Source organism: Streptomyces scopuliridis (assembly GCF_042790125.1).
GTDB classification, from domain to species: Bacteria; Actinomycetota; Actinomycetes; order Streptomycetales; family Streptomycetaceae; genus Streptomyces; species Streptomyces scopuliridis_A.
In genome coordinates this window covers 379,592-481,506 of sequence record NZ_JBHTZS010000004.1, presented here as the reverse complement: position 1 = coordinate 481,506, position 101,915 = coordinate 379,592, and the positions used below count along the sequence as shown (strand labels likewise).

The window sequence follows — 101,915 nt, the reverse complement described above, 5'->3', positions numbered from 1 at the left end:
TTCCTCACCGCGCTTCGCGCGAGCTGCGACGCTTTACGTCCGGACACGCACCTCCTCCGACCCCGACCCCCTCCCCCCGGTGGGCCCGGCGACTCACCGCCCGGCTCGGGGTTGGGGGCGAGTGCAGCCCGGGCGGGTAGCGGGGTTTGGGGATCCGGGACAATGGGGCCATGGAGATTCTCTGGTTCCTGATCGCGATGGGTCTGCTGGCCGCGGTCATCGTTCCGTACGTACGGCGCCGCAGGGGCGGTATCCGCCAGGTCGCCCCCGGGTCGCCCGATGCCGCCGATCCGGCCGCGTACGGCTTCGTACGGCAGGAGGCGCTGGACGTCCGGCTGCCGGGGCCCGATCAGGACCTCCTCGACGTACTCGATGTCGTACAGCGCACCCAGGACTGGCGGGCCGCCGCGCAGCTGCTCGCGGGCACCGCCAAGGAGGGCGAGGTGCGCTGGCAGCGCGTGCAGGCGTTCGCCGGGGCGGCCTCGCTGGAGCTCCAGGCGTCGGCGGGCGCGCCCGGCGAGGACGGGCAGCGGCCCGCGGGCGGGGCATGGCTGCGGGCCTGGCGCGCGGAGTCGCCGAAGGACGCGGGCGGGGCGGCGGTGCACGCGGAGTTCCTGGTGCAGCAGGCGTGGCGGTCCTCGGCGGCCGGGACCGATGAGTTCCGGATCATCCTGGAGGAGGCCCGTACGGTGTGCGGCGAGGCGGCGCTGCTGGCGCCCGGTGACCCCGTGCCGTACATCATCGAACTGGCCGTGGCCCGTGGACTCGGTTACTCGCCCGAGCAGTTCGACCAGCTCTGGGCGAAGGTGATCGACCGCGCTCCGGCGCACATGGGGGCGCATCTGGCGGCGCTGCACTACAAGTGCGAGAAGTGGCACGGCTCCCGTGACGAGGCCGACTGGTTCGCGACCGCGGCGGCGGCGCGCGCGCCGGGGGGCTCGCTGCTGGCGGCGCTGCCGCTGTTCGCGGTGTACGAGCACCTTCCCGAGGTCAATCTGGTGCAGGGCTTCTACCGGAGCGCGGTGGTCACGAAGGCGGTGGAGGGCGCGCTCTTCGCGGTCCACGCGGCCCGGCATGACGACCCCATGCTCCCGCACGTACGCCATCTGCTGGTCCTCTTCCTCGTACGGTCCGAGCGGTGGGCGGAGGCGATGAACCAGCTGGTACGGGTCGACGGCCATGTCGGGGCGCTGCCCTGGACGCACGACGGCGACCCGGCGGCGGAGTACACGGTGTACCGGGCGCTGGCGGTGGCGGGGTACGAGGCGAACGGCGGCAGCCCGGCGACGCTGCCGCGCTGACCCCCGGGCCCCCGGAATGTCCGGGCCCCCTCGTACGTTCTTTTGGGCAGGACCCCAGATCTGAGGAGAGCCATGTTCCTGCGCCGCACCCCCGAGCTCCCCACCCCCGAGCAGGCCCTGCGCGGCCGCCCGGAGCCGACGTTCGCGGTCCCCTCCCGCCACACGGTCCTCGGCAACCCCCTGCTGGGCCCGTACCCGGAGGGTCTGGAGATCGCCGACTTCGGCCTGGGCTGTTTCTGGGGCGCGGAGCGTACGTTCTGGCAGAAGAAAGGCGTCTGGACCACTCTGGTCGGCTACCAGGGCGGCTCCACGCCGAACCCCACCTACGAAGAGGTCTGCTCCGGCCTGACGGGCCACACGGAGGCGGTCCGGGTCGTCTACGACCCCAAGGTCGTCTCGTACGCCGACCTGCTGAAGCTCTTCTGGGAGTCCCACAACCCGACCCAGGGCTTCCGCCAGGGCAACGACGTCGGCACCCAGTACCGCTCGGCGATCTACCCGCACACCCCGGCCCAGTCCGAGGCCGCGGAATCCTCCCGCGCGGCCTACCAGAAGGTCCTGACGGGCAACGGCTACGGCACGATCACCACGGAAATCCTCCCGGCGGAAGGCCGTCCCTTCTATCCGGCGGAGCCCGAACACCAGCAGTACCTGGACAAGAACCCGGCAGGCTACTGCGGCCTCGGCGGCACGGGCGTCTCCTGCCCGATCGGCGTGGCCTCGGCCTAGACGAGCTGTCCGGCGGAGACCGGCGCGCCGCGCCAATCGCCGCCGGAACACGCCCACTTCACGCCCCCCATCCCGCCGGATAGCTTGAGCCCATGTGCGTCTCGATGGACCAGGCGGAGTTCTCAGGCACCACCCTGTACGCCGGGCGGCTGCATCACGCGGCGCACGGGCTGATTCATGTCCTCGGGTACCAGAACACGGCGGTCAATCTCGCCGTCGGGCCCAACGCCATGCTGCTGCATCTGCCCGCGCGGCAGATGTCCCGGGAGAACTTCATCTCGGCGGGACGCAGTCCGGATGTGCTCAGCCGGATGGTCGACGCCGTACGGCCGGTTCCCGCGGCGGCGTGGGGCGGGATGGCGTGGATGGGGTGGGATTCCGGGGAGCGGGTCGAGGTCTTCGATCACGACATCTACACCGTGCTGCTCGCCAGCGATCCGACGCTCCTCGAATCCGCCCTGATACAGGTGCCGTTACGCAAACGGCCGCGCCTCAATCCGCTCCTGCTGGAGTTCTACGCCGCCCACTACCCCGGCCATTCCATCGCCGTGTGCTGCTTCGACAACGCCGAGGCCGAGCAGGCGAAGCCGCTGCTGATGTGGTACCAGCCGACGGCCCCCGACCGGCTGACGCTGCCCGCGCTGGACTGTCATACGGGCGAGCCGCCCGATCTCGACGCCGATGTGCCCGTGGACCACTGGGTGTTGTTCGGCACCGACGAGGCGCCGGAGGGCTGGGGGGAGACCGTGGACTATCCGCCCGGGTTGCGCCACAAGCTGCGGCAGTATCTGCCGGACACCGTCATGGGGTCCTATTTCGGCGACCGTTCCCTCCCCAACGGCGACTTCGCCATCACGCACGACGATCTGCTCGCCGGGGACCTGGACCGCATACACCGGCTCCGGCCCCGCGCCTGAGTCAGGGATGTGACACAGGGCACACCGAAGGGAAAACCTGACGGCGGACCCGCACGTCTAGCCGGTGTGAGATCCAGCGGGAAGACACCAGCGGAGCTTGACGAGGAGAGGCTCGTCAAGCTCGTCGCCAAGGGCGACCGCGCCGCGTTCGAGGAGCTCTACCGGCGCACGGCGCCGTGGCTGGCGGTGCGGTTGCGGCGGCGGTGTGCCGATGAGCAGATCGTCGCCGAGGTCATGCAGGAGACGTATCTGGCGGTATGGCGCGCCGCGGGCGCGTTCGCGGGGGCCGCGGTCGGCGGTACCGCCGTCGGGTGGCTGTGGACGATCGCGGCGCGCCGGCTCGTCGACGCCTTCCGCCGGCGCGCGCACCAGGCCCGGCTGCCCGCCGCCGTGACCGCCGACGCCACCATGCCGGCCGTCGCGCCCGCCGCCGAGGACGAGGCGCTGGCGACGGCGGTCGGCGGGGAGGTCGGCGACGCGCTGCGGCGGCTCGCGCCCGAACTGCGCGACGTACTGCGGGCCATGGTGCTCGACGGGATGTCCGTACGGGAGACCTCCGTACTGCTCGGGGTGCCGGAAGGAACCGTCAAGACCCGGGCGCGGCGGGCACGGAGAGCGATGCGGGAGGCGCTGTCATGAGTGCGAAGGACCACGTGGAACACCCCTCGGATCGGCTCATCGGCCGGTACGCGCGAGGCGATACGGAAGATACGGATGGTGCGGAAGCCGACCAGGGGGGCACCCGCACCGGCACCCGCACCCGCATCGCGCACGACGAAGTGTGGGCGCTCGAAGCCCATCTGGAGTCCTGCGCACGGTGCCGCGCCCGCCTCGCCGCCGCCACCCGCCACACCACCCCGGCCGTGACCGCGCTCGTCGACGGCGTCTGGGACGGGCTGGCACCACAGCTCCCGGCCCTCGCGCCGGTGCCACGGCGCCGCCGCTGGGCGCCGCCGCTCTCGGCCTGGGCCTCACCGGTGATGGTGCCGTGGCTGTGCATGACCGTCCTCGTCACCCTGATCGCCGTGATCCTGGACAGCCTGAGCGGCCGGGCGTTCTCCTTCGTCCTGCTGCTGGCCCCCGTACTGCCCGTGTTCGGTGTCGTCGCCTCCTGGGCGCGCGGCCTCGATCCGGCGTACGAGGTCATCGCGGGCACCCCGCGCGCCGGGCTCCAACTGGTGCTCCGGCGCACGACATCCGTACTCGTCGTGGTGATCTCCGCGCTGCTGGTGGCCGGCTGGGTGACCGGTACCGCCGTCGCGCAGTGGCTGCTGCCCTGTCTGGCGTTCACCACCGGCGCGCTCGCGCTCGGCGGGCTGATCGGCGTGACCCGGGCCGCGATCGGGCTGGTGGCGGCCTGGGCCGCGGTGATCGTGGCGCCGACGGTGGCCGTGGGCCGTATGCCCGTCGCCCTCCAGGCGGACGCCCTGCCCGTATGGGGCGCCGCCTTCGCGCTCGGCGTGGTGGTCGTGATCGCCCGCAAAGGCGCGTACACCCTCCTCGGCTTCCGCCGCTGACACGGCTGAGACCGCCGCACATACGCGAAAGGACCCTTCCATGACCGATGTGGTGACGACATGACGCGCGGTGTGACCGCCGCCGAAGTGGCGCCGAAGACCTACGCCTGGGAGATCCGGGCCGAAGGGCTGCGGGTACGGGCCGGCGCCCGGAGGATGGCCGTCAACGGCCTCGATCTGAACCTCGGTACCGGAGTCCACGGCCTGCTCGGGCCCAACGGCGCCGGCAAGACCACCCTCATCCGCGCGCTCGCCACCGTCCTCCGGCCCGCCGGGGGCAGCCTCGAACTGCTCGGCACCCCCGCCGGCACACAGACCGGCGGCCGGCGGGAGCTGCGCCGCCGTATCGGCTATCTGCCGCAGGAGTTCGGGTACTACCGGCGCTTCACCGTCCGCGAGTTCGTCGAGTACATGGCGTGGCTGAAGGAGATGCCCCGCCAGGAGATCCCCGGGGCCGTCCAGCGGGCGGTGGAGCGCGTGGGGCTCGCGGACCGCGCCGACGACCGGATGAAGACCCTCTCCGGCGGCATGGTGCGGCGCGCGGGGATCGCGCAGGCGATCGTCAACGATCCGCGGATCCTGCTGCTCGACGAGCCGACGGCCGGGCTCGACCCGGCGCAGCGGCTGCGCTTCCGCGAACTGCTGCACCAACTCGGCACGGACAGCTGCGTGGTCGTCTCCACGCATCTGGTCGAGGACGTCGCGGCGGCCTGTACGGACGTGGTGCTCATCGCGGACGGCGCGCTGGTGTTCCGGGGCACCCCGGACCAGCTCGCCGGCGCGGGCGGCGCCGAACACCCGGGCGACAGCCCCATCGAGCGTGGTTACGCGGCGCTGCTCATGCGCTCCGAGCCGGGAGGGGACACGTGGTGAGCCAGGAAGCCCCCGTACCTCAGGTACGCGCGCCTCGCGGAGGCCGGATCCTGCGGATCGAACTCCGGCGCTCGGCCGCCCCGTTGGCGGGCGTCCTGCTCCTGCTCGTCACGCTCGCCTTCCTCCGGCTGGGCGGCGGACCGTGGTCGCAGGGCGCCGAGGGCTGGACGCGGCAGTGGACCTCCACCGCCTGGTGGGAACGGTTCGCGATGGTGTTCATGTGGCCCCTGGCGGTGGCCGCCGGGGCCGTGCACGGGATACGCGACCGGCGCTCCGGTACGTCCGAACTCCTCGCGACGACACCGCGCCCCGGATGGCACCGCGCCGTCACGGCCGCCGGTGCGTTCGCGCTCACGCTGAGCGCCGCGTACGCGCTGGTGTTCCTCTACGGCGGGGTGCGGGTGCTCGCCAACGACGGTTACGCCGATCTCGGCTGGCTGCCGATCCTGGCGGTCGGGGCGCTGGCGCAGGTCGCGGGGGCGCTGCTGGGCATGGGCGTCGCCAGGACCGTACCCTCCGCGCTGACTCCGCCGGTGCTCGCGCTGGGGTCCCTGACGGCCGTGGTGGCCGTGCACGAGACGGTCACCCCCGACATGGTGCCGAACCGCATCATGCTGCTCTCACCCGCGCTCTCCCAGGTGTACAGCGCGTTCCTGACCGTCACCTGGCGCGTCCACGCCGGACAGACCGTCTGGCTGCTCGGGCTGGCGGCCACCGGCTTCCTCCTGCTCGTGGCCCGCGCGCCGCGCGCCCGGCTGCTCGCGCTGCTGCCCGTGGCGCTGGGCGCGGCCGTCGCGGTACCGCTCCTGCCGGCCGATTCCGCGCGTAACTACGCGCTCGACAAGGCGGCGACGGCGCTGGTGTGCGAGGGCCGCGTCTGCGTGACGAAGCTGCACGAACCCCGGCTGGCTGCGCTCAAGGGACCCGGCGAGGAGGCCCTGCGGCTGCTGGGACGGCTGCCAGGCCCTCCGTCGGCGGTACGCGAGAGCGTCGATCCGTGGCCCAGGGACAGCGAGGTGTCCCGGCCCTCCGGAGTCGTACCCGTCGACTTCGATGCCCAGGGCCTCGACGGCGCGACGAAGGACGAGTACATCCGCGCCCTGGTGGCGGGCGCCGGGACGGCACCGTGTCTCGACGCGGACTTGAGCGGCGCGACCAAGGAGCAACGGCAGGCGTACGACGAGACCAAGGTCGTCCGCGAGCTGGCCGCGCGGACGGTGGCCGCCGGCTGGTTCACCGGTGAACTGAAGCCCCTGCGCGGTACCGCCTCGCTGCGCGCCGACGCCGGCGAACTGGCCGGACCCGCCTGGGACGCGCTGCGCGCCCTGCCGCCGGACGTACAGCGCGAGCGGATCACGGCCCTGCGGACGGCCGCGCTCTCCTGCGAGGGCGACCTGCTGGACGTACTGAAGGACGGCGCTCGGTGAGACGGTGAGACGGCGGGCGGGATGACGGCGACACCGGGCCCCGTACCGCACCACAGCACCGCACGAGCCGGACAACTCCCCGTCCCGACGCGACCGTTCACCCGGCCGCCACCCTCCCGACGGCCGAAAGCCACCGGCCGGTGCCCGGAGAGGTGAGTGGATATGCGCGACCCACCGCGCCTCCCGCCGGGGGCGCGGTCCCGCGACCACACCAACTGGAGACCGTATGACCGGCTCAGCCCGTACGCAGCACCGGCCTGACAGCCCTCGCCCCGCACGGGCCGCCAGGCGCCCCGGCGGCGCGGCGCGCGGTCTGGCCGCCGGACTGGCCGCGGGAGCACTCGCGTTGGGCGGTGTCGTCGCGGGCGGCTCCCCCGCCGGCGCGGCCCCGACGGGTACGACCGGAGCCAAGGGCGCCGCGCTCCAGGCCGAGGCCGGTGACCTCCTCGATGTCACGCTCGACCAACTGCGCCCCACCCAGCCCTCCGTGGGCTTCGACCAGATCTACTACAAGCTCGGCCGCTACGGCAGCGCCAAGGACGAGCAGAACGGCGACTTCAACAAGCGGTTCGACGACTGGTGCGAGACCAACGGCCAGGAGCAGGCGGCCACGGTGTCGCCGGACGCCAGGCTCACCGACCCCTCCAGCTTCACCTGCACCGTCCCGGTCGGCCAGGAGACGGACGAGACGCGCGCCGCGATGAAGACGGTCGTCATCGGCCCCGGCGGCGAGCTGTATCTCACCGACGGACACCACACCCTGACGTCCTTCCTGGAGACGCCCGACGGCGGCCCGAAGATGCACATCCGGCTGCGCGTCACCGGCAATCTGAGCGCTCTGTCGCCCGCCGCCTTCTGGCAGGCCATGCAGGAGAAGAAGTGGGTCTGGCTGCGCGACGCGAACAACAGCCCCATCACCACGGACCAGCTCCCCCAGCGCCTCGGTCTGGCCCGCTTCCAGGACGACCGCTACCGCAGCCTCGTCTACTTCACGCGCGACATCGGCTACCAGGCCCCCGCCGACGCGGCGGAGTACCTGGAGTTCCTGTGGGGCACCTGGCTGCGCGAGCGCGTGAACCTCGACTCGTACGACCTCGACTCCCCCGCCTCCTACCTGACCGCGATCCGCGCCGCCTCCGAGGCCATGTCGGGCACGGCCGGTGACACCGTCATCGCCGACGGCCGCACCGCCGACGAGCTGGGCCGGATGCCGGAGTGGAACGCCGGGAAGAAGCCCACCGGCGGCGAGTTCGGCAAGCTGAGCGCCCCGATCTCCGACCCGAAGCCCGGCAAGCTCGCGTACGCGCTGGACTTCCGCGGCCGGATCCCGGCCAGCCCCGCCTGCACCAAGACGCTGACCGGCGAGCACACCGGCCCGCTGGTCGTCTCCTCGGGCGTCCTCTGCCTGAACGGCACGCGGCAGACCGGCCCCGTCGTGGTCGCCGCGGGCGCGAGCCTGGTGGTGAAGGGCGCGGACATCACCGGGCCCGTCCAGGCGGTCGGCGCCCACACCGTGCAGCTCTGCGGCACCTCGCTGACCGGCCCCCTCTCCATCGTCAACACCGAGCAGCGGCTGACCCTGTCGGGCACCGGCTGCACCCCGAACACCCTCAGCGGACCGCTCCAGCTGGTCGGCAACGCCTGAGACACGAAATCCCCTGGGCCGCGCCGAAAGGCGCGGCTACAGTGGACGGCATGTTCAAGCACTACTTCTTCCTGTGATTCCGGACCCGCTCCCCAGGTCCGACACTGCTCAGCCCTGCACAAGGGCGTGACAATCCAGGAAGAAGCATGCGCGAACGCGCCCAATTGGCGATGAAAGACGTGTCCAAGGCGTACGGCGACCGGTCGGTTCTCGACCAGGTGTCACTGACCGTACGGCCCGGCGAGAAGGCCGGAGTCATCGGGGAGAACGGCTCCGGCAAGTCGACGCTGCTGCGGCTGCTGGCCGGGGCCGAACGGCCCGACGACGGTGAGATCACCGTCCGTTTCCCCGGCGGCGTCGGCCATCTCGCCCAGACCCTCGCCCTCGATCCCGGCCACACCGTCCAGGACGCCGTGGACGCGGCCCTGGCCGAACTGCGCGCGCTGGAGCGCCGGATCGCGGCGGCCGAAGCGGCACTCGGCGAGGCCGGTCCGGACGAACTGGCCGCCTACGGGGAGCTGTTGGCGGCGTACGAAGAACGCGACGGCTACCGCGCCGATGCCCGCGTCGACGCCGCGCTCCATGGCCTCGGGCTCGCCCGGGTGGCCCGGGACCGTACCCTCGGCTCCCTCTCCGGCGGCGAGCAGTCCCGGCTGGCACTGGCCTGCGTCCTGGCGCCCGCGCCCGAACTGCTGCTGCTCGACGAGCCCACCAACCATCTCGACCTCCGCGCGAGCACCTGGCTGGAGGACCAGCTCAGGGCGCATCGCGGGACGGTACTGGCCGTCACCCACGACCGGGCGTTCCTGGAACGGATCGCCACGACGATCCTGGAGGTCGACCGGGACACCCGCGCGGTGACCCGGTACGGCGACGGCTGGCACGGCTACCGGACGGCGAAGGCGGCGGCCCGGCGCCGCTGGGAGCAGGACCATCTGGAGTATCTGGCCGAACTGGCCCGTACGGAGGAGCTGGTCACGGCGGCCGGCCAACGGCTCGCGGCCACCGGCAAGGACCCGCGCCAGGGCTTCGGCAAGCACCGCCGCTCGCACGAGGCGAAGCTGTCCGGGCAGGTCAGGGCGGCGCGGCAGCGGCTGTGGCGGCTCAGGGAGAACCCCGTGCCCGCGCCGCCCCAGCCGCTGCGATTCACGGCGACGCCCTTGTCCGGCGGCGGGGACGGGGTGATCGCCGAGCTGGACGACGTGCTGGTCGGCGACCGGCTGGCGGTGCCCGGGCTCCGGGTGAAGGCGGGCGAACGGCTGCTGGTGACCGGCCCCAACGGCGCGGGCAAGACCACGCTGCTCCGGGTCCTGGCCGGTGAACTGCCCCCGGACAGCGGCACGGTGCGCCACTCCGGCCGGATCGGCTACCTTCCCCAGGACCTGCCCGCCGTCCCGTCCCGGCTCCCCCTGCTCCACGCGTTCGCGTCGGGCCGTCCCGGGCCGCCCGACGAATACGCGGACGAGCTGCTGAACCTCGGACTGTTCCGGCCGGACGACCTCGGCGTACCGGTCGCGTCGCTCTCGGTCGGCCAGCGGCGCAGGCTGGACCTGGCCCGGCTGGTGACGCGCCCCGCCGATCTGCTGATCCTCGACGAACCGACGAACCATGTGGCGCTGAGCCTGGTGGAGGAGCTGGAGGAGGCGCTGAGGGTGTACGAGGGGGCGGTGGTGGTGGTCTCCCACGACCGCGGGTTCCGGGACCGGTTCATGGGCGGGCGCCTGGAACTGCGGGCGGGTGTCGTGGTGGGCTGACGTATCCGACCGGCTGAGCGTCTGGGGCCGCGCACGGCCGCGTGGGACGTGGCAGGAGGGGGTCGGGGTCGTAGGAGGTGCGTGTCCGGACACTAAAGCGTGATTTGTGGCGCGCGTCCGCCCGCATCCTGACTGTGGCCCAGTACGCGCCGTAAATCATGCCGTCCGGACATGTACCTCCGGAGGCCCCGGCCCCCGGCACCCCCGCGCACCCGCAGACGAAAACCGGCCCCAGCCAAACGCACCCGCAGACGAAAACCGCCCGGCCCCAGCCAAACGCACCCGCGCAACGTCAGAGCTTCGCCTGGAAAACCCCCGCCGGCCTCTCCCGCCTGTACCCCAGCGCCTCATTCATCGCCAGCATCGACTCGTTGTCGTCGGACACGGTGGTACGGATCTCCCGTACACCCGGATGCAGTTCACTCAGCCGCCCCAGCAAATGCCGTTTGACCGCGAGCCCCAGACCCCGCCCCCGGTGCGTCGGCACGACCACTGTGTCGTACTGGAGCGCGCGGGTGTCCGACGGCGCGGTCAGGACGAGTTCGGTGTAGGCCACGACGGCGTCGTCCCGCCCGGTGTCGAGGACGGCCGAGGTGAGGACGACCCCGCCGCGCTGTTCGATCAGCCGGGCCGCGGTCCGTACGCGCTCCACGTCCCAGCTCGGGGTGGGTTCGTCCAGCTGTCTGCTCGGCCCCGACACGTCACGTCTGGCGTCATGCGCGCGGGCGAACGCCTCGGCCGTCCCGTCGGGCACGACGCCCGACCAGCCCGCGAAGCGCAGCCCCTCGGGCAGGACCGGTGGCGGGATCTCCTCCAGCGCCCGGTCGACGCGCTGCACGTACCAGCCGAGCCGCAGCACGTTCGTGAAGCCCAGGCTGTCGACGAACGCCTCGCCCGCGCCGCCGAGTTCGAGGACGGTCGAGACCGAGGAGCGCCCCTGGGCGGCGAGTTCGGCGCGGATCGCCGTCCAGAGCGTCGCGCCGATGCCGCGCCGGCGGGCGTCGGGGCGTACCACCAGGGCGTCCAGGAAGGCCGTGTGCCGGTTGGTCTCGTCGGTGAACAGCAGCAGCGAGGCGACGCCCTCGTACGTGCCGTCCTGCCCCACCGCCGCGAGATGAACGTTTCGCCCGCTCACCGGCGGGACCCGCAGTTTTCCCGCCGTCTCCGTCCTGCTCGGCTCCGGCGCGGAGGCCGGCAGATCGCGGACATGGGCCGCGCTGATCACCGCGTGCCAGGCGGTTGTCTCGGCGTCCGAGGGCGGGCTTCCCAGAGTGATCAGCATGGGTCGAACCTACGCGTACGAGGATGGCGACGCCCCCGGGTTACCGGAGACGTCCGGGCGGAACCGGGCCGTACGTCGACGCCCGGATGTCGGCGCCGGTACGGCCCGGCGAACGCGCCGCTCGCGGACTCAGGCCGCGGCGTTCTCGGTGATCGTGACCCGTCCCTTGCGGATCGTGGCGAGCCGTGGAGCGCGGCGGGCGATCGAGCTGTCGTGAGTGACCATGATGAAGGTCAGACCGTGCTCTTTCCAGAGGCCCTCCAGCAGCTCCATGATCTCGTCACGCATGGACTCGTCGAGATTTCCCGTGGGTTCATCGGCGAGCAGCACCTTCGGCCGCTTGACAAGGGCGCGGGCGATCGCGACGCGCTGCTGCTGGCCGCCGGAGAGTTCGCCGGGCACATGGCCGAGCCGTTCGCCGAGGCCGACGGAACCGAGCGCCTCCGCTGCGCGTTCGCGCCGGGCCGCACCCTTGAGGCCGAGCGGCACCAGAGCGGTTTCGACGTTCTCCTGCGCGGTCAGCGTGGGGATGAGGTTGAAGCTCTGGAAGACGAAGCCGATGCTCTCCGCCCGTACCTTGGTGAGCCGGGACTCGGGCAGCTGGGCCAGGTCCACCCCGTCGAATTCGACGCTGCCCCGCGTCGGCCGGTCGAGGCCGCCGAGCATCTGGAGAAGCGTGGACTTTCCGCCGCCGGTCGGGCCCTGGATGACGAGCCGGCCGCCGTCCTCGATGGTCAGATCGACGCCGGCGAGCGCGTCGACGGTCTTCTTGCCGCGCGAGTAGCGCTTGGTGACGCCTCTGAGCTGGTACACGTTCAACTCCTGCTGTACGGAATCCTGTTGGCGGGGGTTCGGGACTACTCGACGCGGCGCAGGGCGTCCGCGGGCCGCAGCCGGGAGGCGCGCCAGCCGCCGAAGCCGCCGGCGATCAGTCCGCCCGCGACGGCCAGTCCCACGGCGAGGCCGATGGTGGAGACGGAGACGGGTGCGGTCAGGGCGATGTCGAGGGCCTTGGACGCGGTCTGCCGCGCGGGGCCGCCGCCCATGGGACCGCCGCCGACGGCGGCGAAGCCGCCGCCCCCGCCCGTGGCGCCGAACTGCGCCGTGAGGGTGGGGCTGATGGCGGTGACGAGATAGGCGCCGCCGAGGCCGAGGGCGATGCCGAGCACCCCGCCGAGCAGTCCATTGACGAGCGCCTCGCCGACCACCTGGCGGGTGACCCGGCCGCTCTTCCAGCCGAGCGCCTTGAGCGTGCCGAACTCCCGTACCCGGCGGCTGACGGCCGAGGAGGTGAGCAGCCCCGCCACCAGGAAGGCCGCGATCAGCACGGCGACGGAGAGCCACGTGCCGACCGTGGTGGCGAGGTCGGAGGCGGTGGACAGGGAGCCGGAGACGGTGCTGGCGAGATCGGCGGAGGTGGTGACCGTCGTGTCCGGGATGTTCTTCTGGATGGCGGACTTGACGCTTTCGATCTGCTGCGAGTCGGCGGCCTTGACGTAGACCGTGGTGACCTTGTCCTTGGAGTCGGCCAGGGTCTGGGCCTTCTTCAGCGGGATGTAGAGGTTGGCCGCGGAGTCCCCGCTGTCGGCGGTCGCGACGCCGATGATCGAGAACTTCGTGCCGGAGATGGTGACGGTCTTGCCGACGGCGAGGCTCTTCTCCTTGGCGTACGCGCTGTCGACGACCGCGACCGCCGCGTCCGTCTCGGTGCTCTGGAACGTACGCCCCGTGGTGACCTTGGACGAGGTCAGCGGGCCGAGCGCGGGCGCGGCGACATCGGTGCCGAACACGGAGTAGGAGTTGACGTCGAACGCGGCGCCGCCGCCCCGGACTTCGCCGCCGCCCGTACCGCCCTGGCCGGTCCTGCCACCGCCCTGCGGCGGGGTGAACTCGCCGGGCTTGAACTCCCCGTTGACCTTGAGCACGGTCAGGCTGAGCCCGCCGACGGCCTGTGCGACCCCGTCCTGGCCGCCGACGTCGGTGACGGTCGAGGAGGCCAGGGTCTGGAAGCCCTGCACCATCACGCGGTCACTGCTCTGTTCGGCGTCGGTGTCGCCCTTGGCGTCGAACTCGAAGCGCCGGCGGTTGGTGTCGCCCTCGCCGGGCGGGGCCGCGGCCTTGGTGACGGTCATGTCGGTGCCGAGCCCGTACAGCGACTGAAGGACCTTGTCCTGGGCCTGGCTCATGCCCGAGGAGACGGAGCTGACGACGATCACCAGCGCGATGCCCAGGGCGAGCCCCGAGGCGACGACGAGCGCCGCCTTTCTGCGACGGCGCAACTCGCGCCTGAGGTAGGTGAAGAACATGGGCGCGAAGCTAAGTGCCCGGTGTGATGAGGAGTTAAGGGCCGGGTGAGAGCGGGATGAGAACGCGAACGGCGGCGACACCTGGGGGAGGTGCCGCCGCCGTTCGCGTAGTGACTCGGACCGGCCGGGCGAGTCGGGTCAGGGCCTGACGACCCGGGTGGATCAGGCGGCCGAACCGGCCTGCCACTCGGACCAGCTCATGTTCCAGCCGTTGAGGCCGTTGTCCGGCGCGATGGTCTTGTCGGCGGAGTTCTTGACGACGACCACGTCACCGATGAGCGAGTTGTCGAAGAACCACGCGCCCGGCATGCTGGGGTCGTTGGCGCCCTTCACGTCCTTCAGGCCCACACAGCCGTGGCTCGTGTTGACGTTGCCGAACGCGTCGCCGCCCCAGTAGCTGCCGTGGATGAAGGTCCCGGACGTGGAGAGCCGCATGGCGTGCGGGACGTCCTTGATGTCGTACTCGCCCTTGCCGTCGTCGTCCGTGAAGCCGACCGTGGCACCGTTCATCCGGGTCTCCTTGAACTTCTCGGAGATCACCATCTGGCCGTTGTAGGTCGTGTTCTCGGGCGAGCCGGCCGAGATCGGGATGGTCTTGAGCGTCTTGCCGTCGCGTACGACGGTCATCATCTTGCTCTTGACGTCGACGGTGCTGACCTGGCTGCGGCCGATCTGGAAGGTGACCGTCTTCTGCTGGACGCCGAAGACACCGTTGGCGCCCTCGACCCCGTCCAGGTTCAGCTTGAGGGTGATCGTGGAGCCGCCCGTCCAGTACTGCTCGGGGCGGAAGTCGAGGCGCTGCTGGTTGAACCAGTGGCCGACGACCTGCTGGCCGCTGCTCGACGTGACGGTGATGCCGTCCTGGACGGCCTTCTTGTCGGTGATCGCCTTGTCGAAGTTGATCGAGACCGGCATACCGACGCCGACCGTGGAGCCGTCCTCGGGCGTGAAGTTCCCGATGAAGCTGTTGCTCGGCGAGACGGTGGTGAAGGAGGAGTTCTCATGGGCCTCGCGGCCGTTGGCGTCCTTCGCCGTCGCGGTGATCTTGTACGCGGTGGAGCGCTCCAGCTGGGCGTCCGGCTTCCAGCTCTTGGCATCGGCGGCCAGGGTGCCCTTGACGGCGGTGCCGTCCGCGGTGGTCATCTCCACGCTGGTGAGGGTGCCCTTGGTGACGGTGACCTTGGCGTCGTTGTTGATACCCACATTCGTCGCGCCGTTCTTGGGCGCGATGGTTATCTGGGCCTGTGAGGTCTCCTTGGCGGCCACCTCGTCCGCCTTGGCCTGGGCCGAGGCCGAGCTCTCCGAAGGGGCCTTGTCCGCCCCCTGGCTGCACGCCGCGAGCACCAGAACGCCGCCGAGCACCGCGGACGCGGCCATGAGGCCCTTGCGCCGCTTGCTGTCCCTCATCACACGCTTCTCCATCATCGCCGCTTTCCCTGCCGGTAACACCTAAGAACACCTGTACCGGTTCGTCCGGTTCCACATCAGCCGAAGATGTGGTGAACACCACTCGCTCCGGGGAAATGCGGTGAGCCCCGGCCGTCGGCTGCGGCGGACCGGGGCTCACCAGAGTGACACGCGCGCGTTACACCCGACCAGCCCCGACCCCCCTGTCGACCCCTGCCTCTTCGCCGTCGTCCTCGTCGTCCTCGTCGTCCTCGTCGAGGCCCCACTCCACCGCGTCGGGGTCGTAGTCGATCATCTCGCTGGTCCAGGATGCCTGGGCCAGCTCGACCCCGGGGACCTCCTTGACGAGGTCGAAGGGTTCCACCAGATACGCGAGGGCCTCCGCCTCGTCTTCCCGGACCGCGGACCGGGCATGCGCCCGCTCGTCGTCCGGCATGGCCTCGTCCGCGGCGATGCGGTCGAGGGCGGCGGCGCTCAGTCGCTCGGGGTCATCGACCTCCAGCACCAATTCCACCTGTACCCGAACATACCGTGATGTTTCAGAATCGCTCATACGACGGAGGGTAAGCGCCCGGCGCCACGACTTTCCCGCGACCCGCTGCTGTCATTAACATCACCGCACCCAGCCAATTCGGCGTTGTCACAAGGGGGATCGATCACGTGTCCGTCGCGCGCCGACCGCTCCTGACAGCTACCGCCGCCGGCACCCTGCTCTGCGCTCTGTGGTTCGTGCCCTCAGCGAAGGCCACCGAGGAGCAGAGCGGTCCGCGGGAGCAGTCAGCGGTATCCGCTCAGAGCCTCACCACCGGGGAATCCGGGCAACTGGCCCTCGCCGACACGGGCGGCGTGGACACCACGCCGTATCTGGTCGGCGGGAGCCTCTGTCTCGGGATCGGCGCGGGGTTCGTCGCGTACTCCGTACGCAGAGGTGCCCGCGCGTCGTTCTGAGACGCGTACGCGCGGAGGGGCCGCCCGGCGTCCGGGCGGCCCCTCCGCGGCTCAGGCCAGCGGCCCGGTCACCGGCTCCACCGCGTCGACCAGCCCGCCCCCGCGCACGAACGCGTCGGCCCCGGCGAGATCGGGCGCGAGGAAGCGGTCGGGTCCCGGCCCCTGGACGCCCGCGGCGCGCAGCCCGTCGATGGCCGCCTGCGAGGCGGGCGCGGGCGTGAGGCCCGTACGCAGCTCGATCGCGCGCGTCGCGGCGTACAGCTCCACGGCGATCACACGGGTCAGGTTGTCGACGGCGGTACGGAGCTTGCGCGCGGCCGACCAGCCCATGGAGACATGGTCCTCCTGCATCGCGGACGAGGGGATCGAATCGACCGACGCCGGCACCGCGAGCCGCTTCATCTCGCTGACCAGGGCGGCCTGGGTGTACTGGGCGATCATCAGCCCCGAGTCGACGCCCGCGTCATCGGCGAGGAAGGGCGGCAGACCGTGCGAGCGGTTCTTGTCCAGCAGCCGGTCCGTACGGCGCTCGGCGATGGAACCGAGGTCGGCGGCGGCGATCGCCAGGAAGTCCAGTACGTACGCCACCGGGGCGCCGTGGAAGTTGCCGTTGGACTCCACCCGGCCGTCCGGCAGCACCACGGGGTTGTCGACCGCCGACGCCAGCTCCCGGTCGGCCACGACGCCCGCGTACGCCAGCGTGTCCCGGCCCGCGCCCGCGACCTGCGGGGCGCAGCGCACGGAGTAGGCGTCCTGGACCCGCGGGGCCTCGTCCTGCTGGAAGTGCCCGGTCAGCCCGGACCCGGCGAGCACCCGCAGCATATTGGCGGCGCTGGCGCCCTGGCCCGGGTGCGGGCGGATGGCGTGCAGCTCGGGGGCGAGAACCTTGGCGGTACCGAGCAGGGCCTCCAGGCTCAGCGCGGCGGTGATGTCGGCGGAGGTGTAGAGCCGCCGCAGATCGGCGATGGCCATGACCAGCATGCCGAGCATGCCGTCGGTCCCGTTGAGCAGGGCGAGCCCTTCCTTCTCCCGCAGCTCCACCGGCTCGATCCCATGCGCGGCGAGCAGCTCCCCCGCGGGCCGTACGACGCCGTCGGGGCCCTCCGCGTCGCCCTCGCCCATCAGGGTCAGCGCGCAGTGGGAGAGCGGCGCGAGATCCCCGGAGCAGCCGAGCGAGCCGAACTCGTGCACCACGGGCGTGATCCCCGCGTTCAGCACGTCGGCCATGGCCAGCGCCACGCGCGGGCGCACGCCGGTGCGCCCGGAGGCCACGGTCTTGAGCCGCAGGAACATCAGCGCCCGTACGACCTCCCGCTCGACGCGGGGGCCCATTCCGGCGGCGTGCGACCGCACGATATTGCGCTGGAGCTGAGCCCGGAGATCCTGGCCGATCCAGCGGGTGGCCAGCGCCCCGAACCCGGTGGAGACCCCGTACACGGGCTCGGGCTTGGCGGCCAGCGCGTCCACGACTTCCCGAGCGGCGGCCAGCGCGTCGAGGGCCTCGCCGGAGAGCTCGACCCGAGCGTGACCGCGGGCCACGGCGACCACGTCCTCGGCGGTGGTCCCGGACGTCCCCACCACGACAGTGTGCATATCCATATTCAGGAGCGTACGGACTGAATCGCAGGGTGTCACTACACGAAGCGCCTCCCGGCGGTGCGCCTCCCGGCGGGGGGCCGTGGTGCGGTGCGCCTCCCGGCGGGGGCCGGGGTGCGGGTGCACCGTCCGGCGGGGGCCGTGGTGCGGGTGCACCGTCCGGCGGGGGCCGTGGTGCGGGTGCACCGTCCGGCGGGGGTCGTGGTGCGGGTGCGCCGTTGTGGTGCCGGGGGCCGGGGCCTCCGGAGGTGCGTGTCCGGACTGCGCTGCGATCGATATGCGACTCCGTCGCGTGGTCACCGCGCTTCGCGCGAGCTGCGACGCTTTACGTCCGGACACGCACCTCCTCCGACCCCGACCCCCTCCCCCCGGCGGGCCCGCTCGCCTCGCACACGGCCGGGCCGCTTGCCGCGGAAGAGATCACGCAGCGTCGGACCCCCTCGCAGGCACCAGAGCGCGATGACCGGATCGCAGATGGCGCAGCCCAGCGACGAGTCGTGGACGAACGGGATCAAGGGACTGCCCTTGATGTGGTGAACGATGTCCCACGCGGTGTGCAGCAGCCAGCCGATACCGATGAAGGTCCACGAGTCCAGGCCGCGGTAGGCGACGTACGTGACGAGCGCGGTGAACGCGAACTCCCAGCCACCCAGGCCGCCGCCGCTGAGGTACGCGGCGCCCGCTCCGGCGACCATGACGGCGTTGAAGCGCCGCCGGTGCGGTTCACGGATGAGGGACATCAGCAGCGCGTAGAGAACGCCGATGCCGATCGGTATGACGTAGTGCATGCGTGCCTCTTCTTGAGGTGTGACGGCGGCTCACCACGCTAGACACGCGTGCGTTCGCCCCCCAGAGGCATTACCGACAGGTTCCAACGGCTTGCCGCCACCGGGCCTGTCGGTGACGGGCGGTGAAGGGGGGCGCGCAGGGGTCGTGTCCGGGACACTAAAGCGTGATTTGTGGCGCGCGACCGCCAGTGTCTAGACCTTGGGCTGCTGCGCGCCGTAAATCATGCCGTCCCGGGCGCGAGCCCCGGAGCGCACCCCGGCAACAACCCGCACACCCCCACCGGCCCCAGCCGAAACGCACCCGGACAGCGCACCGCACCCGGAAACCGGCCCCGGGCCAAAGACGCCCCCCGACTACGCCCCCCCGCCGGGAGGCGCATCGCGGAAGCGGCGGCGGTCCCTCGCCCCCCTCGTCGGCACAGGCGCGTCCGCCAGTCGCAGCACCGCCCCGTCCCGCCCCGCCACCACCGGCCCCCCCGCCCGCGCCGCCTTCGCCCGGTACTGCGCCGCGTCCGCCAGCCGGAACAGCCGGCGTGCCGACCGCACCTCCCCGATCGGATCCCCCGTCGACGCGATCCCGCACGCCACGCCCTCGCCCAGATCCAGCCCGGCCGCCCGCTCGCACAGCTCCGTCGCCACCGCGAGCACCTCGTCCGACGTCGGCCCCACCGTCAGCAGACAGAACTCGTCGCCGCCCAGCCGCGCCACCAGCGCGCCCTGAAGCCGCGCGCCGCATACGGACAGCAGCGTGGCGAACCGTTCCAGCAGACGGTCACCGACCTCGTGGCCCTGGGTGTCGTTGACCTTCTTGAGGCCGTTGAGATCGCAGACGACCAGGCTGACGACGGCCCCCTCCCCCCGGTTGCGTTCGATCGCCTCGTCGAGCCGCGCGTCGACCGCCCGCCGGTTCGCGAGCCCGGTCAGCGGGTCGGTGAAGGCGAGTCTGCGGACCTCTTCGAGCCGCTCCGTCTGGGCGATCCCCGCCGCCACCACCGACGCGATGACGGTCGCGAAATCCGCGTCGGCCGCGTCGAACAGCGGCGCTTCCGGGGGTCTGGCCACATACAGCTCGCCCCATGCCCGCCCGTGCAGCACGATCGGCGCGACGACACAGCAGCCACGGCCGCGCCTGCGCAGCGCGGCCACGCGCTGGTGGTTGTAGCCGGGGCTGCCCGAAACCCCCGTACCCGCCGCCGCGGGCCCCGCCGCCGTTTCGACCCATGCCTGCGGCCCGCCGCCCCCCGCCCACCGCTCGTGCAGGAACTCCGCGATCTCGGGGAACTCATGCACGGGGTACGTCTCGTCCCCGGGGAACTCCTCCTCCCCGTCCACCCGCGCCCCCGCGTTCACCAGCACCTTGAGCCGGCCGAGATCCCGTTCCCAGACCGACAGGGCTCCGAAGCTCCCCCCGAGCGCCTCCAGCGCGCCCTGCGCGGCGGCCCGCCAGGACTCGATCGCCGTTGGGGCCGCCGCCATCGCCTGAGACAGTTCCACTATGGCGCGCAGTCGCCCATCCACTCCCATCGCCCCAGCTTAAGATGGTTTGACGGGATTTGATCATCTGGACCGTTCGGTGATCATGACGCGTTCACCCGCAGGGAAGGTACGGCGCCCCGGGGCGCCGTACGGGCTCACTCACCCGGCCACTGCGGCTTCCGCTTCTCGTTGAACGCGGCGACGCCTTCCGCCCGGTCCCCGGAGAACGCGACGGACCGCCACGCGGCGTCCTCGACCTCAAGGCCCGCCCGCAGATCGAGCCCGTGCCCGAGCCGCAGCGCGCGCTTGGCGGCGCGCAGGCCGACGGGTGAGTGGGCGGCGATACGGCCGGCCAGGGCCAGCGCCTCGTCCCGGTCGGCGCCCTCGTCCACCAGCTGGTCGACCAGACCCAGCGCCGCCGCCTCGGCCGCGGCCACCCGCCGTGCCGTGAAGACCAGTTCGGCGGCGCGCGCGGCGCCTACCCGGCGCGGCAGCAGCTGCGTACCACCGCCGCCGGGGATCACCCCGACCGACACCTCGGGCAGGCCCACGACCGCCGTGGAGTCGGCGACGATCAGATCGCAGGCGAGCGCCAGCTCGAAGCCGCCGCCCAGCGCGTAGCCGTGCACCGCCGCGATCGTCGGCATGGGCAGTTCCAGCACGCCGGTGTACGCGGCCCGCGCGGTCGGCCGCTGGCGCACGAGTTCGGCGTCGCTGAACGAGTTGCGCTCCTTGAGGTCCGCGCCGACGCAGAAGGCCCGCGCGTGGGTGGAGGTCAGCACCGTGACCCGTACGTCCCGGTCGGCGCCGAGCGCGGCGCACGCGGCCCCGAGGGACCGGGCCAGTTCGGTGGAGACGGCGTTCATGGCCTGGGGCCGGTCCAGGACCAGTTCCGCGACATGGCCGCCCCGACCGTGCCGCCGTACGACGACGAACTCCCCGAACCTCTGCTCAGTCTCAGCCATGACCGCACCCTCCCGGTTAACGACGGTTCACCTTCACCGGGGCCGATCCTAAGGGGCGCGCCCCTGACGCCGGCCCGTGGATCACCATCCCGCGCAGCCGGCCCGCCCTGTACGGCACGGACATCTACTATTGGGCGTACGAATCCCGTGAATACCCGCAGTAGCGTAAAATAACGAAATTAGAATGTGCGGCGGAGCATGGGCGGAATGCGCTCCTGTGGCGATAGTTCCCAGCCGAGAGAATCCTCGGGCAACTGAAAACGGAAACCGGAACTTTCGTATTCATTCATCAGGGCTCATAAGGCTGCCGTCCGACTTTGACTTGCCCGGCCCTCGCGGCCAGGAGGTGCACATGGCCGAGCGGACCCCGGCGGACGAGACCGGTGACGCGTGGTTGCGCATGATCGCCGGCGCGGGTGACGAGCTACGAGGGATGGATCTCGTGGGCTACGCGCTCGACCATGCGGTGACGGCGACCGGTGGGCTGGGCGGCATGGTGCATCTTCGCGGTCCCGGCGGTCGGGGACTGCTCCTCATGGCCGTGAATGGGCTGGCACGAACAGCCCTCCGCGATTGGGAGGAAATCGAGGAGAGCGGGCCCACGGCCCCGGCCCGTGCGGTGGCCGGCGGAGCGCGGGTCTGGGAGTCAGGCGAAGACGCGGCACCGCGGGCAAGGGCCCGAGCGCTTCAGTGTGGGAACGGTTTGCTGGCGGTTCCGCTTCTCACGCCGGGCGGAGTGGCGGGCGCGCTGTCCGTGTTGACCGTCGCCGGCGATGAACCCACGCGGCGGCAGACGGCCGCGGTGGAAGCTCTCGCCGCCTGGGTCGCCGTACGCCTGCGGGAGCACTCGGCGACGTTGGGGCAGGTCGATTCGGGTGAGCTGGGGGAGCGTCCGCCCGCCACGCCACTACGGCAGGCGATGGAGGCCGTCAGGGTGGGTTCCTGGGAGTGGGACCTGGCCACCGGGGAGCAGGTCTGGGACGAGCGAACCCGCTCGATCCTCGGAATGGACCCGGCGTCTCCCGGGCCACGTTTCGAGACCTGGACCGGTTTGGTCCACCGCGATGATCTGCCGTGGGTTCTGGTCGAGGTCGAGCAGGCGATCCGCAACCGCAGGGTATTGAGCCTGGAGTACCGGGTCTGCCGACCGGACGGGACAGTGGTCTGGATCAGCGCGCGGGCCCGGGTTTTGCCCGGCAGGGACGGAGAACCCGAACGCATGGTGGGCACGGTGTGGGATATCACCGAAAGCCGCATCACCCGGGACTGGGTCGGCCGCGCTCTGCGGCATATGAGCGACGCGTTCTTCGCGGTCGACAGTGAGTGGCACATCACCTTCGTGAATGTGGAGGCGGAACGGCTGTTCGGAACCTCGAACGCGGTGCTCGGCCGGACTCTGTGGGAGTCGTTGACGGACATAGGTGTCGATGCCGTGGCACTCGGTCTGGAGTCGCGCTACCGGCATGCCGCCGAAAGAGGCACTCCTGTCGGGTTCGATGTGCAATGGCCCGCCAACCAGCGCTTGTACCACATGCGGCTTGTCCCGGTGCCGGACGGCCTGACGGTCTATGCCACCGACGTAACCGAGAAACGGGCGCGGGAGGCGGATCGCGCCGCCGCCGAACACGCCGCCACCGAGCGCAGCGCCCGGATCACCGAGCTGACCAGCGCACTCGCGGAGGCTCTGACGGTGCGCGACGTCGTGAACGCCGCCGCCGAACGGATCCTGCCACCGTTCGACGCCACCGGCCTCGTCGTCCAGTTCATCGAGGGGGAGACGATACGAGTCGCAGGGGCCGTTGGATACCCGCAGGCCTTCCTCAAGCGCCTCGACGGTACCCCCGTCAAAAACATCTCACCGGTCGATGAGGTGTTTCGCAGCATGACACCGGTCGTCATCGACTCGGTCGAGGAATACATCGCGCGCTACCCCAAGATGGCCGGACTTCCGGGCGCAGCGGACAAGCACGCCTGGGCTTTCCTGCCGCTGATTGTCTCGGGCCGCGCCATTGGGTGCTGCGTCATCTCCTTCGGCGAGTCACGTCACCTGCTGGGCGAGGAGCTGGCTCTCCTCAACGCGCTCAGCGGGCTTATCGCGCAGTCCATCGAGCGCGCCCGCCTTTACGACACCGAACATACCCGGGCACAGGAACTCCAACAGGGACTGCTGCCACAGGCACTGCCGTCAACCCGCGCCGTCAGCGCCGTCGCGCGCTACCTGCCGGCCGCTGGAGGCATCAACGTCGGTGGCGACTGGTATGACGTCATTCCCCTGTCCGGGACCCGGGTGGCGCTGGTCATCGGCGATGTGATGGGGCATGGATTGCCCGAGGCCGCCACCATGGGGCAGCTACGCACCGCCGTGCGCACGCTCGCCGATCTGGAGTACCCGCCCGCCGAGCTGCTCACCCGTCTCAATGACCTGGTCAGCGGCCTGGGAGACGACTTCTACGCCACATGCCTGTACGCCGTGTACGACCCGGTTCTCTCCATATGCACCATTGCTTGCGCCGGGCATCCCCCGCCGGTGTTGGTGCACCCGGGAGGCACCGCGCACTTCATCGACCTGGTACCCGACCCGCCGCTCGGCTCCGCGCGTTTGCCGTTCGAGGCCATCGATGTCCCCGTCCCTGAGGGCGGCCTACTGGTCCTGTACACGGACGGGTTGGTCGAATCCGCTGCCCAGGACCTCGACCGCGGCATGACACACCTGGCGAGCGCGTTGCGCACCGCGGCCTCGAACCCTGGACGCGGCCATGGTGCGACCGCCCGGCGGGGCGGGGTGGAAGGCGAGAGCGAATCACTGGAGCGAGTGTGCGACGACGTACTGGCCTCTCTGCTGGCAAAAGAGCCGCTCACCGACGACGCCGCGCTCCTCGTCGCGCGTACCCGCGCAGCGGCTCCCGGCGACGTGGTCGCCTGGTCGCTCCCCGACGGGCCGATCGCCGCGGGCGAGGCACGCGATCACGTCCAGAAGCAGCTGCTCCACTGGGGCCTGAGCCCACTCGCGACGACCACGGAGCTGCTGGTCAGCGAGCTGGTCGGGAACGCCGTCCGGCATGGCAAGACCCCCATCGGGCTGCGTCTGCTGCGCAGTGATGCGCTGATCTGCGAGGTCACGGACGCCAGTGCGACCACGCCGCGTATCCGCCAGGCCGCGGACACCGACGAAGGCGGGCGCGGGCTGCAGTTGGTCGCCGCCTTCTCCCAGCGTTGGGGCACCCGCTACACCTCCACCGGGAAGTGCATCTGGACCGAACAACCGCTTCCCTGAAGCCATGAGGGTGGGTCCGCTGCCTGATGCTGTCCGGGGAGAAGCGTTCGCGGAAGCGTCACGCTTCCGGTGCGGTCCACCGCCATCAATGGCAGCCCCCGCCGGCGTTAGACTCGGCGCGCGATGAGGAACTACGACGGCCAAACCGCCGAGCAGCGCCGTGATTCGAGGCGGATACGCCTGATCGCCGCCGGTCTCGAACTGTTCGGTACGCAGGGGTACGCGGCCACGTCCGTACGGGCCGTCCTGCGGGAGGCCGGGCTCCAGGAGCGCTACTTCGCGGAGAGCTTCACCGGCCTGGAAGGGCTGCTGGCGGCCGTCCATGACGATGTGCACGACCGGGGCTACGCCTTCGCCGTCGCCGAGATGGCCCGGGGCGAGTCGCCGGAGGAGCGGCTGCGCCTGATGGTGGACGCCGTCGCGCGCTGGCTCGCCGACGACCCCCGGGCGGCGCGGGTCAAACTGGTCGAAGTGGTGGGCGCGGGGCCGCTGGCGGAGCGGCACAGACAGCTCGGCATGCAGGCGTACGCGGCCCTGATCGAGGCGGAACTGCCGCCCCTGCCACCCGAGATGAAGATGGACCCCCGGCAGCTCTCCATGGCGCTGGTGGCGGGCGTGAACGGCGTACTGCTCGACTGGCTGACGGGCTCGCTCGACATCTCCCGGGACCAACTCGTCGACCACGCCCTGCGTTCGACCCTGGGCCCGCCGCCCCAGCACTGAATTCGCCGGTACATCACTAGGGTCCGCCCGGCGCCCTATCTGGGGGCACGCGCCACCAGATACATTGACGCGACACCCGAACTCCGAGCGGACGCACGGGAGAGTGTGGCGACGTGAGCGAGATGACCTCGGAAGCCGGTACGGCCGTACGGTCCTGCCCCCGCCCCCGGCGCGACGGTGGTACGACGCCGCCGTCGGACGGGAGAGCCGACGGAGCCGCGAAGGGCACCGCCCCGTGTCGCGAGGGCTCCTGCGCCACCGTCACCGTCGCCGTACGGGCCACCGACCGCGTGACGGAGGACGGCGCGAACGCCTACCTCCGGACCTGCCCGGATCTCCACTGGCTCCCCTTCGAGGAGCGCGAACGGGCCGATGTGCTGCTCTTCCTGGCCGGACGGGTCGGCGACCGCACCCTCCCGCTGCTGCGCCGGGCGACCGCGCGTCCGGACGGCGACGTCCTGCCCGTGGTGCTCGTGGCGGAGGCGATCGGGGAGCGGCAGTTGACGCAGGCCATCGAGTACGGACTGGTCAGCGTGCTGATCCGGGGCGGTGCCGGTTTCCCGCACATCGTGGAGACCCTGGTCGAGAGCGGACGGGGCGGCTCCCGGATGCCCGGATCGCTCGTGCGCCATCTCGTACGGCACACCCATGCCCGGCAGTCGGGTCTCGACGACATCACCGCGCGCACCGGCCTCGAAGCCCGCGAGATCGAGGTGCTCCGGCTGCTCGCGGACGGGCTGGGCACGGGCGAGATCGCCGGCCGGCTCAGCTATTCGGAACGCACCATCAAAGGGGTCATTCATGATGTGGTGAAGCGGCTCGGACTGCGGAACCGCACTCATGCGGTGGTCTATGGAGTGCGCGAGGGAATTATCTGACGGCCCGGCAAACCGGCCCCGCGGCCTTCTGCACGTTCGGCCGTGGCTCTTGCACAAAGGTGAAGTACTGGCGGGCAGAACGCGCCATCTCCCGGCAGCACTGGGATTCTTGAGATGTCAGACGGCAGAGGCCGGAGACCAGAGAATCCCGTGAGAGGGACCGTGCAACCGAGCCGGAGGATCGCTCAGCCATGGGCAATAACCTGAAGACTGTCTTCCGGGCTGTGCGCGCAGCAGCCACCCGCGATCCGGATCTGCGGGTCAGCCGACTTTATCAACTCTCCGACCCCGCCGTGCAATTCGCGGACCGCGATACCCGCTACATCAATATCGGCTACTGGCCGACCGACGGGACCACCGTCGACGAGGCCGGTGACGCCCTCGCCATGAAACTGGCCGACGCCGCCGGGTTCGCGGCCGGCCAGCAGATCCTCGACGTCGGCTGCGGCTACGGCGACCAGGACTTCCTCTGGGTCCGGGAGAGGAACCCGGAGCACATCCACGCCGTCGACATCGTCCCCGGCCAGATCGAGGGCGCGCGGCGACGGGCGTCCGCCGAATCCCTCACCGGAAAGCTCGCCTTCCATGTGGGCTCCGCCACCGCCCTGCGGTTCGCGGACGGCACCTTCGACCGGGTGGTCGCCCTGGACGCGCCCTTTCATTTCCATACGCGGGACGCGTTCTTCAGGGAGGCGTTCCGCGTACTGCGGCCGGGCGGAATCCTCGCGGTCATCGACACCGTACCGCTGGACAGGTCCACGCAGTTGAAGGAGTTCCGCAGCCCGAAGTTCAACTTCTACCGGTTCAGCGTTCCGGCGGAGAACTGGCACGACCGCGAGGAATACGCACGGCGGCTCGCCGCCGCCGGTTATCTCAACAGCACGGTGGAATCCATCCGGGAATTCACCTGGGTGGCGTGGTTCCGGCACTGGTCCCGGTTGAAGCGGGACGCCGCCGCCCGGAACGACCTCAATGAAAAGTCCGCGGCGGTGATCGAGCGGGACTGGGCCGACGTCGAGCAGATCAAGAGGGAACTCGACCTTCTCGATCATGTCCTCGCGGTGGCGGAGAAGCCGCGCTGAGCACAGCGGGCGGACGCGGGACCTACCTGTTCCGCCGCCCCATCAGCCAGGGCTCCACCACACCCAGTCCCCGCACCGGCCGCTGCCACATCGGCTGGAGCCCGAAGCGGTAGGAGGGCAGCGCCACGCCCTCCTTCTTGGCCTTCGCCGCGACCTCCGCGGCCTGCGCCTCGGAGGCCGGGGCGTCGCCGGTGCGGATCAGCTCCTCCGCGAACGCGCCGTCGACCAGCACCGTGTCCTTCGGCGCTATCGACGTCAGCCGGCTCGCGAGGTTCACCGTCGTACCGAACACGTCGCCCATGCGCGTCGTGACCGTCCCGAACGCGATCCCGACGCGCAGCGCCGGCATCGACTCGTCGTGGGTCATGGTCTCTATCAGTCGCAGCGCTATCTCCGCGGCCGTTCCCGCGTCGTCCGCCGCGAACAGGACCTCGTCGCCGAGGGTCTTGATCAGCCGGCCGCCGTGCGCGGCGACGAGGTCGGCGGCGGTCGTCTCGAACGCCTCGACCAGTTCGCCCAGCTCCTCCTCCTCCAGCCGCCGGGTCAGCCGGGTGAACCCGACCAGGTCGGCGAACCCGACGGCGAGCCGCCGGTCCACCATCTCGTCGTCGTCGGCGGCCTGGACGACCCGGCCGGTGGCGGCGGCGAGCTGGCGCCGCCACACGTACACGAGGAACTCCTCCAGCTCCGGCAGGAGCAGTTCCACCAGGGGGTACGTGACTTCCGTACGGGTCATGCCGGGCTCGGGCGGCTCGGTCAGGCCCTCCAGGAAGGAATCGATCTGCCACTCCGCCAGCCGGGCGGTGGTCTGCCCGGTCGAGCGGGCGACCTGGATCGCCATCGGCTCGCTGAGCAGCCCCGCCTCCACCAGACCGGCGAGCCGCCGCAGGGCCAGGACGTCCGCTTCCGTGAGCGCCTTGGCCTGGCCGATGTCGGCGAAGCCCATGGCGCGCCAGAAGCGGGAGGCGAGGTCCATCGAGACGCCGGCGGTACGGGCCGCCTGGAAGGCGGTGTAGCGGCGGTCCGCGCCGAGGATCAGCTGTTCGAGGCGGATGGCCAGCGGGTCGTCGGACGGCTCCGCCGTGTGGTCGACGACATGGTGGGGGTTGGGGTGTGCCGAAGACTCCGACGGCGGCTGCGCGTCCTCGCCGGAAGTCGAATCGTCGACGGTCACCAGCCGCCTCCTGCCCGTTCCCTGCGCACTGCCCTGCCGATCTGTCGTGGACCGCCTCAACGATACGGCAGATGTGCGCTGGCTCACGTATCGCGGGGGCAACCGGATCGGGGGGCGACGGTCCGGTCACGGGCCGTCGCCGGCGGCCGGACCGGCGACGGCGTCATGTGCATCCTGCATATGCCCAAGCCGGAAAAGGCCCCCCGACGGGCAGCGCGCGCCGCTCAGGCGACGGGCCGCAGATGGACGATGTCGCCCGCCCCGACCGGATGTCTGGCGCCGTCCGCCGTCGCGACCACCAGCCGTCCGTCGCCGTCCACGGCCACCGCCTCGCCCACCAGCTCGCGGTCGCCCGGCAGGACCGCCCGTACGGTGCGGCCCAGCGTCGCGCACCCCGCCGCGTACGCCTCCTGGAGCCGGGACACCGCCGGGTCGCCGTCGGCTTCGCGCCATTCCCCGTACCACCGCTCCAGGGACCGCAGGACCCCGCGTAGCAGGGTGTCGCGGTCGAGGGACACCGCGTTCGCCAGGGCCAGCGAACCGGCCGCCGGAACGGGCAGTTCCGCCGGGTGCAGCGAGACGTTCACGCCGACGCCCACCACCACGGCGTCGTCCCCGGCCCGCTCCGCGAGGATCCCGCCGGCCTTCCGTTCCTCGCCGTCCACGGTCACCAGCAGGTCATTGGGCCATTTGAGTGCCGTGTCCACCCCCGCGGCCCGCGCCAGCCCGGTCGCGACGGCCACTCCGGTCAGCAGCGGCAGCCAGCCGTAGCGGTGGACGGGGACGCCGGGGCCCGGTCTGAGCAGTACGGAGAAGAAGAGCCCGGAGCGCGCGGGCGCGGACCACCGCCGGTCCAGCCGGCCGCGGCCCGCCGTCTGCTCCTCGGCGATCAGTACGGTGCCCTCCGGCGCTCCCGGTGTGCCGTCCGCCCCCGCCCCGGCCCGCGCGGCCAGATCGGAGTTGGTGGATCCGGTGGCGGTGACCACGTCGAGCGAGCTCCACAGCCCGCCGGGCCGGATCAGCCCGCGGCGCAGCGCGCGCTCGTTCAGCGGGGGGCGTTCGAGGTCGGACCAGCGGCTCTCTGGTGCATGGGGATCCGTCATGCAAGCCACCCTAGGTGTGGCAAACACCGCACTGCCGAACGGTATCCGCGCCGATACCCTACGGATCAGTAGCACCGGAACACCCGCATCCGTGACCCCGCAGGGAGCCGCATCCCGATGTCCGAGCCGGAAAACGCCCGAGGAATCCCCCACGGAACCGCCGCCCACACCACCGCGGGCAAGATCGCGGATCTCCAGCGGCGTATCGACGAAGCCACGCACGCGGGTTCCGCGCGCGCCGTGGAGAAGCAGCACGCCAAAGGCAAGCTGACGGCCCGCGAGCGGGTCGGTCTGCTGCTGGACGAGGGGTCCTTCGTCGAGCTGGACGAGTTCGCCCGGCACCGCTCCACCAATTTCGGCATCGAGAAGAACCGCCCGTACGGGGACGGGGTCGTCACCGGGTACGGCACGGTCGACGGCCGTCCGGTCTGTGTCTACTCACAGGACTTCACGATCTTCGGCGGCTCGCTCGGCGAGGTCTACGGCGAGAAGATCGTGAAGGTCATGGACTTCGCGCTGAAGACCGGCTGTCCGGTCATCGGCATCAACGACGGCGGCGGCGCCCGGATCCAGGAGGGGGTGGCCGCCCTCGGTCTCTTCGCCGAGATCTTCCGCCGCAATGTGCACGCCTCGGGCGTCGTACCGCAGATCAGTCTGATCGTCGGCCCGTGCGCGGGCGGCGCGGTCTACTCGCCCGCGATCACCGACTTCACGGTGATGGTCGACCAGACCTCGCACATGTTCATCACGGGTCCCGATGTGATCAAGACGGTGACCGGCGAGGATGTGGGCTTCGAGGAGTTGGGCGGCGCCCGTACGCACAACACGACCTCCGGCGTCGCGCACCACATGGCGGGCGACGAGAAGGACGCCATCGAGTACGTCAAGTCCCTGCTCTCGTACCTCCCCTCGAACAATCTGTCCGAGCCGCCCGCCTTCCCCGAGGAGGCGTCGCTGGAGCCGACGGACGAGGACCGCGAGCTGGACACGCTGATCCCGGACTCCGCGAACCAGCCGTACGACATGCACGCGGCCATCGAGCACGTACTGGACGACGCCGAATTCCTGGAGACCCAGGCGCTGTTCGCGCCGAACATCATCACGGGCTTCGGCCGGGTCGAGGGCTTCCCGGTCGGGATCGTCGCGAACCAGCCGTTGCAGTACGCGGGCTGTCTGGACATCAACGCCTCGGAGAAGGCCGCGCGTTTCGTCCGTACGTGCGACGCCTTCAACGTCCCGGTGCTGACGTTCGTGGACGTCCCCGGCTTCCTGCCGGGGGTCGACCAGGAGTACGGCGGCATCATCCGGCGCGGCGCCAAGCTGATCTACGCGTACGCCGAGGCCACCGTCCCGCTGATCACGGTGATCACCCGCAAGGCCTTCGGCGGCGCGTACGACGTCATGGGCTCCAAGCATCTGGGCGCCGACCTCAATGTGGCCTGGCCGACCGCGCAGATCGCGGTGATGGGCGCGCAGGGCGCGGTGAACATCCTGCACCGCCGCACGATCGCGGCGGCCGGTGATGTGACGGCGCAGGAGGAGACGCGCGCCGAACTGATCCAGGAGTACGAGGACACGCTGCTCAATCCGTATGTGGCGGCCGAGCGCGGCTATGTCGACGCGGTCATCATGCCGTCCGAGACCCGGGCGCACATCGTCCGGGGCCTGCGTCAGCTGCGGACGAAACGGGAAAGCCTGCCTCCGAAGAAGCACGGCAACATCCCCCTCTAGGACTCCGGGAAGGCCGCCGACAGTGATCAAGGTTGTACGAGGAAATCCCACCCGGGAGGAGCTGGCCGCCGCACTCGCGGTGGTACAGGCCCGCGCCGCGGCGGTGGCGGACGCCCCGCCGGGCTCGCCCGAGCCCGCGGCCGAGTGGTCCGCCCCCACGCGGATCGCCCGACGCCGCCTCCCCCAGCCGGGTCCGCGGGCGTGGGCGCGTACGTACTGGCCCGGATAGTCCGCCGGGTGCGGAGCGCCTGAGTATGTGTACTCAGGCGCTCCGGTCCGGGCGGCCGGAGTATCGGTCTCATGCTGTGGTCCGACCCGGAGAACGAGCCGCCCAGGGAGATGCGCGACGCGCAGCTCATGCTGCGCCGCGCCGGTGTGCTGCTGGCGCTGGCGGTGGTGCTGGCGATGACCGTGCTCGGGCTCCACTGATCACCTCCCGTGGACCTCCCCCGTACCGGCCGGACGCCGCGACCTACGATAGCCCGCATGACCGATCAGCGCCGCCGGCTCGTTCTCGCCTCCGCCTCCCCCGCCCGTCTCGGACTGCTCCGGCAGGCCGGGCTCGCCCCCGAGGTGATCGTCAGCGGCGTCGACGAGGACGCCCTCTCCGCCCCGACCCCCGCCGAACTCGCGCTCGTTCTCGCCGAGGCCAAGGCCACCGTCGTGGCCGCGCTGCCCGAGACGGCCGGCGCTCTGGTCATCGGCTGCGACTCCGTCCTCGAACTGGACGGCGAGGCGTACGGCAAGCCCGCCGACGCCGAGGAGGCCACCGCCCGCTGGAAGTCGATGCGCGGACGCGCCGGAATCCTGCGGACCGGGCACTGTGTGATCGACACGACGACCGGCCGCCACGCCGCCGAGACCGCCTCGACCACCGTGCGCTTCGGGAACCCGACGGACGCCGAGATCGCCGCGTACGTCGCCTCCGGCGAACCCCTCCAGGTCGCGGGCGCCTTCACCCTGGACGGCCGCTCCGCGCCCTTCGTCGACTCGATCGACGGCAACCACGGCAATGTCATCGGCCTGTCGCTGCCCCTGCTGCGCCGGCTGCTCGCCGAGCACGGCGTCACGATCACCGACCTGTGGGCCTGAACCGGCCCCGCAACCACGGCACTTGCGCTCAGGCGGCGGCCGGCCCCTCGGCGGGCGCCTCGGCCGCGCCCGCCCGCTCGGGCTCGTACGCCACCAGCACCAGCACGATCAGCCCCAGCACGACCATCATGAACGCGAAGGCGCTCCACCCCACCAGCCCCACCGTCACCGCGCCGAGCACCCCGTGCACAACCGCGCAGATGATGAGAGCGATCCTGCCGAAACGCCCCGGAGCGCGGTTCCTGAGAGCCGTACGCACCAGAATCGCCGCGACGAGCACGAGATAGGCGCCGAAGACACCGCCCATCACCCACGTACCGAGAGACATGGCGGACGGATCGAGTCCGGCCAGGGACATCTGCTGATTGTCGACAACCGTCGCCAGCACCCCGTTGACGAACACGATGCCGACCGCTTCGAGCAACAGCACGATCGCGGCCAGCCAGGCCACCGGTCTGCGCGCCACGACGCCACCCTCTTCCCCTGTTACCGGTAGTACGTACGACATCGCGCACGCTACTAACCGGTAAACCTCCGGACAAGGGTCCGAACAAGGGCAAAGATTCATTCCGCCATTCGTAGGGACTCCACAAAGAATCGTGATCCGCCGAGGGGCACTCGGACAGAGAGCTGGACCACATCCGAGCGCTACTGTGCGACGGGGGATCCCGGCGTACCGTGGTGCCACAAGGGATTTCGCCTCCTGAACGAGCCTCGGACCACGCTCCGTGTGGGCAAGGTCACCACTGGGGACGGATCCATGGGGCGTGTCGGCAGTCCCTAAACTCAGCTTGTTTTCAAGGAGGGAGCCATCGTGCGCAAGGTGCTCATCGCCAACCGTGGCGAAATCGCTGTCCGCGTTGCCCGTGCCTGCCGGGATGCCGGGATCCAGAGCGTAGCCGTCTACGCCGACCCGGACCGGGACGCCCTGCACGTCCGCGCGGCCGACGAGGCCTTCGCCCTGGGCGGTGACACCCCGGCAGCCAGCTATCTGGACATGGCCAAGGTGCTCCAGGCGGCCAAGGACTCCGGCGCGGACGCGATCCACCCCGGCTACGGATTCCTGTCCGAGAACGCCGAATTCGCCCAGGCCGTACTGGACGCCGGGCTCACCTGGATCGGCCCGCCGCCGCAGGCCATCCGCGACCTCGGCGACAAGGTCGCCGCCCGCCATATCGCCCAGCGCGCCGGCGCCCCCCTGGTCGCCGGCACCCCCGACCCGGTCTCCGGCGCGGACGAGGTCGTCGCGTTCGCCCAGGAGCACGGCCTGCCGATCGCCATCAAGGCGGCCTTCGGCGGCGGCGGACGCGGCCTCAAGGTCGCCCGTACGCTCGAAGAGGTCCCGGAGCTGTACGACTCGGCCGTCCGCGAGGCCGTCGCCGCCTTCGGCCGCGGCGAGTGCTTCGTCGAGCGCTACCTCGACAAGCCGCGCCACGTCGAGACCCAGTGCCTGGCCGACACCCACGGCAACGTCGTCGTCGTCTCCACCCGCGACTGCTCCCTCCAGCGCCGCCACCAGAAGCTCGTCGAGGAAGCCCCCGCCCCCTTCCTCTCCGACGCCCAGAACGCCGAGCTGTACGCCGCGTCCAAGGCGATCCTCAAGGAGGCCGGCTACGTCGGCGCGGGCACCGTCGAGTTCCTCGTCGGCACCGACGGCACGATCTCCTTCCTGGAGGTCAACACCCGCCTCCAGGTGGAACACCCGGTCACCGAAGAGGTCACCGGCATCGACCTGGTCCGCGAGATGTTCCGCATCGCCGACGGCGAGGCCCTCGGCTACGACGACCCGGCCGTGCGCGGGCACTCCTTCGAGTTCCGTATCAACGGCGAGGACCCGGGGCGCGGCTTCCTGCCCGCCCCCGGCACCGTCACCACCTTCGCCCCGCCCACCGGCCCCGGCGTCCGCCTGGACGCGGGCGTCGAGTCCGGCTCCGTCATCGGCCCGGCCTGGGACTCCCTGCTCGCCAAGCTGATCATCACCGGCGCCACCCGCGAACAGGCCCTCCAGCGCGCCTCCCGCGCCCTCAACGAGTTCACCGTCGAGGGCATGGCCACCGCCATCCCCTTCCACCGCAAGGTCGTCACCGACCCCGCCTTCACCTCCGACCCGTTCACCGTCCACACCCGCTGGATGGAAACGGAGTTCACCAACGACATCCCGCCCTTCGCGGCCCCCTCCGACGCCGAGACCGACGACGAGCCCGGCCGCGAGACCGTCGTCGTCGAGGTCGGCGGCAAGCGCCTCGAAGTCTCCCTGCCCTCCAGCCTGGGCATGACCCTGGCCCGCACCGGCCTCGCCGCCGGCGCCAAGCCCAAGCGCCGCGCCGCCAAGAAGTCCGCCTCCGCGGCCTCCGGCGACACCCTGGCCTCCCCGATGCAGGGCACCATCGTCAAGGTCGCCGTCGAAGAGGGCCAGGAGGTCAAGGAAGGCGACCTCGTCGTCGTCCTCGAAGCCATGAAGATGGAGCAGCCCCTCAACGCGCACCGCTCCGGCACGATCAAGGGCCTCACCGCCGAAGTCGGCGCGTCCCTCACCTCCGGCGCCACCATCTGCGAGATCAAGGACTGACCCACCGCCGAGACCCCGCCCGAGCACATCGGGCGGGGTCTCGGCGTATGCGGTGGCATCCTTGACGCCACGGGTGGAGACAGAGAGGACCCCCAATGGCGAGCGGTACGGCACACGCGCTGCCCCGGCCCATGCGCGCGGACGCGCGCCGCAACTACGAGCGCCTGCTCACGGAGGCCCGCCGCAGCTTCGCGGAACACGGCACGGACGCCTCCCTGGAGGACATCGCGCGCCACGCGGGCGTCGGCATCGGCACGCTCTACCGGCACTTCCCGAACCGCCACGCGCTGATGAACGCGGTCTTCCAGGAGGCGGTCACCTCCCTGATCGAGCGCTCCCGCGAACTCGCCGAGGCGGAGCAGCCGTGCGGCGCGCTGGTCGAATGGCTGGGCGCGCTCATCACTCACGCGGGTGAGTACCGCGGGCTCGCGCAGGCGCTCATGTCGGCGTCCCACGACGAGAGTTCGGCGCTGTCGCAGTGCAGCGTGCCGATGCGCGAGGCGGGCGGACGCCTCCTGGAACGGGCACAACGGGCCGGCCATGTGCGGCCGGAGGTCTCGATCGACGACCTGCTGCAACTCACGAACGCGATCGCGCTGGCGGCGGAACAGTCCCCGTCGGACCCGGCCTTGGCGGAACGCCTCCTGAAACTGACGCTGACGGGCCTGCGGCCCTGAGTGTTTTTGTCTCTGGCCGGGGCCGGTGGTCGGGGTGCGGGTTGTCGCCGGGGGGCGCTCCGGGGCTCGCGCCCGGGACGGCATGATTTACGGCGCGACTCTGGCCACAGTCAGGACACGGGCGTTCGCGCGCCACAAATCACGCTTTAGTGTCCCGGACACGACCCCTGCGCGCCCCCCTTCACCGCCCGCACAAGCAACCCGGTCGTGCGCGGGGCGGGCGGGGGAGGCGGCGGCACCGTCCCGAGCCCGGCCCACCGGGCCGCACTCGCCCCCAACCCCGGCCGGGGCGCACGCTGGTGAGGCCCACCGGGGGGAGGGGGCCGGGGTCGGAGGAGGTGCGTGTCCGGACGTAAAGCGTCGCAGCTCGCGCGAAGCGCGGTGAGGAAAGCAGTCCGGATACGTACCTCCGGAGGCCCCGGCCCCCGGCACCACAACGGCGCACCGCACCACGACCCCCGGCACCCGGCACCAGCGACGCACCCCGCGCAACGACCCCCCGCCGGGAGGCGCACCGCACCACGACCCCCCGCCGGACGGCGCACCGCGAGCACGGCTACCGGCGGCGCAAGTCCGCCACCCGCGCCCTCTCCCCCGGTTCCTGCGACGCCAGCGTCGCCCCCGCACTCCGCAGTTGCGACCCCGGCCCCCCGTTCCCCGGCCCCTGTCCCGGCCCCGCCGCATGCGTACGGCGCTGCCCCGGCAGCGGTACGTCACGACGCGACTGACGCCCCGCCTGATGCACCTCACCGCCCGAGCCACCGGCCCCGCCCACGGAACCGGACCCCGCACCCGCCCCGCCCGAAGCCCCACCGACAGACCCGGCAGCACCGGCCACGCCAGCCCCCGCCCCGCCCGCCACCGCGATCTGTACCCCCTGATCCGCCAGCGCCTGAAGCTCCGTCGCCGCGCGATCGTCATGCGCCGGCGGCTCGTCGGTCACCAGCCTGCTGATCAGATCCGTCGGCACCGTCTGGAACATCGTGTCGGTACCCAGCTTCGTATGGTCGGCCAGCACCACGACCTCCGCCGCGGCCTGCACCAGCGCCCGGTCCACGCTCGCCGAGAGCATGTTGGACGTGGACAGCCCGCGCTCGGCGGTCAGTCCGCTCCCGGACAGGAACGCGCGGGTGACCCGCAGGCCCTGGAGGGACTGCTCCGCCCCGCTGCCGACCAGCGCGTAGTTGGAGCCGCGCAGCGTGCCGCCGGTCATGACGACCTCGACCCGGTTGGCATGCGCGAGGGCCTGCGCGACCAGCAGCGAGTTGGTGACGACCGTCAGGCCGGGGATCCGCGCGAGCCGGCGGGCCAGCTCCTGCGTGGTCGTACCGGCGCCGACGACCACGGCCTCGCCCTCTTCGACGAGACTCGCGGCGAGATCGGCGATGGCCGTCTTTTCTGCCGTTGCGAGATGGGACTTTTGCGGAAAGCCGGATTCTCGCGTGAATCCGCCCGGCAATACCGCACCGCCGTGCCGGCGGTCGAGGAGTCCTTCGGCCTCCAGCGCCCGCACGTCCCGCCGTACGGTCACTTCGGAGGTCTGGACGACGCGGGCGAGCTCACGGAGCGACACGGCCCCGTTGGCGCGCACCATTTCGAGGATCAATTGGCGACGTTCTGCAGCGAACACGAAACTGACAGTAACCCCAACGACCGTCTGCTTTCAGCAGTTTGCGCCGAATAACAGAAGTTGTACACAGACGAGCGCGCACAGTGGTATAAAGCGATCCCGCTCTTCGAACAGGCCACCGTGGAACGGGCTTACCCAGCCCTACGAGCCGATGAACACCCCGCCGCGACCGGCTGGTTCGGTCCCGCGGACCGGTCAGCCCTCCTCGCCCGTCTTCACGGTGTGCAGCTGCCGCGCCACCTCGGCGATCGAACCCGACAGGGACGGGTAGACCGTGAAGGCGTTCGCGATCTGCTCCACGGTCAGGTTGTTGTCGACGGCGAGCGCGATGGGGTGGATCAGCTCGCTGGCGCGCGGCGATACGACGACCCCGCCGACCACGATCCCGGTGCCGGGACGGGCGAAGATCTTGACGAAGCCGTCCCTGATGCCCTGCATCTTGGCGCGCGGATTGCGCAGCAGCGGCAGCTTGACGACGCGCGCGTCGATCCGGCCGGCGTCGACGTCGGCCTGGCTGTAACCGACGGTGGCGATCTCCGGGTCGGTGAAGACGTTCGACGAGACGGTCTTGAGGTTGAGCGGGGCGACCGCGTCGCCCAGGAAGTGGTACATCGCGATCCGGCCCTGCATGGCCGCGACCGAGGCGAGGGCGAAGATCCCGGTGACGTCACCGGCGGCGTAGACACCGGGCGCGGAGGTACGGGAGACCCGGTCGGTCTTGATGTGGCCCGACTCCTTGACCAGGACGCCGGCCTCCTCCAGGCCCATCCCCGCGGTGTTCGGGATGGCGCCGACGGCCATCAGACAGTGCGTACCGGAGATGACGCGGCCGTCGGAGAGGGCCACCTCGACCCGGTCGCCGACCCGCTTGGCGGCCTCGGCGCGGGAGCGGGACATCACGTTCATGCCGCGGCGCCGGAAGACGTCCTCCAGCACGCCCGCGGCGTCCGGGTCCTCGCCGGGCAGCACCCGGTCACGGGAGGAGACGAGCGTCACCCGCGAGCCGAGCGCCTGGTACGCGCCGGCGAACTCGGCGCCGGTGACACCGGAGCCGACCACGATCAGTTCCTCGGGCAGCTCGTCGAGGTCGTACACCTGCGTCCAGTTGAGGATGCGCTCGCCGTCGGGCTGCGCGTCCGGGATCTCGCGGGGGTGCGCGCCGGTGGCGATCAGTACGGCGTCGGCGGTGAGCGACTCCTCGCTGCCGTCGGCCGCGGTCACGATCACCTGGCGCGAACCGTCCACGGCCTGCCGTCCGTCGAGCCGCCCGCGCCCGCGCATGACCCGCGCGCCGGCCCGGGTGACGGAGGCGGTGATGTCGTGCGACTGGGCGAGCGCGAGCCGCTTCACGCGTCGGTTGACCTTGCCGAGATCGACCCCGACGACACGGGCGGCCCGCTCGGAGGGACCCGCGGCTGTCGTGTCGGCGACGATGATGCCCAGTTCCTCGTACGAGGAGTCGAAGGTGGTCATCACCTCGGCCGTCGCGATGAGGGTCTTCGACGGTACGCAGTCGGTCAGCACCGACGCGCCGCCGAGTCCGTCACAGTCGACGACGGTCACTTCCGCGCCGAGCTGGGCCCCTACCAGAGCCGCCTCGTAGCCGCCGGGGCCGCCACCGATGATCACGATCCGGGTCACGAAAAAGTCCGCCTCGCGTTGTCAACCCGGCCCGTCTGCCACCCCGGCCGGGGTTCCGGGGGAGCCCCGGGGGATGCAGTACGTACTCCATTGTCCCGCACGCTTCAAGTAACGCCTCTCCGGGGTGCACCCCAAAAAAACAGGCCACGTCCGTACCTCCCGTACCCTCGACCCCATGTCGCTCTACGCCGCGTACGCCGGCAACCTCGACGCGCGGCTGATGACCCGCCGCGCCCCGCACTCCCCGCTGCGCGGCACCGGCTGGCTCAACGGCTGGCGGCTGACCTTCGGCGGCGAGCAGATGGGCTGGGAGGGCGCGCTGGCCACGGTCGTGGAGGCGCCGCGTTCCCAGGTCTTCGTCGCGCTGTACGACATCGCCCCGATGGACGAGGACTCCATGGACCGCTGGGAAGGCGTGGGGCTCGACATCTACCGCCGTATGCGGGTACGGGTGCACACCCTGGACGGCGAGGAGCCGACCTGGATGTATGTCCTGAACGGCTACGAGGGCGGTCTCCCCTCGGCGCGCTATCTGGGCGAGCTGGCCGACGCCGCGGAGTCGGCGGGCGCCCCGCACGACTATGTGATGGAGCTGCGCAAGCGCCCCTGCTGACGAGGAACCGACCCCGGCGGCGAACCGCGCGACAAACCCCGGAAGAACCGGTCCGGAACCGGGGAAGCGGCGCGGCGCCGCCATTTTCGTTTGAAACGACAACACAACGATGTCATGACTGCGGCGCCTGCATCTACGCGCGTAGGGCATGACCGGCTACCCTCATCCGCGTGAACGCATCTGTTATCCCGGCCAACGCCGACGGATCCGACCCCCTGGCCGCCGCCGACGCCGCCGCCACCCGCCTGCGCGAGCTGACCGGCGCCGAGACCCATGACGTCGCCCTGGTGATGGGCTCCGGCTGGGCACCGGCCGTCGACGCGCTCGGCGCACCCGAGGCGGAGTTCCCCGTAACCGAACTGCCCGGCTTCCCCCCGCCGGTCGTGGCCGGCCACGGCGGCAGAATCCGCTCGTACCGGATCGCAGAGAAGCGCGCGCTGGTCTTCCTGGGGCGTACGCACTACTACGAGGGCCGCGGGGTCGCCGCCGTCGCACACGGCGTACGTACCGCGGTCGCCGCGGGCTGCAAGACCGTCGTCCTGACCAACGGCTGCGGCGGACTGCGCGAGGGCATGCGTCCCGGCCAGCCGGTGCTGATCAGCGACCACATCAATCTGACGGCCGTCTCCCCGATCGTCGGCGCCAACTTCGTGGACCTCACGGACCTGTACTCGCCGCGGCTGCGCGCGCTGTGCAAGGAGATCGACCCGGCCCTCGAAGAGGGGGTGTACGTGCAGTTCCCCGGCCCGCACTACGAGACGCCGGCCGAGATCAACATGGTCCGCGCCATGGGCGGCGACCTCGTCGGCATGTCCACCGTCCTGGAGGCCATCGCGGCCCGCGAGGCGGGCGCCGAGGTGCTCGGCATCTCGCTGGTCACGAACCTGGCCGCGGGCATCTCGGGCGAGCCGCTCAACCACGAAGAGGTCCTCCAGGCGGGACGCGACTCGGCCACCCAGATGGGCGCGCTGCTCGCCCAAGTGCTCGAACGCGTCTAGGGCCCGTCTTCAAAGTAGCGCCGTCCGCCCGGACGCCGCCGGGCAGGCGGGACTTTGAAGACAGGCCCTAGAGTGCCCCTCCCGGCAGTGTTCGCCCCGTAGCGACGCCCAGCGCGTGCGCCCCGACCGGGCAGACATTGCCGGTCGCGGCACTAGCTCCCGTCCGAGCCGGGAATGACATCCCGCCGGGGCCACACGCGGTCGGCCCCGGCGTCACAGCTACCAGGAGGTGCCCCCACCGTGCAGCAGGACTCCACGTCTCAGGACCTCATCGCGCGGGCCAAGGCCTGGCAGGCCGAGGACCCCGACAGCGACACCCGTGAAGAGCTCGGCAAGATCATCGAGGCCGGGGACACCGGCACACTGGCGGAGCGGTTCGCCGGCACGCTCCAGTTCGGCACCGCCGGGCTGCGCGGCGAGCTGGGCGCCGGGCCCATGCGGATGAACCGCGCGGTGGTCATCCGCGCCGCGGCCGGTCTCGCCGCGTACCTCATCGCCCAGGGCCACGGTGACGGCCTGGTCGTCATCGGATACGACGCCCGCTACAAGTCCGCCGACTTCGCCCGGGACACCGCGGCCGTGATGACCGGCGCCGGGCTGCGCGCCGCCGTACTGCCCCGGCCGCTGCCGACGCCCGTACTGGCCTTCGCCGTACGGCATCTCGGCGCCGTCGCGGGCGTGGAGGTCACCGCCAGCCACAACCCGCCCCAGGACAACGGCTACAAGGTCTATCTCAGCGGCGGCTCCCAGATCGTGCCGCCCGCCGACGGCGAGATCGCGGCCCGGATCGCCGCCGTCGGCCCGCTGGCCGGGGTGGCCCGGCCCGACGACGGCTGGGAGATCCTCGGCGACGAGGTCCTGACGGCGTATCTGGCACGTACGGACGCGGTCCTGACCCCCGGCACCCCCCGCACCGCGCGCGTCGTCCACACGGCGCTGCACGGCGTCGGTACGGAAACCCTCCTGGCGGCCTTCGCGCGGGCCGGTTTCCCCGAGCCCGCGCTCGTGGCGGAGCAGGCCGAGCCCGATCCGGCCTTCCCGACCGTCGCGTTCCCGAATCCGGAGGAGCCGGGCGCGATGGATCTGGCCTTCGCCACCGCCCGGCGCGTACGGCCCGACCTGATCATCGCGAACGACCCGGACGCGGACCGCTGCGCCGTCGCCGTCCCCGACGACACGGCCGTCAGCGGCTGGCGGATGCTGACCGGCGACGAGGTCGGCGCGCTGCTCGCGGCCCATCTCGTCCACAAGGGCGCGACCGGCACCTTCGCCGAGTCGATCGTCTCGTCCTCGCTGCTCGGCCGGATCGCCGGGGCGGCGGAGCTCGGGTACGAGGAGACGCTGACCGGCTTCAAGTGGATCGCCCGCGTCGAGGGCCTGCGGTACGGCTACGAGGAGGCGCTCGGCTACTGCGTCGACCCCGACGGCGTCCGCGACAAGGACGGCATCACGGCCGCGCTGCTGGTGGCGGAACTGGCCTCCGAGCTCAAGGCCAAGGACCGCACGCTCGCCGACCTCCTGGACGATCTGGCCGTCACCCACGGCCTGCACGCCACGGACCAGCTCTCGGTCCGCGTCCAGGTCCTGTCCCTGATCACCGACGCGATGCGCCGCCTGCGCGAGAATCCGCCGAAGGAACTGGCCGGTCTGACCGTCGTCTCCACCGAGGACCTGACGCGCGGTACGGACACGCTCCCCCCGACGGACGGCCTCCGCTACCACCTGGAAGGCGCGTACCGTGCCCGTGTCATCGTCCGGCCGAGCGGCACCGAGCCCAAGCTCAAGTGCTACCTGGAGGTCGTGATCCCGGTCGAGGACGCGACGGCCCTGGCGACGGCACGGACCACGGCGACGGCGACGCTGGCCGCGATGAAGCGGGACCTGGCGGCGGCGGCCGGCATCTGACCCACCGCCACGTGTGCGGGCGTACCACCAGTAAGGTGACGGACTTCGCAGGAATCCGACAGACGGTCCGTAGGTCCGGCGGGGGTACGTGATGGAGGCGTTGAAGGCGTTACGCGCCGGGGACCCCAGGCAGGTGGGGCCCTACCGGCTCGTGGGCAGGCTCGGCTCCGGCGGCATGGGCAGCGTATTCCTGGGGCGCTCACGGGGCGGGCGCACGGTGGCCGTCAAGGTGGTACGCCCGGATCTGGCCGAGGATCCGCAGTTCCGCCGCCGGTTCGTCCGGGAGGTCACCGCGATCCGGCGGGTGAACAGCGCCTTCACCGCGGGTGTGGTCGACGCCGACCCGGAGGCCGCGGCCCCGTGGCTGGCGACGGTCTACGTACCGGGAATGGCGCTGGGCGAGGCCGTCGCCGCGCACGGCCCGTGGCCGCCGGGGCCGGTCCTGACGCTCGGCTCGGGGCTGGCCGAGGCGCTGGGCGCGATTCACGCGGCGGGGGTGGTCCACCGTGACCTGAAGCCCTCGAACATCCTGCTGGCCCACGACGGCCCGCGCGTGATCGACTTCGGGATCTCGGTCGTCAGCGGCGCCAGCGCGCTGACCCAGACCGGGATGATGGTGGGGACCCCGGGCTTCATGTCCCCCGAGCAGCTGACGGGTGATCGGATCAGCCCGGCGGGCGATGTGTTCTCCCTGGGAGCGGTCCTCGCGTACGCCGCCACGGGAGCGGGGCCGTTCGGCACGGGCTCGGCGCACGTGCTCCACTACCGGACGGTGCACGAGCCGCCCCGCCTCGACCGCCTTCCCGACGGCCTGCGGGCCCTGGTGAACCAGTGCCTGGCCAAGGAACCCGGCCAACGCCCCACCGTGGCCGCCCTGATGCACCAGCTGTCCGGCCCCGGCGACTACGCCGCGCCTCCTCCGGCCGACGGCTGGCTGCCCGAACCGGTCGCCAGGACCGTACAACTCCACGCCCCCACGGCCCAGTCCACCAACGCGCCCCTGTCCACGGCACTTCCGCCGTCCGGCATCACCCGCCGCCGGGCGCTGTTCGGCCTCGCGGGGCTCTCCGCCGCGGCGGGGACCGGTTACGGCGCCTGGCGGCTCGCCACCGACAACGACGGCTCGAAGGACGCCGCCCCCGCCCCGCGGCAGAGCCCGACGGTCCCCCAGCGGCCCGGCACCCCGCGCTGGAAGTCCGCGATCGCCGCCGGCGACGGCCGCGACGACGCCGGCGGGGCGCTGGCCGTGGCCCATGGCACGGTCTACTTCCCCGGCCGCAAGAGCCTGTACGCGGTCTCGGCGGACAAGGGCACGGAACGATGGACCCACACCACCACCGCCACGGACGGCCCGCTGGTGCCCGCCCCGGCCGTGACCGACGACACCGTCTGCGTCATCGTCGGCGACATCCTGCGCGCGCTGCGCGCGGACAACGGCGAGCGGAAGTGGGCGTCCTCCGAACTGGACGTCGCCGACGCGGCCCCGTCGGCGGCCGGCGACACCGTCTGTTTCCTCGGTGGCAGCGGCACTTCCACCGTGTTGTACGCGGTGTCCACGGCGACCGAGAAGATCCAGCTGGAGACGTCCGACGGCCTCGAATACGCCGAATCCGCCCGTATAGCCGACGGCACCGTCTACACCAGCAGCGGGGGCGCCCTCTACGCGTACGACCCGGCCACCGGGAAGCGGAAATGGAAGCATCTGATCCCGGCCGTCCGGATCTCGGACGTGGCCGTGGCCGGTGACACCGTCTTCTTCACCGTATTCGGCGAGAACGGCACCTCCGTGTCGGCGGTGTCCACGAGCGGCACGGAGAAGTGGTTCGCCGCCGCCGAGGACGGGGGCTCGTTCCAGGGCCCTCCGGCCGTGGACGACGACACGGTCTACGTCTGCGGCCGGACCACCCTGTACGCCTTCCATGCGAAGACCGGCGCCCCGAAGTGGAGCACCCCCTTCACCGCCCCGATCCACACCACCGCGAGCGCCGGCGACGGCACGGTCTGCGTGGCCTCCGGCACCACCCTGCACGCGCTCCACGCGGCCACCGGCGAGAAGAAATGGGACTTCCCGGCCGCCGGAGAACTCCGCACGGGCCCCGTGCTGTCGGGCGCCACGGCCTACGTGAGCGACGCCGCCGGGACCCTCTACGCGATAGCGGTATAGACCCCAGCCATGGAGTGACGTGCGTCACATGCTGTCACAGCGACACATCACCCGGTGTCTTGATGCCGAAGCCCTTGAAGCGGAGGAGACACCATGGCTGAGAACACCGATGTGGTCGTGATCGGCGGCGGATACGCCGGCGTCATGGCGGCCAATCGCCTGACGCGGCGCGACGATGTGACCGTGACGCTGATCAACCCGCGCCGGACCTTCGTCGAGCGGATCCGTCTGCACCAACTGGTGGGCGGGTCCGACGACGCGGTCGTCGACTACCGAGAGGTGCTGGGCGAGCGCGTCCGGCTCGTGACCGACACCGTGACCCGGATCGACATGGCCGGGCGCCACGTGACGCTGGCGTCGGGCGGCACGGTCGGCTACGGCTACCTGATCTACGCGGTGGGCAGCGGCAGCGCCGACCCGGCCGTGCCCGGAGCCGCGGAGTTCGCCTACCCGATCGCCACCTTCGAGGAGGCGGAGCGGCTGCGTCCGGCCCTCGACGCCGCGCCCGCGACGGCCGCGGTGACGGTGGTCGGAGCCGGTCCGACCGGCATCGAGACCGCCGCCGAACTGGCGGAGGAGGGCCGCGCCGTGACCCTGGTCTGCGGCGGGGTGCTCGGCCCGTACCTGCATCCCCGGGGCCGGCGCTCGGTCGCCAAACGGCTGGCCGCGCTCGGGGTGACCGTACTCGAAGGCCCCGGCACGACGGTGACGGCCGTGACACGCGATGCCGTGCGCCTCAGCGGCGGCCGCGAACTGCCGAGCGCGGTGACCATCTGGACCGCCGGATTCGGCGTCCCGGACCTGGCCGCGCGCAGCGGGCTGAGCACCGACGCCCTGGGCCGCCTGCTCACGGACGAGACGTTGACCAGCGTGGACGACGTGCGCGTCCTCGCGGCCGGCGACTCGGCGGCACCGTCGGACCTGCCGCTGCGGATGAGCTGCCAGGCCGCGATCCCCCTGGGCGCGCGGGCCGCCGACACGGTGCTCAGCCGGCTCGCGGGTGAGCGGCCCTCGCCCCTCAACCAGGCGTTCGCCGGCCAGTGCATCAGCCTGGGCCGACGCGCCGGCATCTTCCAGTTCGCCCACAGGTACGACGTCGCGCTGTGGTTCCACATCGACGGTGGTCCTGGCGCGAGGCTCAAGGAGTTCATCTGCCAGAACATCGTCAAGCATCTGGCCGGCGAGGCACGCAAGCCCGGCTCGTACGGCCTGCACCGCGTCTCAGGAGGCGCCAAGCGCCAACAGCGGCTGCGCGCCAAGCGCGACGAGGCCCCGGCCACGGCGGAACGAGCAGCGGCCTAGACGAGTACGAAAGGGACCGAGAGATGAGCGACCACGCCACCGACCCGGCGACCGAGACCTTCGTCGCCCACCGCAACCTGCTCTTCACCGTCGCCTACGAGATGCTCGGCTCGGCGGCCGACGCCGAGGACGTCCTCCAGGAGACCTGGCTGCGGTGGGTCGACGTCGACCTGGAGCAGGTGCGTGACCAGCGCGCCTACCTGGTCCGGATCACGACCCGCCAGGCGCTCAACCGGCTGCGCGCCCTGTCGCGCCGCAAGGAGGCGTACGTCGGACAGTGGCTGCCCGAGCCGCTGCTCACCACGCCGGACGTGGCCCAGGACGTCGAGCTCGCCGAGAGCGTGTCGATGGCGGTCATGCTCGTCCTCGAAACGCTGTCACCGACCGAGCGCGCCGTCTTCGTGCTGCGCGAGGTCTTCGACTTCGGCTACGACGAGATCGCGAGCGCCGTCGACAAGACCCCCGCGGCCGTCCGCCAGATCGCACACCGCGCCCGCCGCCACGTCGACGCCCGCCGCCCCCGCGAGGCGGTCTCCCCGAGCGAGACGCGGGCAGTCCTGGAGTCGTTCCGGCGCGCGCTCGACGGCGGGGACCTACAGGGCCTCCTCGATGTGCTCGCGCCCGAGGTCGTCCTGGTGAGCGACGGCGGCGGCATCAAACAGGCCGCGGTCCGGCCGATCACCGGCGCCGACAAGGTGGCCCGCTTCATGCTCGGCGGCCTCGGCAAGTACGAACTCCCGATCACCGTAGGCATCACCGTGGTCAACGGCGCCCCGGCACTCGTCGTACACCTGGACGACGAACTCGACGGCGTCATGGCCATCCGCGTCGAGGACGCCCGCATCACGGGCCTCTACTACGTCCGCAACCCCGAGAAACTGTCCCGCGTCGACTCCGAGACCCCGCTCACCCTGCGATAAGGCGTTGCGCTCCCAGCGATGCCTGGGAGCGCAAGGCCCCGGGATCGCCTTCTCAGAGCTCGGTGCCGTCGGGGATGAGGTGGTCGTACTGCCCCGCCTTGACGGCCAGGATGTGAGCCAGCATCTCCTTGTCGGTGAACCGCAACGCACCATCCAGGTCACGGCGCTTGGAGTCACCGAAGGCAACGCCGCCGTCGATGGGCATGATCTGTACGCAGTCACTGCCCGAGCCGTTACTGAAGGAGGACTTCTCCCACTCACCGTCGAGTGAGGCCGCGTAGAGGGCGTCCTTCTGGTCGCTCATGTGAGTTCCTTTTCGATTGCCTCGATGCACTGGACGGTCGCTTCCTCGTCCAGCGCGTAGCTGGCCAGGTCAGTGAACTTCCGGCGAGCAATCCGCACTTCCACGGGATCGTCCTGAAGGGTGTCGCCTCGTACCCGTTCCAGAGATACGACGCTACGGTTGCCGGAGCCGGGGAAGTCAAGGATGGTAAACGGCGCACCCGTAGTGCTTGCCGCTCCCGCAGCGAACGGAATGACTCTCAACGTGACGTTCGGGCGGCCGGCCCACGACTTCAAGTGCCGGAGTTGCGCGCCCATGACGTCTGGCCCTCCCACAGTTGAGCGAAGAGCCGACTCCAGGCAGAGAGCTTCAATGGTGAGCGGGTTACGGCGCGCGAGGACATCCTGCCGCTTCAACCGGGCCTCGACGAAGGCTTCACGGCGCTCCGCGCTCTCCTGCTTCTGGCCGAACGCGGCGAGGGCTTCAACGTACTCGCGGGTCTGGAGCAGCCCCGGTACGTACGTCCCGGAGTGCACCGACATCCGGTCCGCGGCATCTTCGAGGGAGAAGTAGCGGTACGAGTCGCCGCTGAACACAGCCTGGACCTCTGGCCGTTCGTACCACGCGCGACCGTACGACCTGCCCTGCTCAATCGTCGCGACGATCCCGGCTCGTTCCTCGGGCGTCGCCTTGTAGAGCTTGAGCAGTTTGGGGAGTTGCTCCTCGGTGGGAAACGCCTGGCCGCGCTCGATCTTGCTCACGGTGAACCGCGATACACCGAGCACTTCTCCGGCTGCCGTCTGCTTGAGGCCCGCCTCCGTGCGCAGGCGCTGAAGTTCCTCGCCCACACGGCGCATGGCGAAGATGGCGTTCGCGTTGACGCTGACCGTCACGGTTCTCCCTTCCTCGCTTCCAGCGACATGGTCCCCCGACACCGCCAGAGTATCGGTCAGTTGCACACCCTATGACTCTCCGGACTGGCATCCACACTCTCAGTTGCGAGAGCAGGGTCGCGTGACTCACACTGAGGCGATCGCGCCGCGAGCACTCACAACCGCCGCGCGTATCCCTACCTCCGCGCGCCTGAAAGGTGTGGGCAATGGATCAGCGTGGTTACGTCCTGGCAGTGGAGCGCTATCCCTGTACGGCAGTTGCCGTGCCCGAGGCCCGCGCCATAGCCGCCCGCGCCTACGCGCCGTATCCCTGGGTGGACCGCGACACCGTCAAGCTGCTGGTCAGCGAGACCGGGAAGGGCCTCATCTTCACGGTGAACGCGGCCCCGTACCCCGTGACGCTCAACGAGAGGTGAGGACATGTACTTCGAACTCGGCCGGCCCGAACCACCCCGCCGCCGAACCGGCGTCGCCGGATTCTTCACCCGGCGGATCGGCGACGAACTGAACGTACTCCTCATGCCCGCCAGCACCGGGGTCTCCTGGCAACTGCCCGGCGGTGACACCGAGTCCGACGAGTTCATGCACGAGGCGTACGTACGCGAGATCGCAGAGAGGACCGGCCTCTCCCCCGCCCCACCGGAGGAAATCCTCGTCGTGGACCACGTCCCCAGAGGCGTGACGGAGGCCGAAGGGCTCGACGTCGTCTTCAAGGGCGCCGACGTCATCCCGTACAACCCACACCCCGCGACGTCCGCGTACCGATGGGCAACGCTCAAGGAGACAGACGCCCTCTGCCTCGGGCCGGAGCGCGACCGCATCCACTCCGCCCACGAGGCATGGCTCACCGGCCGCACGGCCTACCTGATCTGGGGCGAGCCCGTCACCAAGATCTGGTGAGTGAGCTGTAGCGCCTGCGCGCGAGCTACGCGTTCCGCGCGTCGGCGGGCTTGTCGAGTTCGCGCATCGCCTCGGCGTGGGCGCTCATCCGGATGCTCACACTGCCGCTCGTGAAGAGCGCCACACCCACAACCGACACCGGCACGGACAGCCCGAGCACAGCCACGACTTCAGGCCAGTCGCGTTCGTTCTGGCACCAATCACCCCTTTGCAGGCCGTCGTTGGCCGTACCACGTTCGGTCAGCAAGCGCGACTCGCACTCCGCGGGGTAACGGTCTTCGGGCTCCTCATCGACCGTGTAGGGCGTGAGCAGCAACAGGGCACACCATGCCCACTGGAGCGCCGCCACAGCCAGCAACCCGATACCCCACGCGCGTATTCGAGCGGCTCTGTCCCGGAAGTCGAGGTCGTACTCACGTGATCGCATCGCGGACGAATCTAGCAGCGAGAACCGAGCAACTCCGTGCGGTGACGGCCCACCGAGCGGGGCCGCGCGGCGTCCACCGGGGGGAGGGGGTCGGGGTCGGAGGAGGTGCGTGTCCGGACGTAAAGCGTCGCAGCTCGCGCGAAGCGCGGTGACCACGCGACGGAGTCGCATATCGATCGCAGCGCAGTCCGGACACGCCCCTCCGGAGGCCCCGGCCCCCGGCACCACAACGGCGCACCCGCACCACGACCCCCCGCCGGGAGGCGCACCCGCACCCCGGACCCACGCCCCCGCCGGACGACCCACCGCCGGGAGGCGAAAGTCACCCCACCAGCAGCAGCACAATCAGCACGATCAAACCCGCCCCCGCCGGCCCCAGCACCTCAAACGCCCACCGCACCCTCGGTTCCCCCTGCGCCGACGGCCGCGACTCCGCCCCCTCCGACAACTCGCGCAGTTCCGCGACCGTACGGTCCGCCTGGGCCATCTGCACCTCGGCCGCACCGGCACCCGCACCCGCATCCACGCCCCGGGCGCCCGCGGACGCGCCCCGCACCCGATTCGCCCGCTTGCGCTGGCGCAGTGAGACCGGGACCGCCCACAGCTGGAACTTCCGGCCGTCCTCCGTCAGCGCCTCGCACGAGAACTGGGCCCGCACGGTCGAGACCGCCGCCCACGGCAGCGTGATCGTCCGGAACGGGTTCCTGATCCGCAGCCGGTCGGCGTTCGCGTAGACCGCCGGACGCAGGCTGAACGCGACCACGAGCGGCACGACGAACAGCAACGCGGCGAGCGCCAGCCACGGCGTGCGCCCCGTCCCGCGGAAGAGCGCGTCGCCGCCGATCCAGAGGACGATCACGAGCACCAGGGCGCCGCCGACAATCCCGCCGGCCGACCGGAAGACGCGGTCGGCGTGGGTCGGCTCGGTGGGCTGCTCGGGGCTCGGGCTCGTCATACCTCCGATTCTGCCGCATGGCCAGAACACACCTCCACGCCCCCGGGCAGGGACAAGCGCAGGCACACAAACACAAGCACCAACACAGGCGCACCAGCACCAGGAACGAGCCCAGCCACAGACAGGGTCACATCTAGGGAACAGCTCCCCCTCGTACCCCCACACCCCCTGTACAGGCTGCTACGCGCGTAGATATGCTCATCTGGTGACCATGCCCACCATTACCCCCGCATTCGCTGACGTGACCGCGTCCGACAGCACACTGCGCCGATTCCTCCACGGGCTCCCCGGCGTCGACGCCGTCGGCCTGGAGGCCCGCGCCGCGTCGCTCGGTACGCGCTCGATCAAGACCACGGCCAAGGCGTACGCCATCGATCTGGCCATCTCCATGATCGACCTGACGACGCTTGAGGGCGCGGACACCCCGGGCAAGGTCCGGGCGCTCGCCGCCAAGGCCCTCCGGCCCGACCCCACCGACCGTACGACGCCCGCCACCGCCGCGGTCTGCGTCTATCCGGACATGGCGGAGACGGCGGCCGCCGCGCTGGCCGGCTCGGACGTCAAGGTCGCCTCCGTCGCCACCGCCTTCCCGGCCGGCCGCGCCTCGCTGGCCGTCAAGCTCGCGGACACCCGCGACGCCGTGGCCGCCGGCGCCGACGAGATCGACATGGTCATCGATCGCGGCGCGTTCCTCGCGGGTCACTACCTCAAGGTGTACGAGGAGATCCGCGCCGTGAAGGAGGCCGCGGGAGCCGCGCGGCTCAAGGTGATCTTCGAGACCGGCGAGCTGTCCACGTACGACAACATCCGCCGCGCCTCCTGGCTCGGCATGATCGCGGGCGCGGACTTCATCAAGACGTCGACCGGCAAGGTCGGGGTCAACGCCACCCCGGCGAACACCCTGCTGATGCTGGAGGCCGTACGCGACTTCCGCGCGCAGACCGGGGTGCAGATCGGCGTGAAGCCGGCGGGCGGCATCCGTACCAGCAAGGACGCGGTCAAGTTCCTCGTGCTGGTCAATGAGACCGTGGGCGAGGACTGGCTGGACAACCGGTGGTTCCGGTTCGGCGCCTCCAGCCTGCTGAACGATCTGCTGATGCAGCGTCAGAAGCTCAGCACCGGCCGCTACTCCGGCCCCGACTACGTGACGGTGGACTGATCACCATGGCATCCGCACCCGCATCCGGTTCCGTATCCGGTTCCGCACCCGCATCCGGCTCCGCACCCGGTTCCGCGTTCCAGTACGCGCCGGCGCCCGAGTCCCGCGCCATCGTCGACATCGCGCCCTCCTACGGGCTGTTCATCGACGGCGAGTTCACCGAGGCGTCCGACGGCAGGGTCTTCAAGACCGTCAGCCCGTCCACCGAGGAGGTCCTCTCCGAGGTCGCGCGGGCCGGCGCCGACGACGTCGACCGCGCCGTCAGGGCCGCCCGCAAGGCGTTCGAGAAGTGGTCCGCGCTGCCCGGCTCCGAGCGCGCCAAGTACCTCTTCCGTATTGCCCGCATCATCCAGGAGCGCAGCCGCGAACTGGCCGTCCTGGAGACCCTCGACAACGGCAAGCCGATCAGGGAGACCCGCGACGCGGACCTCCCGCTGGTCGCCGCGCACTTCTTCTACTACGCGGGCTGGGCCGACAAGCTGGACCACGCCGGCTATGGGGCGGACCCGCGCCCGCTCGGTGTCGCCGGCCAGGTCATCCCCTGGAACTTCCCGCTGCTCATGCTCGCGTGGAAGATCGCCCCGGCGCTCGCGACCGGCAATACGGTCGTCCTGAAGCCCGCCGAGACGACCCCGCTCTCCGCGCTCTTCTTCGCGGACATCTGCCGCCAGGCGGGCCTGCCCAAGGGCGTCGTCAACATCCTCCCCGGGTACGGCGACGCGGGCGCGGCCCTCGTCGAGCACCCGGACGTCAACAAGGTCGCCTTCACCGGCTCGACGGCGGTCGGCAAGGCCATCGCCCGTTCCGTGGCGGGCACGGACAAGAAGGTCACGCTCGAACTGGGCGGCAAGGGCGCCAACATCGTCTTCGACGACGCCCCCATCGACCAGGCGGTCGAGGGCATCGTCACCGGCATCTTCTTCAACCAGGGCCAGGTCTGCTGCGCGGGCTCGCGGCTGCTCGTACAGGAGTCCGTCCAGGACGAGCTGCTGGACTCGCTCAAGCGCCGGCTGTCCACTCTGCGCGTCGGCGATCCGCTGGACAAGAACACCGACCTCGGCGCGATCAACTCCGCCGAACAGCTGGCCCGTATCACGGCGCTGGCCGACGCGGGCGAGGCGGAGGGCGCCGAGCGCTGGTCGCCCGCGTGCGAACTGCCGTCGTCCGGCTACTGGTTCGCCCCGACGCTCTTCACGAACGTCACGCAGGCGCACACCATCGCCCGCGACGAGATCTTCGGCCCGGTGCTGTCGGTGCTGACGTTCCGTACGCCCGAGGAAGCCGTGGCCAAGGCCAACAACACGCAGTACGGCCTGTCGGCCGGCATCTGGACGGAGAAGGGCTCCCGTATCCTCGCGGTCGCCGGCAAGCTCCGGGCGGGTGTCGTCTGGGCCAATACGTTCAACAAGTTCGACCCGACCTCACCGTTCGGCGGCTACAAGGAATCGGGCTACGGTCGCGAGGGCGGTCGCCACGGCCTGGAGGCGTATCTCACCCCGTCGAGCCCGGAGGGGGAGCGATGAAGAACACCGTTGATGTGACGCGACTGAGTGTCTTCAAGACCTACAAGCTGTACGTCGGGGGCAAGTTCCCCCGCAGCGAGAGCGGCCGGGTGTACGAAGTGACGGACTCGAAGGGCAACTGGCTGGCCAACGCCCCGCTGTCCTCCCGCAAGGACGCCCGCGACGCGGTCGTCGCGGCGCGCAAGGCGTTCGGCGGCTGGTCGGGCGCGACGGCGTACAACCGGGGCCAGGTCCTCTACCGCGTCGCCGAGATGCTGGAGGGCCGCAGGGACCAGTTCGTACGGGAAGTCGCGGACGCCGAGGGCCTGTCGAAGGCGAAGGCGGCCGTGGCCGTCGACGCGGCGATCGACCGGTGGGTCTGGTACGCGGGCTGGACGGACAAGATCGGCCAGGTGGTGGGCGGGGCGAACCCGGTCGCCGGGCCGTTCTTCAACCTCTCCACCCCCGAGCCGACCGGGGTCGTGACCGTACTGGCGCCGCAGGAGTCGTCGTTCCTGGGGCTGGTCTCGGTCATCGCGCCGGTGATCGCCACGGGCAATACGGTGGTGGTCGTCGCGAGCGAGAAGTCCCCGCTCCCGGCGCTCTCCCTCGGTGAGGTGCTGGCCACCTCCGACCTGCCGGGCGGCGTGGTCAACGTCCTCTCCGGCAGGACCGCCGAGATCGCGGCCCCGCTCGCGGCGCACCAGGACGTCAACGGGATCGACCTGACGGGCGCGGACGAGGCTCTCGCCAAGGAGCTGGAGATCGCGGCGGCGGACAATCTGAAGCGGGTGCTGCGCGCGGAGCATGCGGAGCGTACGGCCTGGTCGGCGGATCCCGGCACCCGCCGGCTGACGGCGTTCCTGGAGACGAAGACGGTCTGGCACCCCACGGGCAGCCTGGGCGCGTCGGGCTCGGCGTACTGAACCCTCGTACGGAAGCCCCGTTTTCCCTCGTTCGAGGGGAAACGGGGCTTACTTAGTGCACCGCACTTTGCAGAACCGTACAGTTCTGCACATGACTGACACCTACGCCATGACCGAGGCCCGAGCCAACTTCGGCACACTTGTCCGCCGGACCGCCCACTCCCGCGAACGGATCGCCATCACGGACCACGGGCACGTGGCGGCCATACTGATCAACCCGCAGGATCTGGCGGATCTGGAAGACGCGCTCGCACTGGCCGAGTACCAGTTGGAGAAGGAGCGCGGAACCCTGAAGCCGGGCATCCCGCACGCCGAAGTCGGCCGAAAGCTGGGGCTCCGGTAAATGACGTACGAGATCATCTGGGTGTGCGACGCCTGCACATCGGCGACTACCGCGTCTTCTACGTGATCGATGACGACGTCATCCGGATCCTCGTCACCCATCTCGGCCGTACGCCCTGACACACCTCGGCCGAGCCCGCGCCGTCCGGTGTCGGCGGCGGTCACCCCGTCAGCAGGCCCACCGCCCCGCCCAGCGTCGGGCCGAGCACCGGTACGTCCTTCAGCGCCGCTCCCTGGGTGACCGGGGCCGTCAGCTGGGCGGTGGATACCGGCTTGAAATCGGCGATCTGCGTGCCCACCGCGTTGTCCAGGGGATCGACGCCCGTCTTGGCCAGCGGGTAGAGCTTCAGATCCGTGAGGGGGCCCAGCACGTATCCGACAGAGCCGGTCAGGGCCTGGCCCGCCGCCGAGGAGGACTCGGCGAGCTGCTGGCCGGTGCCCGTCGCGGGCGTCGGGGCGGCCGGGTCCGCCGCCTGGGCCGCCGTACCGCCGAGACCGAGGGCCACACCCGCCGCGGTGAGGGTCAGACCGGCGCGGAGCAGAGTGCGCCGGGGAGAGAGGGAAGCTGCGTGACGTGCCATGGATTTTCCTGCCTGGCCGGGTTGATGAGTAATCGGACTGCCACGCAGAGTAGTTGAGGCAGGGTCACCGATACCAATAAACCCGCCAAACCGGCCGAACCGGCCGGCCGATCCCGCCCGATCGGTCCCCGGGGGTTCCCTGGGCAGGTACATGCCTCACACTGGTGTCCCGTGAGTTCACCAACTGTTCCGACCCGAGTCGTTCTGCTCGCGGGTCCCTCCGGCTCGGGCAAGTCGTCCCTCGCCGCCCGGACCGGCCTGCCCGTGCTGCGCCTGGACGACTTCTACAAAGAGGGCGACGACCCCACGCTGCCGCTGGTCGCGGGCAGTTCGGACGTCGACTGGGACTCGGTGCGGTCCTGGGACGCGGACGCCGCGGTCGCGGCGGTCGAGGAGCTGTGCCGTACGGGACGTACGACCGTCCCCGTCTACTCGATCGCGACCAGCTCGCGCGTGGACACCGAGGCCCTCGACATCCAGCGCACACCGCTGTTCCTCGCGGAGGGCATCTTCGCCGCCGATATCGTCGCGCGCTGCCAGGAGCTGGGTGTGCTGGCGGACGCGCTCTGTCTGCGCGGGCGTCCGTCGACGACGTTCCGGCGCCGGCTGGTGCGGGATCTGCGCGAGGGGCGCAAGTCGGTGGCGTTCCTGCTGCGGCGCGGCTGGCGGCTGATGCGGGCGGAACGGGCGATCGTGGGGCGGCAGACGGCGCTGGGCGCGTACCCGTGCGCGAAGAAGGAGGCGCTGGGCCGGATCGCGGCAGCGGCGGCCGGGCGATGCGCCAAGCCGCGTACCGCCCGGACGGCGAACACCCCGCGCACCGAACCGTCACCGTCCCCGGCATCCTCCCCGGCCGCGACCAGCCACACGTAGACGAGTAATTTCCGTGCGAGGTACCGCGTTCGGGGTACCGCGTTCCCGCACCGTTTCGAACGCCGACGCGCACAACGGGGCTGTCGGTGCGCTCCTGCGTGCACACGTCCCTCCACAGCGCGCGGCTCCACAGAAGTGTCACTGCGCCCCCCGGCTCCCCTCCGCGAGCAGCCGGGATACAACCCTCGCGGCCCGTCGCGAGTCAGAGAGGCCGGATGTGGCGAGCGCCCTCGCACAGCCGTCGCACAGCCAGGCCACAGGAATGGCATACGATGCGCACGCCGCCCCTCATAAAGATCACATAAGAGGATGTTCACGTCATGACAGTCCGTGCCCGGTATCGTTCACTTCGCGGCATATCTACCGTTGTCGCCCTGCTCGCGATCGGCGCGGTGGGATGCTCAGAGGTCTCCGACGCCGTCGACAGCGCCAAGGACGGCGCGAAGAAGGTCGCTCGCCAGCGCTCGGTGTTCTCGCTGGACATCGGCGACTGCTACAACCCGTCCGGCAAGGCCGAGGGGACGGAGTACGCCGTCGAGATAGTGCCCTGCGCCGAGGCGCACGAGGGCCAGGTCGTCGGCGAGTTCGCGATCGACGAGGGCAAGGAGTACCCCGGCGACGAAGGGGTCACGACGATCGCGGACGAACGCTGCCCGGTCGAGGCGCAGAAGTACGCCCCGGACACCTGGGCGCTCCCCAAGGGCGTCACCCTCTTCTACTACAGCCCGACCAAGGAGAGCTGGGCGACGGGTGACCGCGCGGTGAGCTGCACCTACACCGCGGAGAAGGGCACGTTCAGCGGCTCGCTGAACACCGCGAAGTCCCTCAAGCCCGAGCAGATCACGTTCCTCAAGGGTTCGAACGCGGTCTACGACGCCCTGTGGGCGAATCAGCCCGAGAAGGACGCCGTCGAGGACGACCTGGCCGGCTACAAGGCGCAGGCCAAGGCTGTTTCGGCCGCCCTCGACGCACATGTCACGGGCCTGGACGGCATCGAGGGCACCGAGGCCGGCAAGCTCCGCGCGACGCTGACGAAGGCGGCGGGGAACTGGAAGAAGGCCGCGAACGCCGCCGACGCCGACGCGTTCTACCTCGCCTACGACCCGGCGTTCACCGACATCGACCCGAACAAGTCGGTCGCCGCCCGTAAGGAACTGGGCCTGGCCACCACCGTCCCGGCCGACGAGGCCGAGGTCTGGGCGGGCTGACGCACCCTCGGACTGAATGAGTAACTCCGAGGGCTTGGCCGGCATCCGTCAGCGCGGCCACATACGGAAGCGGGACCGCACGAGCCCCCCAGGCCCGTGCGATCCCGCTTCCTGCCCCGTGTTCCCCCGTGGTTCCGGAGGCCCCCCAGCCCCCGGTTTCCCCGGTTCCCCCTGTTTCCGTGCTCCCGCCGCCTCCCCCGAGACGACGGGTCCCGCTTCCCCCGTGTTTCCCCCGCGCTTCCCCCCAGCCTTCAGGCGACCAGCTCGCCGAAGGACTCCTCCTCGTCACGGCCGAAGCTGAGGACCTCGTCCTCGCGCAGCCGGCGGAGCGACCGCCAGATGCTCGACTTCACCGTGCCGACACTGATGTCGAGGATGTCCGCGATCTCCGGGTCGGTGCGGCCCTCGTAGTAGCGCAGTACGAGCATCGTGCGCTGGAGTTCCGGCAGGCGGGAGAGCGCCTGCCAGAGCACCGCGCGCAGTTCCGTACCGCGCATCGCGTCGGTGTCGCCCGCCGTCTCCGGCAGCTCCTCCGTCGGGTACTCATTGAGCTTGCGCCTGCGCCAGGCGCTGATGTGCAGATTGGTCATGGTGCGGCGCAGATAGCCGCCGACCGCGGCCTTGTCGCTGATCCTGTCCCACGCCCGGTACGTCGAGAAGAGGGCGCTCTGCAGCAGATCCTCGGCCTCGAACCGGTCGCCGGTCAGGTGGTAGGCCGTCGCGTACAGGGAGGCGCGGCGCTCCTGGACGTACGCGGTGAACGCCGCTTCGGCGTCCGTCCGCTCCGCCAGGACCGTCCGTTCCCCCGGGGTCTCCCCGAACGCGGCTGCCCTGTTACCCCCGCTGATACCCCCGTCGCCCGGATGTCCCCCGTTGCCCGCCCGGTCCGTGCGCTCCGTGCGGTCCGCGTCAACCACCGTCATGTACGACGGCTTGTGCTGACGCCCGGCGCCGCGAACGCACCCCCGCCCGTTCACGCCGCCGGACTTCTCGTTGCTCCGCGTGACGTCATGAAGACGCGTGACCACTGCGCTTGAGGTCATGCCGTGCAGTGCGTTCATCCCGCGCCCCCCGTCGGTTGGAGTCTGCTTCGTTCCGTGTGCCAATGAGCTTGCCGGGGCAGTTTCATGGCCCTGTCCGCCGTCTGTCACAGCCCTGTCACAGGGGACTTCGGGGCTTGTGAAACGCGTGGGGAATGACAGTGGGAGCGCTCCAACGGTCGAACTCCGGTCCCCCCATGGGACACAATGACCTCCGTGCCTTTCCTGTTGCTGATCGAGGACGACGACGCCATCCGCACGGCCCTCGAACTCTCGCTGTCACGCCAGGGCCACCGAGTGGCCACCGCGGCGACGGGCGAGGACGGCCTGAAACTGCTCCGGGAGCAGCGGCCGGATCTGATCGTGCTGGATGTGATGCTGCCCGGGATCGACGGCTTCGAGGTGTGCCGGCGTATCAGGCGCACCGACCAGTTGCCGATCATCCTGCTGACCGCGCGCAGTGATGACATCGATGTAGTGGTCGGTCTGGAGTCCGGGGCCGACGACTATGTGGTGAAGCCTGTCCAGGGGCGGGTGCTCGACGCCAGGATCCGCGCGGTGCTGCGGCGCGGGGAGCGTGAGTCCACGGACTCCGCGACGTACGGCAGCCTGGTCATCGACCGTTCCGCGATGACGGTCACCAAGAACGGGGAGGACCTCCAGCTCACGCCGACCGAGCTGCGGCTGCTGCTCGAACTGAGCCGCCGGCCCGGCCAGGCGCTGTCCCGCCAGCAGCTGCTGCGGCTGGTGTGGGAGCACGACTACCTCGGTGACTCGCGGCTGGTGGACGCGTGTGTGCAGCGGCTGCGCGCGAAGGTGGAGGACGTGCCGTCCTCGCCGACCCTGATCCGTACGGTGCGCGGCGTGGGATACCGGCTGGACGCGCCTTCGTGAGTGACGTACCCAGGGGCGCCGGGCCGGACGGCGGCCCGGCGGAGAACGGCGCGCACGACGCGCACGGCGCGCGCCGCGGCCAGGACGCCGACCGGTACGGGGGCGCCTCCCCGCACGAGGGCATCGACCCGTACCGCAACCCGCGCCGCCGCGCGGGCGGTGGGGCGAGGCCGAGCGCGGCGAAGCGGCTGGTTCTCGCGGGGCTGCGCTGGACCAGTCTGCGGCTGCGGCTCGTGGTCGTCTTCGCGGCCGTCGCGCTGACCGCCGCGGTCTCCGCCTCGGGGATCGCGTACTGGCTCAACCGCGAGGCCGTGCTGACCCGTACCCAGGACGCGACGCTGGAGGACTTCCAGCAGGAGATGCAGAACCGGGCCGCGGAGCTGCCCCTGCGGCCGAGCCAGGCGGAGTTGCAGAGCACGGCCGAGCTGATGGCGGGCGACAGCCCCGGTTACAGCGTGCTGCTGATAGGCACGCGTGACGGGGGGAAGCCCATCGTGGGGGTCTCCGATCCGGACGCCTTCACCATGGACGACGTACCGGCGTCCCTCCAGAACGCGGTGAACGACAAGCAGAAGGTCACCTCCGGGAACAAGTACCCGTACCACGTCTTCTGGCAGCGCGTGGAGCGCGGCGGCACGCCCTATCTGGTCGGCGGTACGCGGATCATCGGCGGCGGGCCGACCGGGTATCTGTTCAAGTCGCTCCACCAGGAACGCACCGATCTCAACTCGCTCGCCTGGTCGCTGGGGATCGCCACGGCGCTCGCGCTCGTCGGCTCCGCCCTGCTGGCGCACGCGGCGGCGACGACCGTCCTCAAGCCCGTGCAGCGGCTGGGCGAGGCGGCGCGGCAGCTCGGCGAGGGCAAGTTCGGCACCCGGCTGCGGGTGTCGGGCGGGGACGAACTGGCCGATCTCTCCCGTACGTTCAACAAGGCGGCGGAGTCGCTCCAGAAGAAGGTCGAGGACATGAGCGCGCGGGAGGAGTCCAGCCGCCGCTTCGTCGCCGACATGTCGCATGAGCTGCGTACCCCGCTGACGGCGCTGACGGCGGTGACGGAGGTCCTGGAGGAGGAGGCCGACAGCCTCGATCCGATGATCGCGCCCGCCGTGACGCTGGTGGTGAGTGAGACCCGCAGGCTCAATGTGCTGGTGGAGAATCTGATGGAGGTCACCCGCTTCGACGCGGGTACGGCCCGGCTCGTCCTGGACGATGTCGATGTCGCCGACCAGGTCACGGCCTGTATCGACGCGCGGGCCTGGCTGGACGCAGTGGATCTGGACGCCGAGCGCGGCATCATGGCGCGGCTCGATCCGCGCCGGCTCGATGTGATCATGGCGAATCTGATCGGCAACGCGCTCAAGCACGGTGGGTCGCCGGTGCGGGTGGCGGTGCGTACGGAGGACGACTGGCTGGTCATCGAGGTACGGGACCACGGCCCCGGTATCCCCGAGGACGTCCTGCCGCATGTCTTCGACCGCTTCTACAAGGCGAGCGCCTCCCGGCCGCGCTCCGAGGGCAGCGGACTCGGGCTGTCGATCGCGCGGGAGAACGCGCATATCCACGGCGGTGACATCACCGCGGCCAATGTGCCGGACGGCGGCGCGATGTTCGTACTGCGGCTGCCCAGGGACGGCGCGGAGGCCGCGGAGGGTGACCGCGATCAGGATCCGGGAGAGGAGGGCGACGCCCGGTGACGCGCTGGAGCACGACTCGCACAGGCATGTGTCGTACGGGCACGAGCGGAACGCGGCCCGGCGTGGCCGCCTTCGGACGGTTCGCCGGTGCGCTCGCGGGTGCGCTCGCGCTCACCGCGCTCGTCGCGGGGTGCGGCATCAGGACCACCTCGGTACCGGTGGACGCCGGACCCGCGCCCTCCCGGAAGCCGTGCGAGATCTCCGGCAAGGACGTCATCACGCAGGCGCGGCCCGGCGTTCCCGTGCGGATCTATCTGGCCTGCTCCTCCGGGCTCGCGGCGGTGGAGCGCGCGGCGCGAATCCAGCAGGGCAAGGGCCCCGACGACCGGGTGCGGATCGCACAGGGGCTGCTCGACGAACTTCAGGCCCAGCCCTCCGCCGATGAGCGGGCGGCGGGGTTCAGCACGGCCGTGCGGGGACCGCTGGTCATCTCGGCCTCGCGCGACGGCGACCCCGCCGGGGCGCTGCGGCTCAGCCGCCAGCCGGAGGATCTGCCCACGACGGCGCTGGCGCAGATCGTCTGTACGTTCGCGGAGAGCGAGGCGACGGACGGGCAGGTCGTGCTGGGCGGGCCCGGCGACTATCCGGCGCGCGCCTATGGCTGCACCCCCGCGACGAAGGCCCATCCGGACGCGCCGGTGCCGACGCTCGGCCCGGTCTCGACGGCGTCCGCCTCCCCGTCCGGTTCGTAGTCCGGGGCCCACCCGGGGCCCGGACGCGACCCTGGGCGGGCCGGACGGGTGATGCCCGTCTCATGAACCCCTTCTTCCGCGGCCGGCGGAACCGTTCCCGCCGGCCACCGCGTCTTGGGGTGCGTGCGTCAAGGTCTGGACGGCAGTGCCGTCATCCGCTTCCGTATGGCGGGGTTCGTTCTCCTCCTGCTGCATCTGATGCTGGTGGGATGGCTGACGCTCCGCCCGTTGGACGTCATGTGGGTGCACGCCGCCAATCTGACGCCCTTCGCGGGTATCAAGGCCGATCTGGCGCTGGGGCCCGTCCAGGCCGCCCGGCGCATCGGCGAGGGGCTTCTGCTGCTGGCCCCGCTCGGTGTGCTGCTTCCGATGGTCGACGGCCGGCTCTTCGTCGCCGGGTGGGCCTCGATGGCCCGTACGGTCACGGCAGGCGCGATGATCTCGCTCGGCATCGAGCTGCTCCAGACCGGGGTGCCGGGCCGCGTGGTGGACGTGGACGCGCTGCTGCTCAACACGGCCGGGGTGGCCCTGGCGCATCTGGCGGTGGTTCCCGCGGGCCGGGCCCGGCTGCGCCGCGCGCGTCGTATCCGTACGGTCCCCCGCCGCGTCCCCCGCGGGGCGCACCCGGGCAGACCTGAGAACGAGTCGGGAACCGTCGTGCGGGATGAGGCTCTTCAGGGATCGACCCCGACGATTCCCAGGGTCGGCATCGCTCCGTAGAGCGACGCCCCGCCCCCTGCTCCCGGCGCACCATGGAGACATCAGGGAGCACGACGAGAGAGGCTCCCGAACAGTCCCGCGAAGGAGCCCATCATGGCCAGTCTGGTCCGCCCTCGACACGGACGGATGCTCGGTGGAGTGTGCGCGGCGCTGGCCCAGCGCTTCGGTACGTCCGCGAACACGATGCGGGTGATCTTCCTCGTCTCGTGTCTGCTGCCGGGCCCGCAGTTCCTGCTCTATCTGGCGCTGTGGCTGCTGGTGCCGGGCGAGAAGAGCGCCACGACCGCCTGGTAGCGGCCGGCTTACCCGTACAGCGGCTTACCCGTAAGGACGACAGTGGGGCGTACACCCGGATCCGGGTGTACGCCCCCACCGCTGTGTGCGCCGTGTGCGCCGTGCGGGCTCGTGCTCAGCCGCCGAGCGGGATTCCGTTGACCGGCAGCCCCTTGCCCAGACCGTTCACCGGCAGCCCGCCCACCAGCTGCTGCACGGGGTTGGCCGTCTTGACGGCGTCGACCGCGTACGGCGTGGTCTGCTGGACGGTGCCGAGCGCCAGCCCGGTCGCCGTCAGCACGTCGGGAAGCGGCGCGGGGAGCTGGCTGGTGAGGTCCTGCACCGGCAGCGTCCTGGTGACGAGGTCCTGCGCGGCACCGGCCTCGGGGGCGGCGGGCGCGGCACTGGCACTGCCCGCGGCGGTGGCGGCGAAGGCGGCGCCGAGGGCGACAGTGCCGAGGGTCTTGATGGCGGACTGCTTCATCTGGGATTTCATCCTTGGGGAAGGTGAGCGGGATGGGACTGGTGAAGGGAAAGGTGAAAACGGGGAAAATGCGAGCGGCTTTCCAAACTAGCCAGCCGCGCGTATGGCCCGCAAACACCCGTCAGCGGCCGGGATTCCGTGTTCCCGGCCGCTTCCCTGTCCCGGCGATCACCCTGCTGCCAGCAAGAACTAGCTGGTCACAGCGGTCTGCCTGAACAGCCATTCGGATTTCAGCTCGGCATATCCCGGCTTGATCACGTCATTGATCATGGCCAGTCGTTCATCGAAAGGAATGAATGCTGATTTCATCGCATTGACCGTGAACCACTGCATGTCGTCGAGTGTGTAGTCGAAGGCGTCGACCAGCAGCTCGAATTCCCGGCTCATGCTCGTGCCGCTCATCAGCCGGTTGTCGGTGTTCACCGTCGCCCTGAAGTGCAGCTTGCGCAGCAGCCCGATGGGGTGCTCGGCGATCGAGGCGGCGGCGCCCGTCTGGAGGTTGGAGCTGGGGCAGAGCTCCAGCGGGACGCGCTTGTCGCGTACGTACGCCGCGAGCCGGCCCAGCTTCACCGTGCCGTCCTCGGCGACCTCGATGTCGTCGATGATGCGCACGCCGTGGCCGAGCCGGTCGGCGCCGCACCACTGGAGCGCCTGCCAGATCGAGGGCAGCCCGAAGGCCTCGCCCGCGTGGATGGTGAAGTGGTTGTTCTCGCGCTTCAGATACTCGAAGGCGTCGAGGTGGCGGGTGGGCGGGAAGCCGGCCTCGGCGCCCGCGATGTCGAAGCCGACCACGCCCGAGTCGCGGTAGCGGTTGGCGAGTTCGGCGATCTCCAGGGCGCGGGCCGCGTGCCGCATGGCGGTGAGCAGGGCGCCGACGCGGATGCGGTGGCCGTCGGCCAGCGCCCGCCGCTCGCCTTCCCGGAAGCCGTCGTTGACGGCCTCCACGACCTCTTCGAGGGTGAGTCCGCGCTCCAGGTGCTGCTCGGGCGCGTACCGCACCTCGGCGTAGACGACACCGTCCTGCGCCAGGTCCTCCGCGCACTCCGCGGCGACCCGGAAGAGCGCGTCAGGGGTCTGCATGACGGCGCAGGTGTGGGCGAAGGTCTCCAGATAGCGTTCCAGCGAGCCGGAGTCGGCGGCCTCACGGAACCAGAGACCGAGTTTGTCGGACTCGTGCTCGGGCAGGCTCTCGTAGCCGATCTCATGGGCGAGATCGATGATCGTGCCGGGACGGAGTCCGCCGTCCAGGTGGTCATGGAGAAGGGCCTTGGGGGCGCGGCGGATCTGGTCGGCGCTGGGCGGACGGTAGGTCTGGCTCGTCATCTCCGCACTCTAACGCCTACGCGCGTAGAGCATGAGGGGTCGATATGTAACAGTGATCGGGCGGACGGGTGGAGTACACCTCTCCTTCTGAGACTGTTCTGCTATGGGACAGCAAGCGGTTCCCGGGCCGGGGGGACGTACGGCAGGCCGGGACGGTTCGGCGCGCGCGCGGCGCGCGGAGCCACGGGCACGGTTGGGCCGGGCGTTCGGCGCACCTGTCGCGGGAGCGGGAGCCGGGGCGGCGGTGGGGGGCGTGATCCTGGTGCTCCCCGAGGGCGAGCCCGTCTCCGCCCGGGGCCCCTCCCCCGTCGCGTACGCGCGCATGGTGCCGCTCCTGCGCCATCTCGCCAGGGTGGGGGCCGCCGAGGGGCTGGTCGCGCATGTGGTGCACTACGGCGGGCGCGGCTGGAACGGCGCGCAGGCGCGGCTCGCGGCGGACGCCGAGTGGGCGGCGGACGAGGCCGTACGGCGCTATGGCGATGTGCCGGTGTGCCTGGCGGGACACGGGATGGGCGGCCGGGCGGCGCTGCACGCGGCGGGCCATCCCGCCGTCAACTCCGTGCTGGCGATGGCCCCTTGGCTGCCGGAGGACGACCGGGCCGCCGAGCCGGAGCCGGTACGGCAACTGACGGGGCGTCAAGTCCTGATCATGCACGGCACCACCGACGCGCGCACCGACCCCGAGCTCTCCTACCGGCTGGCCGAGCGCGTGAAGAAGGTCAACCGGGACACCTGCCGCTTCGAGGTCCACTCCGACGGGCACGCGCTGCGCCAGCACCACCAGGAAGTCCTGGCGCTGGCCGCGGACTTCGTCCTGGGCGCGCTGCTGCCGCGCACGTACTCCCGGCCGGTCGCGGACGCGCTGGCGGCGCCGCCGCCGCTGGGGCTGCGGATGCCGCTGGCGGCCGGGTTCGGCCGGTCGCTGCGGCCGTGAGACGTACTCGCCTCAGTCCGGGAGCAGTTGGCCGCGGCGGGAGAGCAGGAAGCGCTTGAAGGCCGCCACGGGCGGGGTGTCCGGGTGGCCGTCGAGCCAGGCGACACCGATCTCGCGGGCCGCGCGGGGCGCCGTGACGGTCAGCTCGACCACCCCAGGACGGGCCACGGCGGGCGGCGGCAGCAGGGCGACGCCCAGGCCGGCCGCCACCAGGCCGCGCAGCGTCTCGGCCTCCTCGCCCTCGAAGGCGACGCGCGGCCGGAAGCCCGCCTCGGCGCACAGGTCGTCGGTGATCCGGCGCAGCCCGTACCCCGGTTCGAGGGTGACGAACGTTTCGTCGGCCGCCTCGGCGAGCCGTACGCGCCGTCGTCCCGCCAGCCGGTGGTCGTCGGGCACGACCAGCCGGAGCCGCTGTTCGTCCACCCTGCGGGCGACCAGATCGGGGGCGTCCGGCACGGGTGAGGTGAGACAGAGGTCCAGCTCGCCCGCGCGCAGCCGCTCCAGCATCGCCTCGCCGTAGTTCTGGACGAGCTGGAACCGTACCCGGGGATGGTCGGCGCGGAAGGCCCTGATCAGCGCCGGTACGGTCTCGGAGCCCATGGTGTGCAGAAAGCCGAAGGCGACCTTGCCGGACGCCGGGTCGGCGTCGGCGCGTACGGACTCGGCGGCCCGCTCGACCTCCGCGAGGGCCCGTTCGACCGAGGTGAGGAACGTCCGGCCGGCGGGGGTGAGGGAGACCGTACGGCCCTTGCGGGCGAACAGGGCGACGCCCAGGTCCCGTTCGAGCCTGACCATCGCCCGGGAGAGCGTGGACTGCGGGACGGCCATGTCCTGGGCCGCGCGGGTCACATGCTCATGGCGGGCCACCCCCGCGAAGTGGGCGAGCCGGGGCGCGAGGACCGCGGACCAGGAGTCGGGGTCCAGCCCGGCCACGGGTGCCGTGCGGTCCATGGGGCCGATGTGATCCATGTCGTGTTCGTAACTGTTCCGTGACAGCCGCGGGCGTGAGCTGGGTTCATGCACCATGGGAACGATTATCGCCGTTCTGTGCATTGGACGCATGAAGCCGCGGTGCCTACCTTCGAAGCATGCCTTCTGTCAGTACCGAGGCACCCGTCACCCCGGGTGCCTCCGCCGCGCCGTCCGCCGACACCGACGATTCACTGCTCTCCCCCGGCCGCCCCGGCTACCGCCGGATGAGCTTCGCGCTCTTCGCCGCCGGAGTCGCGACCTTCGCCCTCCTCTACTCCACACAGGCCCTGCTGCCCGCCATCTCCGCCGGGCTCGGTGTGACGGCGAGCCAGGCCAGCTGGACGGTCTCGGCCGCGACGGGCGCGCTGGCGCTCTTCGTCCTGCCGCTGAGCGCGCTGTCGGAGCGGTTCGGCCGGCGCACGCTGATGACCGTCTCGCTGGCGGTCGCGGTGGTGGTGGGGCTGCTGGTGCCGTTCGCGCCGAACGTGGAGTGGCTGGTGGCGCTGCGCGCCGTACAGGGCGCGGCGCTGGCCGGTCTGCCCGCCTCGGCGATGGCGTTCCTGGCGGAGGAGGTACGGCCGAAGGCGCTGGTCGCCGCGATCGGGCTGTTCGTCGCGGGCAACAGCGTCGGCGGGATGAGCGGCCGTATCCTCACCGGCTGGGTCGCCCAGCTGTGGGGCTGGCGGGCGGCGCTCGGCGCGGTCGGGCTGCTCGCGGTGGTGTGCGCGCTGGTGTTCCGCGCCCTGCTCCCGAAGGCACGGAACTTCACCTCGCGGTCGCTGAGTCCGCGCGCGCTGGCGAAGACGGTGGGCGGGCATCTGACCGATCCGCTGCTGCGCCGGCTGTACGCGATAGGCGCGCTCTTCATGACGGTGTTCGGCGCGGTCTACACCGTGATCGGCTACCGGCTGGTGGGAGCGCCGTTCAATCTCCCGCAGGGCGTCATCGGCTCGATCTTCCTGGTCTATCTGGTCGGTACGGTCTCCTCGGCGGCGGCCGGGCGGCTCGTCGAGCGGCTCGGCCGGCGCGGCGCGCTGTATCTGGCGGTGGGCACGACGGCGGCGGGTCTGCTGCTGTCGCTGGCCGACTCGCTCGCCGCGATACTGCTCGGACTGGTGCTGATCACGGCGGGCTTCTTCGCGGGCCACGCGGTCGCCTCGTCGTCGGTGAGCCGTACGGCGAAAACCGGCCGCGCGCAGGCGTCGGCGCTCTACCAGTCGGCGTACTACCTCGGCAGCAGCGCGGGCGGCACGCTGGGCGCGATCGCGTTCCACGCGGGCGGCTGGGCGGCGACGGTGACGCTGGGTCTGCTGGCAGTGCTCGGTGTCGTCTCCCTCACGCTGTACGGAACGCACGCGGCGCGAAGGGAGCGACGGCGGTCGCTCGCGGGGGCGCGGGCGCGAGCCGGGGGGCTCGTCACCGACTGAGTCGCGCCATTCCGTCCCCTCCGCGCAACTAAGCCCACGTTTCACCCGTCTAGCCCACAGAACGCGCCCTCCCAGTGGCGCGGCCGAGGGACGGATGGGGGGAACGGAACGGGATGAGACACGCACACATAACCCGTAACGGGGCCGTGGCGGCGGGGGTTGCCGCGCTGGTGGTCCCGCTGACCGTGGTGCTGGGCGGGGCCTCGCCCGCGCAGGCGGCCTCATGCACCACCAGCACGGGGCCGTACCAGAAGCAGGTCGAGAAGTTCCTGGGCCGGCCGGTGGACGGAAGGCAGTCGTCCACGGACTGCAAGGCCACCCGCGCCTTCCAGTCGAAGCACGGCATCACACCGACGATCGGCTACGCCGGGCCCATCACCTGGGGCGTGATGGATGTGATGAACAAGCAGAAGGCGGCGGGCAAGACACCCAACAAGGCCGGCAAGTGCCCGACCAACAAGGGCCGTATCGCCTGCGTCGACCTCTCCCGCCAGCTGAGCTGGATCCAGGACGGCAAGAAGCTGGTGTACGGGCCGGTGCCGGTGCGCACCGGGCGTGACGGCTACGAGACCAGGACCGGGCTCAAGAAGATCTACTGGCGGAACAAGCACCACGTCTCCACGATCTACGACGTGCCCATGCCCTACAGCCAGTTCTTCGACGGCGGGCAGGCCTTCCACCAGGCGAACCTCAGTATGTGGAACCCGCCCGGCTCGCACGGCTGCGTGAACATGACCAAGACGGCCGCCGTGAAGTACTGGTCGCTGCTGAAGAACGGCGACGATGTCTACGTTTACGGCCGTAAACCCGGAACCTGAGCGGATTGTCAGTGCGCTCCGGTAGCTTCCATGAGACCGGTCTCACAGACCGGTCTCAAGGGGCGACTGGGGTGACGCGATGAGTGATCTTGCAGCAACAGAGGACCTGGACTCCCGGCTGGAGAAGCACCGCACGGAGCTGACGGGCTACTGCTACCGGATGCTGGGGTCGGCCTTCGAGGCCGAGGACGCCGTACAGGACACGATGGTGCGCGCGTGGAAGAGCTTCGAGAAGTTCGAGGGCCGCTCCTCGCTGCGGTCATGGCTCTACCGCATCGCGACGAACGTCTGCCTGGACATGCTCAACGCGGGCAACCGCCGGGCCCGGCCGATGGATCTGTCGGGCCCGACGCCGGTGGCCCAGGCCCAGCTCTCCGCGCTTCCGGAGAACGTCTGGCTGGAGCCGGTGCCGGACGGCCGGGTGCTGCCGTCGGTGGCCGACCCGGCCGAGACGGCGGTGTCACGGGAGACGATCCGGCTGGCGTTCGTCGCGGCGCTCCAGCATCTGCCGCCGAAGCAGCGGGCCGTGCTGATCCTGCGCGAGGTGCTGGCATGGAAGGCGAGCGAGGTCGCCGAGCTGCTGGATACGACGGTCGCCTCCGTCAACAGCGCGCTCCAGCGGGCGCGGGCGACGATCGCCCAGTCGGAACCGGCCGCGACGGATACGGCGGATCCGCTCGACGAGGAGCAGAAGGAGCTGCTGGAGCGGTATGTGAGGGCCTTCGAGGGTTACGACATGAAGGCGCTGACCGCGCTGCTCCATGACGACGCGAAGTTCACCATGCCGCCGTACGACCTGTGGCTCCAGGGCCACGACGACATCACCGGTTTCATGCTCACCATCGGCGCGGGCTGCCGGGGCTCACGGCTTCTGCCGACGGTGGCCAACGGCACCCCGGCCTTCGCGCACTACAAGCCGGCGGAGTCGGGTGACGGCTTCACCCCGTGGGCGCTTCAGGTCATCGAGATCGAGGACGGCGAGATCGTCACGATGCACTGCTTCCTGGACACGGAGCGGTGGTTCCCGCTGTTCGGTCTGCCGGCGCGGCTGGAGAACGCGTAGGTCCCCGTGCTACGGGTACCGGCCCGCCGGTGCGGGGATCGCGTCGACGGGCCGGACGGACGGCGGTGCGCTGTGAGCGGCGGGACCCGGGCGTGCATGGCCGGGCTGTCAGCGCCGGGGTTCAGGCCGGGCTGTCAGCGCCGGGCTGTCAGCGCCGCGCTCGTCAGCGGCGGGTTGTCAGCCTTGGGCTCGTCAGCGCCGGGGCATCAGCGGCGGACGCCCTCTTCGTCCTCGCGCGCGTCCACCCACCAGCCGTTCTGGCAGGTCCGGCCCTCGGGGTCGGTGGCTCCCTCGGCGTAGTCCCCGAAGCCGGTGGTCTCGCCGTTCGGGCCCTGGCCCCAGGTGGTGTAGTAGTAACGACACTTCTGCGCCGCCGCGTTGGGCGCGGCCTGGGCCACGGGTACGACGGTGAGGGCGGCACCTGCCGCGCAGACGACGACCAGCGCGGCACGCGTGAAGGCTCGCATGTCGAGCACCTTTCCTCCTTGGGGCACGCGACCCGCGCCCCGGACTGGTCACTTTCCCGCCGCCGCGCGTCTCGCCACGGACCACACCGCGAACCACCTGATCGCCCGGTGCACGGCGCACCTAGGTGCCTAGCGCGCCATGTCGCCCAGACCGACGAGATCCAGCAGCAGCCGCAACTCCCGCGCGACGCCCCGCAACCGGACCCGGCAGCCCCGCCTGCGGGCGTCGAGCCGGAGCCGGGCGAGCACCTCGACCGCCGCCAGATTCGGCCGGACGAGACCGCCGACCTCACAGATCACCTCGGCCACGCCCAAGTCGTCCGGCCGCGCGGCCAGTTCCCCGCGCAGCCGCTCGTACAGCTCCTCGTAGAACTGGGGCACCTCGGCCGGTGTGAGGTGACCGGCGATGACGAGAACGATCGGTTTCGTGGCATCCACACGGGGGAGACCGCTGCGGCGCCCGGAACTCATCGCAGCGCTCCGGGCACAGTCCGTACGGCGTGGGGGGGGGTGGTCAGCCGACTGGGAACGTGCTCGTGTCGATGGTCAGGTCAAAGGGGTCGGGCAGGGTGATCTCTTCGCCGAACTTCACGGCATGGAGGACCCGGTACACATCCCCTTTGGGCTCGCCGTAGAGGGTGACGGTGGGGCCGCCGGGGGCCCACCTGTCGATCAGCAGATAGAGCGGGATGCCCGCTTGCGCATAGTTGGCGGCCTTGGTGATGCGGTCGTGACTCGCGTTGGACTTCGAGGTGACCTCTACGACCAATTCGGCTCCGGCGGCGGGAATGTAGTTGCCCGATTCACTCGAAACGTCGTCGGGTGCCACAAGCAGGTCCGGAATGTACAGACCCAGACGTGAGGGGATGGCGATGGCCTGGGTCTGGTAGATGTTCCAGTCCTCGGGAATCACGTTGTACAGACGCCGCTGGACCTTGGCCGCGATGCTGTTGTGGTAGTTGGCGGGCGCTGGTGACAAGGTGATGAGCCCCTCAATGATCTCCACCTTGTAGCCCTCGGGCGCGTCCGTCTGCTCCCAGGCACGGACGAGGTCGTCCCAGCCCTGATGGGGCTCGTGGTCGACAGTGAGTGCGGTCATGGCGGTCTCCATCCGTTTCACCAGCGATCCCAGCATGCCGAACGGGACCGGTGGCCGTCCACCGATCCCGTTCACCCATACGAGGCGTGTGCATCAGCGGCCTCCGGCCGCGGGCGCAGGTCAGGCGATACGTTCCCGCACCACCGGCGTCGCCTTGAACGCCGTGTCCGGCGCCTCGATGTCGTACGCGTCCGCCAGCGCGCCCAGCGCGTAGTCGAACTTCTCCGGGGTGTCCGTGTGCAGCGTCAGCAGGGGCTGGCCCGCCGTGACCTGGTCGCCCGGCTTGGCGTGGAGTTCGACGCCCGCGCCCGCCTGGACCGGGTCCTCCTTACGGGCGCGGCCCGCGCCCAGGCGCCAGGCGGCGACGCCGACGCCGTACGCGTCCAGGCGGGTCAGGACGCCGGTGGCGGGGGCCACGACCACCTGGGTCTCGCGCGCGACCGGGAGCGCCGCGTCCGGGTCGCCGCCCTGCGCGGCGACCATGCGGCGCCAGACGTCCATCGCCGAGCCGTCGGCCAGCGCCTTCGCCGGATCCGCGTCCTTCAGGCCCGCCGCGTCGAGCATCTCGCGCGCCAGGGCGAGGGTCAGTTCGACGACATCGGCCGGGCCGCCGCCCGCCAGGACCTCGACGGACTCGCGTACCTCCAGGGCGTTGCCCGCGGTGAGGCCGAGCGGGGTGTCCATGTCGGTGAGCAGCGCGACGGTCCGTACGCCGTGGTCGGTGCCCAGGCCCACCATGGTGGAGGCGAGTTCGCGGGCGTCCTCGATCGTCTTCATGAAGGCGCCGGAGCCGACCTTGACGTCCAGCACCAGCGAGCCGGTGCCCTCGGCGATCTTCTTGGACATGATCGAGGAGGCGATCAGCGGGATGGCCTCAACGGTGCCGGTCACATCGCGCAGCGCGTACAGCTTCTTGTCGGCGGGGGCCAGTCCGTCGCCCGCCGCGCAGATGACCGCGCCGGTGGTCTCCAGGACGTTCAGCATCTCGGCGTTGGAGAGCAGCGCCCGCCAGCCGGGGATGGACTCCAGCTTGTCGAGCGTGCCGCCGGTGTGGCCGAGGCCCCGGCCGCTGAGCTGCGGTACGGCGGCGCCGCACGCGGCGACCAGCGGAGCCAGCGGCAGCGTGATCTTGTCGCCCACGCCGCCCGTGGAGTGCTTGTCGGCCGTGGGGCGCGAGAGCGCGGAGAAGTCCATGCGCTCGCCGGAGGCGATCATGGCGGCGGTCCAGCGCGCGATCTCCGTGCGGTTCATGCCGTTGAGCAGGATCGCCATCGCCAGCGCCGACATCTGCTCATCGGCGACCTCGCCCCGCGTATAGGCGTCGATCACCCAGTCGATCTGCTCGGGGCTCAGCTCGCCCCGGTCCCGCTTGGTGCGGATGACGGAGATGACGTCCATGGTGATCCTTTCGATGACTGCCGTACGTGGGCGAGAGTATCCCGGAGTCTCTACGCGCATAGACACGCCTCGTGTATCCGAGGAGTTCCGAGGAGGTTGTACGGCCCCTCCGCCGCCGGGTCGGTCGCGGCGGCGGAGGGGCCGGGTTCAGGAGGGGCCGGGCTCGGGAAGCCCGTTCAGCGGGCAGCGGCCGTGGTCAGTTCAGGTGACCGGGGCCGAACGCCTGCGGCAGCATCTCGTCCAGCGTGCGGAAGCCGTCCGGGGTCTCCAGGACCAGCTCCGGGCCGCCGAACTCGTACAGCAGCTGGCGGCAGCGCCCGCACGGCACCAGCACCTCGCCCGAGCCGTCGACGCAGGTGAAGTGGGTGAGCCGGCCGCCGCCGCTCAGCTGGAGCGCCGAGACCAGACCGCATTCGGCGCACAGCCCGATGCCGTAGGAGGCGTTCTCGACATTGCAGCCGGTGATCGTACGGCCGTCGTCCACCAGGGCCGCCACCCCGACCGGATACTTCGAGTACGGGGCGTACGCGTGCGTCATGGCGGCGCGGGCGGAGGCCCGCAGCGCTTCCCAGTCCACCGCCGGTCCGGCCGGTGCGGTCATTTTCCTTGCCCCTTCCGGTACGGCATCCCGTCCGCCTTGGGCATCCTGAGCCGTTGCGCCGAGAGCGCGAGGACCAGCAGCGTCGTGACGTACGGGGCGGCGTCCACGAACTGGCTCGGCACCTGGTCGGTCAGCCCGTACCAGGCGAAGAGCAGCGCCGAGACGGCCGCCGAGATCACCGCGGAGACGTACTTCTTCTTGTACAGCTGCCACGCTACGACCAGCACGAGCAGGATCGCGAGAAGCAGCAGCATGGCGTGGACGTTCTCCGCGCCGCCGCGCAGCTTGAGGCTGTCGGTGAAGCCGAAGAGCCCGGCGCCGAGGGCCATGCCGCCCGGCATCCAGTTACCGAAGATCATCGCGGCGAGACCGATATAGCCGCGGCCACCGGTCTGGCCCTCCTGGTAGATGCCGGTGGCGACGATCGCGAGGAAGGCTCCGGCGAGACCGGCGAGACCGCCGGAGACGGTGACGGCGATGTACTTGTACTTGTAGACGTTGACGCCCAGCGACTCCGCGGCGACCGGGTTCTCACCGCAGGAGCGCAGCCGCAGGCCGAACGCCGTACGCCACAGCACCCACCAGGTGCCGGGGATCAGCAGCAGCGCGACGACGGTGAGCAGCGACAGATTGGTCACCAGACCGCCGACGACGCCCGCGATGTCGGAGACCAGGAACCAGTGTCTGGCCTGGAGGTCCTGCATCCAGTCGGAGAGCCCCGGGATGGTGATCTCGGTGATGGCGTCGATCCGCGGGGACTGCTTGGAGGAACCGCCGTCGACCCCGTCGAAGGCGAAGTTGGAGAGATAGCGGGTGGCGCCGACGGCGAGGATGTTGATGGCCACACCGGAGACGATGTGGTTCACGCCGAAGGTGACGGTGACGATGGCGTGCAGCAGACCGCCGAGGCAGCCGCCGAGTATGCCGAAGAGGACACCGGCCCACGGTCCCCACTGGAAGCCGGCCCAGGCGCCGAACCAGGTGCCGAGGATCATCATGCCTTCGAGGCCGATGTTGACGACGCCCGCGCGCTCGGCCCACAGTCCGCCGAGTCCGGCCAGGCCGATGGGGATGGCGAGTTCGAGGGCGCCGGCGACCTGGCCGACGGAGGTGATGTCGTCGGCGCCGCTGATCAGCCGTACGAGCGAGACGAGGGCCAGCGCCCCCGCGACGATCAGCAGGATGACGGGCAGCGAGAGTGTGCGGCGGCCACCGCCCTTCTTGGGGGCGGCGCTGGTGGCTGAGACGGTGCTCGTGCTCGTACTCACAGCGCGGCCCCCTCCTTCTGGGTCTGGTCCTTCTCGGGGCGGGCCTCGGTCGTGAGGGCTCCTCCGGCGGCGAGTTCCGCGCCGACCTTCTGCTGCTGGCGGCGGATTCCGTAGCGGCGGACGAGCTCGTAGCTGACGACGACCGAGATCACGATCAGGCCCTGCATGATCGTGGCGATCTCCTTCTCGTACCCGTACTGGTCGAGGGAGGCCGACGCCTTGTCCAGGAAGGCGATGAGCAGGGCGCTGAAGGCGATGCCGAGCGGGTTGTTCCGGCCGAGCAGCGCGATGGTGATACCGGTGAAGCCGATGCCGGTCGGGAAGTCGAGGCTGTACGTGTGGGTGTCGCCGAGGAGTGTCGGCATCCCGGCGAGGCCGGCGACCGCGCCCGAGATCAGCATCGAGGTGAGGATCATCTTCTTGGCGTCGACGCCGGAGGCCTGCGCGGCGGTCTCGCTGGCGCCGGTGGCGCGCAGGTCGAAGCCGAAGCGGGTACGGCCGAGGACGAACCAGTAGACGAGGCCGCAGGCGGCGGCCACGAAGGTGAAGCCGTAGATCTCACCGGCCTCGGCGCCCATGGAGAGGCCGGGGAACCAGCCGGACTCCGGGATCTCGCCGGTGGTCAGGTTGTTGGAGCCGGCCGGCTGGACGCCGAAGTTCTTGGGCAGGATCAGCCAGGCGACGAGGCTGGTGGCGATCGAGTTGAGCATGATCGTGGAGACGACCTCGCTCACCCCGCGGGTGGTCTTGAGGATGCCCGCGATACCGGACCAGAAGGCGCCGACCAGCATCGCGACGATCACGATCAGCGCGATCTGGAGCGGTCCCGGCAGATCGACGCTGGCGCCGACGAGCGCCGCCATCATCGCGGCGAGCCGGTACTGCCCGTCGACCCCGATGTTGAAGAGGTTCATCCGGAAGCCGACGGCGACCGCGAGCGCGGCCAGATAGTACGTGCCGGCCTGGTTGACGATCAGTACCTGGACATCGACGTACGAGGCGGACTCGAACATGATGCGGTACGGCTCGAAGGGGTCGCTGCCCGAGATGAGCAGCACCACGGTGGTCAGGACTATGGCGACGACCAGCGCGAGCACCGGGCCCGCGAAGCCCAGGATCAGCCGGTCCTTGTCGAACTTCTTCATCGGGCGTCGTCCTCCGGTGCCGCTGCGGCCTGTGGTGCCTCTGCCGTGGGCTCGGCCCGCGTCGCCGGCACGGACTGCGCCGCCGGTACGGGCTCTGCCTCCAGGTGACCGGTGGCGGCGCCGGTCATGGCCGAGCCCAGTTCCTCCGGAGTGATGGTGGCGGGGTCCGCGTCGGCGACGAGCCGGCCGCGGTACATCACCCGCAGGGTGTCCGAGAGCCCGATCAGTTCGTCCAGGTCCGCGGAGACCAGCAGGACGGCCAGCCCCTCGCGGCGGGCCTCCCGGATCTGGTCCCAGATCTGGGCCTGCGCGCCGACGTCCACACCGCGGGTCGGGTGGGCGGCGATCAGCAGCTTGGGACTGTGGCTCATCTCGCGGCCGACGATCAGCTTCTGCTGGTTGCCGCCGGAGAGCGAGGCCGCGGTGACCTCGATACCGGGCGTACGGACGTCGTACTCGCGCACGATCCGGGTGGTGTCGGCGCGGGCGGCCTTCGGGTCGAGCAGTCCGCCGCGGCTGTTGGGCCTCTCGGTGACATGGCCGAGGATGCGGTTCTCCCAGAGCGGGGCCTCCAGCAGCAGGCCGTGGCGGTGCCGGTCCTCCGGGATGTAGCCGATGCCGTCCTCGCGGCGCTTGCGGGTGGGCGCGTGCGAGATGTCGGCGGCGTCGAGGGTGATCACCCCGCCGTCGGGGTCGCGCAGCCCCATCAGCGCCTCGATCAGCTCGGTCTGGCCGTTGCCCTCGACGCCCGCGATGCCCAGGACCTCGCCCTGGTGGATGGTGAAGGTGATCCCGTCGAGCACCTCGCGTACCGCGCCGTCGGGGTCGGTCGCGGTCAGCCGCAGCCCGTCCACCGTGAGCATCGGTATGTCCGTCACCGTCGACTCTCGGGTCTCCGGCGAGGGCAGCTCACTGCCGACCATCAGCTCGGCGAGCTGCTTGGTGGTGGTGTGCGCGGGGTCGGCGGTGCCCACGGTCGTACCGCGCCGTATGACGGTGATGTCGTCGGCGACCGACAGGACCTCGCCCAGCTTGTGCGAGATGAAGATGACGGTCAGGCCCTCGGCCTTGAGCTCGCGCAGATTGTCGAAGAGCGCCTCGACCTCCTGCGGCACCAGCACGGCGGTGGGCTCGTCCAGGATCAGGATGCGGGCGCCGCGGTAGAGGACCTTGAGGATCTCCACGCGCTGGCGGTCGGCGACCCCGAGGTCCTCGACGAGCGCGTCGGGGCGTACGCCGAGGCCGTACGCGTCCGAGATCTCCTTGATCTTCTTGCGGGCCTTCGCGCCGATACCGTACAGGCTCTCGCCGCCGAGGACGACGTTCTCCAGGACGGTGAAGTTGTCGGCGAGCATGAAGTGCTGGTGCACCATGCCGATGCCGCGCGCGATGGCGTCGGCGGGGCTGGTGAACGCGGCGTCCGCGCCGTCGACGGTGATGGTGCCCTCGTCCGGCTTCTGCATGCCGTAGAGGATCTTCATCAGGGTCGACTTGCCCGCGCCGTTCTCACCGACCAGGGCGTGGACCGTGCCCTTGCGGATGGTGATGTCGATGTCGTGGTTGGCGACAACGCCGGGGAATCTCTTGGTGATACCGCGTAGTTCGACTGCGGGGGGACTGCTGGACGGACCGCTGGGCGGGCTGCTGGACGCGTTGATGACGCACTCTCCTTGGCGGGAAAGGAGTAAAGGCGGGGGTGACAGTGGCAGGCGGGGGTGAAGTTATCGCGCCAAAGGGTCGTCTACACGCGTAGCGCAGCCGAATCGTAAGGCGGGGGGCCGCGGGCGGCCGGGGGGTGACCGGGCGGTCACCGGGTGTGCGTGCGCCGGCCAGTGCGCCGGGTCGTACACCGGGCGCACGTCGGGCGTACGCCGGGCCGTTCGGCCGGTGGTACGCCGGACCTGGTGCCGGGTCGTACGCCGGACCGGGTGCCGGGTCGTACGCCGGACCGGGTGCCGGGTCGTACGCCGGACCGGGTGCCGGCTTGTGCGCCAGGCCGTATGCCGGGGCGCACGCCGGGCCGGTGCGCCCGGGGCCCGGGGCGACGGCGTGCACCGTCGCTCCGGGCCCGCGGGAGGTAACCGCGCGGCCGGACAGGGCTGTTACGGCGTGGTCTTGACGGTGATCTTGCCGTCGACGATGTCCTTCTTCGCCTTCTCCACCGCGGCGACCACATCAGTCATCTTGGTGTAGGCCGGGTTGGAGTCGGCCAGGCCGACGCCGTCCTTGTCCAGGCCGTAGCGGACCTCACCGGTCTGCGGCGTGCCGTCCTGGACCGACTTGATCAGGTTGTAGACCGAGTCCGCGACATCCTTGGTCACCGAGGTCAGGATCTGGTCCTTGTAGGCGGCCAGGCCCTTCTGGCTGTACTGGTCGGAGTCGACGCCGATGGCCCACTTGCCGGCCTGCGCGGTGGCCTCGATCGAGCCGGAGCCGGCCAGACCGGCGGCGGCGTAGACCACGTCGGCCTTCTTGTCGAGCTGTCCCTGCGCGGCGGCCTTGCCGAGGTCGGGCTTGGAGAAGCCGTCGAAGTTCGGGGGCTGGGTCAGGTACTGCGACAGGACCTTGACCGACGGGTCGGTCTCCTTGACGCCCTGCGCGAAGCCGGCCTCGAACTTCTTGATCAGCGGGGTCTCGACACCGCCGATGAAGCCGACCGTCTTGGACTTGGTGACCTTGGCGGCGGCGACGCCGGCGAGGTACGAGCCCTGCTCCTCGTTGAAGACCATGTTGGCGATGTTCTTGCCGGTCACCGAGGAGTCGTCGATGATGCCGAAGGTGGTCTTCGGGAACTTCGGCGCGACCTTCTTGATGGCGGGCGCGTACGCGAACCCGACACCGATCACCGGGTTGTTGCCGGAGCGGGCCAGCTCGGTCAGCCGCTGGACCTTGTCGGCGTCCGACTCACCCTCGGAGGGCTCGGCGGCGCTGCCCTTTATCTTGAGGTCGGTCTCGGCCTTGGACAGACCGGCGTAGGCGGCGTCGTTGAACGACTGGTCGCCGCGCCCACCGATGTCGTACGCGATGGCGGCGCCGGCTTCCTTGGAGCCGGAACCGGCGTCCGACGACGACTTGTTGCCACACGCGGTGGCGGTGAGCGCGAGTGCCGCTGACGCGACACCCACGGTGGCGATCCTGGTGATCCGGCGCAAGGGAGGCTCCTTCAACCTGACCGAAGCGCCTCGGCTGGCGCTGGTTTCGCGGCGATCGTAACGCGCGTAGATGTCAGATAAAGACCCGTACGGAAGCTGTTATCGGATCGTCGCGAACGGAGGGCGAGCCAAAGGTGTCATGGCCGGTTACAAACGGTTGCCGTCGATCAACGCGGCGGCCGTGAAAAGCTCCACGCCGACCTGAATCGCGTGTTCGTCGACGTCGAAATCACCACGATGCAGGTCGTACCGGGCCTGGCTGCCGGGCGCCCGTACGCCGAGCCGCGCCATCGCGCCGGGCACCTGTTCCAGATACCAGGAGAAGTCCTCTCCGCCGAGGCTCTGCTCGGTGTCCTCGATTGCATACGAACCACGGCGCGCGGTCTGCGCGGCGCGCAGCAGTTCGGTGACGACCGGGTCGTTGACGACCGGCGGCACGCCGCGGACGTACTCGATCTGCGACTTGGCGTGATGGAGCGTGGCGATCTCGTCGATCGCGGCGTGCACCATGTCCGGGGCCTCGCGCCAGGCGGGCAGGTCCAGGCAGCGGACGGTGCCGGAGAGTTCGGCGTGCTGCGGGATGACGTTGCAGGTGTGGCCGGACGCGATACGTCCCCAGGTGACGGAGAGCCCGGAGCGGGCGTCGACCCGGCGGGCGAGCAGCGCGGGGACGTCGGCGGCCACCCTGGCGACGGCGGTGACCATGTCGGTGGTGAGGTGGGGACGCGCGGTGTGGCCGCCGGGGCCGTCGAGGCTGATCTCCAGCCGGTCGCAGGCGGAGGTGATGGGGCCGGAGCGCAGCCCGATGAGCCCGGCGTCGACCTTGGGGTCGCAGTGGACGGCGATGATGCCGCCGACGCCGTCGAGCACCCCGGACTCGATGGCGTCGACGGCGCCGCCGGGCAGCACTTCCTCGGCGGGCTGGAAGATCAGCCGTACGGCGTTGGGCAGCTGCCCCTGCCGATCGAGTTCGGCCAGAACCAGCCCCGCGCCGAGCACGGCGGTGGTATGGACGTCATGCCCACAGGCGTGCGCCCGGTCGGGCACGGTGGAGCGGTACGGGACGCCGGTCTTGGTGTCCGGGATGGGCAGCGCGTCGATATCGGCGCGCAGGGCCAGCATGGGGCGCGCGGGGTCGGGCGTCCCGATGTCACACATGAGCCCGGTGCCGGTGTTGAGCACCCGCGGCGCGAGTCCGGCCTGCTCAAGCCGGTGCTTGAGCGCGGCGGTGGTACGGAATTCCTGGTTGCCCAGCTCGGGATGCATATGCACGTCCCGGCGGAAGGCGATCAGCTCGGCACGCAGTGTTTCGGGCAACGTGCCGGGGAGTGCGGCTTCGGCTTCCGCGGGCAGGTCGTTCTCGGACTCGCAGGACATCAACTGGCTCACCTGTTGAAGACTAGGCCCCTTCACTGATCAACCAGCCCTCGATCAAGAAAATTTCAGCCACACAGGCCAAGAAACTTGGTCCCGGCGTGCATGACGTACGGACACAGCGGGTATACCGGCGCATCCTCGCGATGGGGAGGGGGTCGGGCGGCCGCCGATCGTCAGAGGTCGTCGGGCAGGATCCGGAAATGGGTGTACCGGCCACCGAGCGGCCGGACGGTCCGGAAGTCACGGAGGTCCCGGGTCAGGACGGCGTCCGTGTCGTACTCGGCTGCCAGGGCGACGTTCACGGCGTCGACGAGGTCGAGATCGAGCGCGTGATAGCGAGCCCGTACCGAAAGGGCCGCGTCGAGGAGTTCCGGCGTGGAAGAAGCGAGAACCAGCCGCATCTGCCGCATCCGCGCCGTCAGCGAGCGCACGATTCCGTCGGCGGCGGCCCGGCCGGCCCGGCTGGTGGCGACCTGGTGCACCTCGTTGATCGCGAGAGGGGCGGCAACGAGGAGCCCGCAGTCGTCCGCCGCTTTTCTGGCCCTCTGGTGGTCGGGATCGGAGCGATTGAACAGGGTGAGCAGCCCGGAGGTATCGGCGATGACGATCACGCCGCGTCCCCCGTGTTCCGTCGCTCACGTGCCTCATAACCATCGGTCACCGCCGCACGGATGTCCTCCGCGGTAACGGGCCCTCCGAGATCGAAGGTCTCGTCGTCGGTGACGAACGGCTCGTCCCACGCGCGGTGAGCCAGCGCGATGCGGTGAATGCCCTCACGGATTATCTCGGCCTCGGACACGCCCAGGCGGGCGGCGGCCTCCTTGATCAATGCGAGGTCACTGTCGTCGGCGTAGACATTGGTGCGCTTCAGAGCCATGATCTCATGGTACAGGTTATGTACCACCGTGACCTTTCCGTGAGACGGACCCTCTCTGCGGACGCCGACGGAGACGCCGACACCCCTTGCGACCGGCCCTTTACGATCGCTAAGTTGAGCCGGATTGCTCAGCACAAGGGCGCGTTCGGGGGAGGGGCCCGCAGATGCCGTGGGACGAGTGGGAGCAGCTGAAATCGGACGCCGCCGGGAGGCAAGCCACCGGGCAGGCCACCGGGATGCGGCTCAATCAGCTGCCCGGCGGGCCCGGGAGCGGGGGCCGGGACGATCTGGTGGTCCAGCAGGACGATCTGGGCGCCGTGGGCCATGAAGCCTTCGTCCTCCACAGCGACCTGGGCAAGCAGGCGGACATCGCGGGCGCGGGCGCGGACAAGAGCGGCTCGGGTTCCAGCATGCAGGCCGCAGCCTCCCTCAAGAGCCACAACTTCACCCTCGGGTCGGCCCTGGAGACGACGGTGTCGACCTGGACCAGCCAGGTGAAGTCGCTGCTCCAGGCATGCGCCCATATCTCCAACCACCTGGACTACACCAAGGCGTCGCACGCCAAGGACGACCTCGCCATCGAGGCGTCGATCCGCAACCGCGACGGCTCCACCCTGCCCGTGTCACGGCTCGATGAGTACTTCAAGTAGGGAAGAAGGAAGACAGCGGTGGCCAGTCTCACCTTCATGGATGTCGCCGAGGTCGATCTCGGCAAGCTCGGATCAGCCGTCTCGGACTGGAAGACAGCCGTCGGCAACCTCAAGACGCTTGCGGGAAACGCCAAGTCCGGTCTGCTCGCGAAGTCGGACTCCGCCCGCTGGGCCGGCGTCAACGCGACCGTGACCCGGGAATTCGTCGGAAAGACGGTGAAGGAGTTCACCGACGCCCACGCGCAGGCCGAGAGCATCTGGAAGCTTCTCGACGACGCCCATTCGGAACTCCTCAAGATCCAGAAGAGCATGAAGACCGCCGTCGAGGTGGACGCCCCCGCGATGGGGGTCAGGATCGAGGACATCGGCGGTGGTGCGGTCCGGTGGTTCTTCCCCCATGTCCGGGGTGACACCGACGAGCGGACGCAGGAGCAGCGCGACGCGGCGCAGGCGCTGGCCGACCGGATCGCCGGCCTGATCGCGCACGCCACGGAGATCGACAGCTCGGTGACCCGGGCACTCGGCAAGGCCCATGGCGGCGACGTCCACAACTTCGGGCACTCGAACTACACGTCTCTGGACGACGCCCAGGTGGAGCGGCAGCTGGAACTCGCGGCGCTGGGGCCGAAGATGACCGACGCGCAGCTGGCCGAGTTCAACTCGCACATGAAGTACAACGCCAAGGACCCCGATTTCACCACGGCGTTCTACCAGGGGCTGGGCGGCCCGGAAGCGACCCTTGAGTTCTACGGCCGCATGTCGATCGACGGCACCGGCGGGGACGACAAGGCGCGCCTGGCCCTCACCCAGGAGCTCCAGCGCACCATGGGCACCGCACTGGCCACCGCCACCGACCCCGACAACAAGCCCCATCTGCCGGCGAGCTGGGGCGCGGAGTTCCGGAAACTCGGCACGCAGCCCATCGAGCTCGAACCGGGGGCGATGAACTCCCCCTACGGTTACCAGGTGCTCGGCGGACTCCTCCGCTACGGCGACTACGACCCGGAATTCCTCAACCCCATCGCCGAGCATGTCACTCAGCTGCATCGCGACGATCCGACCCGGTTCATGCTCAACGCGCCGATGGGCAGCGATGACATCTACGGCTTCAACCCGTCCGGGAAGCTGGGCTCCGGGAACGACCCGTTGAACAGCGTCCTTGAGGCGCTGGGGCACAGCCCGGAGGCTTCGGAGAAGTTCTTCTCGGATACACCGACCAAGTACAACGAGGACGGCACGGTCGACAAGAACAACTCGGCCGGCTTCTCCTCATACTTGGAGGAGTTCACCAAGGAAGACTTCCAGTGGAACATTGACACGAACGCCGCCAATGTGATGGCGGACGAGGAGAACACCGCGGATGCCCTGAACGACGGCCCGAACGCGCTGGGGCACGCGCTGGAGGCGGCCACGACGGGGCGTCCGTACGACAGTGACGACACCGCTGACGCCATCCCGCACTCGGAGAAGGCCGCAGCGCTCACATCGCAGATCGTGGAGCTGTTCGGTGAGAATCCGGGGCTGCTTCAGCACAATGAGAATGGCGATCTCGAAGACGCGGAGACCGGCCCGCTCTACGCGATGCGGGACAGTCTGGGCGACATCACCGCCGAGTACATGGGTGACTTCCAGCGCGTGGTCTACGCGGAGTCGGGGGACGATTTCCCGACATTCGGTGCTCCTGCGAGTCTCGATATGGACCAAGCTCGCTCGTTCCTTTCCGTCGTCGGCCAGGATCCGGACGCGTACGCGGCCATCACGAGTTCCCAGCAGGCCTACACCTCTCAGCAGGTGGACGCGGCCATCAACACACCGACACAGTCGGAGGCTTCCATTGACGGCCGCGTCCGCGGGGCCGTGGCACCGGGTGCTGTGATCGCGGGCATCATGAGCGAATCCCGCGCCGATGCCGTGATCGACTACCACTCCGCGTCGGACCAGGAGTTCAACGACGCGGCGGCGGACAACGCGAAGTGGGTGAACCGAATCGTCGGGATGGGAACGGGCGCGGTGGGAGAGCGTGTGCCCATCGCGGGCGAGCTTCTTGGCTGGGTCAGCGAGGACATCACGGAGAGTGTGTTGAAGAGCATCGAGCAGGACTCTGCCGCAGAGGCCCAGAAGGAAGCCGGCAGGTCATATACCGGTGGCCGGGAGGCAGCCATCCTCTCCTCCGAGGATGCCGTCAACCGGGCGTTGATGAACAGCGACATCCATGTCGACACCTACGACGATCTACGGAGAGCCGCGAAAACCGAGGCCGGCAACAGCCATGACGCGGGAGCAAGTTGGCAGCGCGCCACTGATCCCTCATGAGGCGGCCGGCAGGGCTTGCGGCTCTGGCGGTCGTCCTGTCCATCGGGCTCTCCGGCTGCGGCGACGGAGAGAAGAAGGACTATGCGATCCCCACCTCGCTCTGCGGGGTCCCGGTCGATCCGCAGCTCCTCGACCCGCTCTTGCCTCCGGGCAAGAAGATCTTCGTGGAGGAAGGCCATTACGCGAAGGGGGTCCCACGCGAGCGCTGCAGCGTCCTCATCGACGGCGATGTGTGGCTGTCCCTGTACGGCGAGTGGCGGAAGGCCGACTTCACCGCTCTCGACGCCGCCAAGGATCAGGTGGTCGGCGGCGGCGGGTTCAACACGACACCCGACGGCGACATCGCTTCGTGGTACCGGGGAGCGGCGACCGCTTTCTCGTGTCGTAACAAGGATTGGGGGGCTTACTCAACCGTCGCCCAGTCTATTGAGCGGGACGGGCGTAAGGCGAACGAGGAAGCCCTGAAGAAGTTCATCGCGCCTTACAGCAAGGCTCTGGCCAAGAAACTCCCCTGCGAGGATGCTTCGTAGCGCGCAGGGGTACGCATCACTCGGCCGTGCACGGGTATGCCACCGGGTCCCCTCAACCGTTACCGCCGGTCTGGCCTTCATGAAGAGCTTCATCGCTTCGTACACAACGGCGTACGAGAAGCAGCAGCCGTGCCGGGGCGAGAACGGCTCACCCGCCCCCACCGCACCGTAGGGGGCGGGTATCGGCCCAGGCCGGACGTCACTCCGGGAGCGGCTCGCGCGGGAAGCCCGGGAATTCGCCGCCGCCGTCGCCGCCTTCGCCGGGTAGGTCGTCTGCGAGGTGCCCGCCGGGTGCTTGCCGGCTTCCCATGACGTCACGTCCAGGTGGTGCGGGCGAAGTTGACGAGTCCCGTCAGGGCCTTCCCGCCCGCCGAGATGTTGTTGTCCTCGTCTCCGATGCCGAGTGGGCTGCTGACCTTTTCGAACCCGCTGACGGTGCCCACCGCGTACGGGCCGTCGCTCCAGGTGGCGAAGAACGCCCCGCCCGAGTCGCCGGGCGTCTCGTCGGCGTGGTGCTCCAGTTCCTGCGCGTCCCCGTCCTCGTCGTCGTCGATGACATGGATGCCGGACTGGAAGCTCGGCCGCTCGGCGTTGTCCACGTCGCCCGGGTAGCCGACCGACGTCCAGTAGGCGCCGCCCCTCCAGCTGTCGTCGAAGGGCCGCGCGCCCATGCCGCCCAGCCAGTCCCCGAGCGGGTCGGCGAGCCGCAGCACGGCCATGTCGTGCGCCGACACATGCTGGCCGGCGTACCCGTGGGCGGCCGTCGCCCACGACTGGCCGCCCGCGCCGGCGCTGGAGGTGCCGTCGAAGTAGCCGGCGACGAACTGGATGGAGGCGTTCGGCGCGCCCCACGGGACCGCGTGCGAGGCGGTCAGTACGGCGCGCTTGCCGACGAGCACCGCGGTGCCCGACGCGTCCCAGTTGGGGGAACCGGCGTCGTTCCGGATGAAGATCCGTCCGATGCACGACCAGGGGTAGCCGGACGGGAAGAAGGTCTGCCGGGGCGTGTACTCGCCGTAGACCCCGGTGGTGAGCGGGATGACGGTCGTGCCGTTCATGCGGCGCATCGCTCTGAGCGAGGGCCCGGTGGGGCGGGGGTAGTGGAGCAGCGGCTGCCAGAGCGGTCGGTGCGGGCGCGGGGGTGTGTCCGGGGCCCGCAGCGTCCCCATCTCGTGCAGCTCGGTCTCGGTCATCGCCCGGCCGTAGAAGGAGCCCTCGGGCAGGATGACCGTGCCGTCGTCCTTCGGCCGGAGCTTCTTGCCCGGCGGCATGGTGACCGGGGCCCGCGCGGTGGCGAGTCCTTCCCTGACCTCGTCCGGGGCCTTCTGCTCCGCGGCGAGGTCGTCCAGGCGCGCCAGGTCTTCCAGGGTGAGCGGGGGTGCCGGGTGGGCATGGTGAGCGGTCATGATCGGTCGCCTCCTTGTCTCCTTTCACCGTGCGACTGTTCGGAGGCTCGCGCGCGTGCGGAGGTGACCTGTGGTACGGAAGCCAGCACCGCCCATGCCCACTTTGGGCCAAACGGGTGAACGGCTCAACGCCCGACCGCGTGGACGTACCCGGCTCAGGCCGGGGACGGCAGTCTCGGGAGGCGGTGGATGTCGCGGGCCGTGCCCGTGACGCCCGACAGGAAGCCCTGGGCGCGCGGGCTGGCCGTCTCCTTCAGCCACTCCGGGGCGATGTCACAGACCGCGACGCGTACGCCCGTGCCCGCCAGGGCCAGGGGCAGGGTGTGGACCACCGTGGAGGGAAAGCTCAGGACCGTCTGCCCGATCGGGCCCCGGCGCGCGATCACTTCCAGGGGGAGGTCCGGGCGGACGATCTCCAGGCCCGTGACCGTGTGCAGGCGGTGCAGCTTGTCCACGTCCTCGCGGCGGTGCGCGAAGTAGCGGGTGGCGCCGTGGGTGCGGGCGAGGGCCGTGACCGCCTCAAGGTACTGGTCCGCGTCGACCACGCCCGTCTCGACCAGCGACGTACCGACCATGTCGGCACCCGTGGCTATCCGGGGCGGCCCGAACGTCTCCCGGGTCCACTCGAAGCGGTTGGCGGTGACGGTGATGCCGGCCGGGGCCTCCTCGACGGGCATCGAGGTGAAGACCTCGACCGTACGGCCGTCCGACGGGGAGAGCCGGCGCCGCGCGGCCGCGGTGACGGGCGCGAGGACCAGTTCCCGCGGCCCGCGGCTGCCGCGCCGGTGCCAGCGCACCAGCCGCTCGCCGCGGGCGATCTGTCCGATGAACTCCAGCGTGGCCGTGCCGTCGTCCACCACCGTCAGCTCCTTGCCGCTGACCAGGGTCAGCAGCAGCTGTACGTAGCGGGAGAACGGGTCCCCGATGACTATCCGGCCGGCCTTGCGGAGCAGCGGGGTCAGTTCCCGCAACGTCCGCAGGGGCGCCCCCGCGCCACCGCGCGCCTCTTGCCAGCGCACGGTGAAACCCTCGTCGCGGGCCAGCTCGGCCATCCGGCGGAGCTGGCCGCGCGACATGGGATCGGTGGGCGACAGCACGATGACGGTGAGCGCGTCACCGGTCGCGCTGGCTCGCGCCCACTCCAGCACATTGAGCAGCTGGACCGGGCTCTCCACGAAAGCGATCGCGTCGGCGTTCCCGCCGGCGTTCCCGCCCGCGGTCGCACGAGGGTGCGGGGAGCGGCCCCCGCCGGCACCGGTCATGGCGTCAGACCGCCACCGGCTCGGCGGACTCCGCGGCCTCGGCGACGACGCCCGCGACCCGGCGGAGCTTCTTCATCGGGCCCAGCTCCGACTCGTAGACCTTCTTGACGCCGTCACCGAGGGACGCCTCGATGGTGCGGATGTCGCGGACGAGGCGCTGGAGGCCCTGCGGCTCCACGGACGCGGCCTGGTCCGAGCCCCACATGGCGCGGTCGAGGGTGATGTGACGCTCGACGAAGGTGGCGCCGAGGGCGACGGCGGCGAGGGTGGTCTGGAGACCGGTCTCGTGGCCGCTGTAGCCGATCGGGACGTTCGGGAACTCGGCCTGGAGCGTGTTGATCACGCGCAGGTTCAGCTCCTCGGCCTTGGCCGGGTACGTGGACGTGGCGTGGCAGAGCAGGATGTTGTCGCTGCCCAGGACCTCGACCGCGTGCCGGATCTGCTTCGGCGTCGACATGCCGGTGGAGAGGATGACCGTACGGCCGGTGGCGCGCAGGGCGCGCAGCAGCTCGTCGTCGGTGAGGGAGGCGGAGGCCACCTTGTGGGCGGGCAGGTCGAACTTCTCCAGGAAGGCGACGGCCTCGGTGTCCCACGGGGAGGCGAACCAGTCGATGCCGCGCTTCTTGCAGTGCTCGTCGATGGCGCGGTACTCGTCCTCGCCGAACTCGACGCGGTGACGGTAGTCGATGTACGTCATCCGGCCCCAGGGGGTGTCCCGCTCGATGTCCCACTGGTCGCGGGGGGTGCAGATCTCCGGGGTGCGCTTCTGGAACTTGACCGCGTCGCAGCCGGCGTCGGCGGCGGCGTCGATCAGGGCCAGGGCGTTGTCCAGCTCGCCGTTGTGGTTGATGCCGATCTCACCCGTGACGTAGACCGGCTGGCCGGGTCCGGCGGTCCGCGTGCCGAAGGTGCGCAGGCGCGAGATGGAGTTGGTGCTCATGGAGCGTCCTTACTTGTTGAGGGTGGGGGTGTGGGGGGTCCGGAGACCCGGCCCGAGGATCCAGGCGGCGATCTCGCGGATCGCTCCCTCGCCTCCGGGGGTCGTGGTGACGGCACGCGCGGCGGCGCGTACGGCGTCATGGGCGCTCGCGACGGCCACCGGCCAGCCGACGAGTCCGAAGCACGGGAGGTCGTTGACGTCGTTGCCGACGTACAGCACCCGCTCGGGCGCGATCCCGTGCTCGTCGCACCACTGCTTGAGTGCGAGATCCTTGCGGTCGATGCCGTGCAGCACCGGCACCTGGAGCTTGCGGGCGCGGGCGGCGACGACCGGGTTCTGCTCGGTGGAGAGGATGAGCAGCTTCAGTTCGCTACGGCGCAGCGCGGCGATCCCGAGCCCGTCGCCGCGGTGCACGGCGACCATCTCGCGGCCGTCGGAGTCGACGAAGACCTTGTCGTCGGTCTGGGTGCCGTCGAAGTCGAGTACGACCGCGTCGATGTCGTCGTACGTCGGCAGGACGGCCGGGTCCAGGAGCGGGGCCAGCGCGCGGGCGCGGGCCAGGTCGTGCGGGTCGTCGATCTCCAGGACCCGGGCGGGGTCGGTGGCGACGAGCGCGGTGTGGCCGAAGAAGCGGTGCCTGGCCTCGCGGAAGCCCTCGGCGCGCATCGCGTAGGCGGCGCCGGTCTCCAGGTACTCCTGGGGGCGGTCCTGGCGGCGCGGCCGGTTCGACTTGTCGTGGTTGACGCCGTAGCCGCCCGAGGCCCCGGCGTCGGCGCTGCCCTCGCTGTCCTGGCGCCAGATGAAGCCGTGGGTCGGCGCGACGGTCAGCGCGCTGTCCGCGCCGTCCTCGGTGACCGCGCCCGCGACGCCGTCCAGGTCCTCGGCCGTGATGAACGGGCTGGTGCACTGCACGAGCAGGACGACCTCGGCGGTCTTACCGCGCATCGCGCCGTAGGCGTCCATCGCGTGCAGCACCGCGGCCTCGCTGGTCGCGGTGTCCCCCGCGATCGCGGCCGGGCGCAGGACGACCTCGGCGCCGGCGGAGCGTGCCGCGTCGGCGATGGCCGCGTCGTCGGTCGAGACGACGACATCGGTCACGCGCCGGGCCGCCAGACAGGCGCGGACGGCGCGCACGACGAGCGGTACGCCGCCGACGGGGGCGAGGTTCTTGGCGGGTACGCCCTTGGATCCGCCGCGTGCGGGGATCACCGCGAGGACGGTCATCTGTACTCCTTGGTCCGCGGGTCGGTCTCCCGCGGCTCGGTCATCTGCGGCTCGGTCATGCGCGGCCCGTTCGTCCGCGGTGGGTGGGGTGGCCGGGTCGGGTGCCGACGACGGCCCGGTCACAGCTCGCCCATGCGGCGGATGACGGGCGCCACGCGCTGCACGCCGTGGCGGTAGGCGCCGCGCGCCGCGCCCCGTACGGCCTCGCGCACCACGCGCCGGACCCCCCGGACATCGCTCTCGGAGGCCCGCGACGGCAGTGGAGTCCCGTCCACGGCCAGGTGGTAGCGGGCCAGCAGCGGCGGCAGGTATCCCGGCGCGGTGGTGGCCGTGTAGTACGGACTGATCTCGGGCAGTTCGGGCCCGTCGAGCAGCTCCGCCACCCGCGCGCGGGCCGTGTCGAAGGCCGACGCGTACGATCCGTCGGCGGCGACGCCCTGCCGGTCCGCCCAGACCGCGTCGGGGCGCGGGCGTCCGCCGCCGTCCAGCTGGTCCCAGGAGGCCAGACAGCCCGAGCCGATGAAGTGGTGGTTGCCGAGCGGCTCGCGGATACCGAAGTCGGTGAGGATCGCGGTCGGGATGCGCCGGTGCAGGGCCTCGAGCGCGGCCGTCGAGGAGACGGTGACCAGCAGGTCCGTACGGTCGAGGACCTCGCCCATGTTCCCGTACACGAGCCGGAAGTTGGGCGGCAGACCGCCGGGCACCTTCTCGGCGAGCCGCTGGTAGGGGAACTCCTCCACATGCGTGGTGTGCTCGCCGGGCTTGCTGCGCAGCTTCAGCAGCACCTCGCGGCGCGGGTGGAGCCTGGCGTGCTCGACGAGGCGCCGCAGCAGATACGTACGGTCGGCGCGGCTCGCCGGTACGGAGGGCTGGGCGGCGAAGACGACGGTGTCGCGGCCCTCCTCGGGGACGTACCGCTCCCCGCCGAGGAAGGGCAGCGCGGCCTCGGTGACCGAGGAGGCGTCGGCGCCCACGCCCTCGTACACGGCGCGGAACCGCTGCGCGTCGTACCGCGAATTGGCGAGGACGACATCCGCGCCGTGCCGCAGCAGCAGCCCGTCCGAGAGCTTCTCGTAGACGACTCCGACATAGCCGGTGACGATCACGGGCCGGTCGGCCAGCTTCAGGGCGGATATTCCGTGCAGCATCGCCTGGACGGCTCCGCCGACGAGGGCGAGGACGACGATGTCGTACGACTCCTCGCGCAGCGTCCGCAGGAAGTCGGTGCCGGTCAGCTCACGCAGGGCGTCCGCCTCCGCGCCGACCTCGGCCAGCTGTCTCGCGGTGGGCGTGGCCCGTCCGCGCAGGAGGAAGCCGCTGAGCTCTATGGAGCGGTCGTCCGGCGTGATGCGGCGCGCGGTGAGCGCGCCCCACTTCCACCGGGTGTCGGAGTCCGCGAGCACGGCGACCCGGACCGCTTGACCGCTGGTACGTGATGGCACGACGAGGACGTTAGAAAGCCATTCCGTTTGTCGCCCCAACTCAATGGCAATAAAGGGTTAACAGCACGTCTACGAATGGCGACGCGGGCCCGGAACAGCCGGAAAACGACCGGGAAGCGAACCGCTTCACCATTCCGCCATTCTTCGTTCACCTTCCATGTGCCCGGATGTCAGGCTGCATGACGTGCCGCCGCCTAGCGTCACGCAGGTGGTCAAGCTCTCTGTTGTCGTGCCGTTCTACAACGTGCAGACATACGCCCTCGAAACCCTTAGAAGCCTGCGCGCGAACAGCCGCGAGGACTTCCAGTTCCTTCTTGTCGACGACTGTTCGACCGACGGGACCCCGGAGATCCTCGAACAGGCGGCGCGCGACCTTCCGGGGGCGGTCCTCCTCAGACATGAACAGAACGGAGGGCTGGCCACCGCCCGCAACACCGGCCTGGACGCCGCGGACGGGGAGTACGTCACCTTCCTCGACGGCGACGACTGGGTGGCGCCGGGCTACTACGAGCGGCTGCTCGCCTCCATGGAGGCGCTGGGCTGCGATTTCGTCCGTACCGACCACGTGCAGTTCACGGCCAGGGCCCGGACGATCCACCGCGTCCCGGTCGGCCGGCGCGACGAGGTGCTGTCGCCCAGGGACGCGATCCTGCCCGCCGACCGCTCGACCTCGGTCGACTATCCGTACGCCTGGGCGGGCATGTACCACCGCCGGCTCGTCGACCGCGGCCTGGTGCACTTCACGGACGGGCTGCGGACCGCCGAGGACCGGCCCTGGATCTGGCGGCTGCACCGCGAGGCGGAGTCCTTCGCCGTGATCGGACTGCTCGGGATCTTCTACCGGCGCGGGGTCGCCTCGTCGCTCACCCAGATCGGCGACGTTCGGCAGCTCGATTTCATCCGCGCCTTCGACCAGGTCATCGAGGAGACCGCGAAAGACGCGGAAGCGGACCGTTTTCTGCTGAAGGCCGTGCGCACCTACTGCGCGATCATTTCCCACCATCTGGCGTCGAAAGAGCGATTCGAACCGGCCGTGGCGCGGCAATTGCGCGCGATGAGCGCCGCCGCTCTGAAACGACTGCCTCAGGACGTCTTGAAGGAAGCGCTGGATTCGATGGACCTGGACCGCTCGGCCCGGCTGCGCCGCCTGCGAAGGCGGCCCTCGTCCGCCGGGAAGGCGGCAGCGTGATGGCGTCGTCGTCCCTCTTTCCGAGTGCGTCCGCGGGTGGGCGTACGACGCAGGTCTTCTGCGCCTCCACGCTCTACGGAGCCGCCACCCTGGCCGCCGCGATCGACGCCGGGCTCTTCCCCGCGGCCGGCCGCCGGCTGCTGGTCGTCTGCAACAACGCGGGCTCGCCCGAGCTGACGCCCTCGGTCGACGAGATGCCGGGCTTCGAGCAGCTGCGCGACCGGTTCGACGACCTCGTGTCGTGGAACGAGACGATCGCGCCGTTCCACCCGGGCAGCTGGTCCCCGCGCGCCGACGACATCCCTCTCTGGGAGCGTCATCTGCGGCTGGCCTGGCGGCTCGGAGACGACGACGTGCGGCTGGTCGTCGAGTCGATCCAGGTCAACCCGGCGCTCGCGATCGCGCAGATCTTCACGGGCGCGCCGGTCGAGGTGTACGCGGACGGGCTGATGAGCTACGGGCCCACCCGCTCGAAGATAGAGCCGCTGGTCGGCGAGCGGGTGCGCAGACTGCTGCATCTCGATCTCGTGCCGGGGCTCAAGCCGCTGCTCCTCACCGAGTTCGGCGTCGCCCCCGAGCTGGTGCCGACGGACGCGTTCCTGCGCGTACTGGACGAACTCACCGACGCCGAGCGGAACTTCGACACGCCGTCGGAGCCCCCGGCGCTGCTCCTCGGCCAGTACCTCTCCGCGCTCGGGATCCTCACCGAGCGCGAGGAGGAGGAGCTGCACATCAGGATGGTGCGGGGCGCGGTCGCCAAGGGCCACACCCAGGTGGTGTTCAAGCCGCATCCCACGGCGCCGGCCGCCTGGTCGCGGCGGCTGGAGCAGGAGGCGAAGAAGCTCGGCGCCGACCTGACCATCCTGGACAGCCCGGTGCTCGCCGAGGTGCTCTACCGGCGGCTGAAGCCGGCGCTGGTGGTCGGCTGCTTCTCGACGGCGCTGTTCACGGCGTCCGCGTTCTACGGCATTCCGGTGGCGCACACGGGCACGGAACTGCTGCTGGAGCGGCTCGCCCCGTACCAGAACAGCAACCGCGTGCCGGTGACGATCGTGGACGCGCTGCTGCCGTCACTGGACGACGGCGACGGTGACGCCAACGGCGGCGACGCCGACGCGCACCGGCCGGACCCGCTGATCGCGGAGCTGGTCGCGACCGTCGGCTACGCGATGCAGCACCAGATCTACCCGGGGCTGCGGCCCACGGCCGAGAAGTACCTCTCGGAGCATCTCGACGCGCACACCTGGCGCTACTTCAAGCGGCGCCGGCTCACGGCGCTGGCGCTGCCCGGCGCGGTCCCGGCGCAGCTGGCCCGTATCCCGCGCAACGCGACGGCGCGACGCATGGTGCGCCGGGCGCGGAAGCTGCGGCGGGCGGTGCTGCGGTAGGACCGCGCGGCCCCTGGTCGCCGGACGGGCAGAATACGTGCCGCCCGTCCGGCGAGGGCCGAACCGTACGACCGGCTCAGCCGGCCGGACTGCCGGCCGGGGTCTCCGTGCTGGTCCCGGAGGTCCCCGTGGTGGTCCCCAGGATCGACCGCAGCTCCGCCGCGTTCGCCTGGGTGATCTTCCACAGCTCCCGCTGCCTGCCGTGTACGTCGGCGACGGACGCGGCGTGATCGTCCAGCAGCCCGAGCGCCCGTTCCGTCAGGACCGCCCCGAGGTTCTTGTCATGGACGGAGACGCCCCACTCCGGGCGCTCGATGTCGGCCAGGAAGTACGCCATCTTCGGGTGCGAGATCAGGCTGATGACCGGCGTCCCACAGCCGAACGGGATCATTCCCGCGTGCCCGCGCATCCCGATGACCAGCTTCGTACGGGCGTAGACGTCCCGGATCTCGTCGTTCCCGGAGTCGTACATCGGGATCACCGGCAGCGAGATGCCGTGCTCGCGCCGCAGATCGAAGGCGATCCGCTCGTCGTCCAGCGAGTGCGCCACGCACTTCACCTCGGCGTGGCCGCCCAACACCCTTATCGCCTTGGCCAGTTCGGCGAGGAAGTGCCCGTAGTCATGGCCGAAGCGCAGCCCGGCCCGGTCGTACGCGGCGTTGATCAGGACGGTGTTCTCCCGGTGGGCGGGGTCGGTCCAGCCCTCGACCAGCTGCCGGGTGACGGTGGTCGGGCAGGGCTGGAAGCGCACCTTCTCGTGCAGTTCGGCGGGGAGCAGCGCGCGGACCTTCTCGATCGAGCCGTGGTTGCGCAGTCCGAAGAAGGCCGACTTCTCGACGAGCCTGCGCAGGCTCGCGTGGAAGCGCTCGCGCCGGTAGGACTGTCCGTCGAAGGCGTTGAAACCGACCGCGTACACCATCACGGGCACGTCGATCCGGTCCAGCAGCGCGTCGGGGACGTTCCACTGCCAGGCGCTGTTGCCGTTGGGCGCGGTGTCCGGGATGAACAGCCCGCCGCCCCCGATCACCAGCCCGCGCCGGGCGTTGACCCGCTCCAGCGCGGCCTCGTCGAAGAGCCGGTGGGCGTGGATCGAGTGCCAGCGGCGGGGCCCGGTGTCGGGGCCGAAGGTCAGCCGTACGGACTCGGGCAGCAGCTTGTCCCCGGCGTTGCCCTGCTGCGGCATGTAGTACGCGACATGCGCGAGCTGGTCCTCCGCCGCGCCCTCGCGCGGGCCCGGCGCCCCGCCGGGCGCGCTCGTCGTACGGCGCTGCATCTGCCGCGCGCCCCGGTGCGTGGGGTCGGCGGAGAGGCCGTTCATGGCGTGGCGCTGGGCCGTGGTGTCGTCGCCGTGGATCCAGGCGATCTGGGCCAGCCGGGCGAAGGCGGTGGCGGCGCGCTTGGGGGCGGCGGTGGCCAGCAGCAGCTGGGCCTCGGCCTCCTCGTAGCGGGACAGGCTCATCAGAGCGTGCCCGTACACCTCGTGCGGCCAGGCTTCGTTCACCGGGATGCGGACCGATCCCAGCAGGTCGGCGGCCTCCTGGAACTCGCCCGCGCCGATATGGGCGAGCGCGACGCGGCGGGCGCTCTCGACGTCCCCGGTGCGGGCGACGTGCGGGGTCCCGTAGTGCACGATCAGATCGTGGTGGGTGGTGCCGTTGAGCGCGAGATACGCGGCGTGCAGCTCGGCGTCGGAGAGTTCGTAGGGGCTCCGGTCGTCCTCGGAGTCGCTGACCGGCGCCTCGCCGCCGGGTTCCGGTTCCGTCGCCGAGTGGTCCCGCTGGATGACGAGGGTGTCGCCCGGCGTGAAGGCGACCACGCCCTCGCGCAGCCGCAGGAGCGCGCCGAGATCGCCCTGTACGACCGTACGCGGGTCGAGGACGATCACGGTGTCGTAGTCGCCGGCACGGATCATTCGGAACACATCGCCGCGCGAACCGGTCTCGGCCGGGCGCAGCTCGACGCGCGGGTGGAGCGCGTGGATACGGGCGACGGAGCCGGGCGGCAGACCGGGACCGTCGTGCAGGACGATGAAGTCCTCGCACAGGTCCGGGTTGGACAGGGCGAGACTGCGCAGCAGCGTCAGGAGGCCGGGCACGTCGTCGTCCCCGACGAGCGCGGCGAAGGCGATACGGCGCTTGCCGGTGAGGGACTGCGCGGTCATGGGGCTCGTGAGCATGGGGCTCGGAGTCATGGGGCTCGGGGTCATCTCAGGGAAATCCTCATGTCGTTGACGCTCTGGGCGCGTTCCATGACCCATGCCTTCTCGCTCGCCCGCTCGCGCTCGGAGGTGACGGGGACGCGCATCGCTCCGGGCAGTCGGTGGACGCCGCTCTCGTAGAAGTCGAAGCCGAACAGATCGAGCGCCGGGGTGACATCCAGGAAATCAAGGAGCCACAGGGTGTTGAACCCGCTGGTCGGGACGGACGGCCAGGCGTCCCAGTCGACCCCGCCGAGATGCCGCAGCGGCCAGCGCACCGACTCGTCGGTCACATACCGCTGGGCGCCGGGCACCAGCCGCTCGCGCAGCGAGTAGCCCCACTTCTCCGCGGACCCGCCGAACACCATCCGCGTGGTCACCGGCCGGTCCCAGTTGAAGCCGTGCTCGTGGGCGGTGGCGTGGAGGTCGGTGCGCGTACCGGTGGCCGGCGCGTCGATACGGTACGAGCTGAACCGTACGACCAGGTCGTACGCGTCGATCTCCGGCCCCAGCGAACCGCGCCCGAGGCTCTCGGAGTTGGCCACCAGACAGACGGACTTGCCCGCGATCAGATTGCGCAGCTCCCCGACGCCGATCCAGTCGGCGCCGCCGAGGGTGGGATCGGTGAGCGGCGGCCGCATCCGGTTCCTGCGCTGTTCCGCGTAGTGGCCGATGAGTTCGCGCAGCCGCGAGGCGTCGCCGTCGGCGGCGGCGATACGCAGGTCGAGGTACTGGCCGACGGCGTTCTGGAGCTCCCCGACCGGGTGGCGGTCGCGGCCCATGGCCAGCAGCGCGCCGACGAGGCGCGGCTCGGCCCGCGCGTGGTCGCCCTCGCCGTGCAGCCGTACGCCCTCGTCCCAGACGTCCCGTACCTCGGAGGCGGAGGCGGGGGCGGCGGCGAACTCCTCGGCGCGGGGGCACTCATGGGCGAGCAGCCGGAGCATGTCCTCCTGCTGCCGCGCGGCGATCCGCAGCCCGGCGAGGCGGGGGGCGACGCCGTACCAGTCGTCGTCGGTGAGCGCGAGATAGCGCTCGTACGCCGCGACGGCCGCGATCTCGTCACCGGCGGCCTCCAGCACCCTGGCCCGCAGCCGCCAGCCGGCGCGGGAGCTTCCGCGCTCGGCCAGGACGGTGGCGCTGATGAGGAGGGCGAGCGCCGGCTCGCCGTCGCCGCCGTTGCCGCCGTTGCCGCACTCCAGGGCGGCGGTTCCGGCGGCGAGCAGTGCGTCGAACAGCTCGTCGGAGGCCGCCTCGGTGGGGTCGGCCGTGGCGTGGACGGTCTGGAGGCGGCGCAGCTTGGCGGCCAGCTCGGTGCGTTTGCGGTCGTTGTCGGCACCGGCGGCCGCGAGCCGGTCGCTGTGCCGCGCGCACGCGCGCAGACACTCCCCCAGTTCTTTCGAAGCAGCTGGTGGCGCGGTGGCGGCGCGGCCGGCGTTACCCCTCGTTCCGCTCTCGGCGTTCTTGCCGCCGAGCCATCTCGGCCACAGTCTGCGGGCCTTCGTCATGCTGCTCCTGGCGTCTACTGCCCCACGGACAGATGGTGAGTGGGTGACAGGGTAGGAAATCTCTCCGCCCCGGAGGTGAACTCACACCATCGGTAAGAGGAACGAAACGCTTCGGACACCGGGAGCTGGTAGGCGCCGGCACTCTTGCCGGCACCCCCCTCTAGCCCTCGGACGGCAGCATCGTCATGGCGATGCCTGCCACGATCGCCGCGAGGCCGCTTTCGAAGCCCGCCTCGTGGTTGCCGAAGATCTCCTCGCCCGCGCCGGCGGCCAGCGGGTACGCGGCCAGCCGTTCGGCGCGGGCGGCGAGGTCGATCCCCTCCGTCCCCGTCCCCGCCCCCGTGCCGGTGTCCTTCGCCGGGGCGGGGCCCATCGTCTGTTCCTCGATGACGTAACCGATCGTGTAGCTGTACGCGGTGAACCAGGCCCGCGCCGCCGTCCGCGGGGTGAATCCGGACTCCGTGAGTCCGCGCAGCTGGGCGTCCATGGTGGCCGCGTAGCCGGTGTCCGTGAAGTGCGTACCGCTGTAGACCTTGGCGCCGTCGCGGTACCGCAGCAGATGGCCGCGCAGCCCGCGCATCGCCGCGGTGAGCCCGTCCCGCCAGTCGGGGGCGGAGATCGCGGGCAGATCGGCCGCCATCCGCCGGAACATCTCGGTCGCCATCTCGTCCAGCAGCGCCTGCTTGTCCTTGAAGTGCCAGTAGAGGGCGGGCGCCTTGACGTCGAGTTCCGCGGCGATGGCGCGCAGGGTCAGCCCTTCGAGGCCCACCTCGTTCAGCAGCCGCAGCGCGGTGCGGGCGACCAGCGCGCGGTCCAGTCGTGTCGTAGCCACCTTGACAATCTAACAGCGTTAAGCGCACGCTCGCCTCATGGGACTTAACAGCGTTAAGGAGCCCGCCGCCGGTGCGGTGGCCGACGTACTGATCGTCGGCGCCGGCCCGACCGGGCTCGCCCTCGCGTGCGACCTGCGGCGGCGCGGCGTCTCCGTACAGGTCGTGGAGCGGGAGCCACGACTCTTCCCCGGATCGCGGGGCAAGGGCGTCCAGCCGCGCACGCTGGAGGTGCTGGACGATCTGGGCGTGGTGCGGCAGATGCTCGCGTACGGCGGGCCCGCGCCCGTCGGCATGGTCTGGCTGGACGGCGAACGGCGGGGCGAGCACCGGATGTTCGAGGAGACGCGGCCGACGGCGGCGGAGCCGTACACGGGCCCGTGGCTGGTGCCACAGTGGCGCACGCAGGAGATCCTGCACGCGCGCCTGCGGGAGCTGGGCGGCGGCGTCACCTTCGGGACCGCGCTGACCGGGCTCGCACAGGACGCGGACGGGGTGACGGCGGAGCTGTCGACCGGGATCGGGCAGGCCGGCACGACAGCGGCCCGGACCGTCCACCCCCGGACCGTCCACCCCCGGACCGTCCGCGCGCGGTACGCCGTGGCCGCCGACGGGGGCCGCGGCACCGTACGGGGCCTCCTCGGCATCTCCATGACCGGCGAGACCGTCGACCCGGCGCCGATGCTGGTCGCGGACGTCCGGATCCCCGCGCTGGACCGGCTGAACTGGCATATGTTCCCGGCCGAGGACGGCTCGTTCCTGACGCTGTGCCCGCTGCCCGGCACGGCCGACTTCCAGCTGACCGCCCGGTTCGAGGACGGCTCCGCGCCCGACACCTCGGCGGCGGGCGTACGCGCGCTGATCGCCGCCCGCACGCATCTCGCCGCGTCCGAGGTCACCGACGTGCCGTGGTCCTCGGACTTCCGTCCGCGCGCGGCGCTGGCCGACCGCTTCCAGGACGGCCGGGTCTTCCTCGCGGGCGACGCGGCCCACCTCCACTCCCCCGCGGGCGGCCAGGGCCTGAACACCAGCGTCCAGGACGCCTACAACCTGGGCTGGAAGCTCGGTCAGGTGCTCCGCCACGGCGCCCCGGCCGCGCTGCTCGGCACATACGAACAGGAGCGCCGGCCGGTGGCCGCCGACATGCTCGGCCTGTCGACCCGCATCCACCGCGGCGAAGAGCGCCGTGGCGCGGCCACCCGTCAACTGGGCCTCGGCTACCGCGAAGGCCCGCTGTCCACCGGCGCGGCGGGCGCCCTGCGCTCCGGCGACCGCGCCCCCGACGGCCCCCTGCCCGACGGCACGACCCTCTTCGACACCCTGCGCGGCCCGCACTTCACCCTGCTCGCGGTGGACACGGACCCCGAACTCCCGCCGCTGGACCCGGAACTGGTCCGGATCCGGAAGCTGGACGCGTACGCCCCGTACGGCACGGGCCTGTTCCTGGTCCGCCCGGACGGCTACGTGGGGTGGGCGGGCGACGACGCGACGGGCCTGGAGGAATGGCTGCGGGGAGTGGGCCATAGTGGCACCACGTGGCACCACTAGCGGCACCAGAGCGACCGAGCCCTCCACGTGGCACCACATTGACACAACTCGGCACCGGAACATCTTCGCAGGTCAGACGCGCTAGACAAGCCCCGCCCCAGCATCACTCCCCACCCGGGGTTGCGCATGGCGCCATAGTGGTGCCACTATGGCGTTATGGACCTCACGCCGTATGTCGACAACCTCCGCCGCGAACTCGCGGTGGCCGCCGAAGCCGGCGGCGAAGAAGCCCGCGAGCTGGCCGAGCGGCTCACCGCTCCCCTGGAGTCGGCGACCCGCCTGACGATGCTCAACGTGCTCTCCGCCGCGATGGACGAGATCACCCGCGAACTCGCCCCGGGCTCGGTCGACGTACGACTGCGCGGGCTCGACCCCGACTTCGTGGTGACGCGGCCGGCGGGCGACGAGGCGTACGAGGACAGGAGCGGGCCCACCGAGCCGCTCAGGGCACCGGCCCCGGCGCCCGCCGACGGCGACGACGGCGGCACCGCCCGCGTCAACCTGCGACTGCCCGCCCATCTCAAGGCCCGCGCCGAGGAGGCCGCGAGCCGCGAGGGCCTGTCGGTCAACGCGTGGCTGGTACGAGCCGTGTCGGCCGCGGTCGACGGCGGCCCCCCGTCACGTACGCCGGAGAAGGCCCGCATCACCCGCACCGCCGGCACCGTCGGACAGAGCTTCACGGGCTGGGTGCGCTGACCGCGCCGCGCCGCGCCGCACCCACCCCACTTCACTCACAGCACGTCACTCACACCACGTCCCACCAGCAGGGACGCCACGAAGACCCAAGAGGACGGGACAGCCATGCCTTCTTTCGACACTCCCACGACGATCTCGGCCACCGCCCATGTGGAAGCCGGATCCATCCGGTTCGTCGCCGCCGACCGGCTCGACACCCTCGTCGAGGTGCGGCCCCGCGACCCGAAGAAGGACCAGGACGTACGGGCCACCGAACAGACCGAAGTGCGGTACGCGAACGGCCTGTTGACCATCAGGACGCCCAAGCAGCGCTATCTCGTCGGGCGCACCGGCACCGTCGACGTGACGGTCGAGCTGCCCACGGGCTCGCGGGTGGACATGACCGGCGCCTGGGTCCAGGTGTACGGCGAGGGCCGGCTCGGCGAGGTCCGGGTGAAGACCACGTCCGGCGACGCCCGCTTCGACACCACCGGGCCGCTGCATCTGACCGCGTCCCACGGCAGCATCACCGTGGACCGCGTCGAGGGTGCCGCCGAGATCACCACCAGCTCCGGCAGCCTGCGCGTCGGCACCGTCGACGGCACGGCCGTCCTGAAGAACTCGCACGGCACCACCACCATCAGCGATGTCCTGGGCGATCTGCGCGTGAGCGGCGCCAACGGCGACATCATCATCGAGCACGCCGAGGGCTCGGTCACCGCCACCACCGCCCACGGCACCCTGCGCGTCGACGATGTCGCCCGCGGCAAGGTCCAGTTGGAGACCTCCTACGGCGCCATCGAGATCGGCATCCGCGAGGGCACCGCCGCCTGGCTCGACATCAGCTCGGGCGCAGGCCAGGTGCACAACGCGCTCACCGCGTCCGAGCGCCCGGCCGGATCCGAGGACACGGTCGAGGTCAGGGCCCGTACCCGCTACGGCAACATCGACATCCGCCGCGCCCGAGCCTGACCGGGCCGATCTCCTCAGCGGCAACGCCACTTCACCGCTCACTTCACCTCACTTCACCGCTCACCACGCCTTCGAAGCCTTCGAATGGGAGGGCCCCATGCCTTCTTCTGTCATGCCCACGCCCAGGCAGTCCAACGGCCAGCAGCCGCCCGCCGCCGTCTCCACCGCCGATCTGCGCAAGTCGTACGGCGACAAGACCGTCCTCGACGGCATCGATCTGCGGATCCCGACCGGCACCGTCTTCGCGCTGCTCGGGCCGAACGGCGCCGGCAAGACCACCACCGTGCAGATCCTGTCCACGCTCATCTCCGCCGACGGCGGGCAGGCCCAGGTCGCGGGGCACGACGTCGCGAGAGCACCGGACGAGGTACGCGCCGCGATCGGCGTCACCGGGCAGTTCGCCGCGCTCGACGACCTGCTCACCGCGGAGGAGAACCTGCTCCTCATGGCCGACCTGCTGCGGCTCGGCAAGCGCGAAGGCCGCGAGCGGACCAAGGAGTTGCTGGAACGGTTCGACATCGCGGATGTCGCGCACAAGCGCGCCGCGTTCTTCTCCGGCGGTATGCGGCGCCGGCTCGACCTCGCCATGACTCTGGTCGGCGACCCGCGGGTGATCTTCCTCGACGAGCCGACGACCGGACTGGACCCGCGCAGCCGCCGCACCATGTGGGACACCGTGCGTTCGCTGGTCGCCGGCGGCGTCACCGTCTTCCTCACCACGCAATACCTGGAGGAGGCCGACCAGTTGGCGGACCGGATCGCGGTGCTCGACGGCGGCCGGATCGTCGCCGAGGGCACCGCCGACCAGCTCAAGGCGCAGATCCCCGGCAGCCATGTACGCCTGCGGTTCACCGACCCCGCCGAGTACGAGCGCGCGGCCGCCGCCTTCCCCGGCGCGGCCCGCGACGACGAGGAACTCGCCCTGCGCGTCGCGGGCGACGCCGGCCTCGACGCGCTGCGCGCCCTGTTCGACCGGCTCGACGCCGCCGGTGTCAGCGCCGCCGACTTCTCCGTGCACACCCCCGACCTCGACGACGTGTTCCTCGCCCTGACCGGCGACGGCAGCACCAACACCGCGCTCCATGTGAAGGAGACCCTGCGATGAGCACCCTCGCCCACGCCGTGCACGACTCGACGACGATGCTGCGGCGCAACCTGAAGCACGCGATCCGCTACCCGGCCGTGGGGCTCGGCAGCGCCATGATGCCGATCCTGATGCTGCTGCTGTTCGTGTACGCCTTCGGTGACTCGATCGGCGCCGGGATGGGCGGCGGCCGGGACGCGTATCTGAACTATCTGACGCCCGGCATCATCATCATGGGGGTGGCCGCCGGCTCGATGTCGACCTCGATCGCGGTCTGCTCCGACATGACCGAGGGCATCATCAACCGCTTCCGCACCATGCCCATCACGCGCTCGTCGTTCATGACGGGGCATGTCGTCGGCAGCGTCATCCAGACGATGCTGTGCATGGTCCTGGTCGTGGGCGTCGCGCTCGCCGTCGGCTTCCGGTCCGGGGCGACCCCGCTGGAGTGGCTGGCCGCGGCCGGTCTCCTCGCGGCCATCGCCTTCGCGGTGACCTGGCTGTCGGTGGCGCTCGGACTGATCTCCAAGACCGTCGAGTCCGCGAGCAACAAGCCGCTGCTGATCCAGTTCCTGCCGTTCCTCGG

Annotated in this window: 96 protein-coding genes and 1 pseudogene (1 of these 97 cut by a window edge); 54 read left to right on the top strand and 43 right to left on the bottom strand. The window is 70.8% G+C overall.

The features are described 5' to 3' along the window. The first annotated feature begins 170 nt into the window (after positions 1–170). The 9 genes from ACFRKB_RS09010 to abc-f all read left to right on the top strand — a co-directional run bounded on the left by ACFRKB_RS09010 (position 171) and on the right by abc-f (position 10,163). Positions 171–1,301, top strand: a complete 1,131-nt coding sequence (locus tag ACFRKB_RS09010; protein ID WP_383104477.1) for a hypothetical protein — start codon at positions 171–173, stop codon at positions 1,299–1,301. A gap of 72 nt (positions 1,302–1,373) precedes the next feature. After that, a complete protein-coding gene (gene msrA, locus ACFRKB_RS09005; RefSeq protein ID WP_383104475.1) occupies positions 1,374–2,030 on the top strand; it encodes a peptide-methionine (S)-S-oxide reductase MsrA in 657 nt (218 codons plus the stop codon). A 92-nt stretch (positions 2,031–2,122) separates the two neighbouring features. Then, positions 2,123–2,947, top strand: a complete 825-nt coding sequence (locus tag ACFRKB_RS09000) for a hypothetical protein (protein ID WP_383104473.1) — start codon at positions 2,123–2,125, stop codon at positions 2,945–2,947. Positions 2,948–3,013: 66 nt separating this feature from the next. Next, entirely contained in the window at positions 3,014–3,586 is a 573-nt protein-coding gene (locus ACFRKB_RS08995) for an RNA polymerase sigma factor (protein WP_383104471.1), read from the top strand. Then, complete coding sequence (locus tag ACFRKB_RS08990; protein WP_383104470.1) at positions 3,583–4,464, top strand: zf-HC2 domain-containing protein; 882 nt, start codon at positions 3,583–3,585, stop codon at positions 4,462–4,464. The genes ACFRKB_RS08995 and ACFRKB_RS08990 overlap by 4 nt, the downstream gene beginning before the upstream one ends. A gap of 60 nt (positions 4,465–4,524) precedes the next feature. Further along, positions 4,525–5,337: an ABC transporter ATP-binding protein gene (locus ACFRKB_RS08985; protein ID WP_383104469.1), complete on the top strand. Its 813-nt coding sequence runs from the start codon at positions 4,525–4,527 to the stop codon at positions 5,335–5,337. Further along, a complete protein-coding gene (locus tag ACFRKB_RS08980) occupies positions 5,334–6,764 on the top strand; it encodes a hypothetical protein (protein ID WP_383104467.1) in 1,431 nt (476 codons plus the stop codon). Before ACFRKB_RS08985 ends, ACFRKB_RS08980 begins: the two co-directional genes overlap by 4 nt. 226 nt (positions 6,765–6,990) lie before the next feature. Continuing rightward, complete coding sequence (locus tag ACFRKB_RS08975) at positions 6,991–8,409, top strand: ParB/Srx family N-terminal domain-containing protein (RefSeq protein WP_383104465.1); 1,419 nt, start codon at positions 6,991–6,993, stop codon at positions 8,407–8,409. 146 nt (positions 8,410–8,555) lie between these two features. Continuing rightward, entirely contained in the window at positions 8,556–10,163 is a 1,608-nt protein-coding gene (abc-f, locus tag ACFRKB_RS08970) for a ribosomal protection-like ABC-F family protein (RefSeq protein WP_383104463.1), read from the top strand. A 292-nt stretch (positions 10,164–10,455) separates the two neighbouring features. On the opposite strand, the gene ACFRKB_RS08965 is transcribed toward abc-f, so the two are convergent. The 5 genes from ACFRKB_RS08965 to ACFRKB_RS08945 form a co-directional block, all read right to left on the bottom strand. Further along, the gene (locus tag ACFRKB_RS08965) at positions 10,456–11,445 is read right to left on the bottom strand and encodes a GNAT family N-acetyltransferase (protein ID WP_383104462.1); all 990 of its coding nucleotides are present in this window, start codon (positions 11,443–11,445) and stop codon (positions 10,456–10,458) included. 129 nt (positions 11,446–11,574) lie between these two features. Next, a complete protein-coding gene (locus ACFRKB_RS08960; protein WP_383104460.1) occupies positions 11,575–12,258 on the bottom strand; it encodes an ABC transporter ATP-binding protein in 684 nt (227 codons plus the stop codon). Positions 12,259–12,302: 44 nt separating this feature from the next. After that, on the bottom strand, positions 12,303–13,751 hold the full coding sequence (locus ACFRKB_RS08955) for an ABC transporter permease (protein WP_383104458.1): 1,449 nt from the start codon (positions 13,749–13,751) through the stop codon (positions 12,303–12,305). 162 nt (positions 13,752–13,913) lie between these two features. Beyond that, positions 13,914–15,173, bottom strand: coding sequence for a L,D-transpeptidase (locus ACFRKB_RS08950; RefSeq protein ID WP_383104523.1), 1,260 nt, complete (start codon positions 15,171–15,173; stop codon positions 13,914–13,916). 163 nt (positions 15,174–15,336) lie between these two features. Continuing rightward, a complete protein-coding gene (locus ACFRKB_RS08945) occupies positions 15,337–15,711 on the bottom strand; it encodes a hypothetical protein (RefSeq protein ID WP_383104456.1) in 375 nt (124 codons plus the stop codon). A gap of 107 nt (positions 15,712–15,818) precedes the next feature. Between ACFRKB_RS08945 and ACFRKB_RS08940 the strand changes: the two genes are divergently transcribed. Then, positions 15,819–16,106, top strand: coding sequence for a hypothetical protein (locus tag ACFRKB_RS08940; protein ID WP_383104454.1), 288 nt, complete (start codon positions 15,819–15,821; stop codon positions 16,104–16,106). A gap of 51 nt (positions 16,107–16,157) precedes the next feature. Here ACFRKB_RS08940 and hutH read toward each other — a convergent pair whose 3' ends face one another. The 4 genes from hutH to ACFRKB_RS08920 all read right to left on the bottom strand — a co-directional run bounded on the left by hutH (position 16,158) and on the right by ACFRKB_RS08920 (position 20,931). Beyond that, positions 16,158–17,705, bottom strand: a complete 1,548-nt coding sequence (gene hutH, locus ACFRKB_RS08935) for a histidine ammonia-lyase (RefSeq protein WP_383104453.1) — start codon at positions 17,703–17,705, stop codon at positions 16,158–16,160. 293 nt (positions 17,706–17,998) lie between these two features. Further along, entirely contained in the window at positions 17,999–18,490 is a 492-nt protein-coding gene (locus ACFRKB_RS08930; protein ID WP_383104451.1) for a DUF6010 family protein, read from the bottom strand. Between the two features lie 354 nt (positions 18,491–18,844). Then, positions 18,845–20,014, bottom strand: a complete 1,170-nt coding sequence (locus tag ACFRKB_RS08925) for a GGDEF domain-containing protein (protein WP_383104449.1) — start codon at positions 20,012–20,014, stop codon at positions 18,845–18,847. 107 nt (positions 20,015–20,121) lie between these two features. Beyond that, the gene (locus ACFRKB_RS08920) at positions 20,122–20,931 is read right to left on the bottom strand and encodes an enoyl-CoA hydratase/isomerase family protein (RefSeq protein WP_383104447.1); all 810 of its coding nucleotides are present in this window, start codon (positions 20,929–20,931) and stop codon (positions 20,122–20,124) included. 352 nt (positions 20,932–21,283) lie between these two features. Between ACFRKB_RS08920 and ACFRKB_RS08915 the strand changes: the two genes are divergently transcribed. From ACFRKB_RS08915 to ACFRKB_RS08900, 4 genes are all read left to right on the top strand, one after another. Continuing rightward, positions 21,284–24,205 (top strand): ATP-binding SpoIIE family protein phosphatase, encoded by a 2,922-nt coding sequence (locus ACFRKB_RS08915; RefSeq protein ID WP_383104446.1) that lies wholly within the window; start codon positions 21,284–21,286, stop codon positions 24,203–24,205. A 123-nt stretch (positions 24,206–24,328) separates the two neighbouring features. Beyond that, positions 24,329–24,928 (top strand): TetR/AcrR family transcriptional regulator, encoded by a 600-nt coding sequence (locus ACFRKB_RS08910; protein ID WP_383104444.1) that lies wholly within the window; start codon positions 24,329–24,331, stop codon positions 24,926–24,928. A 122-nt stretch (positions 24,929–25,050) separates the two neighbouring features. After that, positions 25,051–25,806, top strand: a complete 756-nt coding sequence (locus ACFRKB_RS08905) for a helix-turn-helix transcriptional regulator (protein ID WP_383104521.1) — start codon at positions 25,051–25,053, stop codon at positions 25,804–25,806. 191 nt (positions 25,807–25,997) lie between these two features. Next, complete coding sequence (locus ACFRKB_RS08900; protein WP_383104442.1) at positions 25,998–26,888, top strand: SAM-dependent methyltransferase; 891 nt, start codon at positions 25,998–26,000, stop codon at positions 26,886–26,888. A 22-nt stretch (positions 26,889–26,910) separates the two neighbouring features. Here the strand turns inward: ACFRKB_RS08900 and ACFRKB_RS08895 are convergent, their stop codons facing one another. Next, positions 26,911–28,062 carry an adenylate/guanylate cyclase domain-containing protein gene (locus ACFRKB_RS08895; protein ID WP_365977833.1) on the bottom strand — a complete coding sequence of 384 codons (1,152 nt, stop codon included), beginning with the start codon at positions 28,060–28,062 and terminating at the stop codon, positions 26,911–26,913. A 224-nt stretch (positions 28,063–28,286) separates the two neighbouring features. Further along, positions 28,287–29,165 carry a biotin--[acetyl-CoA-carboxylase] ligase gene (locus ACFRKB_RS08890; RefSeq protein WP_383104441.1) on the bottom strand — a complete coding sequence of 293 codons (879 nt, stop codon included), beginning with the start codon at positions 29,163–29,165 and terminating at the stop codon, positions 28,287–28,289. 117 nt (positions 29,166–29,282) lie between these two features. Between ACFRKB_RS08890 and ACFRKB_RS08885 the strand changes: the two genes are divergently transcribed. The 4 genes from ACFRKB_RS08885 (at position 29,283) to ACFRKB_RS08870 (ending at position 31,988) form a co-directional block, all read left to right on the top strand. Further along, on the top strand, positions 29,283–30,896 hold the full coding sequence (locus tag ACFRKB_RS08885; protein WP_383104439.1) for an acyl-CoA carboxylase subunit beta: 1,614 nt from the start codon (positions 29,283–29,285) through the stop codon (positions 30,894–30,896). 22 nt (positions 30,897–30,918) lie between these two features. After that, positions 30,919–31,125: an acyl-CoA carboxylase epsilon subunit gene (locus ACFRKB_RS08880; RefSeq protein WP_383104437.1), complete on the top strand. Its 207-nt coding sequence runs from the start codon at positions 30,919–30,921 to the stop codon at positions 31,123–31,125. A 71-nt stretch (positions 31,126–31,196) separates the two neighbouring features. Continuing rightward, positions 31,197–31,325, top strand: a complete 129-nt coding sequence (gene mmpB, locus ACFRKB_RS08875; protein ID WP_365977829.1) for a morphogenic membrane protein MmpB — start codon at positions 31,197–31,199, stop codon at positions 31,323–31,325. Between the two features lie 57 nt (positions 31,326–31,382). Further along, positions 31,383–31,988, top strand: coding sequence for a Maf family protein (locus ACFRKB_RS08870; RefSeq protein WP_383104435.1), 606 nt, complete (start codon positions 31,383–31,385; stop codon positions 31,986–31,988). Positions 31,989–32,016: 28 nt separating this feature from the next. Here the strand turns inward: ACFRKB_RS08870 and ACFRKB_RS08865 are convergent, their stop codons facing one another. Continuing rightward, entirely contained in the window at positions 32,017–32,496 is a 480-nt protein-coding gene (locus ACFRKB_RS08865) for a hypothetical protein (protein WP_383104434.1), read from the bottom strand. Positions 32,497–32,802: 306 nt separating this feature from the next. On the opposite strand from ACFRKB_RS08865, the gene ACFRKB_RS08860 reads away from it, so the two are divergent. Then, entirely contained in the window at positions 32,803–34,557 is a 1,755-nt protein-coding gene (locus ACFRKB_RS08860) for an acetyl/propionyl/methylcrotonyl-CoA carboxylase subunit alpha (protein WP_383104432.1), read from the top strand. Positions 34,558–34,688: 131 nt separating this feature from the next. Then, positions 34,689–35,234: a TetR/AcrR family transcriptional regulator gene (locus ACFRKB_RS08855; protein WP_463291727.1), complete on the top strand. Its 546-nt coding sequence runs from the start codon at positions 34,689–34,691 to the stop codon at positions 35,232–35,234. 556 nt (positions 35,235–35,790) lie between these two features. On the opposite strand, the gene ACFRKB_RS08850 is transcribed toward ACFRKB_RS08855, so the two are convergent. Both ACFRKB_RS08850 and ACFRKB_RS08845 read right to left on the bottom strand, forming a co-directional pair. Further along, positions 35,791–36,828, bottom strand: a complete 1,038-nt coding sequence (locus tag ACFRKB_RS08850) for a DeoR/GlpR family DNA-binding transcription regulator (protein WP_383104519.1) — start codon at positions 36,826–36,828, stop codon at positions 35,791–35,793. Between the two features lie 231 nt (positions 36,829–37,059). Continuing rightward, a complete protein-coding gene (locus ACFRKB_RS08845; protein ID WP_383104429.1) occupies positions 37,060–38,505 on the bottom strand; it encodes an NAD(P)H-quinone dehydrogenase in 1,446 nt (481 codons plus the stop codon). A 175-nt stretch (positions 38,506–38,680) separates the two neighbouring features. Between ACFRKB_RS08845 and ACFRKB_RS08840 the strand changes: the two genes are divergently transcribed. The 6 genes from ACFRKB_RS08840 to ACFRKB_RS08815 all read left to right on the top strand — a co-directional run bounded on the left by ACFRKB_RS08840 (position 38,681) and on the right by ACFRKB_RS08815 (position 46,407). Continuing rightward, positions 38,681–39,118: a gamma-glutamylcyclotransferase gene (locus ACFRKB_RS08840; RefSeq protein WP_030355792.1), complete on the top strand. Its 438-nt coding sequence runs from the start codon at positions 38,681–38,683 to the stop codon at positions 39,116–39,118. A gap of 170 nt (positions 39,119–39,288) precedes the next feature. Next, the gene (locus ACFRKB_RS08835) at positions 39,289–40,116 is read left to right on the top strand and encodes a purine-nucleoside phosphorylase (protein ID WP_383104427.1); all 828 of its coding nucleotides are present in this window, start codon (positions 39,289–39,291) and stop codon (positions 40,114–40,116) included. A gap of 240 nt (positions 40,117–40,356) precedes the next feature. Next, a complete protein-coding gene (locus tag ACFRKB_RS08830) occupies positions 40,357–42,021 on the top strand; it encodes a phospho-sugar mutase (RefSeq protein ID WP_383104425.1) in 1,665 nt (554 codons plus the stop codon). Positions 42,022–42,112: 91 nt separating this feature from the next. Next, on the top strand, positions 42,113–44,185 hold the full coding sequence (locus ACFRKB_RS08825) for a protein kinase domain-containing protein (protein WP_383104424.1): 2,073 nt from the start codon (positions 42,113–42,115) through the stop codon (positions 44,183–44,185). Between the two features lie 93 nt (positions 44,186–44,278). After that, the gene (locus tag ACFRKB_RS08820; RefSeq protein WP_383104422.1) at positions 44,279–45,487 is read left to right on the top strand and encodes an NAD(P)/FAD-dependent oxidoreductase; all 1,209 of its coding nucleotides are present in this window, start codon (positions 44,279–44,281) and stop codon (positions 45,485–45,487) included. Between the two features lie 23 nt (positions 45,488–45,510). Further along, positions 45,511–46,407 (top strand): RNA polymerase sigma-70 factor, encoded by an 897-nt coding sequence (locus ACFRKB_RS08815; protein WP_383104420.1) that lies wholly within the window; start codon positions 45,511–45,513, stop codon positions 46,405–46,407. A 52-nt stretch (positions 46,408–46,459) separates the two neighbouring features. On the opposite strand, the gene ACFRKB_RS08810 is transcribed toward ACFRKB_RS08815, so the two are convergent. After that, a complete protein-coding gene (locus ACFRKB_RS08810) occupies positions 46,460–46,711 on the bottom strand; it encodes a DUF397 domain-containing protein (RefSeq protein WP_383104418.1) in 252 nt (83 codons plus the stop codon). Beyond that, positions 46,708–47,583 (bottom strand): helix-turn-helix domain-containing protein, encoded by an 876-nt coding sequence (locus ACFRKB_RS08805; RefSeq protein ID WP_383104416.1) that lies wholly within the window; start codon positions 47,581–47,583, stop codon positions 46,708–46,710. The genes ACFRKB_RS08810 and ACFRKB_RS08805 overlap by 4 nt, the downstream gene beginning before the upstream one ends. 206 nt (positions 47,584–47,789) lie before the next feature. Here ACFRKB_RS08805 and ACFRKB_RS08800 point away from each other — a divergent pair, with 206 nt between their 5' ends. Together ACFRKB_RS08800 and ACFRKB_RS08795 are read left to right on the top strand one after the other, a co-directional pair. Then, positions 47,790–47,999: a hypothetical protein gene (locus tag ACFRKB_RS08800; RefSeq protein ID WP_383104415.1), complete on the top strand. Its 210-nt coding sequence runs from the start codon at positions 47,790–47,792 to the stop codon at positions 47,997–47,999. A 4-nt stretch (positions 48,000–48,003) separates the two neighbouring features. Further along, positions 48,004–48,483: an NUDIX hydrolase gene (locus ACFRKB_RS08795; protein WP_383104413.1), complete on the top strand. Its 480-nt coding sequence runs from the start codon at positions 48,004–48,006 to the stop codon at positions 48,481–48,483. A gap of 25 nt (positions 48,484–48,508) precedes the next feature. Here the strand turns inward: ACFRKB_RS08795 and ACFRKB_RS08790 are convergent, their stop codons facing one another. Further along, complete coding sequence (locus ACFRKB_RS08790; RefSeq protein WP_383104412.1) at positions 48,509–48,910, bottom strand: hypothetical protein; 402 nt, start codon at positions 48,908–48,910, stop codon at positions 48,509–48,511. 322 nt (positions 48,911–49,232) lie between these two features. Beyond that, the gene (locus tag ACFRKB_RS08785; RefSeq protein WP_383104410.1) at positions 49,233–49,865 is read right to left on the bottom strand and encodes a PH domain-containing protein; all 633 of its coding nucleotides are present in this window, start codon (positions 49,863–49,865) and stop codon (positions 49,233–49,235) included. Between the two features lie 211 nt (positions 49,866–50,076). Between ACFRKB_RS08785 and deoC the strand changes: the two genes are divergently transcribed. The 5 genes and pseudogenes from deoC to ACFRKB_RS08760 all read left to right on the top strand — a co-directional run. Beyond that, positions 50,077–51,024, top strand: a complete 948-nt coding sequence (deoC, locus tag ACFRKB_RS08780) for a deoxyribose-phosphate aldolase (RefSeq protein ID WP_383104517.1) — start codon at positions 50,077–50,079, stop codon at positions 51,022–51,024. 5 nt (positions 51,025–51,029) lie between these two features. Next, positions 51,030–52,547 carry an aldehyde dehydrogenase family protein gene (locus ACFRKB_RS08775; RefSeq protein WP_383104409.1) on the top strand — a complete coding sequence of 506 codons (1,518 nt, stop codon included), beginning with the start codon at positions 51,030–51,032 and terminating at the stop codon, positions 52,545–52,547. Further along, the gene (locus ACFRKB_RS08770; RefSeq protein ID WP_383104408.1) at positions 52,544–53,452 is read left to right on the top strand and encodes an aldehyde dehydrogenase family protein; all 909 of its coding nucleotides are present in this window, start codon (positions 52,544–52,546) and stop codon (positions 53,450–53,452) included. Before ACFRKB_RS08775 ends, ACFRKB_RS08770 begins: the two co-directional genes overlap by 4 nt. Before the next feature lie 91 nt (positions 53,453–53,543). After that, a complete protein-coding gene (locus ACFRKB_RS08765) occupies positions 53,544–53,795 on the top strand; it encodes a type II toxin-antitoxin system Phd/YefM family antitoxin (protein WP_383104407.1) in 252 nt (83 codons plus the stop codon). Then, a pseudogene (locus ACFRKB_RS08760) lies at positions 53,789–53,914 on the top strand (type II toxin-antitoxin system RelE family toxin); the annotation flags it as partial. The gene ACFRKB_RS08765 and the pseudogene ACFRKB_RS08760, both read left to right, overlap by 7 nt. 41 nt (positions 53,915–53,955) lie before the next feature. Here ACFRKB_RS08760 and ACFRKB_RS08755 read toward each other — a convergent pair. Continuing rightward, positions 53,956–54,375: a hypothetical protein gene (locus tag ACFRKB_RS08755; protein WP_383104405.1), complete on the bottom strand. Its 420-nt coding sequence runs from the start codon at positions 54,373–54,375 to the stop codon at positions 53,956–53,958. A gap of 171 nt (positions 54,376–54,546) precedes the next feature. On the opposite strand from ACFRKB_RS08755, the gene ACFRKB_RS08750 reads away from it, so the two are divergent. Both ACFRKB_RS08750 and ACFRKB_RS08745 read left to right on the top strand, forming a co-directional pair. Continuing rightward, positions 54,547–55,248, top strand: coding sequence for a hypothetical protein (locus ACFRKB_RS08750; protein ID WP_383104403.1), 702 nt, complete (start codon positions 54,547–54,549; stop codon positions 55,246–55,248). A 320-nt stretch (positions 55,249–55,568) separates the two neighbouring features. Then, a complete protein-coding gene (locus ACFRKB_RS08745) occupies positions 55,569–56,456 on the top strand; it encodes a septum formation family protein (RefSeq protein WP_383104402.1) in 888 nt (295 codons plus the stop codon). A gap of 251 nt (positions 56,457–56,707) precedes the next feature. On the opposite strand, the gene ACFRKB_RS08740 is transcribed toward ACFRKB_RS08745, so the two are convergent. Continuing rightward, the gene (locus ACFRKB_RS08740; protein WP_383104401.1) at positions 56,708–57,517 is read right to left on the bottom strand and encodes a SigE family RNA polymerase sigma factor; all 810 of its coding nucleotides are present in this window, start codon (positions 57,515–57,517) and stop codon (positions 56,708–56,710) included. A 195-nt stretch (positions 57,518–57,712) separates the two neighbouring features. Here ACFRKB_RS08740 and afsQ1 point away from each other — a divergent pair, with 195 nt between their 5' ends. The 5 genes from afsQ1 (at position 57,713) to ACFRKB_RS08715 (ending at position 61,790) form a co-directional block, all read left to right on the top strand. Next, positions 57,713–58,390, top strand: coding sequence for a two-component system response regulator AfsQ1 (gene afsQ1 / locus ACFRKB_RS08735; RefSeq protein ID WP_365972211.1), 678 nt, complete (start codon positions 57,713–57,715; stop codon positions 58,388–58,390). Further along, positions 58,288–60,084: a sensor histidine kinase gene (locus ACFRKB_RS08730; RefSeq protein ID WP_383104398.1), complete on the top strand. Its 1,797-nt coding sequence runs from the start codon at positions 58,288–58,290 to the stop codon at positions 60,082–60,084. The genes afsQ1 and ACFRKB_RS08730 overlap by 103 nt, the downstream gene beginning before the upstream one ends. Positions 60,085–60,110: 26 nt before the next feature. Next, positions 60,111–60,776: a hypothetical protein gene (locus ACFRKB_RS08725; RefSeq protein ID WP_383104515.1), complete on the top strand. Its 666-nt coding sequence runs from the start codon at positions 60,111–60,113 to the stop codon at positions 60,774–60,776. A gap of 165 nt (positions 60,777–60,941) precedes the next feature. Then, positions 60,942–61,496, top strand: a complete 555-nt coding sequence (locus ACFRKB_RS08720) for a VanZ family protein (RefSeq protein WP_383104513.1) — start codon at positions 60,942–60,944, stop codon at positions 61,494–61,496. 93 nt (positions 61,497–61,589) lie between these two features. Then, entirely contained in the window at positions 61,590–61,790 is a 201-nt protein-coding gene (locus tag ACFRKB_RS08715; protein WP_365972214.1) for a PspC domain-containing protein, read from the top strand. A 115-nt stretch (positions 61,791–61,905) separates the two neighbouring features. Here ACFRKB_RS08715 and ACFRKB_RS08710 read toward each other — a convergent pair whose 3' ends face one another. Further along, complete coding sequence (locus tag ACFRKB_RS08710) at positions 61,906–62,253, bottom strand: ATP-binding protein (RefSeq protein ID WP_383104396.1); 348 nt, start codon at positions 62,251–62,253, stop codon at positions 61,906–61,908. Between the two features lie 189 nt (positions 62,254–62,442). After that, a complete protein-coding gene (locus ACFRKB_RS08705; RefSeq protein WP_383104394.1) occupies positions 62,443–63,576 on the bottom strand; it encodes an adenosine deaminase in 1,134 nt (377 codons plus the stop codon). Positions 63,577–63,829: 253 nt separating this feature from the next. On the opposite strand from ACFRKB_RS08705, the gene ACFRKB_RS08700 reads away from it, so the two are divergent. Further along, positions 63,830–64,510 carry an alpha/beta hydrolase gene (locus ACFRKB_RS08700; RefSeq protein ID WP_383104512.1) on the top strand — a complete coding sequence of 227 codons (681 nt, stop codon included), beginning with the start codon at positions 63,830–63,832 and terminating at the stop codon, positions 64,508–64,510. 12 nt (positions 64,511–64,522) lie between these two features. Here ACFRKB_RS08700 and ACFRKB_RS08695 read toward each other — a convergent pair whose 3' ends face one another. Further along, complete coding sequence (locus ACFRKB_RS08695; protein ID WP_383104393.1) at positions 64,523–65,536, bottom strand: LysR family transcriptional regulator; 1,014 nt, start codon at positions 65,534–65,536, stop codon at positions 64,523–64,525. Positions 65,537–65,598: 62 nt separating this feature from the next. Between ACFRKB_RS08695 and ACFRKB_RS08690 the strand changes: the two genes are divergently transcribed. The 3 genes from ACFRKB_RS08690 to ACFRKB_RS08680 all read left to right on the top strand — a co-directional run bounded on the left by ACFRKB_RS08690 (position 65,599) and on the right by ACFRKB_RS08680 (position 68,790). After that, complete coding sequence (locus tag ACFRKB_RS08690; RefSeq protein ID WP_383104392.1) at positions 65,599–66,909, top strand: MFS transporter; 1,311 nt, start codon at positions 65,599–65,601, stop codon at positions 66,907–66,909. 113 nt (positions 66,910–67,022) lie between these two features. Further along, positions 67,023–67,727: a L,D-transpeptidase gene (locus ACFRKB_RS08685; protein ID WP_383104390.1), complete on the top strand. Its 705-nt coding sequence runs from the start codon at positions 67,023–67,025 to the stop codon at positions 67,725–67,727. Between the two features lie 79 nt (positions 67,728–67,806). Beyond that, positions 67,807–68,790: a sigma-70 family RNA polymerase sigma factor gene (locus ACFRKB_RS08680; protein WP_383104388.1), complete on the top strand. Its 984-nt coding sequence runs from the start codon at positions 67,807–67,809 to the stop codon at positions 68,788–68,790. A 206-nt stretch (positions 68,791–68,996) separates the two neighbouring features. On the opposite strand, the gene ACFRKB_RS08675 is transcribed toward ACFRKB_RS08680, so the two are convergent. The 12 genes from ACFRKB_RS08675 to ACFRKB_RS08620 form a co-directional block, all read right to left on the bottom strand. Further along, on the bottom strand, positions 68,997–69,266 hold the full coding sequence (locus tag ACFRKB_RS08675) for a hypothetical protein (protein ID WP_383104387.1): 270 nt from the start codon (positions 69,264–69,266) through the stop codon (positions 68,997–68,999). 120 nt (positions 69,267–69,386) lie between these two features. Next, positions 69,387–69,695: an STAS domain-containing protein gene (locus ACFRKB_RS08670; protein WP_383104385.1), complete on the bottom strand. Its 309-nt coding sequence runs from the start codon at positions 69,693–69,695 to the stop codon at positions 69,387–69,389. A gap of 76 nt (positions 69,696–69,771) precedes the next feature. Further along, entirely contained in the window at positions 69,772–70,356 is a 585-nt protein-coding gene (locus ACFRKB_RS08665) for a Uma2 family endonuclease (protein WP_383104383.1), read from the bottom strand. A 120-nt stretch (positions 70,357–70,476) separates the two neighbouring features. Further along, positions 70,477–71,754, bottom strand: a complete 1,278-nt coding sequence (locus ACFRKB_RS08660) for a thymidine phosphorylase (protein WP_365972224.1) — start codon at positions 71,752–71,754, stop codon at positions 70,477–70,479. Positions 71,755–71,950: 196 nt separating this feature from the next. Beyond that, positions 71,951–72,355 carry a cytidine deaminase gene (locus tag ACFRKB_RS08655; RefSeq protein ID WP_365972225.1) on the bottom strand — a complete coding sequence of 135 codons (405 nt, stop codon included), beginning with the start codon at positions 72,353–72,355 and terminating at the stop codon, positions 71,951–71,953. Beyond that, on the bottom strand, positions 72,352–73,623 hold the full coding sequence (locus tag ACFRKB_RS08650) for an ABC transporter permease (RefSeq protein ID WP_365972226.1): 1,272 nt from the start codon (positions 73,621–73,623) through the stop codon (positions 72,352–72,354). Before ACFRKB_RS08650 ends, ACFRKB_RS08655 begins: the two co-directional genes overlap by 4 nt. Continuing rightward, the gene (locus ACFRKB_RS08645) at positions 73,620–74,768 is read right to left on the bottom strand and encodes an ABC transporter permease (RefSeq protein WP_383104380.1); all 1,149 of its coding nucleotides are present in this window, start codon (positions 74,766–74,768) and stop codon (positions 73,620–73,622) included. Before ACFRKB_RS08645 ends, ACFRKB_RS08650 begins: the two co-directional genes overlap by 4 nt. After that, positions 74,765–76,426, bottom strand: a complete 1,662-nt coding sequence (locus ACFRKB_RS08640) for an ABC transporter ATP-binding protein (protein WP_383104510.1) — start codon at positions 76,424–76,426, stop codon at positions 74,765–74,767. Before ACFRKB_RS08640 ends, ACFRKB_RS08645 begins: the two co-directional genes overlap by 4 nt. 444 nt (positions 76,427–76,870) lie before the next feature. Continuing rightward, on the bottom strand, positions 76,871–77,920 hold the full coding sequence (locus ACFRKB_RS08635; RefSeq protein WP_383104379.1) for a BMP family lipoprotein: 1,050 nt from the start codon (positions 77,918–77,920) through the stop codon (positions 76,871–76,873). A 147-nt stretch (positions 77,921–78,067) separates the two neighbouring features. Continuing rightward, positions 78,068–79,297, bottom strand: a complete 1,230-nt coding sequence (locus ACFRKB_RS08630; RefSeq protein WP_383104508.1) for an amidohydrolase — start codon at positions 79,295–79,297, stop codon at positions 78,068–78,070. Between the two features lie 173 nt (positions 79,298–79,470). Further along, the gene (locus ACFRKB_RS08625; RefSeq protein WP_383104377.1) at positions 79,471–79,908 is read right to left on the bottom strand and encodes a type II toxin-antitoxin system VapC family toxin; all 438 of its coding nucleotides are present in this window, start codon (positions 79,906–79,908) and stop codon (positions 79,471–79,473) included. Continuing rightward, positions 79,905–80,174 carry a ribbon-helix-helix domain-containing protein gene (locus tag ACFRKB_RS08620; protein ID WP_383104376.1) on the bottom strand — a complete coding sequence of 90 codons (270 nt, stop codon included), beginning with the start codon at positions 80,172–80,174 and terminating at the stop codon, positions 79,905–79,907. Before ACFRKB_RS08620 ends, ACFRKB_RS08625 begins: the two co-directional genes overlap by 4 nt. Positions 80,175–80,338: 164 nt before the next feature. Between ACFRKB_RS08620 and ACFRKB_RS08615 the strand changes: the two genes are divergently transcribed. Genes ACFRKB_RS08615 through ACFRKB_RS08605 form a run of 3 tightly spaced genes read left to right on the top strand, consistent with a single transcriptional unit; the run spans position 80,339 to position 83,667 of the window. Next, entirely contained in the window at positions 80,339–80,824 is a 486-nt protein-coding gene (locus ACFRKB_RS08615; protein ID WP_383104375.1) for a hypothetical protein, read from the top strand. Between the two features lie 18 nt (positions 80,825–80,842). Beyond that, on the top strand, positions 80,843–83,137 hold the full coding sequence (locus ACFRKB_RS08610; RefSeq protein ID WP_383104374.1) for a hypothetical protein: 2,295 nt from the start codon (positions 80,843–80,845) through the stop codon (positions 83,135–83,137). Then, positions 83,134–83,667, top strand: a complete 534-nt coding sequence (locus ACFRKB_RS08605; RefSeq protein WP_383104372.1) for a hypothetical protein — start codon at positions 83,134–83,136, stop codon at positions 83,665–83,667. Before ACFRKB_RS08610 ends, ACFRKB_RS08605 begins: the two co-directional genes overlap by 4 nt. Before the next feature lie 314 nt (positions 83,668–83,981). Here ACFRKB_RS08605 and ACFRKB_RS08600 read toward each other — a convergent pair whose 3' ends face one another. From ACFRKB_RS08600 to ACFRKB_RS08580, 5 genes are all read right to left on the bottom strand, one after another. Beyond that, positions 83,982–85,073 (bottom strand): trypsin-like serine peptidase, encoded by a 1,092-nt coding sequence (locus ACFRKB_RS08600; protein WP_383104371.1) that lies wholly within the window; start codon positions 85,071–85,073, stop codon positions 83,982–83,984. A gap of 155 nt (positions 85,074–85,228) precedes the next feature. Beyond that, positions 85,229–86,335, bottom strand: a complete 1,107-nt coding sequence (locus ACFRKB_RS08595) for a P-loop NTPase family protein (protein WP_383104370.1) — start codon at positions 86,333–86,335, stop codon at positions 85,229–85,231. 4 nt (positions 86,336–86,339) lie between these two features. Further along, the gene (locus ACFRKB_RS08590) at positions 86,340–87,275 is read right to left on the bottom strand and encodes an N-acetylneuraminate synthase family protein (RefSeq protein ID WP_365972237.1); all 936 of its coding nucleotides are present in this window, start codon (positions 87,273–87,275) and stop codon (positions 86,340–86,342) included. A 9-nt stretch (positions 87,276–87,284) separates the two neighbouring features. Further along, positions 87,285–88,499: a cytidylyltransferase domain-containing protein gene (locus ACFRKB_RS08585; RefSeq protein WP_383104368.1), complete on the bottom strand. Its 1,215-nt coding sequence runs from the start codon at positions 88,497–88,499 to the stop codon at positions 87,285–87,287. 119 nt (positions 88,500–88,618) lie between these two features. Beyond that, on the bottom strand, positions 88,619–89,941 hold the full coding sequence (locus tag ACFRKB_RS08580) for a DUF6716 putative glycosyltransferase (protein WP_383104367.1): 1,323 nt from the start codon (positions 89,939–89,941) through the stop codon (positions 88,619–88,621). A 208-nt stretch (positions 89,942–90,149) separates the two neighbouring features. Between ACFRKB_RS08580 and ACFRKB_RS08575 the strand changes: the two genes are divergently transcribed. Both ACFRKB_RS08575 and ACFRKB_RS08570 read left to right on the top strand, forming a co-directional pair. Beyond that, complete coding sequence (locus ACFRKB_RS08575; protein WP_365972440.1) at positions 90,150–91,130, top strand: glycosyltransferase family 2 protein; 981 nt, start codon at positions 90,150–90,152, stop codon at positions 91,128–91,130. Beyond that, positions 91,130–92,518, top strand: a complete 1,389-nt coding sequence (locus ACFRKB_RS08570) for an alpha-2,8-polysialyltransferase family protein (protein WP_383104365.1) — start codon at positions 91,130–91,132, stop codon at positions 92,516–92,518. The genes ACFRKB_RS08575 and ACFRKB_RS08570 overlap by 1 nt, the downstream gene beginning before the upstream one ends. Positions 92,519–92,594: 76 nt before the next feature. Here ACFRKB_RS08570 and ACFRKB_RS08565 read toward each other — a convergent pair whose 3' ends face one another. The 3 genes from ACFRKB_RS08565 to ACFRKB_RS08555 form a co-directional block, all read right to left on the bottom strand. Beyond that, positions 92,595–94,709 carry a polysaccharide pyruvyl transferase family protein gene (locus ACFRKB_RS08565; RefSeq protein ID WP_463291726.1) on the bottom strand — a complete coding sequence of 705 codons (2,115 nt, stop codon included), beginning with the start codon at positions 94,707–94,709 and terminating at the stop codon, positions 92,595–92,597. 11 nt (positions 94,710–94,720) lie between these two features. Then, entirely contained in the window at positions 94,721–96,220 is a 1,500-nt protein-coding gene (locus ACFRKB_RS08560) for a hypothetical protein (RefSeq protein ID WP_383104362.1), read from the bottom strand. Between the two features lie 160 nt (positions 96,221–96,380). After that, positions 96,381–97,061: a TetR/AcrR family transcriptional regulator C-terminal domain-containing protein gene (locus ACFRKB_RS08555; protein WP_383104506.1), complete on the bottom strand. Its 681-nt coding sequence runs from the start codon at positions 97,059–97,061 to the stop codon at positions 96,381–96,383. Between the two features lie 28 nt (positions 97,062–97,089). Here ACFRKB_RS08555 and ACFRKB_RS08550 point away from each other — a divergent pair, with 28 nt between their 5' ends. The 5 genes from ACFRKB_RS08550 to ACFRKB_RS08530 form a co-directional block, all read left to right on the top strand. Beyond that, positions 97,090–98,598 carry an FAD-dependent oxidoreductase gene (locus ACFRKB_RS08550; RefSeq protein ID WP_383104360.1) on the top strand — a complete coding sequence of 503 codons (1,509 nt, stop codon included), beginning with the start codon at positions 97,090–97,092 and terminating at the stop codon, positions 98,596–98,598. A 156-nt stretch (positions 98,599–98,754) separates the two neighbouring features. After that, positions 98,755–99,294 (top strand): hypothetical protein, encoded by a 540-nt coding sequence (locus ACFRKB_RS08545; protein ID WP_383104359.1) that lies wholly within the window; start codon positions 98,755–98,757, stop codon positions 99,292–99,294. Between the two features lie 105 nt (positions 99,295–99,399). Beyond that, positions 99,400–100,245: a DUF4097 family beta strand repeat-containing protein gene (locus ACFRKB_RS08540; protein ID WP_383104357.1), complete on the top strand. Its 846-nt coding sequence runs from the start codon at positions 99,400–99,402 to the stop codon at positions 100,243–100,245. A gap of 97 nt (positions 100,246–100,342) precedes the next feature. Next, complete coding sequence (locus ACFRKB_RS08535) at positions 100,343–101,350, top strand: ATP-binding cassette domain-containing protein (RefSeq protein WP_383104355.1); 1,008 nt, start codon at positions 100,343–100,345, stop codon at positions 101,348–101,350. Further along, positions 101,347–101,915, top strand: the 5' portion of a protein-coding gene (locus tag ACFRKB_RS08530) for an ABC transporter permease (RefSeq protein ID WP_383104353.1). 214 nt of this gene lie beyond the right edge of the window; the window shows 569 of its 783 coding nt (coding positions 1–569); the start codon lies at positions 101,347–101,349; its stop codon lies beyond the right edge, outside the window. Before ACFRKB_RS08535 ends, ACFRKB_RS08530 begins: the two co-directional genes overlap by 4 nt.

Coding starts and splice junctions, on each gene's coding strand:
- ACFRKB_RS09010 (WP_383104477.1), top strand. CDS start 171: ATGGAGATTCTCTGGTTCCTGATCGCGATGGGTCTGCTGGCCGCGGTC.
- msrA (WP_383104475.1), top strand. CDS start 1,374: ATGTTCCTGCGCCGCACCCCCGAGCTCCCCACCCCCGAGCAGGCCCTG.
- ACFRKB_RS09000 (WP_383104473.1), top strand. CDS start 2,123: ATGTGCGTCTCGATGGACCAGGCGGAGTTCTCAGGCACCACCCTGTAC.
- ACFRKB_RS08990 (WP_383104470.1), top strand. CDS start 3,583: ATGAGTGCGAAGGACCACGTGGAACACCCCTCGGATCGGCTCATCGGC.
- ACFRKB_RS08985 (WP_383104469.1), top strand. CDS start 4,525: ATGACGCGCGGTGTGACCGCCGCCGAAGTGGCGCCGAAGACCTACGCC.
- ACFRKB_RS08975 (WP_383104465.1), top strand. CDS start 6,991: ATGACCGGCTCAGCCCGTACGCAGCACCGGCCTGACAGCCCTCGCCCC.
- abc-f (WP_383104463.1), top strand. CDS start 8,556: ATGCGCGAACGCGCCCAATTGGCGATGAAAGACGTGTCCAAGGCGTAC.
- ACFRKB_RS08965 (WP_383104462.1), bottom strand. CDS start 11,445: ATGCTGATCACTCTGGGAAGCCCGCCCTCGGACGCCGAGACAACCGCC.
- ACFRKB_RS08955 (WP_383104458.1), bottom strand. CDS start 13,751: ATGTTCTTCACCTACCTCAGGCGCGAGTTGCGCCGTCGCAGAAAGGCG.
- ACFRKB_RS08950 (WP_383104523.1), bottom strand. CDS start 15,173: ATGGAGAAGCGTGTGATGAGGGACAGCAAGCGGCGCAAGGGCCTCATG.
- ACFRKB_RS08945 (WP_383104456.1), bottom strand. CDS start 15,711: ATGAGCGATTCTGAAACATCACGGTATGTTCGGGTACAGGTGGAATTG.
- hutH (WP_383104453.1), bottom strand. CDS start 17,705: ATGGATATGCACACTGTCGTGGTGGGGACGTCCGGGACCACCGCCGAG.
- ACFRKB_RS08930 (WP_383104451.1), bottom strand. CDS start 18,490: ATGCACTACGTCATACCGATCGGCATCGGCGTTCTCTACGCGCTGCTG.
- ACFRKB_RS08925 (WP_383104449.1), bottom strand. CDS start 20,014: ATGGGAGTGGATGGGCGACTGCGCGCCATAGTGGAACTGTCTCAGGCG.
- ACFRKB_RS08920 (WP_383104447.1), bottom strand. CDS start 20,931: ATGGCTGAGACTGAGCAGAGGTTCGGGGAGTTCGTCGTCGTACGGCGG.
- ACFRKB_RS08915 (WP_383104446.1), top strand. CDS start 21,284: ATGGCCGAGCGGACCCCGGCGGACGAGACCGGTGACGCGTGGTTGCGC.
- ACFRKB_RS08910 (WP_383104444.1), top strand. CDS start 24,329: ATGAGGAACTACGACGGCCAAACCGCCGAGCAGCGCCGTGATTCGAGG.
- ACFRKB_RS08905 (WP_383104521.1), top strand. CDS start 25,051: ATGACCTCGGAAGCCGGTACGGCCGTACGGTCCTGCCCCCGCCCCCGG.
- ACFRKB_RS08900 (WP_383104442.1), top strand. CDS start 25,998: ATGGGCAATAACCTGAAGACTGTCTTCCGGGCTGTGCGCGCAGCAGCC.
- ACFRKB_RS08890 (WP_383104441.1), bottom strand. CDS start 29,165: ATGACGGATCCCCATGCACCAGAGAGCCGCTGGTCCGACCTCGAACGC.
- ACFRKB_RS08885 (WP_383104439.1), top strand. CDS start 29,283: ATGTCCGAGCCGGAAAACGCCCGAGGAATCCCCCACGGAACCGCCGCC.
- mmpB (WP_365977829.1), top strand. CDS start 31,197: ATGCTGTGGTCCGACCCGGAGAACGAGCCGCCCAGGGAGATGCGCGAC.
- ACFRKB_RS08870 (WP_383104435.1), top strand. CDS start 31,383: ATGACCGATCAGCGCCGCCGGCTCGTTCTCGCCTCCGCCTCCCCCGCC.
- ACFRKB_RS08865 (WP_383104434.1), bottom strand. CDS start 32,496: ATGTCGTACGTACTACCGGTAACAGGGGAAGAGGGTGGCGTCGTGGCG.
- ACFRKB_RS08855 (WP_463291727.1), top strand. CDS start 34,689: ATGCGCGCGGACGCGCGCCGCAACTACGAGCGCCTGCTCACGGAGGCC.
- ACFRKB_RS08850 (WP_383104519.1), bottom strand. CDS start 36,828: ATGGTGCGCGCCAACGGGGCCGTGTCGCTCCGTGAGCTCGCCCGCGTC.
- ACFRKB_RS08840 (WP_030355792.1), top strand. CDS start 38,681: ATGTCGCTCTACGCCGCGTACGCCGGCAACCTCGACGCGCGGCTGATG.
- ACFRKB_RS08825 (WP_383104424.1), top strand. CDS start 42,113: ATGGAGGCGTTGAAGGCGTTACGCGCCGGGGACCCCAGGCAGGTGGGG.
- ACFRKB_RS08820 (WP_383104422.1), top strand. CDS start 44,279: ATGGCTGAGAACACCGATGTGGTCGTGATCGGCGGCGGATACGCCGGC.
- ACFRKB_RS08815 (WP_383104420.1), top strand. CDS start 45,511: ATGAGCGACCACGCCACCGACCCGGCGACCGAGACCTTCGTCGCCCAC.
- ACFRKB_RS08810 (WP_383104418.1), bottom strand. CDS start 46,711: ATGAGCGACCAGAAGGACGCCCTCTACGCGGCCTCACTCGACGGTGAG.
- ACFRKB_RS08800 (WP_383104415.1), top strand. CDS start 47,790: ATGGATCAGCGTGGTTACGTCCTGGCAGTGGAGCGCTATCCCTGTACG.
- ACFRKB_RS08795 (WP_383104413.1), top strand. CDS start 48,004: ATGTACTTCGAACTCGGCCGGCCCGAACCACCCCGCCGCCGAACCGGC.
- ACFRKB_RS08790 (WP_383104412.1), bottom strand. CDS start 48,910: ATGCGATCACGTGAGTACGACCTCGACTTCCGGGACAGAGCCGCTCGA.
- ACFRKB_RS08785 (WP_383104410.1), bottom strand. CDS start 49,865: ATGACGAGCCCGAGCCCCGAGCAGCCCACCGAGCCGACCCACGCCGAC.
- deoC (WP_383104517.1), top strand. CDS start 50,077: ATGCCCACCATTACCCCCGCATTCGCTGACGTGACCGCGTCCGACAGC.
- ACFRKB_RS08775 (WP_383104409.1), top strand. CDS start 51,030: ATGGCATCCGCACCCGCATCCGGTTCCGTATCCGGTTCCGCACCCGCA.
- ACFRKB_RS08770 (WP_383104408.1), top strand. CDS start 52,544: ATGAAGAACACCGTTGATGTGACGCGACTGAGTGTCTTCAAGACCTAC.
- ACFRKB_RS08765 (WP_383104407.1), top strand. CDS start 53,544: ATGACTGACACCTACGCCATGACCGAGGCCCGAGCCAACTTCGGCACA.
- ACFRKB_RS08755 (WP_383104405.1), bottom strand. CDS start 54,375: ATGGCACGTCACGCAGCTTCCCTCTCTCCCCGGCGCACTCTGCTCCGC.
- ACFRKB_RS08745 (WP_383104402.1), top strand. CDS start 55,569: ATGACAGTCCGTGCCCGGTATCGTTCACTTCGCGGCATATCTACCGTT.
- ACFRKB_RS08740 (WP_383104401.1), bottom strand. CDS start 57,517: ATGAACGCACTGCACGGCATGACCTCAAGCGCAGTGGTCACGCGTCTT.
- ACFRKB_RS08725 (WP_383104515.1), top strand. CDS start 60,111: ATGTGTCGTACGGGCACGAGCGGAACGCGGCCCGGCGTGGCCGCCTTC.
- ACFRKB_RS08720 (WP_383104513.1), top strand. CDS start 60,942: ATGGCGGGGTTCGTTCTCCTCCTGCTGCATCTGATGCTGGTGGGATGG.
- ACFRKB_RS08715 (WP_365972214.1), top strand. CDS start 61,590: ATGGCCAGTCTGGTCCGCCCTCGACACGGACGGATGCTCGGTGGAGTG.
- ACFRKB_RS08710 (WP_383104396.1), bottom strand. CDS start 62,253: ATGAAGCAGTCCGCCATCAAGACCCTCGGCACTGTCGCCCTCGGCGCC.
- ACFRKB_RS08705 (WP_383104394.1), bottom strand. CDS start 63,576: ATGACGAGCCAGACCTACCGTCCGCCCAGCGCCGACCAGATCCGCCGC.
- ACFRKB_RS08695 (WP_383104393.1), bottom strand. CDS start 65,536: ATGGTGCATGAACCCAGCTCACGCCCGCGGCTGTCACGGAACAGTTAC.
- ACFRKB_RS08690 (WP_383104392.1), top strand. CDS start 65,599: ATGCCTTCTGTCAGTACCGAGGCACCCGTCACCCCGGGTGCCTCCGCC.
- ACFRKB_RS08685 (WP_383104390.1), top strand. CDS start 67,023: ATGAGACACGCACACATAACCCGTAACGGGGCCGTGGCGGCGGGGGTT.
- ACFRKB_RS08680 (WP_383104388.1), top strand. CDS start 67,807: ATGAGTGATCTTGCAGCAACAGAGGACCTGGACTCCCGGCTGGAGAAG.
- ACFRKB_RS08665 (WP_383104383.1), bottom strand. CDS start 70,356: ATGACCGCACTCACTGTCGACCACGAGCCCCATCAGGGCTGGGACGAC.
- ACFRKB_RS08660 (WP_365972224.1), bottom strand. CDS start 71,754: ATGGACGTCATCTCCGTCATCCGCACCAAGCGGGACCGGGGCGAGCTG.
- ACFRKB_RS08655 (WP_365972225.1), bottom strand. CDS start 72,355: ATGACCGCACCGGCCGGACCGGCGGTGGACTGGGAAGCGCTGCGGGCC.
- ACFRKB_RS08645 (WP_383104380.1), bottom strand. CDS start 74,768: ATGAAGAAGTTCGACAAGGACCGGCTGATCCTGGGCTTCGCGGGCCCG.
- ACFRKB_RS08630 (WP_383104508.1), bottom strand. CDS start 79,297: ATGTCCTGCGAGTCCGAGAACGACCTGCCCGCGGAAGCCGAAGCCGCA.
- ACFRKB_RS08620 (WP_383104376.1), bottom strand. CDS start 80,174: ATGGCTCTGAAGCGCACCAATGTCTACGCCGACGACAGTGACCTCGCA.
- ACFRKB_RS08615 (WP_383104375.1), top strand. CDS start 80,339: ATGCCGTGGGACGAGTGGGAGCAGCTGAAATCGGACGCCGCCGGGAGG.
- ACFRKB_RS08605 (WP_383104372.1), top strand. CDS start 83,134: ATGAGGCGGCCGGCAGGGCTTGCGGCTCTGGCGGTCGTCCTGTCCATC.
- ACFRKB_RS08600 (WP_383104371.1), bottom strand. CDS start 85,073: ATGACCGCTCACCATGCCCACCCGGCACCCCCGCTCACCCTGGAAGAC.
- ACFRKB_RS08595 (WP_383104370.1), bottom strand. CDS start 86,335: ATGACCGGTGCCGGCGGGGGCCGCTCCCCGCACCCTCGTGCGACCGCG.
- ACFRKB_RS08590 (WP_365972237.1), bottom strand. CDS start 87,275: ATGAGCACCAACTCCATCTCGCGCCTGCGCACCTTCGGCACGCGGACC.
- ACFRKB_RS08585 (WP_383104368.1), bottom strand. CDS start 88,499: ATGACCGTCCTCGCGGTGATCCCCGCACGCGGCGGATCCAAGGGCGTA.
- ACFRKB_RS08570 (WP_383104365.1), top strand. CDS start 91,130: ATGGCGTCGTCGTCCCTCTTTCCGAGTGCGTCCGCGGGTGGGCGTACG.
- ACFRKB_RS08565 (WP_463291726.1), bottom strand. CDS start 94,709: ATGACTCCGAGCCCCATGCTCACGAGCCCCATGACCGCGCAGTCCCTC.
- ACFRKB_RS08560 (WP_383104362.1), bottom strand. CDS start 96,220: ATGACGAAGGCCCGCAGACTGTGGCCGAGATGGCTCGGCGGCAAGAAC.
- ACFRKB_RS08550 (WP_383104360.1), top strand. CDS start 97,090: ATGGGACTTAACAGCGTTAAGGAGCCCGCCGCCGGTGCGGTGGCCGAC.
- ACFRKB_RS08545 (WP_383104359.1), top strand. CDS start 98,755: ATGGACCTCACGCCGTATGTCGACAACCTCCGCCGCGAACTCGCGGTG.
- ACFRKB_RS08540 (WP_383104357.1), top strand. CDS start 99,400: ATGCCTTCTTTCGACACTCCCACGACGATCTCGGCCACCGCCCATGTG.
- ACFRKB_RS08535 (WP_383104355.1), top strand. CDS start 100,343: ATGCCTTCTTCTGTCATGCCCACGCCCAGGCAGTCCAACGGCCAGCAG.